The 115,343-nt window shown below is 42.4% G+C and carries 86 protein-coding genes and 1 other annotated feature (1 of these 87 running past the window's edge); of the genes, 38 read left to right on the top strand and 48 right to left on the bottom strand.

The window, feature by feature from the left end:
- From C9J47_RS19140 to murJ, 10 genes are all read right to left on the bottom strand, one after another.
- A protein-coding gene (locus tag C9J47_RS19140; RefSeq protein ID WP_107254927.1) for a magnesium transporter crosses the window boundary here: on the bottom strand, positions 1 to 587 show its 5' portion. Its footprint begins 262 nt before the window's first position; the window shows 587 of its 849 coding nt (coding positions 1-587); it begins with the start codon at positions 585 to 587; its stop codon lies off the left edge, out of view.
- Between the two features lie 542 nt (positions 588 to 1,129).
- Positions 1,130 to 4,351 (bottom strand): carbamoyl-phosphate synthase large subunit, encoded by a 3,222-nt coding sequence (gene carB, locus C9J47_RS19135; RefSeq protein WP_107254926.1) that lies wholly within the window; start codon positions 4,349 to 4,351, stop codon positions 1,130 to 1,132.
- Positions 4,352 to 4,367: 16 nt separating this feature from the next.
- Positions 4,368 to 5,522: a glutamine-hydrolyzing carbamoyl-phosphate synthase small subunit gene (gene carA / locus C9J47_RS19130; RefSeq protein ID WP_107254925.1), complete on the bottom strand. Its 1,155-nt coding sequence runs from the start codon at positions 5,520 to 5,522 to the stop codon at positions 4,368 to 4,370.
- Positions 5,523 to 6,045: 523 nt separating this feature from the next.
- The gene (dapB, locus tag C9J47_RS19125) at positions 6,046 to 6,855 is read right to left on the bottom strand and encodes a 4-hydroxy-tetrahydrodipicolinate reductase (protein ID WP_107254924.1); all 810 of its coding nucleotides are present in this window, start codon (positions 6,853 to 6,855) and stop codon (positions 6,046 to 6,048) included.
- Between the two features lie 123 nt (positions 6,856 to 6,978).
- Positions 6,979 to 7,920, bottom strand: coding sequence for a 4-hydroxy-3-methylbut-2-enyl diphosphate reductase (gene ispH, locus C9J47_RS19120; RefSeq protein WP_107254923.1), 942 nt, complete (start codon positions 7,918 to 7,920; stop codon positions 6,979 to 6,981).
- Positions 7,921 to 7,932: 12 nt separating this feature from the next.
- The gene (gene fkpB / locus C9J47_RS19115) at positions 7,933 to 8,367 is read right to left on the bottom strand and encodes an FKBP-type peptidyl-prolyl cis-trans isomerase (RefSeq protein WP_107254922.1); all 435 of its coding nucleotides are present in this window, start codon (positions 8,365 to 8,367) and stop codon (positions 7,933 to 7,935) included.
- 172 nt (positions 8,368 to 8,539) lie between these two features.
- Positions 8,540 to 9,064: a signal peptidase II gene (gene lspA / locus C9J47_RS19110; RefSeq protein ID WP_107254921.1), complete on the bottom strand. Its 525-nt coding sequence runs from the start codon at positions 9,062 to 9,064 to the stop codon at positions 8,540 to 8,542.
- The gene (ileS, locus tag C9J47_RS19105; RefSeq protein WP_107254920.1) at positions 9,064 to 11,928 is read right to left on the bottom strand and encodes an isoleucine--tRNA ligase; all 2,865 of its coding nucleotides are present in this window, start codon (positions 11,926 to 11,928) and stop codon (positions 9,064 to 9,066) included. The genes lspA and ileS overlap by 1 nt, the downstream gene beginning before the upstream one ends.
- Positions 11,925 to 12,896 carry a bifunctional riboflavin kinase/FAD synthetase gene (gene ribF / locus C9J47_RS19100; RefSeq protein ID WP_107254919.1) on the bottom strand — a complete coding sequence of 324 codons (972 nt, stop codon included), beginning with the start codon at positions 12,894 to 12,896 and terminating at the stop codon, positions 11,925 to 11,927. Before ribF ends, ileS begins: the two co-directional genes overlap by 4 nt.
- Positions 12,897 to 12,959: 63 nt before the next feature.
- Positions 12,960 to 14,519, bottom strand: coding sequence for a murein biosynthesis integral membrane protein MurJ (gene murJ / locus C9J47_RS19095; RefSeq protein WP_107254918.1), 1,560 nt, complete (start codon positions 14,517 to 14,519; stop codon positions 12,960 to 12,962).
- Positions 14,520 to 14,726: 207 nt separating this feature from the next.
- Between murJ and rpsT the strand changes: the two genes are divergently transcribed.
- The gene (gene rpsT, locus C9J47_RS19090; protein WP_107254917.1) at positions 14,727 to 14,987 is read left to right on the top strand and encodes a 30S ribosomal protein S20; all 261 of its coding nucleotides are present in this window, start codon (positions 14,727 to 14,729) and stop codon (positions 14,985 to 14,987) included.
- A 111-nt stretch (positions 14,988 to 15,098) separates the two neighbouring features.
- On the opposite strand, the gene C9J47_RS19085 is transcribed toward rpsT, so the two are convergent.
- The 4 genes from C9J47_RS19085 to nhaA all read right to left on the bottom strand — a co-directional run bounded on the left by C9J47_RS19085 (position 15,099) and on the right by nhaA (position 17,900).
- On the bottom strand, positions 15,099 to 15,392 hold the full coding sequence (locus C9J47_RS19085) for an ArsR/SmtB family transcription factor (protein WP_006230668.1): 294 nt from the start codon (positions 15,390 to 15,392) through the stop codon (positions 15,099 to 15,101).
- 97 nt (positions 15,393 to 15,489) lie between these two features.
- Positions 15,490 to 16,377, bottom strand: coding sequence for a transcriptional activator NhaR (gene nhaR / locus C9J47_RS19080; protein ID WP_107243845.1), 888 nt, complete (start codon positions 16,375 to 16,377; stop codon positions 15,490 to 15,492).
- 94 nt (positions 16,378 to 16,471) lie between these two features.
- The gene (locus C9J47_RS19075) at positions 16,472 to 16,741 is read right to left on the bottom strand and encodes a hypothetical protein (RefSeq protein ID WP_011217358.1); all 270 of its coding nucleotides are present in this window, start codon (positions 16,739 to 16,741) and stop codon (positions 16,472 to 16,474) included.
- Position 16,742: 1 nt separating this feature from the next.
- Positions 16,743 to 17,900: a Na+/H+ antiporter NhaA gene (gene nhaA, locus C9J47_RS19070; protein ID WP_107254916.1), complete on the bottom strand. Its 1,158-nt coding sequence runs from the start codon at positions 17,898 to 17,900 to the stop codon at positions 16,743 to 16,745.
- Positions 17,901 to 18,382: 482 nt separating this feature from the next.
- Here nhaA and C9J47_RS19065 point away from each other — a divergent pair, with 482 nt between their 5' ends.
- Positions 18,383 to 19,525, top strand: coding sequence for a Na/Pi symporter (locus C9J47_RS19065; RefSeq protein ID WP_107254915.1), 1,143 nt, complete (start codon positions 18,383 to 18,385; stop codon positions 19,523 to 19,525).
- A gap of 128 nt (positions 19,526 to 19,653) precedes the next feature.
- Here the strand turns inward: C9J47_RS19065 and C9J47_RS19060 are convergent, their stop codons facing one another.
- From C9J47_RS19060 to rppH, 5 genes are all read right to left on the bottom strand, one after another.
- The gene (locus tag C9J47_RS19060; RefSeq protein WP_107254914.1) at positions 19,654 to 20,505 is read right to left on the bottom strand and encodes a thymidylate synthase; all 852 of its coding nucleotides are present in this window, start codon (positions 20,503 to 20,505) and stop codon (positions 19,654 to 19,656) included.
- Between the two features lie 159 nt (positions 20,506 to 20,664).
- On the bottom strand, positions 20,665 to 21,465 hold the full coding sequence (lgt, locus tag C9J47_RS19055) for a prolipoprotein diacylglyceryl transferase (RefSeq protein ID WP_107254913.1): 801 nt from the start codon (positions 21,463 to 21,465) through the stop codon (positions 20,665 to 20,667).
- A 74-nt stretch (positions 21,466 to 21,539) separates the two neighbouring features.
- A complete protein-coding gene (locus C9J47_RS19050) occupies positions 21,540 to 22,343 on the bottom strand; it encodes a sulfite exporter TauE/SafE family protein (protein ID WP_107254912.1) in 804 nt (267 codons plus the stop codon).
- A 31-nt stretch (positions 22,344 to 22,374) separates the two neighbouring features.
- Positions 22,375 to 24,630, bottom strand: coding sequence for a phosphoenolpyruvate--protein phosphotransferase (gene ptsP / locus C9J47_RS19045; protein ID WP_107254911.1), 2,256 nt, complete (start codon positions 24,628 to 24,630; stop codon positions 22,375 to 22,377).
- A gap of 43 nt (positions 24,631 to 24,673) precedes the next feature.
- Positions 24,674 to 25,198 (bottom strand): RNA pyrophosphohydrolase, encoded by a 525-nt coding sequence (gene rppH / locus C9J47_RS19040; RefSeq protein ID WP_011217351.1) that lies wholly within the window; start codon positions 25,196 to 25,198, stop codon positions 24,674 to 24,676.
- 954 nt (positions 25,199 to 26,152) lie between these two features.
- Between rppH and mutH the strand changes: the two genes are divergently transcribed.
- Positions 26,153 to 26,821: a DNA mismatch repair endonuclease MutH gene (mutH, locus tag C9J47_RS19035; protein ID WP_107254910.1), complete on the top strand. Its 669-nt coding sequence runs from the start codon at positions 26,153 to 26,155 to the stop codon at positions 26,819 to 26,821.
- Positions 26,822 to 26,877: 56 nt separating this feature from the next.
- Here the strand turns inward: mutH and C9J47_RS19030 are convergent, their stop codons facing one another.
- Positions 26,878 to 27,180, bottom strand: coding sequence for a DUF6482 family protein (locus tag C9J47_RS19030; protein WP_107254909.1), 303 nt, complete (start codon positions 27,178 to 27,180; stop codon positions 26,878 to 26,880).
- Between the two features lie 175 nt (positions 27,181 to 27,355).
- Between C9J47_RS19030 and C9J47_RS19025 the strand changes: the two genes are divergently transcribed.
- A complete protein-coding gene (locus C9J47_RS19025) occupies positions 27,356 to 28,390 on the top strand; it encodes an NADP(H)-dependent aldo-keto reductase (RefSeq protein WP_107254908.1) in 1,035 nt (344 codons plus the stop codon).
- 285 nt (positions 28,391 to 28,675) lie between these two features.
- Here the strand turns inward: C9J47_RS19025 and C9J47_RS19020 are convergent, their stop codons facing one another.
- The 8 genes from C9J47_RS19020 to xerD all read right to left on the bottom strand — a co-directional run bounded on the left by C9J47_RS19020 (position 28,676) and on the right by xerD (position 39,467).
- Positions 28,676 to 28,921 carry a hypothetical protein gene (locus tag C9J47_RS19020; protein ID WP_107254907.1) on the bottom strand — a complete coding sequence of 82 codons (246 nt, stop codon included), beginning with the start codon at positions 28,919 to 28,921 and terminating at the stop codon, positions 28,676 to 28,678.
- Positions 28,922 to 29,416: 495 nt separating this feature from the next.
- On the bottom strand, positions 29,417 to 30,769 hold the full coding sequence (locus C9J47_RS19015; RefSeq protein WP_170107548.1) for a sigma-54-dependent transcriptional regulator: 1,353 nt from the start codon (positions 30,767 to 30,769) through the stop codon (positions 29,417 to 29,419).
- A gap of 376 nt (positions 30,770 to 31,145) precedes the next feature.
- On the bottom strand, positions 31,146 to 32,420 hold the full coding sequence (locus C9J47_RS19010) for a dicarboxylate/amino acid:cation symporter (protein WP_107254905.1): 1,275 nt from the start codon (positions 32,418 to 32,420) through the stop codon (positions 31,146 to 31,148).
- Between the two features lie 536 nt (positions 32,421 to 32,956).
- Positions 32,957 to 34,465, bottom strand: coding sequence for a lysine--tRNA ligase (gene lysS, locus C9J47_RS19005; protein WP_107254904.1), 1,509 nt, complete (start codon positions 34,463 to 34,465; stop codon positions 32,957 to 32,959).
- A 32-nt stretch (positions 34,466 to 34,497) separates the two neighbouring features.
- Positions 34,498 to 35,596 (bottom strand): peptide chain release factor 2 gene (prfB, locus tag C9J47_RS19000; protein ID WP_107244265.1). Its coding sequence is split into 2 segments (ribosomal slippage): positions 34,498 to 35,520 and positions 35,522 to 35,596, totalling 1,098 coding nucleotides; the frame shifts between segments, so codons are not numbered across the junction.
- A 205-nt stretch (positions 35,597 to 35,801) separates the two neighbouring features.
- The gene (gene recJ / locus C9J47_RS18995) at positions 35,802 to 37,526 is read right to left on the bottom strand and encodes a single-stranded-DNA-specific exonuclease RecJ (protein WP_107254903.1); all 1,725 of its coding nucleotides are present in this window, start codon (positions 37,524 to 37,526) and stop codon (positions 35,802 to 35,804) included.
- Between the two features lie 168 nt (positions 37,527 to 37,694).
- The gene (gene dsbC / locus C9J47_RS18990) at positions 37,695 to 38,417 is read right to left on the bottom strand and encodes a bifunctional protein-disulfide isomerase/oxidoreductase DsbC (RefSeq protein WP_107254902.1); all 723 of its coding nucleotides are present in this window, start codon (positions 38,415 to 38,417) and stop codon (positions 37,695 to 37,697) included.
- A 153-nt stretch (positions 38,418 to 38,570) separates the two neighbouring features.
- Positions 38,571 to 39,467 (bottom strand): site-specific tyrosine recombinase XerD, encoded by an 897-nt coding sequence (xerD, locus tag C9J47_RS18985; protein ID WP_107254901.1) that lies wholly within the window; start codon positions 39,465 to 39,467, stop codon positions 38,571 to 38,573.
- A 213-nt stretch (positions 39,468 to 39,680) separates the two neighbouring features.
- Here xerD and fldB point away from each other — a divergent pair, with 213 nt between their 5' ends.
- Positions 39,681 to 40,202 (top strand): flavodoxin FldB, encoded by a 522-nt coding sequence (fldB, locus tag C9J47_RS18980; protein ID WP_107254900.1) that lies wholly within the window; start codon positions 39,681 to 39,683, stop codon positions 40,200 to 40,202.
- Between the two features lie 113 nt (positions 40,203 to 40,315).
- On the opposite strand, the gene brnQ is transcribed toward fldB, so the two are convergent.
- Positions 40,316 to 41,623: a branched-chain amino acid transport system II carrier protein gene (gene brnQ, locus C9J47_RS18975; RefSeq protein ID WP_107254899.1), complete on the bottom strand. Its 1,308-nt coding sequence runs from the start codon at positions 41,621 to 41,623 to the stop codon at positions 40,316 to 40,318.
- A gap of 434 nt (positions 41,624 to 42,057) precedes the next feature.
- On the opposite strand from brnQ, the gene C9J47_RS18970 reads away from it, so the two are divergent.
- Complete coding sequence (locus tag C9J47_RS18970; protein ID WP_107254898.1) at positions 42,058 to 42,780, top strand: tRNA1(Val) (adenine(37)-N6)-methyltransferase; 723 nt, start codon at positions 42,058 to 42,060, stop codon at positions 42,778 to 42,780.
- Between the two features lie 192 nt (positions 42,781 to 42,972).
- On the top strand, positions 42,973 to 44,232 hold the full coding sequence (gene srmB / locus C9J47_RS18965) for an ATP-dependent RNA helicase SrmB (RefSeq protein WP_107254897.1): 1,260 nt from the start codon (positions 42,973 to 42,975) through the stop codon (positions 44,230 to 44,232).
- A gap of 138 nt (positions 44,233 to 44,370) precedes the next feature.
- Here the strand turns inward: srmB and yaaA are convergent, their stop codons facing one another.
- The gene (yaaA, locus tag C9J47_RS18960) at positions 44,371 to 45,150 is read right to left on the bottom strand and encodes a peroxide stress protein YaaA (protein ID WP_107254896.1); all 780 of its coding nucleotides are present in this window, start codon (positions 45,148 to 45,150) and stop codon (positions 44,371 to 44,373) included.
- A gap of 105 nt (positions 45,151 to 45,255) precedes the next feature.
- Positions 45,256 to 46,689 carry an alanine/glycine:cation symporter family protein gene (locus C9J47_RS18955; protein WP_107254895.1) on the bottom strand — a complete coding sequence of 478 codons (1,434 nt, stop codon included), beginning with the start codon at positions 46,687 to 46,689 and terminating at the stop codon, positions 45,256 to 45,258.
- 907 nt (positions 46,690 to 47,596) lie between these two features.
- On the opposite strand from C9J47_RS18955, the gene C9J47_RS18950 reads away from it, so the two are divergent.
- Complete coding sequence (locus C9J47_RS18950) at positions 47,597 to 47,779, top strand: DUF3545 family protein (RefSeq protein ID WP_107254894.1); 183 nt, start codon at positions 47,597 to 47,599, stop codon at positions 47,777 to 47,779.
- Positions 47,780 to 47,870: 91 nt separating this feature from the next.
- On the opposite strand, the gene C9J47_RS18945 is transcribed toward C9J47_RS18950, so the two are convergent.
- The 4 genes from C9J47_RS18945 to nfo all read right to left on the bottom strand — a co-directional run bounded on the left by C9J47_RS18945 (position 47,871) and on the right by nfo (position 50,649).
- Complete coding sequence (locus tag C9J47_RS18945; protein WP_107254893.1) at positions 47,871 to 48,404, bottom strand: hemerythrin domain-containing protein; 534 nt, start codon at positions 48,402 to 48,404, stop codon at positions 47,871 to 47,873.
- 147 nt (positions 48,405 to 48,551) lie between these two features.
- Positions 48,552 to 49,235: a uracil-DNA glycosylase gene (gene ung, locus C9J47_RS18940; protein ID WP_107254892.1), complete on the bottom strand. Its 684-nt coding sequence runs from the start codon at positions 49,233 to 49,235 to the stop codon at positions 48,552 to 48,554.
- A 257-nt stretch (positions 49,236 to 49,492) separates the two neighbouring features.
- Positions 49,493 to 49,621: a hypothetical protein gene (locus tag C9J47_RS27465; RefSeq protein WP_281258984.1), complete on the bottom strand. Its 129-nt coding sequence runs from the start codon at positions 49,619 to 49,621 to the stop codon at positions 49,493 to 49,495.
- 179 nt (positions 49,622 to 49,800) lie between these two features.
- Positions 49,801 to 50,649 carry a deoxyribonuclease IV gene (gene nfo, locus C9J47_RS18935; protein WP_107254891.1) on the bottom strand — a complete coding sequence of 283 codons (849 nt, stop codon included), beginning with the start codon at positions 50,647 to 50,649 and terminating at the stop codon, positions 49,801 to 49,803.
- 340 nt (positions 50,650 to 50,989) lie between these two features.
- Here nfo and grcA point away from each other — a divergent pair, with 340 nt between their 5' ends.
- Positions 50,990 to 51,367, top strand: coding sequence for an autonomous glycyl radical cofactor GrcA (gene grcA / locus C9J47_RS18930; RefSeq protein WP_006230635.1), 378 nt, complete (start codon positions 50,990 to 50,992; stop codon positions 51,365 to 51,367).
- A 303-nt stretch (positions 51,368 to 51,670) separates the two neighbouring features.
- Positions 51,671 to 52,852: a dicarboxylate/amino acid:cation symporter gene (locus tag C9J47_RS18925; protein WP_107254890.1), complete on the top strand. Its 1,182-nt coding sequence runs from the start codon at positions 51,671 to 51,673 to the stop codon at positions 52,850 to 52,852.
- A gap of 65 nt (positions 52,853 to 52,917) precedes the next feature.
- Here C9J47_RS18925 and thrC read toward each other — a convergent pair whose 3' ends face one another.
- From thrC to thrA, 3 genes are read right to left on the bottom strand one after another with little or no spacing between them, the layout of a single operon-like run.
- On the bottom strand, positions 52,918 to 54,204 hold the full coding sequence (thrC, locus tag C9J47_RS18920; protein ID WP_107254889.1) for a threonine synthase: 1,287 nt from the start codon (positions 54,202 to 54,204) through the stop codon (positions 52,918 to 52,920).
- Between the two features lie 2 nt (positions 54,205 to 54,206).
- On the bottom strand, positions 54,207 to 55,163 hold the full coding sequence (thrB, locus tag C9J47_RS18915) for a homoserine kinase (protein ID WP_107254888.1): 957 nt from the start codon (positions 55,161 to 55,163) through the stop codon (positions 54,207 to 54,209).
- Positions 55,164 to 55,165: 2 nt separating this feature from the next.
- Positions 55,166 to 57,625, bottom strand: coding sequence for a bifunctional aspartate kinase/homoserine dehydrogenase I (gene thrA / locus C9J47_RS18910; protein WP_107254887.1), 2,460 nt, complete (start codon positions 57,623 to 57,625; stop codon positions 55,166 to 55,168).
- 85 nt (positions 57,626 to 57,710) lie between these two features.
- Positions 57,711 to 57,837, bottom strand: a sequence feature (Thr leader region).
- A 246-nt stretch (positions 57,838 to 58,083) separates the two neighbouring features.
- Between thrA and aceK the strand changes: the two genes are divergently transcribed.
- Positions 58,084 to 59,811, top strand: a complete 1,728-nt coding sequence (gene aceK, locus C9J47_RS18905; protein ID WP_107254886.1) for a bifunctional isocitrate dehydrogenase kinase/phosphatase — start codon at positions 58,084 to 58,086, stop codon at positions 59,809 to 59,811.
- Positions 59,812 to 59,969: 158 nt separating this feature from the next.
- Complete coding sequence (locus C9J47_RS18900; protein WP_107255018.1) at positions 59,970 to 60,434, top strand: hypothetical protein; 465 nt, start codon at positions 59,970 to 59,972, stop codon at positions 60,432 to 60,434.
- Positions 60,435 to 60,532: 98 nt separating this feature from the next.
- Here C9J47_RS18900 and C9J47_RS18895 read toward each other — a convergent pair whose 3' ends face one another.
- Complete coding sequence (locus tag C9J47_RS18895) at positions 60,533 to 61,024, bottom strand: putative 4-hydroxy-4-methyl-2-oxoglutarate aldolase (protein WP_107254885.1); 492 nt, start codon at positions 61,022 to 61,024, stop codon at positions 60,533 to 60,535.
- Positions 61,025 to 61,098: 74 nt separating this feature from the next.
- Positions 61,099 to 61,512: a DUF3293 domain-containing protein gene (locus tag C9J47_RS18890; RefSeq protein ID WP_107254884.1), complete on the bottom strand. Its 414-nt coding sequence runs from the start codon at positions 61,510 to 61,512 to the stop codon at positions 61,099 to 61,101.
- A 382-nt stretch (positions 61,513 to 61,894) separates the two neighbouring features.
- Here C9J47_RS18890 and arcA point away from each other — a divergent pair, with 382 nt between their 5' ends.
- Positions 61,895 to 62,614 carry a two-component system response regulator ArcA gene (gene arcA / locus C9J47_RS18885; protein ID WP_006230624.1) on the top strand — a complete coding sequence of 240 codons (720 nt, stop codon included), beginning with the start codon at positions 61,895 to 61,897 and terminating at the stop codon, positions 62,612 to 62,614.
- 128 nt (positions 62,615 to 62,742) lie between these two features.
- On the opposite strand, the gene C9J47_RS18880 is transcribed toward arcA, so the two are convergent.
- The 4 genes from C9J47_RS18880 to mnmL all read right to left on the bottom strand — a co-directional run bounded on the left by C9J47_RS18880 (position 62,743) and on the right by mnmL (position 68,744).
- Positions 62,743 to 63,321, bottom strand: coding sequence for a hypothetical protein (locus C9J47_RS18880; RefSeq protein WP_245903533.1), 579 nt, complete (start codon positions 63,319 to 63,321; stop codon positions 62,743 to 62,745).
- Positions 63,318 to 65,714: an aerobic respiration two-component sensor histidine kinase ArcB gene (gene arcB / locus C9J47_RS18875; RefSeq protein ID WP_107254883.1), complete on the bottom strand. Its 2,397-nt coding sequence runs from the start codon at positions 65,712 to 65,714 to the stop codon at positions 63,318 to 63,320. Before arcB ends, C9J47_RS18880 begins: the two co-directional genes overlap by 4 nt.
- Before the next feature lie 139 nt (positions 65,715 to 65,853).
- Positions 65,854 to 67,680 (bottom strand): sensor domain-containing diguanylate cyclase, encoded by a 1,827-nt coding sequence (locus C9J47_RS18870; RefSeq protein ID WP_107254882.1) that lies wholly within the window; start codon positions 67,678 to 67,680, stop codon positions 65,854 to 65,856.
- A gap of 119 nt (positions 67,681 to 67,799) precedes the next feature.
- On the bottom strand, positions 67,800 to 68,744 hold the full coding sequence (mnmL, locus tag C9J47_RS18865) for a tRNA modification radical SAM protein MnmL/YtqA (protein ID WP_006230620.1): 945 nt from the start codon (positions 68,742 to 68,744) through the stop codon (positions 67,800 to 67,802).
- A 647-nt stretch (positions 68,745 to 69,391) separates the two neighbouring features.
- Here mnmL and gltB (C9J47_RS18860) point away from each other — a divergent pair.
- From gltB (C9J47_RS18860) to C9J47_RS18820, 9 genes are all read left to right on the top strand, one after another.
- Entirely contained in the window at positions 69,392 to 73,939 is a 4,548-nt protein-coding gene (gltB, locus tag C9J47_RS18860) for a glutamate synthase large subunit (RefSeq protein ID WP_107254881.1), read from the top strand.
- Positions 73,932 to 75,404 (top strand): glutamate synthase subunit beta, encoded by a 1,473-nt coding sequence (locus C9J47_RS18855; protein ID WP_107254880.1) that lies wholly within the window; start codon positions 73,932 to 73,934, stop codon positions 75,402 to 75,404. Before gltB (C9J47_RS18860) ends, C9J47_RS18855 begins: the two co-directional genes overlap by 8 nt.
- Before the next feature lie 432 nt (positions 75,405 to 75,836).
- On the top strand, positions 75,837 to 80,300 hold the full coding sequence (gene gltB / locus C9J47_RS18850) for a glutamate synthase large subunit (RefSeq protein WP_107254879.1): 4,464 nt from the start codon (positions 75,837 to 75,839) through the stop codon (positions 80,298 to 80,300).
- A 15-nt stretch (positions 80,301 to 80,315) separates the two neighbouring features.
- On the top strand, positions 80,316 to 81,728 hold the full coding sequence (locus C9J47_RS18845) for an FAD-dependent oxidoreductase (RefSeq protein ID WP_107254878.1): 1,413 nt from the start codon (positions 80,316 to 80,318) through the stop codon (positions 81,726 to 81,728).
- 184 nt (positions 81,729 to 81,912) lie between these two features.
- Positions 81,913 to 82,611, top strand: coding sequence for a 5'-methylthioadenosine/S-adenosylhomocysteine nucleosidase (gene mtnN / locus C9J47_RS18840; RefSeq protein WP_107254877.1), 699 nt, complete (start codon positions 81,913 to 81,915; stop codon positions 82,609 to 82,611).
- Positions 82,611 to 83,567 (top strand): cobalamin biosynthesis family protein, encoded by a 957-nt coding sequence (locus C9J47_RS18835; RefSeq protein ID WP_107254876.1) that lies wholly within the window; start codon positions 82,611 to 82,613, stop codon positions 83,565 to 83,567. Before mtnN ends, C9J47_RS18835 begins: the two co-directional genes overlap by 1 nt.
- A complete protein-coding gene (gene btuF, locus C9J47_RS18830) occupies positions 83,568 to 84,392 on the top strand; it encodes a vitamin B12 ABC transporter substrate-binding protein BtuF (RefSeq protein ID WP_107254875.1) in 825 nt (274 codons plus the stop codon). It abuts the gene before it with no gap.
- Positions 84,393 to 84,513: 121 nt separating this feature from the next.
- On the top strand, positions 84,514 to 85,125 hold the full coding sequence (locus C9J47_RS18825) for a trimeric intracellular cation channel family protein (RefSeq protein WP_006230612.1): 612 nt from the start codon (positions 84,514 to 84,516) through the stop codon (positions 85,123 to 85,125).
- 161 nt (positions 85,126 to 85,286) lie between these two features.
- Positions 85,287 to 85,703: a VOC family protein gene (locus tag C9J47_RS18820; RefSeq protein ID WP_107254874.1), complete on the top strand. Its 417-nt coding sequence runs from the start codon at positions 85,287 to 85,289 to the stop codon at positions 85,701 to 85,703.
- A gap of 105 nt (positions 85,704 to 85,808) precedes the next feature.
- On the opposite strand, the gene C9J47_RS18815 is transcribed toward C9J47_RS18820, so the two are convergent.
- Both C9J47_RS18815 and tyrS read right to left on the bottom strand, forming a co-directional pair.
- A complete protein-coding gene (locus tag C9J47_RS18815; RefSeq protein WP_107254873.1) occupies positions 85,809 to 86,423 on the bottom strand; it encodes a DedA family protein in 615 nt (204 codons plus the stop codon).
- Between the two features lie 124 nt (positions 86,424 to 86,547).
- Positions 86,548 to 87,735 (bottom strand): tyrosine--tRNA ligase, encoded by a 1,188-nt coding sequence (gene tyrS, locus C9J47_RS18810; RefSeq protein ID WP_107254872.1) that lies wholly within the window; start codon positions 87,733 to 87,735, stop codon positions 86,548 to 86,550.
- Positions 87,736 to 87,861: 126 nt separating this feature from the next.
- On the opposite strand from tyrS, the gene shyC reads away from it, so the two are divergent.
- Positions 87,862 to 89,187: a peptidoglycan DD-endopeptidase ShyC gene (gene shyC / locus C9J47_RS18805; RefSeq protein ID WP_107254871.1), complete on the top strand. Its 1,326-nt coding sequence runs from the start codon at positions 87,862 to 87,864 to the stop codon at positions 89,185 to 89,187.
- 120 nt (positions 89,188 to 89,307) lie between these two features.
- Here shyC and erpA read toward each other — a convergent pair whose 3' ends face one another.
- Both erpA and clcA read right to left on the bottom strand, forming a co-directional pair.
- Complete coding sequence (gene erpA, locus C9J47_RS18800; RefSeq protein WP_006230607.1) at positions 89,308 to 89,649, bottom strand: iron-sulfur cluster insertion protein ErpA; 342 nt, start codon at positions 89,647 to 89,649, stop codon at positions 89,308 to 89,310.
- A gap of 60 nt (positions 89,650 to 89,709) precedes the next feature.
- A complete protein-coding gene (gene clcA / locus C9J47_RS18795) occupies positions 89,710 to 91,113 on the bottom strand; it encodes a H(+)/Cl(-) exchange transporter ClcA (RefSeq protein WP_006230606.1) in 1,404 nt (467 codons plus the stop codon).
- A 240-nt stretch (positions 91,114 to 91,353) separates the two neighbouring features.
- On the opposite strand from clcA, the gene hemL reads away from it, so the two are divergent.
- From hemL to C9J47_RS18720, 15 genes are all read left to right on the top strand, one after another.
- Positions 91,354 to 92,652: a glutamate-1-semialdehyde 2,1-aminomutase gene (gene hemL / locus C9J47_RS18790; protein WP_107254870.1), complete on the top strand. Its 1,299-nt coding sequence runs from the start codon at positions 91,354 to 91,356 to the stop codon at positions 92,650 to 92,652.
- Positions 92,653 to 92,977: 325 nt separating this feature from the next.
- Complete coding sequence (locus tag C9J47_RS18785; protein ID WP_107254869.1) at positions 92,978 to 94,063, top strand: AI-2E family transporter; 1,086 nt, start codon at positions 92,978 to 92,980, stop codon at positions 94,061 to 94,063.
- Positions 94,064 to 94,187: 124 nt separating this feature from the next.
- A complete protein-coding gene (rsmC, locus tag C9J47_RS18780; RefSeq protein WP_107254868.1) occupies positions 94,188 to 95,207 on the top strand; it encodes a 16S rRNA (guanine(1207)-N(2))-methyltransferase RsmC in 1,020 nt (339 codons plus the stop codon).
- 291 nt (positions 95,208 to 95,498) lie between these two features.
- Positions 95,499 to 98,891, top strand: coding sequence for a response regulator (locus tag C9J47_RS18775; protein ID WP_170107547.1), 3,393 nt, complete (start codon positions 95,499 to 95,501; stop codon positions 98,889 to 98,891).
- Between the two features lie 769 nt (positions 98,892 to 99,660).
- Positions 99,661 to 101,340 (top strand): ABC transporter substrate-binding protein, encoded by a 1,680-nt coding sequence (locus tag C9J47_RS18770; protein WP_107254867.1) that lies wholly within the window; start codon positions 99,661 to 99,663, stop codon positions 101,338 to 101,340.
- Between the two features lie 148 nt (positions 101,341 to 101,488).
- Entirely contained in the window at positions 101,489 to 102,475 is a 987-nt protein-coding gene (locus C9J47_RS18765; RefSeq protein WP_107254866.1) for an ABC transporter permease, read from the top strand.
- Between the two features lie 2 nt (positions 102,476 to 102,477).
- The gene (locus C9J47_RS18760) at positions 102,478 to 103,506 is read left to right on the top strand and encodes an ABC transporter permease (RefSeq protein WP_107254865.1); all 1,029 of its coding nucleotides are present in this window, start codon (positions 102,478 to 102,480) and stop codon (positions 103,504 to 103,506) included.
- Entirely contained in the window at positions 103,506 to 104,480 is a 975-nt protein-coding gene (locus tag C9J47_RS18755; RefSeq protein ID WP_107254864.1) for an ABC transporter ATP-binding protein, read from the top strand. Before C9J47_RS18760 ends, C9J47_RS18755 begins: the two co-directional genes overlap by 1 nt.
- Before the next feature lie 26 nt (positions 104,481 to 104,506).
- Complete coding sequence (locus C9J47_RS18750; protein ID WP_107254863.1) at positions 104,507 to 105,502, top strand: ABC transporter ATP-binding protein; 996 nt, start codon at positions 104,507 to 104,509, stop codon at positions 105,500 to 105,502.
- A gap of 41 nt (positions 105,503 to 105,543) precedes the next feature.
- The gene (locus C9J47_RS18745) at positions 105,544 to 107,280 is read left to right on the top strand and encodes a glycoside hydrolase family 9 protein (RefSeq protein ID WP_107254862.1); all 1,737 of its coding nucleotides are present in this window, start codon (positions 105,544 to 105,546) and stop codon (positions 107,278 to 107,280) included.
- Positions 107,273 to 108,160, top strand: a complete 888-nt coding sequence (locus tag C9J47_RS18740) for a glucosamine kinase nucleotide-binding domain-containing protein (protein ID WP_107254861.1) — start codon at positions 107,273 to 107,275, stop codon at positions 108,158 to 108,160. Before C9J47_RS18745 ends, C9J47_RS18740 begins: the two co-directional genes overlap by 8 nt.
- A gap of 9 nt (positions 108,161 to 108,169) precedes the next feature.
- Positions 108,170 to 110,101, top strand: a complete 1,932-nt coding sequence (locus tag C9J47_RS18735; RefSeq protein WP_107254860.1) for a beta-N-acetylhexosaminidase — start codon at positions 108,170 to 108,172, stop codon at positions 110,099 to 110,101.
- Positions 110,102 to 110,140: 39 nt separating this feature from the next.
- Positions 110,141 to 112,546: a glycoside hydrolase family 94 protein gene (locus C9J47_RS18730; RefSeq protein WP_107254859.1), complete on the top strand. Its 2,406-nt coding sequence runs from the start codon at positions 110,141 to 110,143 to the stop codon at positions 112,544 to 112,546.
- A 64-nt stretch (positions 112,547 to 112,610) separates the two neighbouring features.
- Positions 112,611 to 114,023, top strand: a complete 1,413-nt coding sequence (locus C9J47_RS18725; protein WP_107254858.1) for a phosphoglucomutase/phosphomannomutase family protein — start codon at positions 112,611 to 112,613, stop codon at positions 114,021 to 114,023.
- Between the two features lie 398 nt (positions 114,024 to 114,421).
- Positions 114,422 to 114,808, top strand: coding sequence for a hypothetical protein (locus tag C9J47_RS18720; RefSeq protein ID WP_107254857.1), 387 nt, complete (start codon positions 114,422 to 114,424; stop codon positions 114,806 to 114,808).
- Positions 114,809 to 115,343 lie beyond the last annotated feature (535 nt).

Here is a 115,343-nt window from a genome sequence, read left to right as displayed (position 1 = left end):
ATCACCGCGGCTAATACGCTAGCCATGATGATTGATACGCGAAATTCTTTCCACAATACGAGTAGCCAGTCTTTACACCGTATCTCTTCCATCGCGAGCGCCCTTACCACCAAGGTTGCTGCTTGCGAGCCTGTATTACCACCAGCAGCCGCAATAACGGGCATATAGATAGCGAGTAATACTAACTGGCTTAATGTATCTTCATAATGAGAAATAATTAAACCGGAAACAATACCAAGTAAAGCCAACCCCACAATCCAGCCAATACGTTCACGTACATGGCTCATCACACTATTTTTCAGATAATGGCCAGCAGGCTCAGCTTCAGAGCACAATAAACCCAGCCCACTCGCTAAGTGACGCATACGTACTTCTTCACCCAGTTCATCTAAGCGATCAAGTAGGTTTTGGACATGACGTAGTGGGCACTCATGGAGCACACCAGTGGCCTCTGTCATTGGCATCACAACCAATAATTTCGCTTGTTCATCAAAGGTGTATTTTAAAAATGCATTTCGTGCAGCCAGAATATCATTCTGACCATAGTTTTCCGTTACAGCATCTGCTGCATAGTTCATTACCGCCATGGCGAATCTCCCGATTGGCATAGTTACAGTAACGACCATCAAAATTTTGCCACGATACAAGGTAAACGTGCTTTTTACTCTTTGCTGTAACACTAAAAAATAGCGCTACAAACAACAGCAAAATGCCTGTCATTCACGACTTATTGACATAATTTAACATTGAGAATAAAGGAAGAAAATCGAGGAAATATTGTCAGATTGGGTATAAATAAAAATATACAAATGAGGACAAGCTATTCCGAACCCAGGCAGGATCGGAAACATAGGAGACCGACACCATTAAAGGGTTTGATTTTCCACCTTCATACTCGGAGGATGGTCGGTATCGTTCATTGAAATCTCCAAAATTTGCCGCTTGTTGCGACGTCGATAATTGTACGCAATTCAATTTTGAGTTCAAGCTCTATGTGAGTTAAAAATGATACAAATTGTGATGTAGACCACGCCTACCAGCCTCATTTACGAATATAAAAAAACCCACCAAAAGGTGGGTTTTAAAATATAAGCAATATACCGTTAAGATTGCACCTTAATGGTAGTGATTATGCCTTAATACGAGCGTGAAGCTCTTGCAAAGATGTAACGTGACCACGGTCATCGGCAGTGTGAGCCATACACGTTGCAAATGCAGCATTTAGCGTAGTGGTGTAATTCACCTTTTCAGCTAACGCGCCACGGCGAAGTACTTTAGAGTCTTCAATCGCTTGACGACCTTCTGCCGTATTCACAATGTAGGAGTATTCATTATTTTTGATACGGTCAAGAATATGAGGACGACCTTCGTGTACCTTGTTCACTAAGCGTGGGTTAATACCCGCTTCACCTAGAATCACAGCTGTACCGTGTGTTGCATCTAACTGGTAGCCAAGCTTCACAAGCTTAGACGCTAAATCGACAACACGTTGCTTGTCATTATTACGTACCGATAATAGTGCGCGACCACCATCTTCGTACTCTTTACCACAACCAAGCTCTGCTTTAGCAAATGCTTCTGCGAATGTATCACCAAACCCCATAACCTCGCCCGTTGAGCGCATTTCAGGGCCTAACAGTGGGTCAACACCTGGGAACTTGTTGAATGGCAGAACCACTTCTTTCACCGAGTAATAAGGCGGAATAATCTCTTTAGTGAAACCTTGAGATTCAAGAGACTGACCAGCCATTACACGTGCAGCAATTTTCGCTAGCGGTGCACCTGTTGCTTTCGAAACAAATGGGACAGTACGTGCAGCACGAGGGTTAACTTCAATTAAGTAAACTTCGTTATCTTTCACTGCGAACTGGGTATTCATCAAGCCACGAACACCTAGCTCAAATGCTAGATTTTTCACTTGCTCACGCATTACATCTTGGATTTCTTTACTTAGCGTGTAAGCAGGCAGTGAACATGCTGAGTCACCCGAGTGAACACCCGCTTGTTCAATGTGTTCCATGATGCCGCCGATAACAACTTGCTCGCCATCACAAATAGCATCCACATCGACTTCAACTGCATCATCAAGGAAACGGTCAAGCAATACCGGAGATTCATTAGAAACACTTACCGCTTCATTGAAGTAACGGCGAAGATCTTGCTCGTCATAAACGATTTCCATCGCACGACCACCCAATACATACGATGGACGAACAACTAATGGGAAACCAATAATGCGTGATTTCTCAATTGCCTGTTCCATTGTTGTAACCGTGGCATTCTCTGGCTGTAACAGACCTAAACGGTCAACCGCTTGCTGGAAGCGCTCACGGTCTTCTGCACGGTCGATAGCATCTGGGCTAGTACCAATAATCGGCACACCAGCAGCTTCAAGTTCACGAGCCAGTTTAAGTGGCGTTTGACCACCGTATTGAACAATAACGCCTTTTGGCTTTTCAACACGTACAATGGCTAACACATCTTCTAATGTTACTGGTTCAAAGTACAAACGATCTGATGTGTCGTAATCCGTTGAAACCGTTTCAGGGTTACAGTTAACCATGATGGTTTCATAGCCATCTTCACGTAATGCTAATGATGCATGAACACAACAGTAATCGAATTCAATACCTTGACCGATACGGTTAGGGCCACCGCCCAGAATCATGATCTTATCTTTATTTGTTGGCTGTGCCTCACACTCTTCATCGTATGATGAATACATGTAAGCCGTATCAGAAGAGAATTCAGCCGCGCAAGTATCAACGCGCTTGTAAACTGGGTGAATGTCATACTGGTCACGTAATTTACGGATTTCACTCTGTGCAACACCTAGCAATTTAGCTAAACGCTCATCAGAGAAACCTTTACGCTTTAGCTTACGTAGTTCAACAGCATTTAGACCCGCAAAACCGTTATCTTTAACTTTTTGCTCATCTTTAACGATGTCTTCAATTTGTACCAAGAACCAACGGTCAACATTCGTTAAGTTGAACACGCCATCAACCGACATACCTGAACGGAATGCATCAGCAATGTACCAAATACGCTCTGCGCCAGGCTCTTTCAGCTCATGACGAATCTTGCTCATTGCATTTGGTTCGTCTAGGTCAACCATTTCATCAAAGCCTGTTGCGCCAACTTCTAAGCCACGCAATGCTTTCTGTAATGATTCCTGCTGATTACGACCAATTGCCATCACTTCACCCACAGATTTCATCTGTGTTGTTAGACGGTCATTAGCACCGGCAAACTTTTCAAAGTTAAAACGAGGGATCTTCGTTACAACATAATCAATAGTCGGTTCAAATGATGCTGGTGTCGCACCGCCCGTGATGTCGTTCATTAACTCATCAAGCGTGTAACCTATCGCCAGTTTCGCCGCAATTTTTGCAATTGGGAAACCTGTCGCTTTAGAAGCAAGCGCTGATGAACGCGATACACGTGGGTTCATTTCGATGATAACCATACGGCCATCTTTCGGGTTGATGCCAAACTGTACGTTTGAGCCGCCCGTTTCAACACCGATTTCACGTAACACTGCTAGCGATGCATTACGCATCAACTGATATTCTTTATCTGTTAGTGTTTGTGCTGGGGCAACAGTGATTGAGTCACCGGTGTGAACACCCATCGCATCAAAGTTTTCAATCGCACATACGATGATACAGTTGTCGTTTTTGTCACGAACAACTTCCATCTCGTATTCTTTCCAACCAATTAACGATTCATCGATAAGCAATTCGTTAGTCGGTGAAAGATCTAAACCGCGAGTACAGATTTCTTCAAATTCTTCTTTGTTATAAGCAATACCACCGCCAGTCCCCCCCATCGTAAACGATGGACGAATGATACAAGGGAAGCCAACCATATCGAGAACTTTGTAAGCCTCTTCCATCGTCTTCGCTGTATCGGCATTAGGACACTCTAATCCAATAGATTTCATTGCTTTGTCGAAACGAGAACGGTCTTCAGCTTTATCAATTGCATCAGCTGTAGCACCAATCATTTCAACATTGAATTCTTTTAGTACACCCTGCTTTTCAAGTTCTAGTGCACAGTTAAGTGCAGTCTGGCCACCCATTGTCGGCAGTAAAGCATCAGGGCGTTCTTTAGCTATGATGTTACGTACAACTTCCCAGTGAATTGGCTCGATGTAGGTTGCATCAGCCATGTCTGGGTCAGTCATAATAGTTGCAGGGTTCGAGTTAACCAAAATAACTCGGTAACCTTCTTCACGCAGCGCTTTACAAGCTTGTGCACCTGAATAGTCAAACTCACATGCCTGACCGATAACAATCGGACCAGCACCTATAATCAGAACACTTTTTATGTCAGTACGTTTTGGCATTTCTTACTACTCCGGCTTAGGCGCTGCGTGCTTCATTAACAGAAAGCTTAATTAACTCGATAAAGTGGTCAAACAATGGTGCTGCATCTGTTGGGCCAGGGCTCGCTTCAGGGTGTCCCTGGAAGCTGAATGCTGGCTTATCTGTACGGTGGATACCTTGAAGAGAACCATCGAACAGTGATTTGTGCGTTGCACGTAGCGTATCTGGCAATGTTGCTTCGTCAGCAGCAAAACCGTGGTTCTGGCTAGTGATCATTACCACATCACGGTCGATATCTTTTACCGGGTGGTTAGCACCGTGGTGACCAAACTTCATCTTTACTGTCTTCGCACCACTTGCCAGAGCAAGGATTTGGTGACCAAGGCAGATACCAAAAATCGGCAAACCTTTATCAAGGAATGTTTTCGTCGCTTCAATCGCATACATACATGGTTCAGGGTCACCAGGGCCATTCGACAAGAATACGCCGTCTGGGTTCATCGCAAGAACGTCTTCTGCCGACGTTTGAGCAGGCACAACCGTTAAGCGACAACCACGGTCAACTAACATTCGTAAGATATTACGCTTAGCACCGAAATCATAAGCAACAACATGGTATGGCAGTTCACTGTCATCTTTTGCCTCAGGCAAACCATCAAGCAATGTCCATGAACCTTGCTTCCACTGGTATGTTTCAGCCGTTGTTACCACTTTCGCAAGATCCATCCCTTTCAAGCCCGGGAATTCTTTTGCTTTTTCTAATGCCAATGCTTCATCAAGGTTATCACCCGCCATAATGCAGCCATTCTGAGCGCCTTTCTCACGAAGAATACGCGTTAGCTTTCGCGTATCAATCTCGGCAATACCGACAATGTTTTGTGATTTAAGGTAATCAGAAAGGGAAAGTTCATTACGGAAGTTTGAAGCGAGGAGAGGTAGATCACGAATTACCAAGCCTTGCGCATGGATTGAAGTAGATTCTTCGTCTTCGGAATTGGTTCCGGTGTTGCCAATATGGGGATAGGTAAGCGTTACAATCTGTTGGGAATAAGAAGGGTCAGTGAGAATTTCCTGATACCCCGTCATCGAGGTGTTAAAAACAACTTCACCAATGGCCGAACCATCTGCCCCAATGGATATACCACGGAACACAGTCCCATCTTCAAGGACTAACAGCGCAGATTTGCTCAAGACAACCTCCAAAAAATAAAAATGCAATTAAAACAGATAAACTTGCAACTACCCATTCCATACAAAGTCGAAACCCAAGTCAAACTGAATTTTGACAAATTCCGCGCATTCTATGGATCACTGCTCAAACTGTCAAGAATCAATCCAAAATAAGTGTAAAATATATCGACTTTAGAGAGAAAACGCAGCCAAACGATAGAAACCGTAAGATTTACGATGAAATTCAGGGCTTATTTTATGAGCAAGTCACACTTTATCGTTTGCGCAACCAAAGATAAATCATAAAACAATTAACATGCGAAGCAAACGATCAGCTATTACGAGTTTAGCCTTACTAACGGAGGGTTTATGTGAATTACGCCCATAAAGCGAAACTATTCACACAAAAGTAAGCAATTGTTAATAACAAAATGAGGCGAGAGGGAAGTGGGTATAAAAATCACTGTTTATGCACCAAAATAAACATGATGCATAAACATTCACGAAATGCCTTTAGGGAATAATGCAAGTTTCAGGCTAACGCTTAAAGGTCATCAAGCCCAAGTACATCTTGCATGGTATAAAAGCCCGATTGATTATCTGCAAGCCATACCGCAGCACGTACCGCCCCATTTGCAAAGGTCATACGATCGGTGGCTTTGTGCGTAATTTCAACTCGCTCACCAATATCAGCAAACATAGCGGTATGCTCACCCACAATATCGCCAGCACGAATGGTTGCAAAGCCAATTTCATCGCGTGTGCGTTCACCTGTAATACCTTCACGAGCATATACAGCAACATCACTCAACTTATTGCCCATTGCACCCGCAATCGCTTCACCCATACCAATGGCAGTTCCTGATGGTGCATCTACCTTATGGCGATGGTGTGCTTCGATAATCTCGATATCGGTATAATCACCCATGACTTTCGCCGCTTTTTCTAACAACTTGAAGACGAGATTAACGCCCACACTGTAGTTAGGCGCCATCACAATCGCGATGTCTTTGGCTGCTAAATCGATAAGCGCGCGTTCTTCCTCTGAAAAACCCGTTGTTCCAATAACAATTTTCTTACCATATTGCTTACACAGCTCAATATTCGCCAATGTCGCCACGGGTGCAGTGAAATCAATCAACACATCAAAATCGTTAGCTGCCTTCGCAAGATCATCTACAATCGCAATGCTTACATTACCAATACCAGCCAACTCACCCGCATCGACCCCAATGAGCGTTGATTCAGAACGTTCAGTCGCAACACCTAATGCTGCTTTTTCAGAGTTTACCGTTGCTTTCAATAACTGACGGCCCATACGCCCTGCCGCACCTGCAATCGCAATTCTAACCATTGCGTTTATTCTCCCTGGATAAATGATGTCATCAATCATTTCAATGTAACGTGTTGAGACCATGAAATCTATATACAAAAAAGCCCCGACTTTCGTCAGGGCTCTTAATTAGTGTAAGAAAATTTAGATATTCTTTACTTGCAGCTCTCGCGGTACTTCAAAGAACATATTTTCTTCTCGTCCACTCAGCTCTTCAACATCACCACCAATCAGTGCCTGAATACGAACAATAATCTGATTAACAAGATCTTCTGGTGCTGATGCCCCTGCCGTCACACCGACTTTGGTTTTACCTTCAAACCAAACTGGTTGAACATCTTCAGGGCAATCAGTTAAAAAGCCCGGCGTACCGAGTTTTTCTGATAATTCACGTAAACGGTTAGAGTTTGATGAGTTCTTTGAACCCACCACTATCATAACATCAACACTTTCAGCCATTTCACGCACTGCATCTTGGCGATTTTGAGTGGCATAACAAATGTCATCTTTACGTGGACCTTGAATCTCAGGGAAAACCAGACGTAATTTATCGATCACACCTGCCGTTTCATCAACTGACAGCGTAGTTTGGCTTACGTAATGCAGGTTACTTGGATCTTTCACTTGAAGCTTTTCAACATCGTCAGGCTTTTCGACCAAGTACATGCCACCCGCTTCGCTCGCATACTGCCCCATTGTGCCTTCCACTTCTGGGTGACCAGCGTGACCAATAAGTACCACTTCCATACCGCGGCGACTTGCACGTGCGACTTCCATATGAACTTTCGTTACCAATGGGCAAGTTGCATCAAAAACCGTTAATTGACGCTCTTTCGCTTCATTTCTTACCGCTTGAGAAACACCATGAGCTGAGAAAATCACAATATTGTCATCAGGTACTTCGCTGAGTTCTTCGACAAAAATAGCACCACGCTGTTTTAGTCCTTCAACAACGAAACGATTGTGAACAACTTCATGGCGTACGTAAATCGGCGGTTGATACATTTCTAACGCACGTTCTACAATGCTAATCGCACGGTCGACACCGGCACAAAAACCGCGTGGGTTTGCTAATAAGATTTTCATTTCAAACAGCTCTTAATCTTGGATTTCGACAACTTCTACTTCAAAAGTAACACGCTGCCCAGCAAGAGGGTGATTAAAGTCGACGGTAACTGAATCACCAACGACACTGGTTATAATTCCGGGTATATCATGTCCGTCGGGACCGGCAAAACCGATAATCGTCCCAACTTCTGCAGGTGTATCTGCACTGAACTTACTTAAGTCTACATGATGAATATTATCAGGGTTAGATAAGCCAAATGCATCTGCAGGTTCTAGCTCAAACTGACTTTTCTCACCAGTAGATAGACCCAGTAAACATTTTTCAAAATTTTCTGTCAGGCTACCATCACCCATACGAAACTTGGCGGGCTTGCCCATCGCTTGCGTTGAGTCAGCTACAGAACCATCTTCTAATTTAATGGCGAAGTGCATTAGCACCTCACTTTTTTCCATTATTACCGACATGTAAACATCCTAGTAGAAAGAGGTAAATTTATAGAGCATTCAAGAAACATGCGTATTTTGTTTTTGTCTTTTTGGGTACGATGCTCTAAATGCTCGCCCCTTTTTACAACAAAGCGCCGTCCGTATCAACGGACAGCGCTTAAGGTTATTACATAACTCTGATTTTCAGTGGTTAACTGGCCGTTTCTTTCTTATCAGCCATAAAGCCTTCAATAATGATTAGTGCAGCACCGATACAAATAGCGGTATCTGCAATATTGAATGCCGGCCAATGATACGTTCCTGCATAAAAATCAAGAAAATCAACCACAAAACCATGATACAAACGGTCAAACAAATTACCGAGAGCACCACCAATGATCAATGCATAAGCACCATTTGCCAATCTATTTTGGAGTGGCGTACGACGCATCCAAAAAGCGAGCAAACCAGACACACCTAATGCAATCGCAGCAAATAGCCAACGCTGCCAACCACCAGCATCATTTAAAAAACTAAATGCAGCACCGTAGTTATGTACATAAAGCAAATTAAAAAATGGCAGAATTTCAATACGGTTGGGCCAACCGTAATCCATGGTATTCATAACCAAGAATTTACTGCCAATATCAATGATGAACACCAGAACCGCTAGCAATAGCCAGCGAATTCCAGATTGTTTAAGCGTTAGCCCTTGCTTAGACGATTGCTGTGTCATTAGGCAAACTTACGCTCTTCGCCTTCACCGCTAATGTTAGTCACACAACGACCACATACCTCTTCGTGACCTTCGATAGTGCCAACATCAGCAACATGGTGCCAACAACGATCACACTTCGCCGCTTCAGATGCGTTAACGGTCACGAATAGACCTTCAACGTCAGTCTCTTGCGCACCTGCAGGCATGCTGTCTGCGATAGCAACAGCCGCTTTCGAAGTTAACAATACAAAACGTAGTTCATCTTCAAGCGTATTCAGTTTTGCTGCTAATGCTTCATTTGCATGCAAAGTAATTTCTGCTTGCAAAGAACCACCAATCACTTTGTCTTTACGCGCAAGTTCAAGCAGTTTGTTTACCGCACCACGAACTTGTTGAATTTCAGCCCAGAATTCATCATTCAGTACTTCGTCGTCTGCAAGACCAAATAAACCTTCGAACCATTCGCCAGTAAAGACGAACTTATCACGCTGCTCATCATTACCTTGAGAAGCTGGCATTTCGTTCCAGATTTCATCAGCAGTGAACGACATAATCGGTGCCATCCAGCGAACCAATGCTTCAACAATGTAGTAAAGCGCAGTTTGACAGCTACGTTGTGCGTGGCCACCTTGCTTCGCAGTGTACTGACGGTCTTTGATTACATCTAAGTAGAAAGAACCCATCTCAACAGAACAGAATTGCATCAAACGCTGCGTTACACCGTGTAGGTTGTATTCGTCATACGCTTTAATGATTTCTTCTTGTGCTTCCATTGCACGACCAACAGCCCAACGATCCAATGCCACCATATCTTCTGGTGCAACTAAATCTGTTTCTGGATTGAAGCCATTTAGGTTAGCTAAGAAGAAACGAGCAGTGTTACGAATACGACGGTACGCATCAGCAGAACGCTTTAAGATTTCATCAGAAACCGCAACTTCACCAGTGTAATCCGTTGACGCAACCCATAGGCGCAAGATATCAGCACCCAGCTTATTCGTTACATCTTTTGGTGCAACAACGTTACCAACAGATTTAGACATCTTACGACCTTGGCCATCAACCACGAAACCGTGTGTCAATACTTGGTTGTAAGGTGCTTTACCTTTCATTGCTACCGATGAAATCAATGAAGATTGGAACCAACCACGGTGTTGATCTGAACCTTCTAGGTATAGATCAGCAGAGTTGCCGTTATATTCTTCACGGCTATCTACAACAGAGAAGTGCGTAACACCAGAATCGAACCATACGTCTAGTGTATCGAGTACTTTCTCGTAATTAGCCGCATCAGCTTCGCCCATTAACTCTGCAGGATCGAGATCCCACCATGCTTGAATACCTTTCTGCTCGACAAGCTGTGCTACTTTTTCAATCAGTGCGCGCGTATCAGGGTGAAGCTCTTGTGTTTCTTTATGAACGAACAGGGCAATAGGTACACCCCAAGTACGTTGACGAGAGATACACCATTCAGGGCGACCTTCAACCATACCTTCGATACGGCTTTGACCCCACTCAGGTAACCACTGAACGCTCTTGATTTCACCTAATGCTTTAGTGCGAAGGCCTGCTTTGTCCATTGAAATGAACCACTGCGGCGTCGCACGGAAGATAATAGGTGTTTTGTGGCGCCAGCAATGTGGGTAGCTGTGCTCATAAGCATGATGGTGTAATAACGCACCGTGCTCTTTTAATGTTTCAACAACAACATCGTTAGCTTTAAATACGTGTTGACCAGCAAACAGCTCTGTATCAGGTAAGTAAACGCCGTTACTTCCCACTGGGTTCGCGATTTCAAGGCCGTACTTTTGACCAACAACGAAGTCTTCTTGACCATGACCAGGGGCTGTGTGTACACAACCAGTACCTGATTCAGTCGTAACGTGATCACCAAGAACGATTGGCACATCAAAGCTGTAGAATGGGTGATTGAAGCGCATTAGCTCCAAATCTGCACCTTTACAGAAGCCAAGATTATGGAAATGTTCGATACCCGCACGATCCATTACATCTTTTGCTAGCTCAGCAGCAACGATTAAACGGTATGCCGCTTTATCATTTGCAGCATCAGCTTCAACTTGAACCATTACATATTCAAGATCATCACGAACAGCAACAGCACGGTTAGCTGGCATTGTCCAAGGTGTGGTTGTCCAGATAACGACAGACACATCACCTTGACCTTCGTGACCTTCTGCACAGTTAAATTTAGCGACAACACCCGCTTCATCAACGGCTTTAAATTTAACGTCGATAGAAGGTGATACTTTATCTTGGTATTCAACTTCAGCTTCAGCCAATGCAGAACCACAATCAGTACACCAGTGAACAGGCTTAAAACCTTTCAATAGGTGATCGTTTTCTGCAACTTTGCCCAAAGAACGAATAATGTTCGCTTCTGTTGCAAAGTCCATTGTGCGGTAAGGCTTATCCCACTGACCTAGTACACCTAGGCGAATGAAACTTTCTTTTTGACCTTCAACTTGACCCGCTGCGTATTCACGGCATTTTTGGCGGAATTCAGCTGCTGTTAGTTTACGTCCTGGCTTGCCCCACTTTTTTTCTACCATCAATTCGATAGGTAGACCGTGGCAATCCCAACCGGGAATGTAAGGGGCATCAAAGCCAGAAAGTGTCTTTGACTTAATAATAATGTCTTTAAGAATTTTATTTAGCGCGTGACCAATGTGAATATCACCGTTGGCGTAAGGAGGGCCATCGTGCAATATGAAGGATTTTTTTCCCTTCTTAGCTTTACGGATTTCACCGTAAAGATCTTCATCATCCCAACGTTTTAGCATTACTGGCTCACGTTGTGCCAGGTTGCCTCGCATCGGAAACCCTGTTTCAGGTAAGTTCAGGGTATCTTTATAGTCACTCATTGATTCTCGATTCCGTTACTTGGGCGAAGTTGGACATTATTACGCTCAGACAGCCACACCCGTGCCGTTTGAGCATCACGCTCGATTTGTGCTTTTAGCGCATCGAATGATTCGAATTTTATTTCATTACGTAACTTATGGTGTAGCACTACCTCTATCTGACAACCGTATAAATCCGATTGAAAATCAAAGAGGTGAACTTCTAATTGCTGACGTACACCATTGACTGTTGGTCGATGACCAACATTGGCAACACCCAGTAAAGGTGCGCCATCAACACCGAACACCTCAACCGCATACACACCAGACACGGGTGATACTCGGCGTTTTAAAGGGACATTCGCTGTTGGAAAACCAATTGTTCGACCAAGTTTTCGGCCATGGGATACTCGCCCACTGATACTATATGAACGGCCTAACATTGAGGCCGCCAACGGTAATTGATCATTCACTAACGCATGGCGAATAGCGGTACTACTGACGCGCTGTTCTAACATACAAAAACTTTGAGTACTTACAACGACAAAACCGAACTCTTGTCCGGCAGCTTCAAGCATTTCAAAATTTCCGCGTCGACCTTTACCAAAACGAAAGTCATCACCCACTACCAGAAATTTAACACCCAATTGCTCTACCAACAAGCGACGAACAAAATCTTCTGCCGACATATTGGCAAACTGAGCATTAAAGTTGACGCAGAGCAAACGTTCGACGCCCGTTTTTTTCAGTTGTGTGTACTTATCACGAAAGCGAGTTAAACGAGCTGGGGCATTATCTGCCGCAAATAATTCAAGCGGCTGGGGCTCAAAAGTCATCACCGTTGCCGGTAAGCCTAATGATTGCGCTTTTGTAATCACTTGGCGTAATACCGCCTGATGCCCTAAATGAACACCATCAAAATTACCAATCGTCAACACGCAATCGTGATGCCTTGGTTTAATGTTATGTATGCCTCGAATTAATTCCATGCGTCGCTTTTATTATTCGCAATGTGAAAAACTGACGGATTATATACTACTAAAGGCAGTCTATCAGCTATCAGTACGAAGATGATGAGGTCGAATGCCTAAAATCATCACAGAAATAAGATACACAAATGCACCAACTGCAATCAACCCCCCTAACCATGTAGCACGATTAAGTGTTGACCATTCGCTCCATAAATCGATATTCGGCATTAACCACAATAGAGAAGCGACCATAGCTGCGCCAGCAATCACAAGTCTTAACACGAAGAATAAGGTCTTTTTCGTGATGCGGTAAACATTGGCAATGTGTAAGCCTCGATATAGCAGCCCTGCGTTAATCAAAGCAGATAAAGCGGTTGCCATCGCCAAGCCAACATAGCTAAAGAAATATGCAAAAATAGCATTGAAAAACATATTCGATACCATAGCAATAATGCCATAACGTACAGGTGTTTTCGTATCTTGGCGGGCGTAATAACCAGGGGCGAAAATTTTAATCAACATAAAATTCAGTAGGCCAGCAGATAAAGCCCACAAAGACATCGCAGCTTGATTAACATCATACAGCGAGAACTCACCACGCATAAACAATACCATCAACATCGGTTTTGCAAGCACTAGCATCCCCAGCATGGCAGGAATGCCCAGAAGCAATACCATGCGTACTCCCCAATCCATGGTTTCCGCAAACTGCTTGCCTTGTTGGTCTGCATGTTTTCTTGATAACGCCGGAAGAATAACCGTGGCAATGGCAATACCAAATAATCCTAATGGAAATTCTAATAAACGGTCAGAGTAATACAGCCAGCTAATGGATCCTGTCATAAGGAAACTGGCAATAAATGTATCAAGCAGTAAGTTTATCTGACTAACAGACACTCCAAAAATAGCTGGCAACATCAATTTTCGGATTTTTGTTACGCCCGGATCATTCCAGCCCCATTGTGGTCTTACTAACAATCCCGCTTTTGCCAAAAAGGGCAACTGAAAAACAAACTGTATAAAACCACCCAGGAACACACCGATGGCTAAACCAATTTCTGGTTGCTCTAAATTCGGAGAGATCAACCAAGCACAGCCAATGATAGCGATATTCAAAAATACAGGCGTAAAAGAAGAAACAGCAAATTTTCCAATGGTATTAAGAATTGCCCCAGATAACGCAACAAAAGTAATAAACCACAAATAAGGAAAAGTGATCTTCAGTAACAGGCTGGCTAATTCAAACTTTCCAGCATCAGGTCCGCCATTCAACCAATCAATGAACCATCCAGCGCCAAACATGGCCGTTACGGCCCCTGAACATAAAACACCCACTAAAGTGACAAGGGTAACGATAACGCCAAGTGTGCCTGACGCTTTAGCAATCAGCTGCCGAGTCTTGTCAAGATCACCAGATGAGTGATATTCAGTCAATACCGGAACAAAAGCTTGAGAAAAAGCACCTTCGGCAAAAAGGCGACGTAAAAAGTTAGGAATCTTGTTGGCAAAGAAGAATACATCGGCCGCAGCCCCTGCTCCCATAAGGTTTGCCACGACAACATCTCGCACTAAACCGAGCACTCGGGAGATCAAAGTCATGGCGCTAACTATCAGTCCAGAGCGTAAAAGACGCTTACTCACAAAAAAAACCTCATAAAGATGGCTCAGAAAGGTTACTTCCAGACCAAATGCTGGTAAAATCTGCCGCCATATTAACCGTGTTATTCCGCAAGTGCCAACTAGATTGGCTTGGCGGATATTCACACAAATCATTTGACAAGTTTTGGTTAAGCAGGCATAGTCCTCGCCCTAAAATTGTCACCGTACCAAGATTTGGGAGTTACACCCTTGGCGAATATCAAATCTGCTAAGAAACGTGCTATTACTTCAGAAAAACGTCGTCAGCATAACGCTAGCCGTCGTTCTATGATGCGCACTTTCTTCAAAAAAGTTATTACTGCTATTGAAGCTGGCGAAAAAGAGAATGCAACTAAAGCATTCGCTGAAATGCAACCTGTTCTAGATCGCATGGCTACTAAAGGCCTGATCCACAAGAACAAAGCTGCACGTCAAAAAGCACGTCTAACTGCTAAAATCAAAGCTCTTTAATTTAAAGAGTTGCGAATTAGCATAAAAAAAACCGGCTTATGCCGGTTTTTTTTTATCTATTGAAAAATAATTATTAATTTACATAATGAATAACATGGGTTTGCTTACTGATTAGCCACAATACATACCATGTAAAAGCTTTATCATCGCTCTAACTTCGTCACTTTTTAAACGATAGTACACCGTTTGCGCTTCTTTACGTGTATCAACTAACCCATCGCGCCTTAACCATGCCAAATGTTGAGATAATGCAGACTGGCTCAAGCCAAGTTTCTCACTCATCATCCCTACCGACATTTCTTCTTCTAGTAAATAACAAAGAATAAATAAACGTCGCTCATTGGCCATGGCTTTCAGCAACACTACAGCTTTGGGCGCATTTTGCTCCATCTGTTGCAGATCCATACTCTAACCGCCAATTAATTTAAGTTATTGCTAATATACTTAACTTTTATAGGGTTTACTAGTTTCACACCCATAAAAGACATTACTTTGCGTAACGTTATTTAAACAATTTACTAAAATCTGCTTCGCATATTTTTTTAACTGCTGGATGCATAATCATTCGTTCAGCAAAAATTACGTAATATTCTTCTTTTATGTCTTTCACTCGCTTCAATTCGCGAATGGTATTCGACTCTTCAATTTCTTCTGCATAAATCGATGGTGCGACAAACATTGAGCGGTGATATGAACCAAAGGCTTTCATTAATGCGGCATCATCAAACTCACCCAGTATATTAGGAGTTATGCCCTGCTGATCAAACCATTGATGTAATTTTCTCCCCATGGCAGTTCGACGACCTGGAACCAAAAGTTTATAATCTTCAATACAGGCAGGGAAATCGACAGGTTTAGCTGGAACAGAACAGAAGAAGCTCATACTCGACTCCCCTAATTTCTTACTGTAAAGCCCTGGGCTCTTTCCTGAATCTACAGGGCAGTCAGATAGGATCATATCCAGTTTATGCTGTGACAACTGTTCTAGGAGCATTTCATGGGTGGATTCATAACAACGTAATTGGATTCGTTCATCATCAGGTACGCCTTCCAGCAATACTTTACTGACTAACCGTTTTGATAAAGCATCAGCAACCCCAACTTCGAGTAATAGATTCTCTCGCTGAGTGTAGTTAACGATATCGAGCATTTCGTAGCTCAAATCAAACATTTTATCGGCATATTTAAAAACAAGCTGCCCCAATTCTGTCGGTTCAATATTACGGCCAACACGCTTGGTTAGTTTGCCTTTTAAGCGTTCTTCTAACGCTCTTATCTGCCCTGTCACCGTTTGAGGTGCTAGAAATAAGGCATCTGCCGCTTTGGTAACAGAGCCCTGTTTGCATACCATCCAGAAGTAATACAGATGGTTATAATTGAGATGAGACATCCTGCTACTCATAAATAAAAAAAACCCCAGATACTCAGCTTACGCTGCACATCTTGGGGCTTCAATATTTATTACAATTCAATCAGAAAATTCGTTACAAATTACTCACCTGAACGTTTTTCTTTTCTGTTTGTACTGTTTTACGGTAACGCTCTCCTACACGTTGTTCTAATGCACGAGAGCGAAAGGAATCTTCCAGTTCACCCACTTCAGCTATATCTACATTCTCTTTACCATGACTAATACCTGCAAAGTAAGCCTGACAGATTTCAGTCTGAATATTATCAATACAGCCGTCATAATCAGAACCAGCAAAGGCTGATGATGAAGCTAGAATTACAACGCTTAGAAGATAACGTTTCATTTTATGCCTCCGTTTTAGGCAAAGTCCGACTCAATAAGAAGTAACCCACAACAGCAGCAACTGTTGAACCCATTAATATACCTAGACGTGAATAGGTATTGAAATCAGCAGGGGCACCTACAAATGCCAATGACGATATAAAGATCGACATCGTAAAGCCGATACCACACAACACTGATACAGCAAAGATATGCTTCAGATTAATACCATCAGGTAATGTGGCTAACCCCATTTTAACTGCGATATAGCTTGCTGTGAAAATACCCAATGGCTTACCAAGGAATAGTCCAGCAGCAATACCTAACGGCAGCATGCCTGTAACACTTTCTAGCGATACGCCATCTAAAGAGATGCCAGCATTCGCAAATGCAAATAACGGTAGAATTAAGAAAGCGACATAAGGATGCAAAACATGCTCTAGGTGCTTCAGAGGTGAATGCTTATCAGAACGCCCGTCTTTACCGGTTAGTGGAATAGCAAAACCAAGTACTACACCCGCCAGTGTTGCGTGTATGCCTGACTTCAACACACTAAACCACAGTATTGCCCCCACAATTAAGTACAGAGACGTCTTGGTAACATTCTTCGCATTCATCGCGAACAACGTTGCAGTTGCAGCAAATGCAACGGCAAGTGCCAATGTTGATAAATCACTGCTGTAAAACAGAGCAATAATCACAATAACGCCCAGGTCATCGATAATAGCCAGCGCTAATAAAAATACTTTCAAGCTAACAGGTACACGATTACCCAGTAACGCCATTACACCCAATGCAAAAGCAATATCGGTTGCAGCAGGAATAGCCCAACCTTGAAGCGCAATAGGATCTGCAAAGTTAAACGCTACATAAACTAATGCTGGCGCAACCATGCCCCCCACTGCAGCAATAGCAGGGAAAATAGCTTTCTCTTTTGTATTTAGCGCACCTTCAATCAACTCTCTTTTTACTTCAAGTCCAATTAACATGAAGAAAATAGCCATCAGGCCATCATTAATCCAATGCTCAACAGATAAACCCGCGATATATGAACTCAATGTACCGCTGTATAGAGATTGTAATGGGGAGTTTGCAATAACCATTGCTACTGCTGCGGCAATAATGAGAATGATACCGCCCGCAGACTCTAATTTTAAAAACTTACGTATAGCATCGGTCATTGACCGTGACTCCTTAAAACAAAACAAAAAATATTACGATTTGTAAATTTAGTGTAGCTGTCACACTTACTATCTGTGAAATCGTTTGTTCAGCGTTAATTGCTCGGCAAAACCGAGCAATTAACGATTTAACCGAGAAATATCCGCACAATTGAATAAATAGTGATGTTCACTGTCATATAAAACACTGGATAATCGCCATGAAAATGAAAATTATCACTATTTTTTTCAGTATTTTTAGCATAGTAAACTTAAATTAAAAAAAACGATACAAACAGAAATAAAAAGAAACAAAACAACAGCTTAAGTTACAATTTAAATTAAAAGCTAAATTTTCACCACCCAATCCCCTTCACAAATTAAGCACAAAATCGCTTTATGACAGTCAGTGTCATATTTCTGAAATATTACAGAATTACCATCGCCTCAGATTTCAACAAAATGAAACCCAAACGACATACTACTGTCATGGAGATATGATTATGAATACCCAAGCCACTACTGCTGAAACAACAAGCAGCTCTATGCGTTGGGTCCGCTGGGCAAACCTAGCGTTCATGCTTTACGTTTTACTTGTTGCCGTATCAATGGTGAGCAGCGGCTTTAAATGGTCGGTCGGTGAACAAGCTAAAACGCTATTTGAATTTGCATCGCACCCTGTAGCAGGCCTAATGATTGGCTTGATTGCAACAGCTCTTATTCAATCTTCAAGTACAGTAACTTCAATTATTGTTGGCTTAGTTGCAGGCGGACTCCCCGTAGAGACTGCCATTCCAATGGTGATGGGTGCAAATATCGGTACAACACTAACCAATACAATCGTTAGTCTTGGTCATGCGCGTTGTAAAGAAGAATTCCGTCGTGCATTTGCGAGTGCAACCGTACATGACATCTTTAACTTACTTGCCGTTGCTATTTTTCTTCCTTTAGAAATGATGTTTGGTTTACTGGATAAAATCTCTCAGTGGTTGGTATCGCCAATGTTGGAGGCTGGCGACATGAGCATGAAAGGCTTGAATTTTATGAAGCCATTAACTCAACCAGCAGTCGACATTGTAAAAGGGCCACTAGAAACATTTGGTAACGTCGGTGGTATTGCTCTTATCTTCATCGGTATTACTTTAATTTTTATGGCTATCACCACAATGGGCAAGTTAATGCGTAGCCTAATGGTTGGGCGTGCGCGTGATATTCTAAAAAGTGCCATTGGTCGCGGTCCTCTACACGGTATTGCTTCTGGTACCGTTGTCACCATCCTTGTTCAATCATCTTCAACCACGACAAGTTTGATGGTACCACTAGTAGGCACTGGCGTATTAAAAGTGCGTGATGTTTACCCGTTTACGTTAGGTGCTAACATCGGCACATGTATTACAGCACTACTGGCTGCAACGGCAATCTCTGGTGAGTACGCGGTATTTGCTCTACAGATTGCACTTGTACACTTAGTCTTTAATCTACTGGCGACAATTGTTATCTTCGGTATTCCGATGCTACGAGAATTACCATTGAAAGGTGCATTCTTCTTAGGTGAATTAGCAACAAAGAGTAAAGCGGCAGTGGCTGGTTATATTGCCTTTATCTTCTTGGTTCTTCCTGGTTCTATCTTAGCGTTTACCGCCTAATAGCTTATGTTCTGGTATATCGTTTATTTGATAATACCAACGTAAAAAAAGCCCCGCATTGGTTATCAATGCGGGGCTTTTTGCTGATCTTTACATTCCGATTTATCGTGAAGAATACGCTTACACTTTTAAACCGAAAATGGATACTTTATCGCTTCATGGTGCTCGTAGCCAATCACTTCGAAATCATCCATTGTTACCCAAGTTTCCAAATCTTCAAGGCTTTTAATCTTTGGGTTGATGATAAGTTTAGGTGAAGCAAAAGGGGTACGCGTTAATTGCACATCACGCAGCAAAGGCAACTGATCTTCATAGATATGTGCATTAATAATCTTGTGATAAGCCTGACCAGGCTTCTTGCCAGTAATCTGAGCCATTAGTGCCAGCAGTGTATAGACCTGAACTTGGTTAAAATTGAGCCCTAGTGGCACGTCACATGAACGCTGGTAGCTTGTTAGGTGTAAGGTGTCACCAAGCAATGAAAATGTGTGTGTATGCATACAAGGACGCAAACACCCCATATCAAACTCACCTGGATTATAAAACGTCAGGATTTCACCACGGTCATCAATACCTTCAGACAGGTTATCAACAATTTTTCGCAACTGATCGATGGTACTACCATCTGGTTTCTGCCAACTACGGCCTTGAACGCCGTACACCCGCCCCATGTCATCTTCACCTTTACGGTGCGGATTATTCAGCCAAGCCAAATTATCATTCGCATTCATGTCCCACGTTTTTGTTCCCAAGGCACGAAAATCAGCGGCATTGTCATAACCACGGATATAACCAAGCAACTCAGCAATAGCGGATTTCCAGAAGCTTTTACGAGTGGTTATAAGCGGAAACTGATTATTAGCCACATCAAACGTTAAATCGGCATTAACAACGGTAAGGCACCGCTTATTGGTGCGTTTATTTTCAATCCAAACGCCGTCGTCAACAATACGCTGACAGAGTTCTAAATACTGTTTCATCGTTTTACTCGCTATTAGCCCGCTTCATTCACAAGTGCTCTTGTGTTCGATAGTAAGAAGTTTACCAGTTACCCATTACGCGCGACAGGGAGTGAAATCAAAAAAAAGGCAGCACCGTAAGATGCAGCCTTTGTTTGTATGTATTAAAACGGGCGCCGTTTATGCCGTTTTAGGCTGTGCCTTGTAGGCCCATAGCATCAGTAATGCACCAAAAACAATCATTGGTGAAGATAATATTTGCCCCATACTAATCCAATCACCAAACAAACCTAACTGAGCATCGGGTTCACGGAAGTATTCAATAATAAAGCGGAAACTACCGTAACCAATTAGGAATAGGCCCGATACTGCCCCTGCTGGGCGTGGCTTACGAATGAAAATATTTAAGATAATAAGTAGCACGAACCCTTCAAGGAATGCTTCATAGAGTTGCGATGGGTGACGAGGAAAAGGACCACCAGTAGGGAATATCATTGCCCATGGCACATCGGTTACTCGTCCCCACAATTCACCATTCATAAAGTTACCTAAGCGCCCCATACCTAAACCAAATGGTACAAGCGGTGCAATAAAGTCGGCAACAGAAAAGAAAGTGCGTTTATTACGATGGCCATACCAAAGCATCGCAGTCATTACACCAAGTAAACCACCATGGAACGACATACCGCCAGTCCATACTTGGAATAAATACAATGGATTATCGAGGAATAGTCCAAAGTTATAAAACAGCACATAGCCAATACGACCACCTAGCACTACACCTAGAAAGCCCGCGAATAACAAGTCACTCACTTGATCGCGAGTCCATCCACTGTTTGGTTTGTCTGCTCGGCGGTTCGCTAACCACATGGCAAAAAGGAAGCCCACTAAATACATCAAGCCATACCAGCGAATCGCCAGAGGACCAAGTTGGATTAAAACTGGATCAATTGTCGGAAAGGTTAAAAAGCCTTGGCTCATTAAAATAATCTCTTCAAAGGGTAACAATCTAAATAGGAAGACAGGTTAAAACGCGTGTTTCTCGTTCTTTCCATTTATCCCAAAAACATTTTACTGCCAATAAATAACAGAAAAACGGCAAATATTTTCTTTAATGTCATTGTTGGTAAGCGACTGACTAATGCAGCGCCATAGCGAGTGGTAATCACAGAGGTCGATACAATACCAACCAATGCCGGTAGATAGACATAACCAATACTCATAGGTGGCAAAGCTGCTTCATTCAAGCCTGAAAAAATAAAGCCAACCATTCCAGCAACCGCAATAATGGCACCTGATAACGATGCACACCCTATTGCTCGTCGCATCTCAACACCGTGCCAATTTAAGTATGGCACCGTTAACGAACCGCCCCCAATACCAGCAAGACTTGAAATTACCCCAATCACCCCACCACTACAAGCACAAGCAACAGAGCTAGGAATAGGACGCTGGTTTGTCATTCGCATTGATAGCAACATTTGTAGCGCTAGCAATAAAACGATAGTGGCAAAAATTTTGGGTAATAACTCGGTCGGCACCATTTCAGCAATAACGCTTCCACCTAACCCACCAAGCACAATCCCCGGAGCCATTGATTTTACGATTGAAAAATCAATATTACCCCGTTTAATGTGATTACGCGCTGAAGCGCCAGACGTCAAAACAATGCTGGCTAATGAGGTTGCCAGTGCCATATGCATCACTAAACTGTTGTCTATACCCGCAAGCGGCAATAGCCAAACTAATGCAGGCACAACTAGCAATCCCCCACCAATACCTAATAAGCCCGCAAACAGCCCAACAACAGACCCCAACAACAAACACATGGCAAATAACCATAACGTGCCTTCTAACATCTAGTAACCTCTTTTATGCCTAGCACGCTTATTATTTACCCGCACGGATAAAGCCACCTAATCCACGATCTTCAACAAATTTTGTTGTCATCGTTCGTACATCAACAGATAACGCAGAGCCTAAAGCAAACTTCGCTAACGACTCCATTTCTTGTACTGTTATATGACGTAATATGTACTTTATTTTCGCTACATTGCGGGTATTCATACTCAATGAACGGTATCCCATCCCTACCAGCAACAATGCCCCCACAGGGTCACCAGCCAGTTCTCCACATAAGCAAACAGGAATATCCATTTGCTTTCCCGCATCAATAATATGCTTTAACGCATTTAAAACTGCAGGGTGTAATGCATCATAGACATTCGCAACCCGTGCATTGTTCCGATCAACGGCTAATAAATATTGTGTTAGATCGTTACTGCCGACCGAAATAAAGTCGACTCGCCCTTTCAGTATCGGTAATTGATACAAAATAGAAGGCACTTCAATCATGATACCAATGCGTGGTCGTTGTAGTTCAAACCCTTGCTCTTTCGCTTGCAGAGACACTTCATCAAATGCACGATCAATCAGCACTTTCGCATCGTCTAACTCGGCAATCCCAGAAATCATCGGCAACAATATATCCATGTTATTCAAACCAATACTGGCTTTTAACATGGCACGTACTTGAATAAGAAAGATTTCAGGATGATCCAATGTGAAGCGAATTCCTCGCCATCCCAGAAAAGGATTATCTTCTTCAATCGTCAGATAAGGTAACGGCTTATCACCACCAATATCCAGTGTACGCATGACGACAGATTTATCAGGATACGTGGCTAAAATAGAATGATATTGCGCTGTTTGTTCTTCTTCTGATGGGAAGCTTCGTTGCAGTAGAAAAGGGACTTCCGTTCGGTATAAGCCAACACCATCCACTCCTCGATTGACGGCAATATTGGTATCGGCACTCAAGCCTGCATTCAAATGAATGTAGATTCGCTCATTATCTTTCGTGTATGACGCTTTGCCTAGCTCTCCCTCAACGGTCTTAGTGAGCTCATTTTCTTCATCAAGTAGACGTCGATATTCAGCCAATACATGTACGTTAGGATTAATAAGAAGGTCGCCGCTATAGCCATCAACGATCACTTCACACTGATGTACCTTTTCTGGAATAAAGTCGACCCCCATAATCGCAGGAATGCCCAAGGCGCGAGATAAAATAGCGGCATGGGAGTTTGATGCGCCTTCCTGTGCAACGACGCCAGCTAACATACCAGGCGGAATCGCTGCTAACATTGCCGCCGTTAATTCTCTCGTTAATAGAACGACGGGTTTATCCCATTGATACTCGGTTGATTCTTCATTGTGGAGAAAAAATAATAGTCGCTGACCTAACTCGCGAATATCTTGAGCTCGCTCTTTTAAGTATTCATCTTTCATGTTGGCAAAGCGCGATGAATACGCTTCAACTACCTGCCGGATTGCCCACTCGGCTTTATCGCCACTTGCTATCTTGGCAAACAGATCTTTACGTAGCATAGGATCATTTAATAAGTGATTAAACAAATCAAAAATCGCTAAGGTTTCTTTTTGTAGTTCACTATCAAACCGTTTTCTTAAGCGGCGGAACTCTGTACTCGCCAAGTCAATAGCAATACTTAATCGCTCTTGTTCTTCATTACGATCTAAACACGATGCAGGGAGTACATGCTCCAACAAGGGTTGGGTGTCATCCCACCATGCTGTCGCCACAGCAACACCAGGCGAAGCTGGCGCCCCCACTAAATGCATTCCATCATGTTGATCTGGCCACATACCTTGGGCTTTTGCATGTGCAAAAACAACCGCTAGCTGTGCAGCCAGTGTGACCATAAAAGATTCTTCGCTTTCATCAAATTCACGTCGTTGACGCTGCTGAATAACCAACACGCCCAAAACCTTACGCTGATGAATAATCGGTGTACCGAAGAAAGAGCCAAATGACTCTTCTCCGATATCAGGAAGGTGCTTAAAATGTGGGTGGGTACTTGCATCGGCGACATTTATTGGCTCAGCTCTGCTGCCAACTAACCCCACTAATCCCTCGCTAAAGCCTAAGCCAACTTGGTGATGAGGTTTCGTTAACCCCTGAGTCGCCATCAAGGTATATTCTTGCCTGTCATAATCAGCAATATACACAGAGCAACACTCAGTATTCATTGCTTTACATGTATTAATAACAAGCTGATCAAGCGCTTCAATTAAGCTTTGAGCGCTTGCGACTTTCTCAACGATCTCTCTAAGCTGTATCAGCATAGTTAGTAGCCTTACCTGCTATACCATTAAGGATGGTTCCGATTTACCCTCGTTTGCTTTTGTAACGTTTTAATTTTCTTTCTTTCCGTTCTTTAAACGGCATCGCTATTGCGGCAAACTCTTTTAACGCTCGACGGTAAACATCGCGCTTAAAAGAAACAACTTGTCTCACCGGATACCAATAACTGACCCAACGCCAGCCATCAAATTCCGGTGTACTACCGCGCTGCATATTAACCCTTGACTCATCGCATTCCAGACTGAGCAAAAACCATTTCTGTTTTTGCCCGATACAAACAGGTTTGGAATCCCACCTTACAAGACGCTTCGGTAACTTATACCGTAGCCAATGACGGCTAGAAGCTAAAATCCTGACATCTTTCTTGGTAAGTCCCACTTCCTCATACAATTCCCGGTACATCGCTTGTTCAGGCGTTTCTCCCTCATCGATGCCACCTTGTGGAAACTGCCAAGAATGTTGTCCATATCGTCGAGCCCAGAATACTTGGCCATGGCTATTACAGATAACTATCCCTACATTAGGGCGGTATCCATCGCCATCTATCACTGGACGACCTCAAGTATAAATATCTATTAACAGTGATTTTTTCACAGATCGAGGGGGAGGGTAAACAAACATTCCCGTTTATGAACGTTTTTTACTACTCAGCCCCCACTTTATGGATAACTTTTCGACAGTGAGTACTTTATGAACAGGCTAATGAGACCTACACCACATTTATTCACTCTTTCTGTGGATAGATTTGTGCAGAAGCATTAATAAACGCTTGTTTCATCACTTACCTAAAGAATAGGCATATAATTACACAATAGAAACCAACAAGATAAACATTTAATTATCAACAATATAAATAATTAGATGTGTTAATAAAAACGTTCATCATGTGATCTTTATAACTAGGAAAACAAGATCGGTTAAAGATCCACCAATTCCAACTTTATCCACACTATAAATGCATACAAGCTAAAATAACCAATTAAAAACCGTCTAAATAACCAACAAACACCTGTTTACTTATACAGTCTCAATAAAATAAAAATATTTGCTCCATTTGCCTGTGGATATCTTTCTTAAAGATCATTACATTTCTCTTTCAGTCGACAGAATGTAACTAAAACAAACCGCGGACAATAATAATAAATAAAATAAAAGCAAATAAATTCAAATAGTTAATTGATAATAATTGTTTAATAGCCTTACTGTTTCGTCACTCACCTCACGAGATCATGTGAATATCCTACATTTTCCTCTGAATAATCACTTATTTTCAATCAGCAGATACTTTTCACTCACTATATGAGTGTATATAAAATCTCGATGTAGAATAACTATACTTCAATTTTATGCCTAGCATCTTGGTACGATTTGCCTTGCTGACTTTGCATCTTGAAGTATCATGGGTATATTCTTACATCACTTTACCAATTCGTATATTTTGGTATTTTGGCAACGACCTAGCTATTAATCCGATTTTTCATCAAAACTCATTATTAAAATGTTATGCAACCAACACCTAAATCAGAATCAGAACTGTTATTACGCGCCCAAGATCTAGCAGGATCGACATTAGGAGAACTTGCAGAACAGGCAGGAATAATTCCCCCCCCCGATCTTAAGCGTGATAAAGGTTGGATTGGTCAATTACTTGAGTGGCATCTTGGTGCAGTGGCGGGCAGCAAGCCGATTCCTGATTTTCCTGAATTAGGGATTGAGCTAAAAACCATCCCAATCGGATACAGCGGAAAGCCACTTGAAACCACATTTGTATGTGTTGCTCCGTTGATTGGCTTACATGGTTTACATTGGGGAAACAGTCATATTCGCCATAAATTGGCTCGAGTATTATGGGTTCCTGTTGAAGGTGAACGTGATATTCCGCTCGCTGATCGCCACGTTGGCTCTCCCTTACTTTGGAGTCCATCTATTGAAGAAGAGCAGCAGCTTCGCCAAGATTGGGAAGAGTTGATGGATATGATCGTATTAGGTCGAGTGGAACATATCACAGCTCGGCATGGCGAGGTACTTCAACTTCGTCCTAAAGCCGCTAACAGCCGAGCATTAACAGAAGCATATGGCGAAAATGGTCAACCAATAAAAACCTTACCTCGTGGCTTTTATTTAAAAACCCACTTCACAGCTGCCATTTTAGCGCGTCATTTCATTCTCTAATTCATCAGCAGCAAACCAATATTCATTGCGCTATCAGATCTATATAGTCAACATAATCAAAGCGAGATAATCATATCTTCACGGCATGTTGATAACTGACCGTCAGGTGAAAACTCATCGTACGGATCAATAACACGCAATACGACCGATGTAATACCTAGTGGACGTAACAAGCTTTGAACATGTTCGATTGATTGAAAATGAAGCATTTCATCTTGATCATCTTTTAATGGAACCAATTGATGCTTGTATTCTATTTCCATTAAATAACCAGGTTGCCCAGCGTAACTGGTTAATACACATTTAGGTATTTGACCTTCGCTCGACTTTAACCAATGTTTCAGTTGAGATAGCTTCATCGCTTTTCCTTAAGCTTCGTTTTTAGAGCCTGATTAATATTTCAGTCAATATAACTATGTGTCATGTTCTGACTGTCGGCAAGTTAGGATCTGCCAAAAACAACAAAAACTGACTTTTCATGATCTTACTGCCTTGATATATTGAAGTGACAGCACATCAGTCCAAGGAAGGCTTATGGAATACCATAAAATCCCCCATTCATCATTAGAAGTCAGTAAAATTTGTTTAGGAACAATGACTTTTGGTGAACAAAACACAGAATCAGAAGCTCATGACCAACTCGATTTTGCTTTTGAGCATGGTGTGAATTTTATTGATACCGCAGAAATGTACCCTGTTCCTCCTAAGCAAGAAACGCAGGGGCTAACAGAAACCTACATTGGTAACTGGCTCAAGAAATCGGGGAAACGCGATAAAGTCATTTTAGCGACGAAAGTCGCAGGACCTCGATCGCTCCCTTATATTCGTGATGATATGGCACTTGATCGTCGTCATATCCACGATGCGGTAGAAACCAGTTTAAACCGCTTACAAACAGATTATATCGATTTGTACCAATTACACTGGCCACAGCGTGAAACAAACTGCTTTGGTCAATTGAATTACACGTACAGTGAAGATGCAACAGGCGTCACTATCACCGATACACTCGAAGCATTAGCTGAATTAATCAATGCAGGGAAAATTCGTCACATCGGCTTATCGAATGAAACACCATGGGGAGTAATGTCATTTCTGAAATTAGCAGAGAAGCACAACCTTCCTCGTGTTATTTCAATCCAAAATCCGTACAACTTATTGAATCGTAGTTTTGAAGTTGGGCTATCAGAAATAAGTCATCATGAAGGGGTTGAGTTACTGGCTTATTCACCTCTAGCTTTTGGTGCGTTAAGCGGAAAATATTTGAACGGAGCACGCCCTGATGGTGCGCGATGTACACTGTTCGAACGATTCTCTCGTTACTTCAATCCACAAGGTATCGCAGCCACACAAGCTTATATTGATATCGCAAATAAACATGGTCTTGACCCGGCACAAATGGCACTCGCTTTTATTAATCAACGTCCGTTTGTCGCTTCTAATATTATTGGTGCCACCAACCTCGGTCAGCTTGAATCCAATATTTCAAGTCTAGGTGTAACACTGAGTAATGATGTGCTTAAAGATCTTGAATTAGTGGGTGTGACTTATTCAAACCCTTGCCCTTAGACAAAAAAATGCCCCTGCTTGTTAAAACAGGGGCCAATAACATTAGCTCAACCAGCATGTATCTAGCTATAGTGGTACATAGATACATGGCTATATTGATACGGGTAACTTTATCGAATTAACCTTTCTATCTCGAGACAGTTTTCGTAGCAAAGCATTGTAAACTGTTACAACTCATGTCTTTCGATTAACACGTTTTGATCCTTCCGATAAAGCCAAACAACGTAAACATGCAGGCTGAGTTACAGCGCCCTATTCTTAGGAAAGTAGAATAAGACGCTAACATTACGTTATAAGTCTAGATTTAAACCTTCGTCTAAGATTATAAACTTTACATTGTGCTGGAGTAGAACTTAAGCCTACCTTCATACGACCATCTATCTCGACACCAATATCTTTTAATACATGCTGAGATAGGTGAGGTAAATTCGCTAAAATACGGCGGCGCTCACGACGAAATGCTTCGTGCTCACGATGAATATCTAGACGAATAAGTAAAACTGCAAGGTGCAAATAAACTGATTGGCGCATAAGAATGCTCTCCATTTAATGATATTAAAGGAGGGATACAGGCATACTGACGAGAATTTGCTTACAACTGCTCACCGCGACAGATACCCGCGGCCCATAGACACAGCGGATGCTGTTAGTGTTTAGTGAATTGCTGAGTGGCATCAACAGCAGGACGCGTACAATTCATCATAGTGATAGTGTTCATATGTACCTCCTGAAGTGACGTTATAGTGTTGAAATGAGTGTTAATTTTAACCATTTACAATTATTTGACAAGCGTATATTTAACCTAGAATGCATAACAAAGTTATATGCTATAACTATTTTTTGTACATTCTAAATATATTGTAAAATATCTTAATGTCGATGAGCCAACAGCATGAGTGACCATTTTTCAATCACATTGAATTCATGGTCGCCAGTATGTTATCAACTTATACTCACGAGTATGACCTCGTAATTAGCCGTCATAAAAAACGCTACATAAGCGTTTCTTTGCATCGATAAATTCAACTACGGGTTATCACGAAAATTCCGTGGAGCAGGCACTAGATCATGTTTATTCAACAACCGATACATAGTTGCACGAGAAACCCCTAGTTCACGGGCTGCAGCTGAAATTTGACCTTTATTATTCTCTAATACCGTTAGCAGGGCCCCACGCTCCGACTCTTCTCTGATCGTTTTTAAGCTTTGCTTATCGTCATTTAGCCGCGGTATATCAAGATGATCCGCTTCAATACTTTTATCTTCAGCCAATAGTACAGCACGTTTTACTTGGCTAATTAATTCTCGTACATTCCCCGGCCAAGGGTATGTGATTAACATTTTTTGGGCTTCATCAGAAAAGTGCTTTGCAACGCTATTGTATTGTCTTGCAAATTTCAGCAATAAAAACTCTGCAAGTAAGCTGATATCGCAGCCTCGCTCCCGCAATGCAGGCACGACAAGCGTAACAACATTTAAACGATATAGCAGGTCTTGCCTTAATTTACCCTCTGCGACTAGCTGCTCTACAGGGTAGCTGGTTGAAACAATAACCCTAATATCTGACGTTACCTTTTCACCAGCAGTTGTCGTGAATGTGTCATCTTGAATAAACTGTAAGAGCTCTTGTTGTCTCTGATCTGACAGCGCTGAAATTTCATCGAGATATAAGATGCCTTTATCAGCTAAAGCAAAGCAACAAGGGGAAGAATTCATATCACAATGCTGTTCATCGTTACTATCACTGAACCAATCTGCTGTAACCGTTTCACAGCTAATCCGAACAAATGCATTATTGGCACGGGTGGATGCTTGATGAACAGCCCGAGCAACCAACTCTTTTCCTGTGCCCATTTCACCTTCAATAAAAACAGACACATCATTTGCTGCAATACGTTGTACTTGATGACGAAGCCTCTTCATGACTTCTGTTGTACCTTGCAAACCTTGTTGGCCAAATCGCCCTAAATCAGGCCATACCTTGCGCTCTAACTGTAACATTCCCAGTTGATGACCAATGGTTTCTTGTAACTGAGCAGCAGGCGTCGGTGAAGTGAAGTAATCAATACAGAAGCTAGCAATAAATTGGCAAATGGCGTCTGAAGCAAGCTGCTCTTCTCGCACAACAGCTAACCAGCGTACTTGTTTATTACGGTTAACCAGCGTCGCTATACCATTGATGCTGAAGTCATCTTTACTGAGGTCGACAACACCAATACAAGGGCCAATATCCAATAATAAAGACTCAGCGGCTCTTAGGTCATAACAACGATGGCATACCCAGCCTGCTTGCTCTAAAGAGGGCAACCATGATTGAGAACTACCACCAAAGACTACTAGCGCTCCTGGCATTACTCCCATATTAACCCCTCTTTTCATCATTAAGCCTTTAGATAATAAACAATAACTATGTGATATAACGTCCAAATATAATGCACGACCAACAATGCTATGCAGGCATATCGGTTGATGATATATGCCACAATTAACCCATTGCAACTTGTTTACTATAAATGTGGGGTATGCTCCTGTTTTTTCTAACAATAGATGCATCTACACCATGGATAATGCGGTTAATATGGCAAAAATAGCAAACAATTCAATAATGAAATATTCTAATTAAGATGAATGAAATCTGATCATTACCATCAATAAAATTAATAATATAAAGAATTGTAGTAGGTAAAAAATCATAAAACGAAAAAAAGCGCCTTTCGGCGCTTCTTATTAAGCTTTGTTTTTTACAGCATATTGTTTAGCTAACAGTTACAGGGGTCGCTTCAACGTCATCAGCTGGTACGCCAATTTCATTTTCACTCTTTGCCACAATCGTGTTTACAGCGGTATCACCAACAACATTTGAGCTAGTACAGAACATATCGTTAATACGGTCAACTGCAGCAATAATTGCTAGACCTTCTGGCGGTAAACCTAGTTGGTGAAGCAATACACCAACCATCACAATACCACCACCCGGAACACCACCAGCGCCAATTGATAGCAACAAGATAGTTAAACCCAAGGTAAATAAGTCGGCAGTATTAATTGGCTGACCAAATGCGTTCGCCACGAAAATTGTTGCCAGTGCAATGTAAATAGAGACACCAGACATGTTCATTGTTGCACCCAATGGCACACCAAAACCAGCGACTGACTTCGAGACGCCAATCTTATCTGTCAGTGTACGCATAGTTACTGGAATGGTTGCATTTGAGCTTGCTGTCGATAGCGAGAATAAAATCTGCTCACGGGTATGACGAAGGAAAGTTGTCGGCTTAATGCCAGTTGTAATACCCACCATCATTGGATAGAAGAAGAAAATCCAAAAAACCAACATCGCAACGACTAGACCAACATAACCAGCCACAGACATTAAAGTATTGCCGTCTAATGTTGCACCTAGTTGAATCATCAGTGCAAATACACCGAATGGCGCTAAGCTCATAACCAAGCCTACTAGCTTCATCATGATTTCGTTTGCCATCTTGAACGTTTTGATTGCAGGACCGCCACGCTTATCAAGCGCTTGAATCGCAAGTCCCGTCAAAATAGCCATGAAGATGATTTGTAGCATATCGCCATTAGCAAAAGCTTGTACTGGGTTGCTTGGTACAATATTAACGATTAGAGAGAAAATATCAGGGGTTTCTGTTGTCGTTAATTCAACCGTTTTTTCTACAGTACCCGCTAAATTAGCACCGGCACCCGGTTGGAAAATCATACCAACAGTTAATGCTGCTGCAATCGCGATAATGGTATTAATAATGTATAGAGCAAAGGTTTTACCACCTAAGCGACCAAATGCAGTGATGTCTTTCAATTCAACGATACCGCAAACAATCGATACGTAGACAAGAGGTACTACAAGTAATTTAATCAGTGAAACGAACATACCGCCAGCGCCTTCCGCTAAGCCAAGTACGTATGTATCCATCAACGTCACGCCATTAAATAAGTACTGTATTGCTGTACCTATAATCAGACCTATAAATAGGCCCGCAAATATCTTTCCTGATAACGATTTATTCATCGTCCATCTCCAGTTGGTTGTGCTTAGTAATATTAGATTTACATTGTGTTCCCACTGTTCCTCGTGGGTTGAGCGACATTTTACATAGATGATGAAAGGATAAAAGAAGATATTTTACAATATAGTTACAAATTAACGACAAAAGACAACATTAATAGATCGGACAAATCACAGTACAAAAAACTAAATAATATATAAAACGGTAACTTATACGCAGTGTGAATAGCAGAATGTATGGAGGCAAAGCAAAAGAGGGCTCAAATTTTGAATGACGAGTTATGTGAATTGAATCACATCGAGAGTTTCCTTATGAGTGCTATTTATACAAAATTCCACTATTGGAAACTTCTGTCTTTTAAAATTCTAAACTAAATTCACTACTAGATAGGCAGATATTTAAAAGCGGGCAATACCAATAAGGATAAGAAACTGAAGTCATGAAATGCATAACGCGCATAATAAAAAAGCCACTCATTGAGTGGCTTCTATTTATCCATATTACGCCGAAAAGTAGCGTAACTAAACTAAAGCAATGATTATGCTTTGTTTTGTGGACGTAGTGCAGGGAACAAGATTACGTCACGGATAGTATGTGTGTTAGTGAACAACATTACTAAACGGTCGATACCAATGCCCTGACCAGCTGTTGGCGGTAAGCCGTGCTCTAGTGCAGTGATGTAGTCTGCATCGTAATACATTGCTTCATCATCACCAGCATCTTTAGCATTAACCTGTGCTTTAAAACGCTGATCTTGGTCTTGTGCGTCGTTAAGCTCAGAGAAGCCATTCGCCACTTCACGACCACCAATGAAGAATTCAAAACGGTCAGTAATGAAATCATTTGTATCGTTACGACGCGCCAATGGAGAGATATCTGCTGGGTATTCAGTAATGAACGTTGGTTGCATTAACTGAGGTTCAGCTGTCTCACCAAAGATTTCTTCAAGAAGTTGACCACACGTCCAGAATTTTTCAACGTAGATATCAAGACCACGTGCGATGTTAGCCATCAGTTCGCGATCAGCTACTTGCTCGTAAGTAAGCGCTTGAATTTCAGCGTTGTCTGGGTTGTATTGCTTGATTGCATCTAGCATGCTGATACGTGGGTATGGACCACCGAAATCAACAATTGCATCGCCGTATGGTAGTTTAGGCGAACCGTGTAGGTCTGTTGCAATGCTGCTTAGCATTTCTTCCGTCAGATCCATCAGATCATTGTAATCTGCGTACGCCATGTAGAATTCCATCATGGTGAATTCTGGATTATGACGAGGAGAAAGGCCTTCGTTACGGAAGTTACGGTTAATCTCGAATACACGCTCAAAACCACCAACCACTAGACGCTTCAAGTAAAGCTCTGGTGCAACACGTAGATACATATCGATATCTAGCGCATTGTGGTGAGTAATAAATGGACGTGCCGTTGCACCACCAGGGATAACGTGCATCATTGGTGTTTCAACTTCCATGAAGTCTTTCTTAGTCATGAAGTTACGAATTGCACTCACAACTTTAGAACGCATGATCATCGTGTTACGAGAATCTTCGTTAACAATCAAATCAACATAACGCTGACGGTAACGCATTTCTTGGTCAGTAAGACCGTGGAACTTCTCTGGTAACGGACGAAGTGCTTTAGTTAGCAATTCGTAGTTATCCATCGTCACGTAAAGATCGCCTTTACCTGATAAGTGAAGCTGACCTTTAACACCGATGATGTCACCGATATCAAGACCTGAGTACTTCTCTTTTAATTCTTTTTGTACCGTTTTATCAGCATAAGCCTGAATACGACCCGATACATCTTGAATCGCTAAAAATGGACCACGTTTAGCCATAACACGGCCAGCGATAGCAACGATGTGGCCTTCTTCTTCAAGCTCTGGTTTCGTTTTCTCACCGAAAGTAGCCTGTAGATCGGCAGCTAAGCTGTCGCGACGGAAATCATTTGGGTGGCCATTTGCTTTACAGTTTTCGCGGATCATTTCTAGCTTTGCACGGCGCTCAGCAATCAGCTTGTTTTCATCTTGTACTTGATCAGTCATGGGGGGAACCTTTAATTATTAACCCAATTCGGTTAGAGACCTGATTTCAGGCTAGCTTCGATAAAACGGTCTAAATCGCCGTCAAGTACAGCTTGGGTGTTACGATTCTCCACCCCTGTACGTAAATCTTTAATGCGCGAGTCATCCAATACGTAAGAACGAATTTGGCTGCCCCAACCAATGTCAGACTTAGAGTCTTCATTAGCTTGCTTTTCAGCATTTTGCTTTTGCATCTCAAACTCGAACAGTTTTGCTTTCAACTGTTTCATCGCTTGATCTTTGTTCTTATGCTGAGAACGGTCATTCTGACACTGCACCACAATGTTGGTAGGAACGTGCGTAATACGTACCGCAGATTCCGTGGTGTTTACGTGCTGACCACCCGCTCCTGATGCGCGGTATACATCGATACGCAAATCAGAAGGGTTAATATCAATAACAATGTTGTCATCAATTTCTGGGTAAACAAACGCAGAAGCAAATGAAGTATGGCGACGACCACCTGAATCAAACGGTGATTTACGCACTAAACGGTGAACACCAGTTTCAGTACGTAGCCAGCCGTAGGCATACTCACCTACAAGGCGAATGGTTGCTGATTTAAGACCCGCAACATCACCAGCAGAGACTTCGATAATCTCTGTTTTAAAGCCTTTTGCATCAGCCCAACGTAAGTACATACGTAACATCATTGATGTCCAGTCCTGAGCTTCTGTACCGCCCGAACCAGCTTGTAGGTCGATGTAACAATCTGATGAATCGTATTCACCCGAGAACATACGGCGGAATTCAAGCTTGGCTAGCTTCGCTTCCAACTCTGCCAGTTCTGGCTCAATTTCATCAAATGTTTCTTGATCGTCTTCTTCTACCGCTAATTCAAGTAAACCCGCAACGTCTTCTACGCCCAGATCTAGTTGATCGATAGTTTCAACCACGGCTTCTAATGCTGCGCGTGATTTACCTAGAGCTTGAGCGCGTTCTGGCTCATTCCATACAGCTGGTTGCTCTAGTTCTGCATTGACCTCTTCTAGTTGCTCTTTCTTAGCATCATAGTCAAAGGTACCCCCTAAGAATGTCAGTACGTGCTGATACATCCTCAAGTCGGTTTTTAATTGGATTAATCTCGAACATTGCCACTCTTCATCACCGAAACGGACATAACCGCAAGATTCTATCGAATTGTCTCTAGAATATACAGCGCTGTAATGGGGTTTCTTACCCTAATTGTTGAGAGATAGCGATCATCTATGTCTCAACTTCAGTATTAAGTCGAAGATGATAAACCTTGAAGCCGTTTATCATCTTGTTAAGCATCAATTTTATGGCGGTATATTGATTATTTTGCAACCAAGTGTTCAATCATCAATTGCACACTTCGATTTCCACGAAATTCATTCACATCGAGTCGATAAACAAGATCGACCTGTTGTACAGAAGCATCAGGCCAAGATTTAAGATCAACGTTAAAAGCAATGGCATCGATAACGCTGCCCCCATTTATCGGCTCAACCATCATTTTTAAGTGCTTACTACCCACCAGCTTTTGATGCAGTAAACGGAACGTGCCATCAAATGATGGTTCAGGGAATTGCTGTCCCCAAGGGCCACCATTGCGTAACACTTCTGCAGTCTCAATATTCAATTCGTTCGCAACGAGTTCCCCGTCGGTCAAAAATACACCTTTCAGTGCATCTTCATCTAACTGGCTACGTACAATGTCATCAAACGCTTTACTAAAACCACTAAGTTGGTCTTCAGGTATGGTTAAACCAGCCGCCATCGCATGACCACCAAACTTTAAAATCATCCCTGGGTTTCGCGTATCGATAAGATCAAGCACATCTCGCATATGTAAACCAGGAATAGAACGGCAAGACCCTTTAATTTCACCCTCTCCCGCATCAGCAAACGCAATAACAGGGCGGTGATATAAATCTTTAATACGTGATGCCAAAATACCAATCACACCTTGGTGCCAATCACGCTGAAATAGCGCCAAACCATAAGGCATATCTTGCTGATTAAATGAGATGCGTTCACAAATAGCCAGCGCTTCTTCTTTCATGCCATGTTCTATTTCTTTTCGGGTTTGGTTTAGACCATCAAGCTCTGATGCCATACGGCGTGCTGCTTGAATGTGGTTACATAGCAATAACTCGACACCAAAAGACATGTCATCTAATCGCCCTGCCGCATTAATTCGGGGACCAAGCGCAAAACCCAAGTCGCTCGTCACTAAACGGGCCGGATCGCGATTTGCCACTTCAATTAATGCTTGAATACCCGGGCGACATTTTCCCGCTCTAATTCGCTGAAGGCCTTGATGCACGAGTATCCGATTATTCCCATCAAGTGCAACAACATCAGCCACAGTGCCCAGCGCAACTAAATCCAGCAGCTCTGCTAAGTTCGGCACTGGAATACCTTGCTGTTCGAACCAATTGATATTTCGTAATTCCGCACGCAATGCCAGCATTAAATAAAAGGCTACGCCCACACCGCATAATGCTTTCGAAGGGAACGTACACACATCGAGATTAGGGTTCACGATGGCATCTGCAATCGGTAACTCCTTCCCCTGTAAGTGGTGATCAGTCACCAATACTTGCATGCCTTTAGCTTTTGCAGCAGCCACACCAGCAATCGACGATACGCCATTATCCACCGTCATGATCACTTCTGCGCCACGCGCTTCAGCTTGATCAACCACTTCTGGGCTTAAGCCGTAGCCGTCTTCAACGCGGTTGGGAATTAAATAATCGACATTGCTACAGCCAAGCATGCGTAATGCCAATACCGATAAGGCTGAACTGGTGGCACCATCGGCATCGAAATCACCCACAATAATAATACGTCGGTTTTCAGCCAACGCCGTCACCAATAGCTGCACGGCAGGCTCGATACCATGCAGTTGTTCGTAACTTAATAGCCCTTTTGCACCACGCTCAAGTTCAAGCTCTGATGCAATACCACGACTAGCATAAATACGCTGTAATAATGGTGGCGTCGCAGATGAAAAGCCGGAAATATCGGCAGTCGGTCGACGTTTAACTTCAATCATAATAGGTAATTTCCGGCATGGGTAATGTGTGATTAATACATCACATTCTATCTCATTTTTTGGTACAAACCATGAAAAAGCCCGTAATCTGACTGAATCAGATTACGGGCTTTCATGATGTATTATTTGGCACTTGCGACCAGTAACGGTCTATAAGCAAACCATATATTAGCTACGGTTATCTAACATTTTACGCAGCATAGGCGCAGGCTGATAACCCGGCAGCATTGTGCCATCTTCCAAGATTAATGCAGGCGTACCACTCACACCCATAGCAACACCCAATTCATAATGCTTACGAACAAGGTCTTCACGTAACTTAATACCATTGTCGTCAAATGTGCCGCCCTTCGCATCATTCATGGCTTTTGCTTTATCTTTCGCACCCCAAATAGCACTCATTTGCTCGAAGTTACCAGAGCGCTCGCCGCCACGAGGGAAAGCAAGGTAGCGAATGGTGATACCCGCATCGTTATATGCTTGCATTTCACCGTGTAGCTTACGGCAATAGCCACATGTCGTATCGGTGAAAACAGTCACGACATATTTTTCGTCTTTCGCAGGATAGATGATCATTTCATCTTCCATGCCTTGCAGTTTGTCTTTGTTAATCTTCGCCATTTTTTGTTCGGTTAGATTCACTGGCTCGGCACCCGTATTCTGATACAAATGCCCTGCAATAAAGTAATTGCCGTCATCAGACACGTAAACAACGCCACGCTCAGTCACCGCTTCGTTCATGCCTGAAATAGGAGAAGGAGAAATCGAGCTTGGAGCTAAACCTAGCGCACCCAATTTCGTTTTAATTGCAGCCTCGTCGGGCTTTGCTGCTGCAGAAAAAGCAGTTAACGCAACCACAGTCGCAAGTAATGTTCGGCCAAAAAAGTGCATTCGACTAGATCCTTTAAAAAAGTAATATAAAGAGTAGACCAGTGAGAGTCCGAAAAACTTTCAAAGTTCATTATACGGGTAGTCACAGAGCAGTTACTAGATGAACTCGATCATCTTTATTATTAAGTCGCATATGTACTAGCACTTAAATCATTAAGCACGAGGGTGATGCGTCGCATGTAGTTGTTTTAATCGCTCTGTCGCTACATGAGTATAGATCTGAGTGGTAGATAAATCACTATGCCCAAGCAGCATCTGTACCACACGTAAATCAGCACCATGATTCAATAAATGGGTTGCAAATGCATGCCTCATCACGTGGGGCGACAATGTATCGGTATCTATTCCAGCAATCACCGCATAATACTTAATACGATGCCAAAACGTCTGCCTTGTCATTTGCCTTGCGCGTTTACTGGGAAACAATACATCAGAACTTTTCTCACCTAATAACTGCGGGCGACCGCTATCAATGAATTCTTCAATCCAATCAATTGCATTTTCCCCCATAGGCACTAAACGTTCTTTTTCCCCCTTACCTAACACCCTCACCACGCCTTGACGTAAACTCGTATTTTCCATGGTTAAGCTCACCAACTCGGTAACACGTAACCCTGTGGCATAAAGCAACTCTAACATCGCTTTATCACGCAACTCTATTGGGTTATTGGTATCTGGAGCCTCAAGCAAAGCACTGACTTGCTCTTCGGTTAAATCTTTCGGTAGACGTTTAGGTAAGCGTGGGCTCACCATCATGCTGCTCGGATCATCATCACGCATTTTTTCACGGTATAGATACTGGAATAAACGGCGAATAGCCGACACCATGCGCGCACGTGATGTTTGTTTAAAATCGGCATCAAATAGCCATTGCTGATACCGCTGTAAATCATCAGCAGATAACGTTATTAAGCGATAACTTTTTTCTTCAGTCCACTTTCGCAATTTAGTTAAATCATTGCGATAAGACATCAGCGTATTTTCTGATAACCCTCTTTCCATCCACATTGCATCTAGAAAGCGTTCAATAATATTTTCGTCGTTTTCCACAACAACCTCTAACCCTATATGCAAATACACCAACTGAAATGCATGGATATAAACACAGTACTTTTCTCATGGTAGTCTATTTAGACCTAAAAGTAACTTGTCATATCACAGCCGATAACACTGAAACACAACAAAACCGCGAGATAAAACATAGAGGAATAGAAAGAAGCTAGGTAAACTCTCAGCCATTACATACACCAATGGATTATCAGCATGAAAATTGGCCTATTCTACGGTTCAACAACTTGTTACACAGAAATGGCGGCAGAAAAAATCCGCGAGTGTATTGGTGATGAACTCGTTGAACTGCACAACATCAAAGAAACACCGATCAGTGAAATGAACAACTTTGACATGCTGATCATGGGTATCTCAACATGGGATTTCGGCGAGCTACAAGAAGATTGGGAAGCGGTATGGGAACAACTCGATGGGTTAACCCTTGCAGGTAAAACCGTGGCTTTCTTCGGTATGGGCGATCAAGAAGGCTACACTGAGTGGTTTTTAGATGCGATGGGCATGCTGCACGACAAACTGCTGCCAACAGGCATTAACGTCGTTGGTTATTGGCCAAATAATGATAGCTACCAATTTGAAGCATCGAAAGCACTAACAGAAGATGAAGAATTCTTTGTCGGTTTAGCCCTCGATGAAGACAGCCAGTTTGAAATGAGTGATGAACGCATTACACAGTGGTGTGAGCAAATACTGACTGAATATAGCGATTCACTCTAAGTCTCTTGTCTTGAATTAGCTTCAATCAACAAAATGCTTTGGAGCCAACAAAAAACGGGATGCCATAATGGCATCCCGTTTTGTTTTAATGCAATTTTTAATACAAAAAATAATTATGCAGTTTGACGTGTTTGCTGAGCGACTTTACCACCAATAACGCAGGTAATAACGAGAGCAATAGTTGTTGGCAGTAACCATGCCATACCGTAGTCAAACAGAGGGATAATTCTGAATGCCGACACATCAAAGCCCGCTACTTTTGCAGCATCAATTAGGCTGAACGACAATGCCACAATCATTACTACACGGTAAGACAATACTGGATTTGGTAACCAACGACGAATAAAGGTCAGTATTACCAATGCCATAGCAATTGGATACAGTGCAAACAATGCAGGTAACGAAATCGTAATTAACTGATTAAGACCAACGTTTGCGACTACACAACAAATTACAGCCAGTAATGTTACCCACTTCTCGTAAGACCACTTAGTCAGTGAAGAGAAGTACTCAGAACACGCCGTTAATAGACCAACAACCGTCGTTAAACAGGCTAATAAAACAATTAATGACAAAATCATTTGCCCAGCAGGGCCAAACAATGCCGCCACGTAAATAGCAAGAATATCGCCACCATTAGCAGCACTGCCAGCAATTACGCCACTTGTTGCGCCTAGGTAGAATAGTGAAATATAAACAAAAGCCAAACCCGCAGCGGCAATTAAGCCAGCACAGATTAAGTATTTACGTGTCTCGGTTTCATCTGTAATGCCTTTGCTACGTACTGCATCAACAATCACCATACCAAATAGCAATGCAGCTACGGCATCCAGTGTGTTGTAGCCTTCAACGAATCCTTTAAGGAAAGGCATGTCAACGTAATCACCTTTCGCCGCTTCAATCGCATCTTGTGGATTAACCACAACAGCCACAGCTAATGCCACTAGAGCAAGGAAGAGGATTGGTGTTAAAAACTTACCCACTAAATCCACTAAGTTGCCACGAGAGCGAGAAAGGAACAGAGCAATAGCAAAAAAGACTATAGAGAAGATTGTTAAGCTAAGCTGTCCGGCATCGGCAATAAAGGGTTTAACACCCATTTCGTAAGCAACAAGACCAGCACGAGGTGCAGCAAATGCAGGCCCAATAACAATAAAGATTAATACCGCAAGTAAAGTAGCCACTTTAGACGGTAAGTCACGAGTAAGCCCTTTCCAACCACCAGCTAGTGCAACGGCAATAATGGCAATCAACGGTAAGCTAACCCCCGTAGAAAGGAAACCAAGCATCGCTGGTATAAGGTGATCACCCGCTTGTTGACCCGCTTGAGGTGGGAAAATAATATTACCCGCCCCTAAGAAAAATGCGAAGGTCATAAAACCTAACGCCAAGATATCTGTTACTTTCAGTGTTTTCTTCAAACTACACCTTCCCACTCGTATTTGTTTATTAGTTGTGTTTGTTTCTTATAATTTATGTCACGCAATACATGTTGCTAAATGTGACACTTATCGCAGCATAATGAAGAAAAAGTTAACAATTAGCAACGAGGTAACTAAAAACACCATAATCTTTGGCTTCGCGCACTAATAACTAGCATATAACACCAGTTTTAACTTAAAAATAAGAACTACAAGCCAGTAAAAGCTTTTAATCCAATAAATGCAAAACAATACTTACAACTACATAACAATACCGATACGGAATTTAAATATTAATTACAGTATTTATCTGTCTCTATCTCATTGTTTGATAAGTCGATGTTTAAATCTCTTGCATGTCAATTTTAACCAATAAGGAGGATCTAATATTTGCTTAAATTGGTATTATACTGTTGGTAAATAGAGGAGGCAGAATGGCAAAAGGTTTTACATTCAAACAGTTCCACGTCGACGACGGGGGATGCGGTATGGCAGTCAGCACTGATGGGGTATTACTCGGAGCATGGGCGACACTACCTAAACACGGAAAGCTCATTGATATTGGTACAGGCAGTGGTCTACTGGCTTTGATGATGGCGCAGCGTATTGCACCAGCATTATGTTCGATAACAGCGATTGAATTAGATAATTCTGCCGCAGATGCTGCTACGAAAAATTTTTCTAATTCGCCATGGTCATCCTCTTTACACTGCGTAAAGCAAGATATCCAACGATGGATCCATACACAGCCTAAAAATAATATTGAAAACATTATATGTAATCCGCCCTATTTTAATTTTGGATTACAAGCCGACAACCAAACAAGAGCGACAGCGCGGCATACCGATACGTTAACCCATGATGTGTTATTGCAATCCATCACGTACTTACTCGCGCCAAAAGGGATCGTAAGCTTAATATTGCCAGAATACGAAGGGCGCAAAATCATTCAAGCTGCTGAAAAATATGGCTTACATTGTCAACGATTATGCGAAGTAAAAAGCACTGAAAGAAAGCCCGTTAGTCGGCTATTGATCGAACTTACCCCCAGTACGGTGAAATTAGACACGCAAAAAGAAACATTATGTATCCATAATAGCGGGCAATATTCCGCGCAGTTTGTGTCTTTGACTCGTGATTTTTATCTTAAGCTTTGATGAATACGTTAGCCAAAGAAGCGTTGTAAGCGTAATCAATGAAGTTTTTATGCTTTAATCGGTGATACTTGCGGCAATAGCCTCTATAATGCCGCCCCTTATATTAAAACCACTAATGATCGATCCATTATCCTGCACCGGAAAAGGTGGCGATTGTTATTGGAGTTGGTCTTGTCCGAGGAGAAATAACTGGTGAAAGACTTTTCCGAGTTAGAGTTAGATAGCGCACTTTTAAACGCGATTGAAGAAATCGGCTACACCCGCCCGACCGAAGTTCAGGCACAGGCTATCCCTCACGCCCTGGACGGTAGAGACGTATTGGCTTCCGCTCCTACTGGTACCGGAAAAACAGCTGCATTTCTTTTACCGATGATCCAGCACTTACTTGATTTCCCTCGTAAGAAGCCAGGGCCAGCGCGTGTATTAATTTTAACCCCAACGCGTGAACTTGCGATTCAAATTGCTGACCATGCACGTGCATTAGCTAAAAATACTCACCTAAAGATCTTCACGATCACAGGCGGTATTTCATACGATGACCACGCAGAACTTCTAGGTAAAACACAAGATATCGTTGTGGCAACACCGGGACGTTTAATGGAGTACGTTGAAAGCGAGCGTTTCGATTGCCGAGCAATTGAATGCTTAATCTTAGATGAAGCCGACCGTATGCTAGATATGGGCTTCACTAAAATTGTTGAGCGTATTAACCATGAATGTCGCTGGCGTCGTCAAAGCCTTCTGTTCTCTGCAACCCTAGAAGGTAAAGGCGTTCGTGAGTTTTCAGAAACGATTCTGACTGAACCTGTAGAAGTAAACTCTGCACCTTCGCGCCGCGAACGTAAGAAGATTCATCAGCTTTACCTACGTTGCGACGACATGGGTCACAAATTGGCATTGCTTGAGCAAATCCTGAAGCATCAGGCAGAGCGCAGCATTGTCTTTGTGAAAACCCGTGACCGTCTGGCTATGTTACGTGATCAGCTTGCATCAATGAACGTGAAATGCAGCTGGATTCAAGGCGAAATGGCTCAGCTATCTCGTAACAATGCGATTGCTCGTTTCCGTGATGGTGATGTCAATATTCTGATTGCAACCGACGTTGCGGCTCGTGGTATCGATTTACCCGATATCAGCCACGTAATCAACTTTGATATGCCACGTACCGCAGACGTGTATTTACACCGTATTGGACGTACTGCACGTGCAGGCAAGAAAGGTATTGCGATTTCACTGATTGAAGCACACGATCAAGCGATGATCGAACGTGTAAGCCGTTACATGGAAGAAGAAGTGCCAGAACGCTTCATCAACGGTTTACGCCCAGCAAGTAAAAAAGCTAAAACAGTTAAAAAGAAAAAAGTAAAAATCGATAAGAAGCTAAAAGTGGCTAAGCAAAAGAAGGCTGCTAAGAAGAAAAAGAAAGCATCAGCGAACAAGCCTGAAGCTTAATCACTTCTCGGTTTATCTCTACAACAGAGAAATAAAAAAGGCAGAGATAAAATCTCTGCCTTTCTTTTATCTGGCATATCTAAATAATAACAGCGTAATATATGCTGAAACGATGCTCAACACGTCACTCTATTGGCGTTACTTCACTTGCTCTTCACGTTTAAAGACGAACTCTTTACTCGTAGATTCTGCTGGCACAAAATAGTAACCCGCCACATCAAATTGCTTCAGCTCGTCAACCGACTTAATACGATTATCAATAATGTAACGTGCCATCATGCCGCGTGCTTTTTTAGCGTAAAAGCTGATCACTTTATAATTTCCGTTCTTACAATCTTTAAAAACGGGTGTGATGAGCTGTGCATCTAATGATTTTAGTTTCACCGATTTGAAGTATTCATTTGACGCCAAGTTGATCAAGATATTATCGCCCTGCTCAGCAAGCGCAGCATTAAGCTTTTCAGTGATCACACTCCCCCAGAACTGATACAAATTAGCACCACGAGGGTTGGCTAGCTTTGTACCCATCTCTAAGCGATAAGGTTGCATTAAATCAAGCGGACGTAGCAAACCGTATAAGCCAGACAACATACGAAGATGCTGCTGAGTATAGGCAAAATCTTCTTCCGTCATGGTTTCTGCTGCCAGCCCGGTATACACATCGCCTTTGAATGCCAAAATAGCCTGACGCGCATTCTCTGTCGTAAATTCTGGCTGCCACTCAGCAAAGCGGGCTGCATTTAAACCTGCAATTTTATCGCTCACCTTCATCAGGCTAGCAATATCCATTGGCGTTAACTCGCGGCACACTTCCATCAACTCAGAAGAGTGCTCCGTTAGCTCTGGTAACGTATAAGTTTGCGTTGCTAAGGGAGAGTCATAATCAAGTGTTTTTGCTGGTGAAACCACAATTAACATAAGGCTTTATCCATTAAGGCTGATAACGGAAGATTATCATTGTTAACAAAAAAAACCACGCGATTGTCGCGTGGCTTAATATATTTATCTAATAGGTAATATCTATCACTCTTTCGATTTAGGCTGATCCCAGATCCCTTCTTCTAGCTGGGCATGCAGCTCTGGGTAATCTTTACTGTCAAATGTCGGTACCTTACCTTGCGAAAGTTGCTTGTTGTAATCCTTCGCTAATTTCACCGCCGTGCCAGATAGAAGAACAATCGCAATCAAGTTAATGATCGCCATCATCCCCATCGACACATCAGCCATCGCCCACACCGTTGGTAAATCTGCGATTGAACCAAACATCACCATGCCGAGTACAACAAGACGGAATACGTTCAAGCCCGCTTTATTGTTGTGCTCTAAAAAGATCAAATTCGTTTCTGCGTAGGAGTAATTTGCCACGAGAGAAGTAAACGCAAAAAAGAAAATAGCCACAGCAATGAAGATTGAACCCCAACCACCGACTTGAGCACTTAGCGCCCGTTGCGTCAGCTCAATACCCGTCACCTCACCATGGGGAACATATTCACCTGACATCAAAATAATCGCCACAGTGGCCGAACAAATAACAATCGTATCCATAAAGACACCCAGCATTTGCACATAGCCCTGAGAAGCAGGATGAGGAGGATATGGTGTCGCAGATGCCGCGGCATTCGGCGCAGAGCCCATACCGGCTTCATTGGAAAATAAACCACGTTTTAGACCGTTAATCATGCCTTGTGCAATGGTGTAACCTAAAGCGCCTGACGCCGCCTCTTCTAAACCAAATGCACTGCGGAAGATCAGTGAAATGACCCCCGGTAATTTTTCCATATTGGTAAACATGATAAATAACGCTAACAACAAGTAACACAGTGCCATTGCCGGTACTAAAATTTCGGCTGTACGTGCTATTGCACGTAATCCACCAAAAATAATAATACCCGTCATTACCACCAACACCACACCGACATACGTTGGATTAAAACCAAATGCTACATTCATTGCTTGCGAAATAGAGTTCGCTTGCACGGCATTAAATACCAAACCAAAGGCAATAATAAGGAAAATAGAAAACACCACGCCCATCCAGCGCATGCCTAACCCTTTCTCCATATAATACGCAGGGCCACCACGATAGTTACCGTCTGCATCACGGGTTTTATACAACTGAGCAAGTGCGCTTTCGGCAAAAGCGGTTGCCATTCCTAGCATAGCGATTAACCACATCCAGAAAATAGCACCAGGGCCACCTAAGGTCAGAGCAACGGCTACGCCAGCCATATTGCCCGTACCTACACGCGCAGCCAAGCTGGTACAAAGTGCCTGAAAAGACGAAATGCCTGCTTTATCCGATTTTCGGCTATTTCGCATCACACTGAACATATGCCCAAAATGTTTAAATTGAATAAAGCCTAAACGGTAAGTAAAGAAGATACCGACACCGACCAATAGATAAATGAGCACAGAGCCCCATAACAGATCGTTTAAAAAATTAATCTGACTAGTCACGCCCGATACCTCATACACATTAAAAAAGAATAAATACCCACTCAAAAAAACATGAGTGAAACACGATAAAATAATAATAGTTGTTTGCTAACAACCTTCGTTGTTCTTATTGAGTTACAACAGAAATAGAGCGTCAAACAATTGCTATCACTCTATACCCAAGCTACCTCAAGATGCAGGATTCAGAGTGATCTCAGCGTATTTAATTCAAGGAAAATGTGTGTAGGAATGGCACTTCCTTTCAAACACATTTGACACAGAAGTAGATACTTTGAATCACTCCCGAAGGGCGAGTTTTGTTGAGTTCTATGCGGTGTTACTTATTTCCAACGTAGAACGACTAGGTCTATAAATAAGTGCCTTGCCTAGAGCCCAACAAATTCTCGCTGAAACGAGCATCTTGAGGTAACTTGGGTATAACTACGTTTACCAAACTGAATCTATGATACCAATAGACAATAAACCCAAAAGGCATTGATACTAAAGCATTATAGAAGATATATGATCATGCAAAGATATATAGCAAAAAGCAATACTTCATGCCTTATGTTTAACCTTGGAAGCATATTTTAGCTTCTTTATTATTGTGTTACTTAACGACTGAAAACAATTTTTATCGCGTTAATGCGCCAAAATCATCCAAATTAAATACAAATATCCATTAAATTAACTGAATAATAATCAGGGAAACCCATCTGTTATAGCCCATTAATTCACGTCACTTTTTCTCATCTCTGCATCAATGGCCTATTGAATATGCTCATTTTTTATTCCGCTAGCTTGTGATCATACGAACACTCACATAAAAAATTCATAAAAAGCCAACATTTACGAAACAGATTAATTTTATTTTAAAACTATATATGCTATTAAACTTATATAGTCATGTAAGAACTAGAGGTGCTTTATGGATAGCTTTGCATTCGATGACATTCTTGCAACACAACAGCCAGCTCGCGGTTCACGTAGTAAACCGGTGAAACGGAAATGGCGTGAAATTGAGGCATTAAAGGACAGGCAAAGACTGCGTAAAGAATTACAAGATCTTGATATGCTCCAAGACCTTTCAGATGAACATATTGATTTCTAATCAATCTGCATGCTAAACGATATAAACAGCGCCAATCAGATTGGCGCTTTCTTTTAATTATCCGTAACGACGATTAAACACGATAGCCCGATTACTTTGATATATGTTCAGATAATTTTTTATAACGAGCGTCAACATGCTCACCAAAGAGTGGATCATCCTGATAAACGTGCAGTTCTTTTGATACGGCCACCCAATCTTCTGCAGTAAAATCACGACGTATTAATGGGAATATTTTTTTTTCTTCAAACTCTAGATGTGCTTTCTGACGAGCGACAAACACATTCAACTTTTCAGCAAAGACATCGAGAGGAATAACGGCATCCATTAGTACCATTTCAACCGTATCAGCAAACTCAGCAGTAAGCTGTGCCAACTGATGATGCTCTTGCTCGAGGCTTTGCATATCGCCATTTTTTGCATAATGCGATTGATAATAATGGTACAGAATATCTTCCTTGGGATGATGGCAGTGTTCAGCATACTGTTGAAGGTATTCCACAATATCTTTAATCAAACTGTAATTAACCGTACGACCATTTTCAATAGCATCTAGCTTCTGCTGCAGAATATTCAATAAGCGGTTTATATAACCATGCTCGGTATGAATACTATCTAACATCATAACCCTCTCCTTGATTGCTTATCTTAAATGCATTTATTTAAGTGTAATTCATCAAAGAAAATACATATTGATCCTGATTACTAATTGTTCACATTTTCACAAGTATTTATTAACACCAATTGTTATCAATCATTTAAAACCAGCCACTTACTCTTGAATCCTTTTAGGCTGCCAATCAATTGGTGCTTTATTCATGTCACATAATAGCTGGTTCACTTGAGAGAAATGTTTACAGCCAAAGAAACCACGATATGCCGACAGCGGTGATGGGTGAGCCGATTTTAAAACATGATGCTTATCGGTATTAATCTTTTTACCTTTTTTCTGCGCATGCGCTCCCCACAATACGAACACAATGCCAGCACTCTGTTGATCAAGCACATCGATGATTTTATCCGTAAATGTTTCCCAACCAATTTTAGCATGTGAATGCGCTTTACTTTGCTCGACAGTCAATACTGTATTTAATAAAAGAACGCCTTGATCTGCCCAACTTTGAAGGTAACCATGCTGGGGAATTTGAAATCCTGGGATATCGGTAGCTAGTTCTTTGTACATATTAGCAAGTGATGGGGGTGTTTTAATGCCAGGCAAAACAGAAAAACTCAAACCATGTGCTTGATTAGCGCCATGGTAGGGATCTTGGCCTAATATTACGACCTTTACTTGGGCTAATGGTGTTGAATTAAATGCATTAAAAACATCTTGCTCAGGAGGGAAAATAACGTTGCCATTAGAACGGGCAGTAGACACAAACTGTTCAATTTTCTGAAAATAGGGCTGTTGTTTTTCTTGATTGATAATGTCTTGCCAAGTATTTGTGTGGCTCATCATATTGATCCTGATTCGATGTAATACCGTTATTCTAACGATTTCAACATTAAAATCAGAAGTGATTATTCAGAACTACGACAAAATAACCACCTTATACCAACCTGGATAAGTAAATGGTCATAAATTTGCGTAGGAAAAATCGGTAAGAACAAGACAGAAATTGAAATAACTAGTCGTTCTAATTATAAAATTTCTAACGTAGTTATTATCGATTTTAACCAGCAAGAATGATCAGATACTCATTTAGGTTGGTATTAATCCCTACCTAATTGATCTTTATGGTGTGGCGTAACGGGTGAGCGCCAATGCCCACGACCTTGAATTGGGCGGTTTGCTTGAGGTAATCGAGCAGCATAAATTGCGGTTTGAGAAATCATTGTCATGCTCATAATCCTAACTCCAATAAGAATAAAATCCACTATGAATAAGGATATGAAAGAAGAATGCCAACTTTTAAGCATGACAAATAAACACTTTAAATACATATGGTTACGCTGATGTATTTTTTGTTATTAAAAAATTAAAAGCACCATTTCAACGCACTTGCTCTATCACTGTGCTTTTATTCATTGGCCACAAATGAGCGTAGCGTCATAATTTCTTGCTGCCAAATATCAGGATTTATCGTTTCTAACACCAAGGGAATATTATCAAAACGACTATCTTGCATCAGGTAGCGGAAGCAATCCCAGCCAATTTCACCTTCCCCTAGGCTATGATGTCGATCTAAATGGCTGCCCAGCTTCCCCTTTGAGTCATTTAAGTGCATGCCACGTAAAAAAGACATTCCCACCGTCTGATCAAATTCAGCAAATGTTGCCTCTGTAGCAGATTCAGAGCGTAAGTCATAACCCGCCGCGAATGTATGGCAGGTATCAATACATACACCCACACGGCTCTTATCTTCAACCTGTTCAATAATTTCAGCTAAATGTTCAAATCGCCAACCTAAATTAGAACCCTGCCCTGCAGTATTCTCTATCACCGCCACGACATCTGGTACTTCTTGATGCGCCATGTTTATCGATTCAGCAATCAATCTTAAACAGTCTGATTCACTGATCTTTTTCAAATGACTACCAGGATGGAAATTCAATAAAGTGAGCCCGAGTTGATTACAACGCTGCATTTCATCTATAAATGCCGCACGAGATTTCTCCAGCTTTTCTGCCTCAGGGTTGCCCAAATTGATCAAGTAAGAATCATGCGGCAAAATCGCCTCGCTCTTAAATCCATACTGCTGACAACGCGCTTTAAAAGCAGTAATAACATCTTGCTCTAATGGCTTAGCCACCCATTGTCTTTGGTTCTTTGTGAACAGCGCAAAGGCGTTAGCACCAATTTTGGCTGCATTTTCCGGTGCATTAAATACCCCGCCAGCCGCAGAAACATGCGCACCGATTAACTTCATATTTTATCCTGTTTGTTATGTTATTTTTTCACATGAATTACAACAAAATACGCCTATTCATATCCTATTTTCCGGTTAAAACAAGGGCTAGAGCCTTTTGATATGTTGTAATTTTACTACAAATGATCACTTAAACTATTTTTTAAACTTTAAACTTACTACTGAGTAGTAGATAAATTAAGGTTAACTTGACCTAGCTCAAAAAAACAGCCGCATTAAAAACAAGGTTTTTTGTTGTAATTTGATCTACATCAATACCAACTTTCCATTGCTGAGGTATATAATACACAGCTCAATAAAAAACTTAAAAACTAACTACATTTCTTCGGAGAATAAAGTCATGATCACAGGCATTCAAATTACAAAATCAGCGAACGATGATCTACTAAATAGTATCTGGTTACTAGACAGCGAAACAAATGAAGCTCGCTGTGTTGTAGCAAAAACTGGCTTTGAAGAAGATCAAGTTATCGCAGCAGCAGACCTAGGTGAATACGAGTCACGTGACGTTGCTATCGAAGTTCCAGCTAAGATTGAAGGTGGTCAGCACCTGAACGTTAACGTACTTAAGAAAGAAACACTGGAAGATGCAGTAGCACACCCAGAAAAATACCCACAGCTAACAATCCGTGTATCGGGTTATGCTGTACGTTTTAACTCTCTAACAACAGAGCAGCAAAAAGACGTAATCGCTCGTACTTTCACTAGCAGCCTGTAATTTAGCTATTAGATAAATGTATAAATAGGACGGTGCCTAAGGTGCCGTTTTTTATGCCTGTTATTCATCAAACCATGCCGCCTTTAATCTACCTCCCTCTTTAATATCAGCTTAGTTTTCAGTATGGCATTCATATCACAAATATGGATATTTTTAATATTCACCTCTCAATACCGACCAAATAACAGACAATACCACTAAATTTAGCGTACATTGCCATCATTGCTTTTTGTACAGATAGTTAGGCAAAGAACAATACGCAGCATAAATTTCTTAAAACATTCCCTTTCAGGAGCCAGCTTTATGAAGTTAATACTAAAATTGATCTCTGGTATTTTGGTCGGCATCCTACTCGGCTTTTTTGCGCCGGATAGCATAATTCGAACACTACTAACAATAAAACAACTCGGCGGCCAACTAATCGGTTTTACCATTCCTCTTATTATTCTTTTTTACATTACTAGCGGTATTGCCAGCTTACCTAAAAATTCAGGTTCGTTATTAGGTAAAACCGTCGCACTCTCTTACGGTTCAACAATTATTGCAGGTAGCCTCGCCTTTCTTGTTGCCAGCGTTGTCATCGCAGGATTACCAGAATCAACAGCCACCGTCGCCAGCAGTTCTGATAAATTAACAAGCTTTCTAACATTAGAAATTCCGCCATTATTTGGTGTAATGACAGCTCTCGCGACAGCCTTTTTATTTGGATTAGGCATCAGTATTACCGATAGCCAAAATTTAAGAAAAATCGCAGATGAAGGGCGCAATGTTATTGACCTGTTATTGGCAAAAGTCATTATTCCATTTTTACCGTTATATATTGCAGGCGTGTTTGCTGAAATGTCAGCGGAAGGAACAGTTTTTACTACGTTAAAAACATTCGGTGTGGTCTTAACGTTAGCCATCATCATGCACTGGGTATGGATTACCATTCAATACACAATAACGGGGTTGGTACTTCGTCAGTCACCAATAAAATTAATCAAAAACATGCTACCGGCCTATTTCACCGCCGTTGGTACCATGTCGTCGGCTGCAACCATTCCGGTTACCCTGCGCCAAACAAAAAAGAATGGTGTTGATGATTCTATTGCAAACTTTACCATTCCTTTATGTGCCACGATCCACCTTTCAGGTTCAACCATCACACTCGTCACTTGCTCTACTGCTGTTATGGCATTAAGTCAGCACATTGCCATCCCATCATTAATTGAGATGTTACCCTTCATTATGATGCTTGGTATTACCATGATAGCCGCACCTGGAGCACCAGGTGGTGCTGTTATGGCAGCTCTAGGATTAATGGCTTCTATGCTCGGTTTTGGCGAGGCTGAACTCGCCCTCATGATTGCACTGTATATGGCTCAAGATAGCTTTGGTACAGCCTGTAATATTACCGGAGATGGAGCTATCGCATTGTGGGTTAATAAGTTTTCTAAAGATGAAAAACAACAGCCTGCGATTGAAGTTCAACAAGAAAGTTAACGCATAAAAAAACGGTAGCCATTACGGCTACCGTTTTCAATTTCTAAAAAACATGTTAGATCATTTTAATCTTGAACACTTCGCAACACTGCTTTTAACTGCTCAAAATCATTATCGCGCTCTAGTGATAACAGCTCCATCGCGCCATGCTTAGCAAGCGGGGCTGGCAGATCGATATCAAGCTCAAGGATCTCATCAACCACTTCTTTAAACTTCGCCGGATGCGCCGTACATAAGAACAAGCCGGTTTCGCCATCTTGTAACTGTTCGTTAAGCACACGGTAAGCAATCGCCCCATGCGGTTCGCATAAGTAACCATCAGCATTCATTTCACGCAACGTTTCTGCAGTTTGCTCGTCTGTTACTGCGCCGTAGCCAAGCTCGTTAAGCCCCCAGCCTTTCAACTGACATAACTCTTCGATACGTGGCCAGTTATTCGGCTCACTCACATCCATCGCATTAGAAATGGTTGGAATCGTCGAGGTTGGAGCCCAATCACCCGTTTGCAGGTAACGTGGCACGGTGTCATTCGCATTCGTAGCAACAATAAAGCGCTTCACTGGCAAACCAAGTGATTTAGCCAACAAACCTGCCGTCAAATTACCAAAGTTACCACTGGGTACTGAAATCACTAGATTTTCACGTTGTGCTTTAGGCAACTGAGAAACGGCTTCGAAGTAATAACAAATCTGTGCCATTAAACGGCTGATGTTAATTGAGTTTGCTGAGTTTAGACCAACATCTTGGCGTAATTGAGCGTCATCAAACGAGGCTTTAACCAGCGACTGACAATCATCAAATGTGCCATCAACAGCAACGGTTGTGATGTTGCGACCTAATGTACAAAATAACTTTTCCTGTAACGGGCTGATTTTGCCTTTCGGATATAAGATCACAACCTTGATATTATCCATGCCATAAAATGCATGGGCAACAGCTGCCCCCGTATCACCAGATGTTGCAGTCAAAATAGTAACTTTGCCATCTTTGTCAGACACAGCAGCTAAAGATTGCGCCATGAATCGGCCACCGAAATCTTTAAAGGCTAATGTCGGGCCATGAAATAACTCTAGAGCGTAAACGCCATCTTTTACTTTCGCTAATGGGGCTGGGAATTGGAACGCGTTACCCACCATCTGGTTAACGGTTTCTGAAGTAAGCTCTTCACCAATAAAGGCGGAAAGGATTTTGCTGCTACGGCTAACAAAATCCATTTCTAATAATGCATCGACATCACCCAAATCAGGTAACTCTGATGGGAAAAACAGACCTTGATTACGTCCTAAGCCCTGACGCACTGCCTGACCAAAGGAAACCTGTTCTTGATGTTCTTTTAAATTATACAACTTCATAGTTATAGCTCACTTCCTGTTACTTTCGATCCCGTGCTGTCTAAACGACAAACATGGACAAATCCTTCATCATTCTGAACATAATTGTCTTCGAGCCAACGTGCAATACGTTTTGCTACTTCTAGGTCATTACATACACTGAACATGGTTGGTCCCGACCCAGAGATCCCACTAGCCAAGGCACCTGCTTCCAGTGCATATTGTCGTGCATTTGAAAAGCCTGGTAATAATCGTTCACGATAAGGTTCAGCAACCACATCTTTAACCATTTTTGCTGCAAGCTCTGGTTGCTGAGAATGGCAGGCATGAATGAAGCCGCCAAGGTAACGACCATGTGCAATCACATCTTGTCGGCGGTACTGAGATGGCAAGATTGCACGCGCTTCTGCTGTTGGTACTTTTATGCCAGGGTAAGCCATTACCCAATACCAATCGTCAAAACAAGGCACTGACTGGCTAATAATACCCAGCTCTTGAACCATAAATTGCAGCCCACCTAAATAACACGGTGCCACATTATCGTAATGCAAACTGCCTGATATTTTTGCTTCCATTTCGCCCATTAAAGCCAGTAATTCGACTTCATTCAACGGCATGTCATGAAAACGGTTTAATGCATCTAATGCAGCAACAACTGAACATGCACTTGAACCTAAACCCGAACCAATTGGCATATTCTTTTCAAGCGTCATCGATACAGGTTTCAATTCGATGTTTTTCTTATCTAACTCACGAGCAAACACTAACCAGCAGTGGTAAACAATGTTCTCTTCTTGTTCTACCGGCAGTTTTGCAACGAAATTACCTACGCATTTTAAGGTAAAAGGTTGCTCACCAGCGGCAACTTCAACGCGATCACCTAACAAAGAGCCATCAATCGGTGATACAGCCGCACCCAGTACATCAAACCCAACACTTACATTGCCAATTGATGCTGGCGCATAAACAACAACACTCATTTTTATACTCCCAACTTCCAGCCTAATGTACGCATTAGATCAGCAAACACACCAGCTGCTGTCACTTCTGTACCTGCACCGTAACCACGTAATACTAGTGGAATCGGTTGATAATAACGGCTGTAGAATGCCAAGGCATTTTCGCCATCTTTAATTTTAAACATTGGATCATCAGGGTTTACTGCTGCAATCTTAACGAAGCATTTACCTTGATCAATTTCTCCCACGTAACGTAATACTTTATCTTCTTTTGCCGCATCTGCCGATAACTGTTCAAAGTAAGCATTCGCTTCTGGCAAACGAGCCATGAAATCATCAATAGAGCCTTCTGCATTAAAACCTGGCGGTAATGCCTGCTCGACGACAACATCTTCCAGTTCTAATGCTAAGCCCGTTTCACGCGCCAAAATAAGCAGTTTACGTGCGACATCCATACCCGATAAATCATCACGAGGATCTGGCTCAGTAAAGCCATTTTCACGAGCCACCGTAGTTGCATCACTGAAGCTCATACCTTCATCTAACTTACCGAAGATATAAGATAATGAGCCCGACAGAATGCCAGAGAAACGCGAAAGTTCGTCACCTGCAGACAGCAAATTCTGTAAGTTTTCAATAACCGGTAAACCAGCACCAACCGTTGTGTCGTACATAAATTTACGTCGAGTAGAGCGTGCCGCCTGACGTAATTGATGGTAATACGCCATGCTCGCGGTATTGGCTTTTTTATTTGGTGTAATAACGTGGAAACCTGCTGCTAGATAATCAACGTACTGCTCTGCAATACCTTGATCAGACGTACAATCAATCACGACAGGATTAATAATATGGTGGCGCTGAACCAGTTGGATCATACGGGCTAGTGTTAATGGCTCATTCGCCACTCCCACCTGATCACGCCAATTTTCCAGTGGAATACCATTGTTGTTAAGTAGCAAGCCTTTGCTGTTTGCTAAACCACAAACACGGATAACAATGCCTTTTTCGGCGAGTTTTACTTGCTGACGACGAATCTGTTCAACCAACTCACCGCCAACACCACCCACACCAATCACAAATACATCAAGGAAGTGCTTACTATTAAACAGGTTTTCGTGACATGCCTTTACCGCTTCAGCCACTTTAGTTGCCGGGATTACCGCAGAAATTGCACGTTCAGAAGAGCCTTGAGCTATCGCGATAATATTCACGTTAACTTCAGCTAAAGAGGTAAAGAAACGTGAAGCAACCCCTTGCGATGTACGCATGCCGTCACCCACTAATGTCACTATGGCGGAATCATCGACAAACTCGATAGGCTCTAAGAGGCCATCTTTTAATTCTAATTCAAAGTTGTTTTGTAGCGCTTGTTGCGCTAAAACTTTATCGTCACTTTCGATACAGAAACTAATACTGTATTCAGATGATGATTGCGTAATCAGTACAATTGACACACCAGAAATCGACATCGCACCAAAGACACGCGCCGCCATGCCAACCATGCCTTTCATTCCTGGACCCGATACGTTGACCATGGTCAGGTTTTTAAGCGTCGTAATGCCTTTAATCGCCAAATTATCTTCACCGGTATCAAGACCGATTAATGTACCAGCACCTTGTGGACTAAAACTGTTTTTGATTAAGCAAGGAATATGGAACTGAGCAATCGGCGCGATTGTTTTCGGGTGTAAAACCGACGCACCGAAATAAGATAGCTCCATCGCTTCTTGGTAACTTAGGGATTTAAGTAAACGAGCATCAGGCACAATGCGCGGATCGCAGCTATAGACACCATCAACATCAGTCCAGATTTCACAGCACTCAGCACGAAGACACGCTGCTAATACTGCTGCAGAATAATCGGAACCATTACGCCCTAGCGTTACTAATTCACCGTCACTATTACCGGCAGTAAAGCCAGGCATAATATTAACGTGACCTTCCGGTAGCGGGTTTCGTTTGAAATTTTGCGTCGACACTTCGATATCAACATGTGCTTCGAGGTAATCGCCCTGGGCAAGCAAGTAAGCAACAGGATCAATTAAGCTCGCTGGTTGACCTTTAGCTTCCAGCAGTGCTTTCATCGTAACAATAGATAAACGCTCACCTTTACTGATGATTTTTGCGTACACATTATCAGGGCATAAACCTAATAACTTCATACCGTGTACATACTGCTTAAGTTGACCTAACGAACTCGCCAGCTTTGCATCAACCAAATCCTTATCAAAGCTTGGCACTAACGCTTTAAGTCCAGAAAACAATTCATTAAATACAGATTCTAAATCAGCGACCTGAAGATCAGCGTCGCCAGTTTTTACGGTGCTATCTATTACCGAAACTAACTTGTTTGTTACTTTTCCTGGCGCTGAAAGCACGACAGACACATCACCCTGTTGCGCATTATTGGCAATAATATCTGCCGCTCGTAAAAACCGCTCTGCATCTGATAACGATGAACCACCAAACTTAAATACCCGCATTCCCTACTCCCGATATCCTTAATTATTCATTACCTCGCTAATTAACAGCACCAGTAATGTTCAAATCTATTTCATTTTAAAAAGTAAAAAAAAAGCCCGCATCTAATAAGAAGTGCGGGCTTTTTTTTAAGAATCTTATGCGTATCAGCCCGCACCAACACGAATAATCGTGCCAGTAATAATAATGGTTGTGGTTGTGGTTGTGCTGATAACGTTAAACATAATGTATTTTGAATTACTCAATTCTCTCAATTACTTTAGATTTACCTTACCCCACATCGAGAGTCAACAATGTTTTAACTTTATACTTAAAATTCTTTATAAATACGGGCTTGAATACATATTAATGTGTTATACCGAAAAAGTATAAAAAACAAACAGATTTAATTGCAGTTCGCGTCTCCCCGTTGCATAGTTAATCTAATACAAAAAAACAATAATGATTCGGAGGGAACCGGATGACAGCAGCAATGGAACAGCTTGTAGCCCATACCATTTTGCAAGGCTTCGATGCTATGTATGGTCGATTTCTTGACGTAACCGCTGGTGCTCAAGAACGATTTGAACAACAAGATTGGTCTTCCGTTCATTTGGCGTTAAAAAAACGAATCAGTTTTTATGACCATCATGTCGGGTTAGTGACGAGCCAGATTCAGATAATGCTCGGGGAACGCTACGCCAATCGCTCATTTTTAATGGCCGTTAAATCATCGTATGAAAATTTACTGTTAGATTATCCACGATATGAAATTGCAGAAAGTTTTTTCAACTCCGTTTATTGTCGTATTTTTGAACATCGTAATATCAACCGAGATAAACTCTTCGTTCATAGCTCGCAAGAAAACCGGATCCCAACTTATCCCACTCAGTTGACTCGCATCTACCATGCTCACTCAGGTTTAACGTCTTTGTTCGATCGTGTTTTAGACGACACGCCCTTTACCCAAGTATGGGAAGACAAACAACGTGATAGCAAACTCATCATCAACCACCTTAAGCAAGAGTTCGGAGCGGCATTTAATGATGACACCTCGTTAGAGCTTATTCGCGAGCCATTTTATAGAAATAAAGCGGCTTACTTAATTGGAAAAATAACACTAAACCATGGTGGACAATATCAAACAATTCCTTTGGTATTACCTGTACTCAATAACAGTAATAAACAGTTATACGTCGATGCCTGCATCTGCCATGTGAACGATGCGAGTATTATCTTTGGTTTTGCGCGCTCTTACTTCATGGTGTACGCACCTGCTCCAGGTGCGCTTGTTCGCTTTTTATCGAACCTTATTCCCAATAAAACGAATGCAGAGTTATATACGGCAATAGGGTGCCAAAAACACGGCAAGACAGAGCTATACCGTGAGTTTTTAACCCACCTAGACAATTCTGATGATCAATTTGTTACCGCCCCAGGTATCAAAGGGATGGTTATGTCAGTGTTCACCCTGCCATCTTACGATTTTGTTTTTAAAATAATTAAAGATAAATTTGCGCCACAAAAAGACATTAGTCATGCCACGGTTAAAGAAAAATATAAACTGGTAAAAGAGCATGATCGTGTTGGTCGTATGGCTGATACTCAGGAATACCGACATTTTACATTTGAACGCCATCGCTTTAGTGATGAGTTATTAGCAGAACTATTGGCTGTTGCTCCCTCTATAATCAAAGTAACGTCAGACCAAATCATTATTAGCCATCTATACATGGAACGTCGAATGATCCCATTCAATATTTATGTAGAACAAGCTAATGATGATGACCTTCGCGATGCCGTTGATGAATATGGTAAAGCAATTAAACAACTCGCCGCGGCGAATATTTTTCCTGGCGATATGCTATTCAAAAATTTTGGGGTAACGCGTCATAAACGCGTCGTATTTTATGATTATGACGAAATCAGCTATATGACGGAGATGAATTTCCGTAAAATTCCAGAGCCACGAACACCTGAAGATGAGATGTCTGCTGAACCTTGGTATAGCGTGGGTATTTACGACGTATTCCCTGAAGAATTCCGTACTTTTTTACTGATAAACCCCAAAGTAAAAGCCTTATTTAATGAATTACACAGTGATTTATTTGAAGCTAAATATTGGCAGTATTTACAGCAAAATATAACGCACGGTCAATATGAAGATGTCTATCCCTATAGAAGTGTACATCGTCTACGTATGACATAAAAATTCATGCAAAATGGCATAAGCGACAATTGACAATTAGGACAGGATCATGTTTTATGCACTCGAACGCATTTAAATGTAAATGCAATATCAAAACCGATAATTCTGTCCTAATATCAATAAACACAATCAAAACTAAGAACAGTGGCGGTGACGCAATGAAAAAATTGTTGATCACATTAGCCCTGCTGGTAGTGGCATTACCAACAATTGCTGCAGAAAAGAACGCATTTCTGGGGTTAATTGGTGATGAACATTCATCATCAGGCTGGTTTATGACATCTCAGTCAAATTCCATCGAACAATTTGACCTTTGGCAAATTGATAGCGGATATTCATATTCGTTAAATGGGAATTTACAGCTCTATTTAAGCACTCGCTTATCATCAGGTAATGATACAAAATCTGCGAGCCGAGGAATGCTATCTGGAGTGGCTTATAACCTGAGCCCAAAGGTCAGCTTACAAAGTGCGGTTACCTCTGAAGTTGTCGAGCGTGATACTGTCTATGGCGTAGAGATTACAAGCCAATATGATGTGACTGACAAAGTAAATCTAAGAGCGACCGTTGATTACGAAGCACTTGAGCAGATTTATCAACTGGGGATTGGGTTTCGCTTCTAGTTCAATATCAAGCCACCTTTTGAGTCATGACTTTTCTATTAATCCAGCCAGCAAAACACCACACCTGTAAACGGATCATTCCATCCTAAATCAGACCATTAAAGTACTGATAAATCTAATGGCTGTTTACTCAGCAATATCCCATTAAGATCTGCATACAAATAATCGCCTGGATAGATCATAGTATGCGCGACAGTCATGGTGACATTCATATCACCCGTTTGACGTTTCACGGTTTTGTATGGGCATGTACCTAAAGCTTTTACGCCAAGATCTAAGGTCGCGAGAGTGCCTACATCACGAGCTGTGCCATTAATAACAACTCCTTGCCAACCATTTTTCACGGCAAGCAATGCTAGCTGATCACCCAGTAATGCGCCGTTATAAGAAGCATGCCCATCAATAAACAGTACTTTCCCCGTACCGTCTTGAGACACAATATCGCGAACTAAACTGTTATCTTCAAAACAACGTAAGGTTACCACCTCACCATAAAATATTTTTTTTCCGCCATAATCATTTAACACAAGAGGTAACCAGCGGACATCTTGCTCGTAGTGATCACACAAATCGGGTAATAGATCGTTCATCTCAAACTCCTTTTATAACTAAATAGCCCTATTTTCTTATTCTATTTATGCCACTTTAAGATCTCATTTCTCAATTAAGTGTAGAAAAAGGTAGACCATTTACCGAGATTTTGTGTTTCAATGCCCTTTAGTAAAACAGGAACTAGATAAAGTCTATTGTTTTCAACCCAATAGATTGCATTTTGTTCAAACATTGCCGCTAACTCAAATGCTTGTTTATAGGGTAAATCAACAGCAAAGCTCGGCTCTGTCCAACACCTATCCAGAGAGCGACAAGATATAGGCATCCATGCATCTGTTAACATGATGAGATGCTTTTCCAGCGCAATATTTCTCTTAACGTTATCAGAATGAGTAAGAACAATGCTTCTCGGATTAAAAGCTGTTAGAATTGCAAAGCAATGGTAAACAGGGTGTTGCCTTGCCTCGAAGGTAATGTTTTGATATTTTCGCCAAAGCGATTTTGTTTTACACTTACGTTGATTCATTCATTTTATGACATTGAAATTTGTAGCGAATGTTAAACACTCTAAACAAACGTAGTGCACCCTCATTCAATTTGATATAAATCAATAAACATCTAAAAATCGACATCGAAACAAAGACCCTATATTGTTAGCGAGCTGTTAAGTGCTTACAATCATCGCCATCCAAGGGAGATTGTAGCCAGTACCCACAGAGAATCGGGTTTTTCAACACAGTTGCGACACAAAAACGTATTGAATTTATGGATGGCGTACCAAACAGGCCGCTTTTAAAGTGAAAAATTATGTATTTTGTCTAATACTTTGCCTGTATGTGAATTTTTTTTATAGAATTTAACTATTCTGTTTTTGACCAGATTCCGTTTTAGTAAATTAGGTACAGCCAATGCAAACCCCTCACATTCTAATTGTAGAAGACGAGCACGTAACACGTAATACCCTGAAGAGCATTTTTGAAGCTGAGGGTTACACTGTCTTTGAAGCCAATGACGGCGCTGAAATGCACCAGATGCTTTCTGAGCACCCTGTTCACCTTGTTATCATGGATATCAACCTACCAGGTAAAAATGGTTTATTACTAGCACGTGAACTTCGCGAGCAAGGTGATATGGCTCTTATGTTCCTGACAGGTCGTGACAACGAAGTGGATAAGATTTTAGGTCTTGAGATTGGTGCTGATGATTACATCACTAAACCATTCAACCCTCGTGAGTTAACTATTCGTGCGCGTAACTTACTGACACGTGCGATGAACCAAGGTCTACCAACTGAAGATAAGAAATTGGTAGAGCGTTATGAGTTCAATGGTTGGTCTTTAGAAATCAACAGCCGTTCTTTGGTTAGCCCTAGTGGTGACCAATTTAAGCTTCCTCGTTCTGAATTCCGTGCTTTACTTCACTTCTGTGAAAACCCAGGCAAAATTCAAACGCGTGGCGATCTTCTGAAGAAGATGACAGGTCGTGAACTTAAGCCTCACGACCGTACGGTTGACGTAACTATTCGTCGTATCCGTAAGCACTTTGAATCTGTTGCTGATACACCTGAAATCGTTGCAACGATTCATGGTGAAGGTTACCGTTTCTGCGGTGATCTAAACGAAGAATAATTCGACTATTGTGCCAAAGACTCAAGGATAAAAGCGCTTCATTTTTACCAAGTCTTCAGCAAGTAGCGAAAAAAGGCTCCAATAGGAGCCTTTTTCTTTTTTATCATTTTGTCGTTAAAACACAGCCGTTAAAATACTTGGTTAACCATCACATCACGTTGTGTAATCGTATATTCCTTGCCACTTTTAACCAGTGTAACCATCACATCAACTACACTTTCTGGTGCCCAACTAGGCCCATCACGCAGCATAAATTCAACGCCACTCTGATAGCTCTCACCATTTTCACCCACACTATTTTGCAAATAGCTTTGTTCCATAATATGGACATCAAAATCATTATCGTCGTTAGCCGTTAATAGCCATTGTTGCTCTGCATTCTTTAAGACGATTTGCTTTACTTTAATCCCTTGATATAAAGCGTCGCTTTGAGGAGAAAGTAGTTGAATAGACGCGAGTAAACGACCTTTAGCTGCAGAACTAGCGCCAATCCCTACGCTACCTTCATCTTCAATCATTGGCATGCTGTTTAGCCAAATTTCACTGTATAAAGCAATCGACACATCTTCTATCGTTAATGCATCATAAGCCTGCTCTATCGGTACGACCACAGCAGTCGTATTGTCTTGTTGACTATTTTGATTAGCACAAGCCGCAAGCACAACGGTCGATGCAATAATGCCACTCAGTTTCATCCATTTTTTCATTTAGCTTTCTCCTGTTCAGCTACCCACTCGCGTAATACATTCAGATCATGCGCATAACCATTTTTAATCTCATCAACCCAATCATTAATGTTTTCCCACCATGCTGGAAGTTCTGGTGATTGTGCCTTTTGAGCGACTTGCTGGATATGCTTTAAACCGATAGAACCCGCGGCACCTTTAATTTTATGAGCTTCAAACTTAATCCCATCTTTGTCTTTCGCTGTCATATTAGAGTCAAGAATTGCTATATAGTCTGGCATCATCTTTTCAAACATCGCAATACTTTCATGTACTGGTTTGGTGCCGACAATCTCAACATAAGACTCTAGCATCTCTAAATCGAGTAATTGATTAAACATCTCATTATTTGAATGCTCTACCACAACGGCTGGTTGAACATCTGAAACCGGCTCAATTGTTTCTATCTCTTCATCGTCATCAAAATCATCAAGCGGACAAGTCAGTACTAATCGCTGAATAACATCGGTAATAGCTTTGACACTCAGAGGCTTACTTAGCGCCTCATCCATACCTTTTTCAATGTACTCGTTTTTATCACTGATCACATTAGCGGTTAACGCGACTAATGCTGGTAAATAATCGTACTTTTTACGCAGCGCTTGCGCTACATCAAACCCGGTCATATCCGGTAACTGAATATCAAGTAACACAAGATCGAAAGCTTCAGGATCGAACATAGCCAATGCTTCATCACCACGCATCGCAACCGTTACTTCATGCCCTAAGCTTTCCAGTAACGCTTTCGCAACAGTAATGTTCAGTTCAATATCTTCAACCATAAAAATACTTAAACTGGCTTGAGGCACCACAGGCATGATTTCTTCTTCAACGACAGCCTCAGCTAATGGCACTCTAATGGTAACAGTAAAAGTACTGCCTTCACCGATATCAGAAGTAACCAAAATATCGCCGCCCATGAGCTGCACCAACTGACGAGAAACAGCAAGACCTATACCCGTACCTACCGCGTGTAAATTGTCGCTACCTTGCTTAACCTGATAATACATGGCAAATATTTTATCGACTTCAGACGCTGGAATCCCAATTCCGCTATCTTCAACGTCAAAGGTAATTTCTGCCTCATGCTCAAAGATTTCGCTGCTCACCGATAAAATCACACCACCTTCTTTGGTGAATTTGGTCGCATTGCCAATCAAGTTCCACAATACCTGACGTAAACGAGTGCTATCGACTTCGATGAAAGCGGGTAGTTTAGTTAATCGTTCCAAGTCAAAACGTAAGCCTTTTTGTTCAGCCATCAAATTTGAAATATTCTCCATTTCAGTGATAAACTCATTGAAATCAAGCGGTTTAGGCATAAGTTCTAAACGACGGCGATCTGACTTATCCATATCGATGATGTCATTAAAGATATTGCCTAACGTTATTGCACTCACGTGAACGGTACGCATATAACCACGCTGCTCATCATTTAACGGCGTTTCAAGTAACATTCGGCTCAAACCGACAATACCGTTTAGCGGGGTGCGTAATTCATGGCTAATCGTCGAAATGAATGCGGTTTTATCTCGGCTCGCTTTTTCTTGTGCGTCTTGGTATTGCTTACGCTCTGTAATATCTCGACCGAATCCCATCAAGCCTAAACGTCGACCATCACGGCGGTAAAACGGGACTTTTCGTAATTCAAAAATGGCTTTTCGACCATCGGGATATTCCAGCCATTGTTCGTAAGTCAGCGATACGTTTTTCTGAAAAACTTGCTCATCCGTTTCAACAATTTTTATCGCCGCTTCTTCGCTATATACATCCCATGGGGTTAACCCAACTAATCCTTTTTCAGTTTTTCCCGTGAGCTCTGCCATTGCTCGGTTACAACCAGAGAACTCACCTTTCTCATTACGGTAGTAAATAAGATCCGGAGATGCATCTAAGAAAGATTTGAGTAATGCGCCTTGCTCTGCAAGCTCTAACTGCGCATTTTCACGCTGATAGACTTCATTTTCTAAATCATGCATGGCTATTTCACGGGCTTCTTCCGCTTTTTCTCGTTCTTCAATTTCTTGATTTAGTTGCGTAATATTCACTTGAAGCTGCGTATTTAACTGCATATCGCGAGAGCGCATTTCTTCTAATTTACTGACCAATTTAGATAAACGCTGGCGAGAATCTTCCAACTGATCAACGACCACCGATAAAAAGTAAACAGCCCAAGGCGTGATCAGTAGACCGAAGAATACCGAACGCACAATATCGATGTTATGCACTTCACCTTGTAGTGCGAGAGTTACCCCGATTTGAACAACAACAGCCAACGCCACAAGCGCCAATGCTAATAATAAGCTGAATCGCACTATGCCTAACTTGACTAACAAGTCGACATAGAACTGAGCCAGGACTTTGATTTGTTTCATGATTTAATCCACAACCTAGAAGTGCTTATTTTAATAATATCTTGTGCGGTGACAGAACCAAAGGATAAGTACCACAGTTATGCTCGAATGTTATATTTAACCCATAAAAAAACCTGCTCTCGCAGGCTTATTAACGCGATTAAAAATCATCGCTGTCAGATATCGACATTGAACAATTTCGGCCTGCAGCTTTAGCTTTATACAATGCCACATCCGCCATGCCGACTAAATCGCCATAATCTTGAGATGGTAAAGGGATAACCGACGCAATGCCTAAGCTTACTGTTAGTCTATTGGCGACGTTAGAATAGCCGTGCGTTAAGCCTTTGCTGGCTAATTCTTGATGAATATTCGCCGCGACGATTTCTCCCCCTTTTAAATCGGTATTTGGTAATAAAAAAGCAAACTCTTCGCCACCATAACGTGCCACTTCATCGGTGCCTCGCTGTACCACATTACGAAGCACTTTCGCGACTTCTTGTAATGCAATATCACCTTGTTGATGCCCGTAGTTATCATTAAAGGCTTTAAAGTAATCGATATCGCATAAAATAAGGGTAAGTGGCTGTTGCTCTCGAACATGGCCATGCCACAGCTTACGTAATTGTTCATCAAAACTTCGTCGATTAGCGACTTTGGTTAAACTATCGATAAAGCTCAATTCTTGTAAGTCCATAATTGCATCGGCTAATTGCTGTTCAGTCGCTTTGCGTTCTGTTACATCACGCGCCATCACCAATACACCGACGGAGTTATCGGTTGGATCTCGATAAGGCGATTTTGCCACTTCGTACCAAATAGGAGTGCCATCTTCAAGAATGACGTAATCTTCTGTTTTAATGGTAATGCCCTTTGCCATGACTTCTTCATCTATGGGACGACAAAGCTCCCACTTATCAGAGTCAAGCACATCCGAAACGACTTTTCCCAGTAAGGTTTCAGTGGTGTATCCCAACGAGTGGGCGAACGACTCATTACAGCCAACATAAACCCAATGCTGGTTAAACAATCCAATTGGGTCTTGGCTCGCGCTTAAAATCGTATCCAATAAATTATTACGTTGCGCTAATGTCTGCTCTGTCACTTCACGCTTTTCAATTTCAGTCTTAAGACTTTCTTGCATTTCATGCCAATCAGTTACGTCATGACTGATCCCAAGCGTACCAATAACCTCACTATTATCACCAATCAATAACGTTTTATTGGTTTCTAATAATCGGCTACAACCTTCTGGTGATGTCGTCCAGGTATGCGTTGAATTGTTACTAGAAAACGAAGCTTCTTCGCTATCAATCAAACCATCATTGAGCCTACCTCGCCAAAAACGATCGAAGGCTTTATTGGTTCCAATTATTCGGTCGGCATTATCTTGAAAATACACTAATTCAGACAGGGAGTTTAAAACACTTTGGAATACACGTTGTTCTTGTTCAATTTTACTTTGAACAACATTGTGCTGTTGCGGTTCATATAGATACAGTAACCATGCCATTTTACGTTTAAAACGAATACGTTGACCTGATATTTTTAACTTCGTGCCTAAATGCTCTGACAATATCAGCTCTTTACCCCAATCTCTAAAACCTGTTTCATTACTATAAGGACGCAAAAAGTCATATAGCATTTGGGGCTCGATATGATCTGGATAAATATAACTATTGCCGACTTTTCTAACCCCGATTAATTCACGGCACGCTTTATTGGCATAAAGTAATGAGCCATCATTACCTCTTACAATAACGGCCCCTACAGGCAAGTAATTAAGATTAGCTTGGATTTTTTTAAATGAAGATAACCGAATATTATGAAGAATAAGCGCTAAAAAAGCACCGCCAATAGAAATAGCTAAGATCACTGCTGTAAACATCAGAATCGGACTATCGAAGTCAGCAGAAGAGATTAAAGCCCAACAAGCAGATGGGCTAAAAAATAGAATAAGAAGAATAAACCTACGACTGCAATTCATCGAACATCCACATCAGAAAAATACGGCCAAATACATTAAGGGGAAAGTTAATGTTCAAGCCAGTAAGATCGAATATGTATGATTATTAACTACTTGAACTATCAATAATCTACCATATGTTATGATTTTTTAGGTAATATCGGCTGATAAATAAATGAATTGTCTAATGCAGAGCCTTGCGCACCATGTTGATCAAGGTATTTACCAATATCAATCATGGCTAACCAACGATTTTCACACCAAGTCGGAGCCAGTAACGTAGGACGACGAGCACTGGCTGATACGCGATGAAAAACAACTTCTGGTGGCGTAAGGCGGATCATTTCAGCGGCAATTTCAGTATATGTTTCTAAACTCAACGCTTCGAGGCGATCTGCCTTCCACGCTTTCGCCATAATACTGCCTTCGACAATATGGAGTGGGTGCAATTTGATTCCATCAGTCCCCACATCAATAGTACGTTTCAGTGTCTCTAAATTGTCTTCTTTGGTATCACCCGGCAAGCCAACAATAAGATGGGTACACACTTTAATGCCCATTGCACGGGCACGTTTGGTGATGTTCTCATAACACGCAAAATCATGACCTCGATTAATACGCTTTAATGTCTTATCGTTCGCGGTTTGTAACCCAAGTTCAAGCCAAATTTCATAGCCCTGCTCGCAATAACTCGCCAGTAACTCCAGCACTGCATCTGGCACACAATCTGGACGCGTACCCACGCACAAGCCGACGATATTGGCTGCTTGTAGCGCTTCTTCATACATGTTTTTCAACAACTGCACTTCAGCGTAAGTATTGGTGTACGCCTGAAAATACGCTAAATAACGGTTAGCACGATCGGTGTTGACTGCACGTTGCGCCAACTGCTGACGAATAGGTATATACTGTGCTTGCTCATCAGCAAAAGAAGCGACATTACAGAAGGTACAACCTCCTCGGCCAATCGTGCCATCACGATTTGGACAACTAAAACCACCATGCAAAGACAGTTTATGTACTTTCTCTCCATAACGTCGTTGTAAATCTTGCCCAAAGGTATTGACTAATTCGTGCAGTTGCATCATTTCACCTAGCGTTTATTATCGTTCCAATAAGAAAGATAAACCTGTTTACGGCGGCGCAGATTAACATTAAGCCTCAAAATGGAATTTGTGCCAAAACAAGAAAAAACGTATAACTCAAAGAAGCTAGCACGTCATTACCCCTTTGTTGATAAAATACGACAAAAAGTGCGTCCCCCTCTCCGACTAAAGTCTAATATTCTAAACACCGCGCTCAATATCATTCAGTAAGATATTCACAATGATAAGCATTATCGAATAAACACGCACATTGGCGAATTATAAATGCACTAAATGAAATAATTTATGCTCTTTATGTGTTATTTATTGTTGGTAATTAAAGTATCAAAACTGTAGGATAGTTACACTTGTGTGCAATTTATGCACAACATATGTGATGTAATCAGCTATTCTAATAGTGATTTATGTTGCTAAATCGGAAAGACTGCAGTGTTTTCACATACCAGAATGAAAACACTCCAACATTTAGTTTGCTATTGAAAGTAAGAACTTCATCCCACAGCAAACACGCAACTCAACGACGCTGGACAAGACGTCCGATATAAAGCTCATTGAGAATGTGATTATAAAATTAGGGATAACCAAGCCTTTGGATAAGGGCTTGTTGAAACTGGAAGGATGTATCAATGTCAGATCAAGAGCTTAACGCGCAGGGACTTTATGTACCCGAATTAGAGCACGATGCCTGTGGTATCGGCTTTGTTGCCCACCTTAAAAACCGTAAATCCCATGAGATCGTAACACAAGCGCTCGACATGTTAGCTCGTATGGAGCACCGTGGCGGCCAAGGTTGTGATCCTTGTAGTGGTGATGGTGCCGGTATTCTTTTACAAAAGCCGCATGAATTTTTACTGGAAGAAACAGTAAAACAAGGCATTAAACTACCGTCATTTGATAAATACGGTGTGGGTGTTGTGCTGTTCCCGAAAGATGAGCACAAACGTTCGCAGTGTCGTGACATTTTAGAACGAAATGCAAAGCGACTTGATCTAGAAGTGATTGGCTATCGTGTATTACCAGTCGATAACTCCATGATCGGTGAAGACCCTCTTAGCACTGAACCACAGTTTGAACATGTGTTTATTACTGGTGGCGCAAACTTAGACCCCGCAGTGTTAGAACGTAAACTCTATGTTCTTCGTAATTATACTGTGCGTGTTTGCCTTGAAAGCATTTCAAATATTGGCGATGACTTCTACATAAACTCATTGTCTTATAAAACCTTGGTATATAAAGGTCAGCTTACTACTGAGCAAGTACCTCAATACTTCTTAGACCTACAAAACCCAAGTATGGTGACGGCACTCGCATTGGTGCACTCGCGTTTCTCGACCAATACTTTCCCTCGCTGGCGTCTGGCCCAACCCTTCCGTTATATTGCTCACAACGGTGAAATTAACACTGTACGTGGTAATTTGAACTGGATGAAGGCACGTGAAGCGATTCTTGAATCGGATCTATTCAGCCAACAAGAAATCGACATGTTATTGCCGATTTGTCAGGAAGGCAGTTCAGATTCCTCCAACTTCGATATGGCGTTAGAACTGTTAGTGCTTTCTGGCCGTAGCTTGCCACATGCGCTTATGATGCTGATTCCTGAAGCATGGCAAGAAAACAAGAGCATGGATCCCAAACGACGTGCTTTCTATCAATACCACGCAAATGTTATGGAACCATGGGATGGTCCGGCTTCTGTTTGTTTCACTGATGGTGTTCAAGTAGGTGCAACGCTTGACCGTAATGGTCTTCGTCCTTCTCGTTATACGGTGACCAAAGATGATTTCTTGGTTATGGCATCAGAATCTGGCGTTGTAAAAATTGATCCTGAAAATGTTCAGTTCCGTGGTCGCCTACAACCAGGGCGTATCTTTGTTGCCGATTTAGAGCAAGGTCGCATCATCTCTGACGAAGAAGTCAAAGACAGCATCGCCACAGCGCAGCCCTATGAGCAGTGGATTAAAGACAACTTATTGACCTTAAAGGCTCTGCCTGAAGCCGACAACATGCACCACCAGCCAACACCAGAACGTTTACTGCATCATCAACAAGCGTTTGGTATGAGCTCTGAAGAAGTGAACGAAATTATCGTTCCTTTAGCGAAAACTGGTTATGAACCACTCAGTGCGATGGGTGCTGACTGGCCACTCGCAATTCTATCGCATCAGTCTCAGCATCTATCTAACTACTTTAAGCAGCTTTTTGCTCAGGTAACTAACCCACCGATCGACCCGATCCGTGAGCGTATGGTTATGTCGCTGAATACTTACCTTGGTAAAGATCAGAACCTACTGACTGAAACACCTGAACACTGCCAAAAAGTAGAGTTAGAATCACCCGTTCTTTCAAATGCTGAACTTGAAAAGCTGCGTGCTATCGATAAAGAGCACTTACAAGCTAAAACGCTCGACATCGTATTCCGTGCTAACGGAGAGCAAGGCAAACTAGAACGCGCCCTTACGCGTATTTGCCAATATTCAGAAGATGCGGTTAACGATGGTTATTCCATTATCATCCTGACCGACCGTGCCGTTAACTCTAACCATGCTGCGATTCCTGCCATGCTGGCAGTGGGTGCCGTTCACCACCACCTAATCCGTAAAGGGTTACGTGCGAAATGTGACATCATTATCGAAACCGGTGATGCACGTGAAACCCATCACTTTGCAACACTAGTCGGTTATGGTGCCAATGCCATTAACCCTTACCTAGTGACAGAGACACTGGTTGATCTGCAAAAAAAGCGTAAGTTAGACCCTGAGTTATCAACAGATGCACTATTCAATAATTACCGTAAAGGTGTAAATGGCGGTCTGCTTAAGATCTTCTCGAAGATGGGCATTTCTACCTTGCAGTCATACCATGGCGCACAAATATTTGAAGCGCTGGGTATCAGTAAATCTGTTGTCGATAAATACTTCACAGGTACTGTTTCTCGTATTCAAGGTTTAACCATTGATGACATCGCACAAGAAGTGCTAATTCGTCACCGTGTTGGTTATCCTACTCGCGAAATCCCAATTCAAATGCTGGATGTGGGTGGCGTATATCAGTGGAAACAACGTGGTGAAAAACACCTGTTTAACCCTGAAACAATTTCGCTGCTTCAGCAATCAACACGCGGTAAAGATTACAAGCAATTCCAAGAGTATTGCCATGCTGTTGATGCACAAGGCGACAACGCCGCAACATTGCGTAGTCAGCTTGAATTCATAAAAAGCCCAACAGGTGCTATACCACTGGCTGACGTTGAGCCAATTGAAAGCATCTTGAAGCGATTTGCTACTGGTGCGATGAGCTTTGGTTCTATCTCTCACGAAGCCCACTCTACCCTTGCTGTTGCAATGAACCGCATCGGTGCTAAATCTAACTCAGGCGAAGGTGGTGAAGACCCTGTTCGTTTTGATAAGAAAGACAACGGTGATTGGGAACGTTCAGCTATCAAGCAAGTTGCATCAGGTCGTTTCGGCGTAACCTCATACTACTTGAGTAATGCTGATGAGCTGCAAATCAAGATGGCACAAGGCGCGAAACCAGGTGAAGGCGGTCAGCTGCCGGGTGACAAAGTCGACGACTGGATTGGTGCAACACGTCACTCAACACCAGGGGTCGGTCTAATTTCCCCGCCACCACACCACGATATCTATTCTATCGAAGATTTAGCACAGCTGATCTACGATTTGAAAAATGCTAACCGCGCAGGACGTGTTAACGTCAAGCTCGTATCGGAAGCTGGCGTAGGTACAATCGCGTCAGGTGTTGCAAAAGCAAAAGCCGATGTCGTGCTTATTGCAGGCTTTGATGGCGGTACTGGTGCATCACCAATGTCATCAATTCGCCACACAGGTTTACCGTGGGAACTTGGCCTTGCAGAAACACACCAAACACTACTGAAAAACGGCTTACGTAACCGTATCGTTGTTCAGTCTGATGGCCAGATGAAAACCCCTCGCGACCTTGCAGTCGCAACACTACTGGGTGCTGAAGAATGGGGAGTAGCAACAGCAGCACTGGTTGTTGAAGGCTGTATCATGATGCGTAAGTGTCATAAGAATACCTGCCCTGTTGGTATCGCAACGCAAAATAAAACACTGCGAGAGCGTTTTGACGGTCGTGTTGAAGATGTGGTTACTTTCTTCCAGTACATGGCTGAAGGGTTACGTGAAGTGATGGCTGAGCTTGGTTTCCGTACCATTGAAGAAATGGTGGGGCAATCTCACAAACTGAAAATCCGTAGTGACATTGGCCATTGGAAATACAAAAATCTTGATTTAAGCCCAGTGTTATTTATTGAGCCACCTCGTAAAGACGATGGTATCTATAATCAGCGCCAACAAGAACACAATCTTGAACATGTACTTGACCGTAAGTTAATTGATGTTGCCGCCCCCGCGTTATATCAGGGCAAGCAAGTCGATGCTGAATTTGACATCATCAATACCGACCGTAGTACGGGTACTATGCTGTCAAACGAGATTTCAAAAATCTATAAAGACCAAGGCCTACCACAGCCAATGAACGTGAAGTTTAATGGTTCAGCGGGTCAAAGCTTTGGGGCATTCCTTGCGAAAGGAGTGAACTTTGAAGTCGAAGGCGATGCCAATGACTACTGGGGTAAAGGCTTATCTGGCGGCACGATAGTGCTTTATCCAAACAGCAAATCTAATATTGTTCCTGAAGACAACATCATTGTAGGTAACGTCTGTTTCTACGGTGCAACGTCGGGTGAATCTTACATTCGCGGTCTAGCGGGTGAACGTTTCTGTGTACGTAATTCAGGCGCAAAAGTGGTTGTTGAAGGAATCGGTGACCACGGTTGTGAATATATGACTGGTGGTATTGCCGTTATTCTAGGTCAAACAGGTCGTAACTTCGCAGCAGGTATGAGCGGTGGTATCGCGTATGTTTGGGACCAATTCGAGGACTTCGAAACCAAGCTAAATGCAGAACTTGTTGATCTTGACCCTCTCGAGCAAGAAGACAAAGATTTGCTATTAGACATGCTAACCAAGCATGCTGAACTGACAGGCAGTACAGTCGCAGAAACCTTCCTATCTAACTTTGAAGCAAACCTTCAGAAGATGGTGAAAGTAATGCCAAGGGATTACAAAGCTGTACTACTAAAGCGTAAAGCTGAAGCAGAAAACAAGGAAGAGTTGGAGGCCGTAAATGGGTAAGCCTACAGGATTTTTAGAATTTGGTCGTGAGCTACCACAAAAGGTAGATCCAAGCGTTCGTATTCAAGATAACAAAGAATTTGTTCTGAATGACGAGTTTGGCGATAAGATCAATACTCAAGCATCACGTTGTATGGATTGCGGCGTACCTTTCTGTCACAACGCGTGCCCGATTGGTAACATCATCCCAGAATTCAACGATGCCGTTTTCCGTGATAGCTGGGAAGAAGCGTGGAACATTTTAAGTTCAACCAATAACTTCCCTGAATTTACTGGTCGCGTATGTCCAGCGCCTTGTGAAAGTGGCTGTGTATTGGGTATCAACCAAGATCCAATCACGATTTGTAATATCGAGAAAACCATTGTCGAAACAGCCTACCGTGAAGGGTATGCTAAACCGAAAACGCCACGCACACGTACAGGGAAAACCATTGCTATCATCGGTTCTGGTCCTGCGGGTCTATCAGCTGCCGAGCAGTTAAACAGTGCGGGTCATTGCGTAACTGTTTTTGAGCGTGATGAAAAGGTCGGGGGGCTATTACGTTTTGGGATCCCTGACTTCAAATTAGGCATGGATATCATTGATCGTAAAATCGACTTAATGAGCGATGCTGGTGTTAAGTTTGAAGTTAATGCGCACATTGGTGTCACGGTAAATGCTCAGCAACTACGTCAAGATTTTGATGTGGTATTACTAACAGGCGGTTCAACCGTACCGCGTAATTTACCGATTCCAGGTCGTGAGTTAAAAGGTGTACATTTTGCAATGGAATTCCTTGCGCAAAATAATCGCCGTGCTAACGACATGGATTTAAAAACCGAAGAAATTCACGCCAAAGGCAAGCATATTGTTGTGGTTGGTGGCGGCGATACCGGTTCTGACTGTGTGGGTACATCTAACCGTCATGGTGCTGCAAGTATTACTCAAGTGGAAATTATGCCAATTCCACCTGGGCAGCGTCCAACGAATCAACCTTGGCCGTCTTACCCAATGATCATGAAAACATCGACTTCGCATGAAGAAGGTTGTGATCGTCATTGGAATATTCTGACTAAAGAGTTCATCGGTGATGAGGCGGGTAATGTAAAAGCATTGCGTATCGCCGATATTCAGTGGCAAGAAGCCAAACCTGGTGAACGCCCTGTTTTTGATGAAGTCGCAGGCTCTGAGCGTATCATTCCATGTGATATGGCGTTTTTAGCGATGGGCTTCTTACATCCAGAACCAACCGGTGTTATTGCTCAACTAGATATTAAGTTGGATGAGCGCGGTAATGTTGCAACCACGGGTTTTGCAACTAGTCAGAAAGGTGTTTTTGCCGCAGGCGATATGCGTACTGGTCAATCTTTGGTGGTACGTTGTATCAACGAGGGTCGTGAATGTGCACGTGAAATTGATGACTTCTTAATGGGTAACTCCAACCTAGAAGCAAAAGCTGATTCACTGATGCTCTCTCAAGCCTAATTAACAAACATAATAGATATACTAAACAACCAGCTCCGTAGTGAGCTGGTTTTTTTATACCTATACCCATTATCGGTATACAGTTTTTACTACTTCCCCTTTCTTTAAACAATCAGTTTTACTTTTTATCACTAATTAGAACCTTTGAAGTAAGTCGGTAATACCCGCTCTTTTTCTTGCTAGTATCTGACCGTTATCACCATCAAAAATGCCAATACATTCTTTGATTTTCAAATGAAAAAATTGAAAACCAGACACTTATAAGAAATATATATTGTGGTAGCACTCAAATGTGATCTGTAACGATAATTTGACCTTTTTGTAATTTATCGTTAACTTGAAATGTCGCAATAAGCAGAAAAGACGATCAGGAAGATTGTCATACTTATGCAGTCACACTGTTTAAATGAGCAGAAGCAAGGGAGAGTTGCAATGACACTGTATGACCCAGCGCTGGAAAAAGATAACTGTGGTTTTGGTTTAATCGCCCATATTGAAGGTGATACTAGTCACAAGCTAGTGCGTACCGCCATATCGGCATTGGATCGTATGACCCACCGAGGTGGCATTGCTGCCGACGGAAAAACCGGTGATGGCTGTGGGCTATTAATGAAAAAGCCCGAGAGCTTCTATCGTATTATCGCCGAAGAAAAAGACTGGAAACTCGCCCGAGAGTTTGCCATTGGCATGCTATTTCTTAGTCAGGATCCAGTTAGAGCCGAACAAGCCCGCGCAATTATCAATGATGAGCTATCAAAAGAAACATTGTCTATTGCTGGTTGGCGTACTGTTCCTATCAATGATCAGGTTCTCGGCCCTATTGCGAAAGAATCATTACCCAATATTGAGCAGGTATTTATCAATGCACCAGCCGGTTGGAAACCTCGCGACATAGATCGTCGCCTTTATATTGCTCGCCGACGCATTGAAAAACGCATTACTGACGATTCTGATTTTTATATCTGTAGCCTCTCTAGCCAAGTCACGGTTTACAAAGGCTTGTGTATGCCAGCAGATTTACCACGATTTTACACAGATCTTGGTGATCTCCGTTTAGAGTCTTCTATTTGCTTATTCCACCAACGTTTCTCGACCAATACCCAACCACGCTGGCCATTGGCACAACCCTTCCGGTATTTGGCCCACAACGGTGAAATTAATACCATTGCGGGGAATCGCCAATGGGCGCGTGCGCGCGCTTATAAATTTGCTTCGCCATTATTACCCGATCTTCAAACTGCCGCCCCTTTTATCAATGAAACAGGCTCAGATTCATCTAGCTTAGATAACATGCTAGAACTGTTTTTAGCTGGTGGTCTCGATCTATTCCGTGCAATGCGCATGTTAGTGCCACCAGCATGGCAAAATCATCCTGATATGGATCCTGAACTTCGCGCTTTCTATGATTTTAACTCCATGCACATGGAGCCATGGGATGGACCAGCAGGTATCGTGATGTCTGATGGGCGCTATGCCGCCTGTAATCTTGATCGAAATGGTCTACGGCCTGCACGTTATGTGATCACAAAAGACAAGTTGATAACCCTTGCATCAGAGGTCGGTATTTGGGATTACGCTCCCGATGAAGTCTCTGAAAAAGGCCGTGTTGGCCCTGGTGAACTGCTCGTTATCGACACCAAGTTCGGTAAGATCTGGCATTCTAGCGACATAGACAACGAACTTATGGGGCGACACCCTTATAAAGAGTGGATGGACAGCCACGTTAAACGGTTAATCCCTTTTACTGAGCTGGGTGACGATCAAGTCGGCAGCCGCTCGTTGGATGACAACGAACTCAATACTTATCAAAAACTATTTGGAGTCAATCACGAAGAGTTAGATCAGGTATTACGTGTTGTCGGCGAAAACGGTCAAGAAGCGACAGGCTCAATGGGTGATGATGCCCCTATGGCGGTATTGTCTTCAAAAGAGCGCGCTATTACCGACTACTTCCGCCAAATGTTTGCTCAGGTGACTAACCCACCGATAGATCCACTGCGTGAAAAGCACGTTATGTCACTCGCCACCTGTATTGGTCGTGAAATGAATGTATTCTGTGAAACCGATGGTCACGCTTACCGAGTTGCCTTTAATTCACCGATATTACTATATTCAGATCTAGTACAACTATTAGAGCTCGATAGCCAATATTACCGTAATAGCATTATCGATATTAACTACGACCCAAGCGAAAAAGATCTCAGACAAGCCATTAATGATTTATGTGACCAAGCTGAACGCCTCGTGCGCAATGGTACAGTGTTACTCGTATTATCCGATCGTGGGATTGATAAAAATAAGTTACCGATCCCTGCCGCAATGGCCGTCGGTGCCGTGCAAAATCGCCTAGTGGCAACGAATTTGCGCTGCGATGCCAACATCATTATCGAAACCGCAACCGCGCGCGATCCACACCAATTTGCGGTACTCATTGGCTTTGGTGCCACCGCGGTTTATCCATACCTTGCTTATGAATCGCTGGGTAAGCTGATCGATAATGGGGCAATATCTAAACCATACCGTGATGTGATGGTGAATTTTCGCGATGGCATGAATAAAGGTCTATACAAGATCATGTCTAAAATGGGGATCTCCACTGTTGCCTCATACCGTTGTTCACAACTCTTTGAAGCGATTGGTCTGCATGAAGACATCATCGAACTGTGCTTTAGCGGTGTTTCAAGCCGAATTTCTGGCGCTAACTTTGACGACTTCCAACAAGATTTATTTAACCTATCACGTAAAGCATGGCTAAAACGTAAACCGATAGAACATGGCGGCTTGCTAAAATACGTTCACGGTGGTGAATTCCACGCCTACAACCCCGATGTGGTTAGCACTCTGCAACAGGCTGTAAAGTCAAGCAATTACAACGATTACTTGTCGTTTGCCAATATCGTTAATGAACGTCCAGTCGCGGCTATTCGTGACTTGTTAGCATTAAAGAAATCAGATAACCCGACAACACTAGAACAAGTCGAAACCGCCTCTGAACTCTATCAGCGCTTCGATTCCGCCGCGATGTCTATTGGCGCACTCAGCCCCGAAGCCCATGAAGCACTCGCGATTGCGATGAACCGTTTGGGTGGTTACTCAAATTCAGGCGAAGGCGGCGAAGATCCACGTCGTTTTGGCACCGAGCGAAACTCACGTATTAAGCAAGTGGCTTCAGGACGATTTGGCGTCACGCCGCATTACTTAGTCAATGCCGATGTTATTCAGATCAAAGTGGCACAAGGTGCTAAGCCCGGAGAAGGAGGCCAACTGCCAGGTCACAAAGTCACCACTGAGATTGCCAAACTGCGCTTTGCCGTTCCCGGGGTTACATTAATATCACCGCCACCTCATCACGATATTTATTCGATTGAAGATTTAGCCCAATTGATCTTTGATTTAAAAGAAGTGAATCCTAAAGCCATGGTGTCAGTCAAGCTGGTTTCAGAACCAGGTGTCGGCACAATTGCGACAGGTGTCGCTAAAGCCTACGCTGATCTAATTACCATTTCAGGTTACGACGGCGGAACCGGTGCGAGCCCACTCACCTCTGTAAAATATGCAGGCAGCCCATGGGAGCTGGGGTTAGCAGAAACTCAGCAAGCATTAGTCGCCAACGGATTACGGCATAAAATCCGCTTACAAGTCGATGGCGGTTTGAAAACCGGTCTCGATGTGGTGAAAGCGGCAATTCTAGGTGCTGAAAGCTTTGGTTTTGGTACCGCCCCAATGGTGGCGTTAGGCTGTAAATATCTACGTATTTGCCACCTAAATAATTGTGCAACAGGGGTCGCAACCCAAGATGAAAAACTGCGTCGTGATTTCTTCAAAGGTTTACCAGAACAAGTCATGAACTACTTCATCGGCTTAGGTCAGGAAGTCCGTGAATTATTGGCTCAGTTAGGGGTAAAACAGCTCACCGATCTGATTGGTCGTACTGATCTGCTCGCTGTCATTAACGGCCATACCGCGAAACAAAACAAACTTGATTTAAGCAGCCTGCTACATGCGCCTACACCAATCGCAGGCAAAACAGTGTATTGCAGCGAACCCAATACCCCGTTTGATACCGCTCAATTAAGTAGTACCTTAATTGAAGAAGCCTTGCCAGCCATAGAAAGCCGAAGCGGTACCGATTTATATCACGATATTCGTAATACTGATCGCTCGATTGGTGCCCGTTTATCCGGTGAAATTGCACTGCGTTATGGTAACCAAGGCATGGCAGGGAACCCCATCAATCTTTACTTAACGGGTACTGCTGGTCAGTCATTTGGAGTATGGAACGCAGGCGGGCTAAACCTCAACTTAACGGGCGATGCCAACGACTATGTGGGTAAGGGAATGACCGGCGGCAAGATTGCCATCAGACCACCTATTGGCTCAGCATTTAAATCGCATGAAGCCACGATTATTGGTAATACCTGCTTATATGGTGCAACGGGCGGGAAGTTGTTTGCTGCAGGTACCGCAGGTGAACGCTTCGGAGTGCGTAACTCAGGTACGATTGCCGTAATTGAAGGTGCTGGTGATAACGCCTGCGAATACATGACGGGGGGGATTATTGCCATTTTAGGTAAAACAGGGGTCAACTTCGGTGCAGGCATGACAGGTGGCTTTGCTTATATTCTTGATGAAGATGGTGATTTCGCAGGACGCGTAAACCCTGAACTCATTGAAACATTGCCCTTAAATGACCTTCAAATCCACCAAGAGCATTTACGCGGTTTGATTGATCGCCACCTTGAGGAAACAGGATCAAGCCGAGCTCAAGAAATTCTGGCCGACTTCGACCAATGGATTCCAAAGTTCTATTTAGCGAAACCTAAATCGGCAGATGTGAATACCCTTCTGGGTCACCAAAGCCGCTCAGCTGCAGAGCTGCGTGTACAAGCACAATAAGGGAGGGGAAAAATAATGAGCCAGAACGTATACCAATTCATTGATGTCGCGCGTGTTGATCCTGCAAAAAAACCGCTTAACATCCGTAAGATTGAGTTCGTTGAAATCTACGAACCCTTTACACAACAGCAAGCCGGCGCTCAAGCTGATCGCTGCCTTGACTGTGGTAACCCATATTGTGAATGGAAGTGCCCAGTACATAACTACATTCCACAGTGGTTAAAATTAGCCAATGAAGGGCGCATATTAGAAGCGGCAGAACTCGCCCACCAAACCAATACGCTACCTGAAGTCTGTGGTCGAGTATGCCCACAAGATCGTTTATGTGAAGGATCTTGTACGCTTAATGAGGACTTTGGTGCCGTCGCTATTGGCAACGTTGAAAAATACATTACCGATAAAGCGTTTGAAATGGGCTGGAAGCCCGACATGTCGCATGTTGAATGGACAGATAAAAAAGTGGCTATTATTGGTGCCGGTCCAGCAGGGTTATCTTGCGCTGATATCTTAGTGCGCAATGGCGTAAAACCCGTGGTATTTGATCGCTACCCTGAAATTGGTGGTCTACTCACGTTTGGCATCCCCTCTTTCAAACTAGAGAAAGAGGTGATGGTTAACCGTCGTAAAATATTCACTGAAATGGGCGTTGAATTCCAACTCAATACCGAGATCGGAAAAGACATTCAGATGAATGACTTACTCAAAGACTATGATGCTGTTTTCCTTGGGGTCGGAACGTATAAAAACATGCGCGCAGGGCTAGAAAACGAAAATGCAGCTGGTGTTTACGATGCCTTACCATTTCTCGTATCGAATACCTACAAAGTGATGAACCTAAACACTGACATTGATTTTACTGACATGAAAGGAAAACGCGTTGTTGTATTAGGGGGGGGGGATACCGCGATGGACTGTGTACGCACCTCTATTCGTCAAAACGCCAAAAATGTAATTTGTGCTTACCGCCGTGACGCAGCCAATATGCCGGGTTCAAGACGTGAAGTAAAAAATGCACGCGAAGAAGGCGTGAAATTCATGTTTAACCTACAACCATTAAGTATAAAAATTAATGACCAAGGCCAAGCAACTGGGGTGAATGTCGTTAAAACAAAGCTCGGTGAACCAGACGAAGCAGGACGTCGTCACCCTGAATTGATTGAAGGCAGTGAACATTTACTTGAAGCCGATGCCGTTATTATGGCCTTTGGTTTTCAACCTCACGCCATGCCATGGTTAGAAAAATACGCTGTCGACATTGACCAAAATGGGCGTATTAAAGCACCAGAAACTGCTACCTTCCCATTCCAAACCTCTAACGAGAAAATTTTTGCTGGCGGCGATGCCGTACGGGGTTCAGACCTCGTCGTCACTGCAATTAATGAAGGGCGTTTAGCAGCTCAAGGTATTCTTGATTACCTTGAGGTGTAACACTTAACATCCAACAAATACACAATACAACGAGAGTGTTGATGGGCTAATTTCTCAAATTAGCCCCATAAGCTCTCGTTTTTTCATACTTCAACCTTTCTCACAGCGTGGTACAATTGCGTCAATAATTACACTTCTGGTTGCGACTCTCGCAGCAAGTATTGACTAACAAGAGAACAAATCCATGAAAATCGGCATTATTGGCGCGATGGAGCAAGAAGTTACCATCCTTAAAGAGCAACTTACTGACTGCGAAACTCACCACAAAGCAGGTTGTACTTTTTATACGGGTAACCTAAATGGCGCAGATGTTGTCTTGTTACAATCTGGGATTGGTAAAGTAGCAGCAGCTGTGGGTACCGCTGTTTTACTGGAAGTATTCCAACCAGATGTTGTCTTAAACACCGGTTCTGCGGGTGGTTTTGATTCAAGCCTAACACTTGGTGATGTGGTTATTTCAACAGAAGTACGTTACCACGATGCTGATGTAACAGCGTTTGGCTATGAAATTGGTCAAATGGCACAGCAACCAGCAGCTTTCATTTCTGATGAAAAGTTGATACTGACTGCAGAGCAAGCACTAGCCTCAATGGCTGACATGCATGCCGTTCGCGGTCTAATTTGTACGGGTGATGCATTCGTATGTACTCCTGAAAAACAAGCGTTCATTCGTGATAACTTCCCAACAGTTATTGCAGTGGAAATGGAAGCGGCTGCAATCGCTCAAGCTTGTCATCAATTCAATGTACCGTTTGTTGTTGTTCGTGCAATTTCAGATGTCGCAGATAAAGAATCACCAATGAGCTTTGAAGAGTTCTTACCATTAGCAGCACAAAGCTCGTCGGTAATGGTTGCAAAAATGGTTGAGATTATTAATCAGTAATGACGAATAGCTGGTCTATTTTGCTCGATAACGCCTCCCTACTCGCATTGTGGGGGGCGTTAGTCATACATTGGTTTTTCCCAATACCAACCGCTGTTCATCCCATCCATATTTGCCAACGTTTCGCGATTCTACTGGCCGATAAAGTCAACAACCCAGACGACAACGACAAGCAACGTTTATTCTCAGGAACCTTAACTTGGGCACTTATTTGGGGCACGCTGTTAATTTTATTGATTGCACTTTATCAACTTGTTTGGGTAGATATTCTGTTTCAACTCACCTTATTATGGATTGCACTAGATTGGCGTAATACCGCGAAACTCAGTCAGCATTTCATTAATGCTTATGCCAAAGGAGACAAAGTACGCTGCCGTCAATTACTGGAATACCCCCTTAATCGTAACACCCAAAATCTCTCTTTATTAGGTTTAGGAAAAGCAGGAGCAGAAACACAGCTTCTGAGTTACGGACGCTTAGTGGCTGGCGTTTTATTCTGGTATGCCATTGCCGGGGGAATTGGTGCCATCATGTATCGCGTTGCGATTTGTCTTGCCCGAGCATGGTCACCATCGCGTCATCAATACAATATATTCGGATTACCTGCAGTACGTATTCTCGCGATGCTAGATATTATTCCACTGCGCATACTGGCATTACTCATTACTGTCGGTAACAACAGCAAAGCCGCACTCCAAGGTTTAATAGAGCAGGGAGAACACTGGTTTCTGCCCGGCCCCGGCTGGCTACTGAGTGCGACAGGACATAAATTATCACTGTCTTTAGGTGGGCCTGCTATTTACGATAATAAGAAAATGGTACGCCCCCAAATTGGAGGCAAAATTGCACCTGCAGCCTTTCATTTAGCGCAAATACAACAAATGATGACGTATCGTCTGCTTGCTTGGGTCATCATTGAAAGCGCATTACTGTTTATTTTTCAAGGAAGTTTTTAAGTGCGCTTTATTTATCTGTTTATTGCTCTATTTTCATCGTTCAGTATTGCCCAACAACCTGCCTTACGTGTCATTAGCCTTTCTCCTCATACTACCGAACTTGCTTATGCTGCAGGACTTGGTGACGCTTTAATTGCAGCCAGTGATTACAGTGATTACCCAGAAGCCGCACAAAAATTGGAACGAGTTGCTAACTATCGTGGTGTAAAGTTAGAGCGCATTGTTGCATTACAACCCGACCTAATATTGGCATGGAAGGGTGGTAATCCCCCACGTGAAATGGCTAAGTTAGAACAGTTGGGGTTGAATGTTTTTTATTCGAACCCTGTCGAACTGGAAGATATTGCGACAACGATCGAGCAACTTGGTCAATATTCACCAGATCCGACACAAGCGATACAAACCGCAAATCAATTTCGCCAAGAAATTAACGCATTTAAAACCCGCAATGAAAATCAACGTACAGTAAGTTTCTTCTACCAGTTAAGTACCTCCCCGATCATTACCGTTGCCGATGCTAGCTGGCCAAGCCAAGTATTCTCATTATGCGGAGGCCGAAATATTTTTGGGGATAGTCCAGCGGCCTACCCCCAAGTTTCAGAAGAGCAAGTTGTTGTTCGACAACCAGAAGTTATCTTCGGCACACCTCATGCAGATACTAAAACCAGCATTTGGCAGAACTGGCAAGGTAAGTTGCCAGCCGTTGATAATCATCATGTTTTTACATTACAAGCTGATTGGCTAAATCGGCCTACACCACGTACGATTAATGCGATAAAACAAGTCTGCGGTCTATTCGATCAAGTCAGGGATGGCACTCTGTAACAGAGTCTCAACAATCAATGTGAATGAGCTCACAAAGCCGTGATATCAAGTTGAGCCAGTTTAATTTCCTCGTACAATCTCAGTCCGCTCTCAATGGTCTTTCTATTTAACAGGGACAAGCATGCTTATATATATTCTCGATATGTTCGGCACTGCCGTTTTTGCCGCATCGGGTGTGTTACTGGCGGGTCGATTAAGGATGGATCCGTTTGGGGTCGTTGTACTTGCCAGTGTGACTGCTATTGGCGGTGGTACGATTCGTGATATGGCGTTAGGCGCCACTCCAGTATTTTGGATTACTGATACTAACTACTTATGGGTCATCTTCTTTACCTGCCTTATTAGTATGATCGCCGTACGACGCCCGCAGCGTATGCCATGGTATTTTTTACCTGTTGCCGATGCCATAGGTTTAGCGGTCTTTGTTGCTATCGGGGTAGAAAAAGCCCTTCGTTTCGGCGCATCCCCCATGGTAGCGGTGATCATGGGAGTTATTACAGGCTGTGGTGGTGGTGTAATTCGAGATGTGTTAGCCAGAGAAATTCCGATGGTATTACGAACTGAGGTATATGCTACTGCATGTATTCTTGGTGGAATGATTCACACCATTGGCTTGAGTGTAGATATTGACCCTACAATAGCAACTCTTGCAGGTGTGGTCGCAACACTTTCGATTCGTCTTGCAGCTATTCGTTGGCACCTTTCTTTACCAGCTTTGACCCTAAAAAGTTAACGCTACTGGTAAGTCTATTTATTACAACATCTTGCATAAAACCGCCACTCAAGGCGGTTTTTTTGTATCTAACAATAATAAATAAACCAAAAACTTTACATATCAAGATGGCAAACTACTATATAAAGAAATAACCTTACAAACAGAAAAGGAAGCACACAATGTCAGCCTATGTAGAGCATGCCAATATCACGATCAAGCAATTGGAAAACACCATCCACTTCCTCCAAACCGCTATCCCTGAATTTGAGATTAGAAAACAAGGACAAGGCGATCATTATCGTTGGTGTCATCTAGGAACAGAAAACAGCTATATTGCCCTTCAAGAAGTGGTTGAACGCGAAGAGAGCAACAGAACACCCTATCTTGATATTGGCATTAATCATATTGGGATCGTCATTGATAGTGTGAGTGAAACGAGAGCACGTTTAATCGACGCTGGTTATCAAGAAAATGAGCTTGGTGCCGATCATCCATGGCGTAAACGGATCTATTTCTTTGATAAAGATGGTATTGAATGGGAGTTCATTGAATATTTGTCAGACGATCCAGCGCAACGAAATGACTATAGCCTGTAAACTATTTACCTATAAAGACTTAACCTTTAAAGGCATAGTGAAAAGTCGTCAGGCTGAATATGTTCAAGGCGCATTACGCGCCTTTCGATATCAGTGTTACTCGTCTCATAGGCCTAAACGGCGTTTTTTCAACGAGCGGAGAATTAGCACTAAAAGCACAATCACCACGGCGCTAACAACTGCCCAGCACAATGCTTGATAGTTATGATAAAAAGCCAGAATATGTTCCATTTCATCGTGCAGATATGCCGGAGCTACCCCGAATACCATCAGCCAAACGCTGATAGCCAGTAAATTACCAATCAAAAAATGTTTAACCGGCATTTGTGCAATACCACAGCCTAATGCCATGAATTGTTTGATCCCTTCAATAAATCGACTTATCAATAAACCAAACGTGCCATAACGCTCAATAAAAGCATGTAACTTTCCAAGCGTTCGAGGCTTTATCCATTGTTTGTTCACCAATACATGGCCAAACTTTCGACCAATCCAGAAACCACAACAATTACCAATAAAGCCACTAAGACCCGCCACAAGTAAAATGCTAGACAACGACATTTTACCGGACGCTGCCAGCAAGCTTGCCACCACTAATAAAGATTGCCCAGGCGCAGGAATGCCGATGCCTTCAACCGCAATTGCGATGGCTAAAATCCAATAACCATATTGTTGAAGCAATGGTGTTAACTCAGTAATAATATGTTCTAGCGATGTCATAACAAGCCATTAGAAAAGGGGATATCTCGATAGTAGTCTTCTCGGTGACAGAGAGGAATAAAAAAATGCAGCCAATAAAAAAGGCGCATCAAGCGCCCTTTTACATCACTGCAAATTAGCCCTATTATTTTAGGGTAATACGGGCAAACTTACGCTTGCCTACTTGGTACACAGCAGTACCAGCAGCAGGAATAAGCTTAGTATCTTCAATCTTGTTACCATCAATCTTCGCAGCACCCTGACGGATCATACGCATTGCATCAGATGTTGAATTAACAAGGCCAGCGTCTTTTAGCAAGTTGCTGATCGCAATACCAGCTTCAAATTCAAGCTCTGGCATTTCTTCTGGCATCGCACCTTTTTGGAAGCGATTAATAAACTCTTGCTCTGCAGCATCTGCTGCTGCTGCAGAATGGAAACGAGCAATAATTTCTTTTGCTAGTAAAATCTTAACATCGCGAGGGTTTTTCCCGTTCGCCATGTCTTGCTTAAACTGTTCAATCTCTTCAAGTGGACGGAACGACAAGCACTCAAAGTAGTTCCACATTAGATCATCAGAGATCGACATGATTTTACCAAACATTTCTGTTGGTACTTCACTCACACCAATGTAGTTATGCGCCGACTTAGACATCTTCTTCACGCCATCAAGGCCGACAAGAAGAGGCATAGTCAGTACAACTTGAGGCTTTTGACCGTGTGACTTTTGCAGCTCACGTCCCATTAATAGGTTAAATTTCTGATCCGTACCGCCAAGCTCTACATCTGTTTCCATTGCAACAGAATCATACCCTTGTAGTAATGGGTACATAAATTCATGAATCGCAATAGGACGACCGCCGTTATAACGCTTTTTAAAATCATCACGTTCTAACATACGAGCAACGGTTTGGTTAGAAGCAAGGCGGATCATACCTTCGGCACCTAGCTCTGATAACCACGTTGAGTTGAACTCAATTTTAGTTTTTGCAGGGTCTAGGATTTTGAACACTTGCTCTTTATACGTTTCAGCATTCGCCAAAACATCTTCACGTGTTAGCGGTGGACGCGTGGTATTTTTACCCGTTGGATCACCAACCATACCGGTGAAGTCACCAATCAAGAAAGTAACGTCATGACCAAGCTCTTGGAAAGTACGTAGCTTATTAAGAATGACTGTATGGCCCAAGTGAATATCAGGCGCTGTTGGATCAGCACCTAGCTTGATTCGTAATGGACGGTTTTCTTTTAATTTAGCAATCAGCTCTTCTTCTGGAATTAGCTCATCAATACCGCGCTTAATTTCAGCTAAAGCTTGTTCAATGCTGGCCATTCTTGTTTGCTCCTACAGAATTGGCAAAAAAGTCATAATCAACCATCTTACTTGAATAGAGATGTTTTTTGAAACCAGTTAGACTAAGCGCTGTCTTATTTTTTCCTTTATATTAAAAAAATACCAATGCTAGTATCAAAACTTACTAAATTGCCAAGGATGCACCAAATTCTCATCGCTCTCATCAGTGCTGCTGTGATAGTGCTGATCCTGCTGCCTATGCCTAAGAAAGCAGATAAAATGGACCGTAAATTTGAAATTGGTAAAATGTATCCACTTGAAATCAACCTTGAGCCCAATCAACTTCGTCCTGCTCAAGAAGATGACCGCCCTAATATCCCTGCATTAACATGGAAAAAACACCAAGTTGCATCCGGTGAAAGTCTCGCTGTGGTCTTTAATAAGATAGGGTTAAGCTCAAGCACTCTTCATCGTTTAATCAATGCTGATGAAGGTACAAAAGAGCTCACCGCATTACGTCCTGGTGATACATTTCAATTTGGTATCGATGACAAAAATGAGCTAATTCAACTTATTCAACCCAAAAGTCCGACAGAAAAGCTCATCATTACCCGTGCTGGCGACACCTTTAAATCTAACATTGAAAAGAAAAAAGTAGATACTCAGCTTAATTTTGCTCAAGCCACCATTACCTCAAGCTTCTGGAACGCAGCAGATAGAGCCGGTTTAACCGCCAATCAAATCATGGAAATTGCGGGGATTTTCGGTTGGGATATCGATTTTGCATTAGATATTCGAGAAGGCGATACTTTCTCTGTTCTTTTTGAAGAACGTTTTGTAGAAGGCGAGCAAATTGGCCGCGGGAATATTCTTGCTGCAACCTTCTCGAATTTAGGTCAAACCTTTACTGCTGTTCGTAGTGAAGATGGAAAATATTACGATCAAAATGGCAGTGCCATGCGTAAGGCTTTCTTACGCTCCCCGATTAATTTTCGTTACGTAAGCTCTAACTTCAACCCTAGAAGACTACACCCTGTAACCGGACGTGTACGAGCACACCGCGGAACTGACTATGTCGCACCAGTAGGCACGCCAATTTGGGCTGCAGGTGATGGCATCGTGATGAAATCAGCCTATAACAAGTTCAACGGCAACTATGTGTTCATTCGTCACAGCTCTACGTATATCACTAAATATCTTCACATGACCAAGCGTAGCGTGAAAACAGGGCAACGCGTCAAACAAGGACAAACGGTGGGCACACTAGGGAGTACAGGGCGAGTAACTGGGGCGCATTTGCATTACGAATTCTTGGTAAACGGCACACATAAAAACCCACGAACTGTAAAGCTGCCGCAAGCTAATTCATTGAAAGGCAAAGAGAAGAGCGCTTTCAAAAAACATGCTAACGACAGGCTTAGTCAGCTAGCACAGTTTAGTCAGCTGATTGCAGACAATGGCCCTTTAGAGCAAGGGTCGCATAAAGGCTAACTATCACAGCTAAATATCGAAAGTTCTTTTCTACCTTCTTTTTATCGATATAAAAAAGCCGTCATTCATATGACGGCTTTTTTTACACTGTTTGTCTATATGAAGATAGCTAACGGTGATTTAAACGCTGAATGACGCTCCACAACCACAGGTTGTTGTTGCGTTCGGGTTGTTTACAAAGAAACGAGAACCTTCCAGCCCTTCAGTGTAATCAACAACACCGCCAACTAAATATTGTAAGCTCATTGGGTCAACCACCAGCGTTACACCACTGTTTTCAATCGTCATATCGCCATCATTTACTTTTTCATCAAAAGTAAAACCATACTGGAAACCACTACAACCACCACCTGTGATATAAACGCGTAGTTTTAATTCTGGGTTCTCTTCTTCAGCAATAAGCGTTTTCACTTTGTTCGCAGCTACATCAGAAAAAGACAGCGGTACATTGGCGTCGCTCATTAAAGACCTCTCAAACACATGCGGTAATTAACATGATTATCTAATACCTGACTAACTTGTTCAAGTATTGCTCACTTCAGATGGCACTTCATTACGTAATTTTTCTTTTTTCATGGTTCTATGTAGCAATTGGGAATAGATAGGCTTTCCACCCAAGACCTGCGCCAACACTGTGGCACCAATTGTCGTGATGATTAAGGGTAAGATCAGGTGATAATTATTGGTCATTTCAATTACCAGTAAAATACCAGTTATGGGTGCGCGTACCGTTGCCGCAAATAAAGCCCCCATTCCCGCAATAGCAAACATACCCGGCTCTAACCCTAATTCAGGGAAATACATCTGAACAATAGATCCAAAAAACGTCCCAAATAACGTGCCTAATGCCAGCATAGGCGCAAAAATACCGCCTGGGGCACCAGAGCCAAAACACAACAAGGTCGTGGCAACACGCGCTAAGAATAAAATGAATAACAAGCTGATACTGTATTTACCATTGGTTGCATCAGGAATAAGAGAAATTCCGCCCCCCGTTAATTCAGGAAGATAGAGCAGTAGCAAACCAAAGGTTCCCCCAAGCAAAGTTCCGGTAATTAAATAGCGGCGACGTTCATTGCGGTGAATACGAATAAATAAATCTTGAGACAAGGTAATTAAGCGATTAAAAAGCACGCCAAATACACCAAAAAACATGCCTAATAACAGAAATAACCATAATGCTTTTAGCGTCGGGGCATCATATTGCGGCATGGTAATAACGGCGTGCTGCCCCTTAATGCTTCGAAACACAATATTAGCAACAACCGCTGAAATAGTGACACATTTAATCGAAATTAAGCTGTAACGAAACTGAGGGCGCATTTCTTCGACAACAAACATAATACCAGCGAGTGGGGCATTAAAAGCTGCTGCAAGACCTGCGGAAGCACCCGATGCGAGAAGCGCATGGCGACCTTCTTTATCTTTTAGACGAAAAATATCAGAGACCATTCGCCCAATATTTCCGCCCATTTGAACGGTAGGGCCTTCTCGGCCTAAAACCATCCCTGAGCCTAATGCACCTAAGCCACCAAAAAACTTAACGGGTAATACTCGCCACCAGCGCACGGGACGCATCTCATCCATCGCCCCTTCGATTTCAGGAATACCTGAACCTGCCGCTTCGGGGGCAAAACGGTTAACTAAGAAGTAGCCAATAAATGCTAGCGAAGCACTCACCACAAAAGCCGTTAACCATAGTGGTAATTCACTAGTAATTTCATGCACTAACCATTCGGTACGCTGCTCTGACACCCAATGAACACCGATTTCAAATAACGTCGCCAATAAACCCGCAATCATACCAACCAATGCTGACAGAAAAAGAACCGATACAGGGGTTTTATCTCGAGATAAAAAACGCCGAACAAGGCCACTAGGTTGTAGATGTTCAGGTGCAGGAGTGCCTTGCTTTTTATCAGTCATTATTCAGCCGTATAATTCTTTGAGAGGGTTGCAGAAAGGAGTGATGAGTTTGGTAAGTGTCTATCGTAGTTGATAGGCGCATTTTTTTACACTGTGATTGTTGGAAACTAGTTTTCCATCAGTGGTAAAGATGGTGTTATGTGACTGAGGTAGCGCAATAGAAACTCGCCAAGCGCCCTTTTTATTCGGTACAATGCGGCAAGTTCAAGCCTGAATCAATTTTGAAAATAGGACGTCACAATGAGCAAATCAGCTGATTTATTTGCTAAAGCACAAGAAATCATTCCCGGCGGTGTTAACTCACCCGTTCGAGCATTTGCCGGTGTAGGTGGTAGCCCACTGTTCATCGAACGTGCTGATGGCGCATATATCTTTGATGCTGATGGTAAAGCGTACATCGACTACGTAGGTTCTTGGGGGCCGATGATCCTTGGTCATAACCACGTTGCTGTTCGTGATGCTGTTATCAAAGCTGCTCAACAAGGTCTTAGCTTCGGTGCGCCGACTGAAATGGAAATCACCATGGCCGAGCTAGTCTCTAAGCTTGTGCCATCAATGGAACAAATTCGCATGGTGAGCTCTGGTACAGAAGCGACCATGAGTGCGATTCGTTTAGCGCGTGGATTCACTAACCGTGACAAAATCATCAAATTCGAAGGTTGTTACCACGGTCACGCTGACTGCTTATTGGTTAAAGCAGGCTCTGGTGCTCTAACACTGGGTCAGCCGAGCTCGCCAGGTGTACCAGCTGATTTTGCGAAACATACACTAACATGTACATACAATGACCTTGAGACTGTACGTGAAGCATTTGCCGCGCACCCAGAACAGATCGCTTGTATTATCGTAGAGCCCGTTGCCGGCAACATGAACTGCATTCCACCAGTTCCTGGCTTCCTTGAAGGTCTACGTGCTATTTGTGATGAATTTGGTGCCTTGCTGATCCTTGATGAAGTCATGACAGGCTTCCGCGTTTCAGAAGGTGGCGCTCAGGGTTATTACAACATCAAGCCAGACCTAACGACACTGGGTAAAATCATCGGTGGCGGAATGCCAGTAGGTGCATTTGGTGGACGTAAAGACGTAATGCAATATGTTGCGCCTACAGGCCCTGTTTATCAGGCTGGTACGCTATCAGGCAACCCTGTTGCAATGGCAGCTGGTTACGCATGCCTAAGCGTGCTAACAGAAGAAGGTAATGAGAAGCGTCTGGCCAATACCACTAAAATACTGGCTGATGGGTTTAAGGCATTAGCTGATAAATATGATATTCCACTGGCTATCAATCAAGTGGGTGGCATGTTTGGTTTCTTCTTTACCGAGCAAGAAAGCGTAGCAAGCTACGCCGATGTGACTAAATGCGATATCGAACGCTTTAAGCGTTTCTTTAACCTTATGCTTAAAAACGGTGTTTACCTTGCACCTTCAGCATATGAGGCATGTTTTACTTCTCTGGCGCATCGCGATAAAGAAATTGAAGCGACACTAAATGCTGCAGAACATGCGTTTGCAACGTTAGCAAAAGAAGCTAACGCATAAAGATTTTGTTAAGCAAAATTAAGTCATAATCAACGCCACTCTTAGAGTGGCGTTTTTTATCAGCAGCTTATACTTAAAACTATTGCCAGAAGAAAAAACCAAGTACCACAAGCCCTAAAATAATGATGCCAGCCAAGGGGAGTTTACGTTTTTTCTTTGTACCGCAATCACAACAGCCCATCGTTATTCGTCCAATAGTGTTATTACGAAGTAAGTTTTTGATTAAATATATTATTAATCATGAATTAAGATTGTGATCTTTATTGAAGTGATGCAATTATAAGCAACGCCCAATACGATTGTTAACTTATCGAAGGACAAAAAAGTGCCAAAACCATTTAAAGTTGAATCTCGCCACTGGATGCTAATCGTAGCTCTCGGTATCGCCGTATATGCCAGTTATCGCTTGGTAGAACCTTATATTGGTCCGATCGTTATGGCATTCATTATTTCTTTGCTTTATTACCCATTGCACGCGCGAATCGAGTCAAAGTTCCCAAGTAAGCCTAACAGCACTGCAATACTTTCTTGTATCCTGCTGACGTTTATCATTGTGATCCCATTATTGATCGTATTCTCATCCATTGTGCACCAAGGAACGACCTTCTCTAAAGACAGTTACACTTGGTTCTCTTCTGGTGGGGCGAAAGAGCTACTTGCCCACCCTTATGTACAAAAAGCACTACTGCTGATTGATAAGTGGTCACCGTTTGAAAGCATTGATACACAAGCTATTTTACAAAAAATCGCCTCTGCTGCATCAAAGTTTGGTGCTCAACTACTTAACATCAGTGCAAAAATATTGGGAGATGCAACCAATTTCGTGATCAGCTTTATGCTAATGCTCTTCGTGTTATTTTTCTTACTACGCGATCACGCCAAAATGGTTAATGCGGTTCGCCATGTACTGCCTCTATCTCGTAGCCAAGAAGATGCACTACTGACCGAAGTTGAACAAGTGGCTAAATCTGCCGTTCTCGGCTCATTTCTCACGGCATTAGCACAAGGTTTTGCTGGCGGATTTGCCATGTGGCTAGCAGGTTTTCCTGGTTTATTCTGGGGTTCGATGATGGCTTTCGCTTCATTTATTCCTGTTTTTGGTACAGCATTGATCTGGCTGCCTGCGGCTCTGTATTTATTGCTAATTAATCAATGGGAATGGGCATTATTCTTAAGTGGCTGGGGCATTATTGTGGTGGGGTCTATCGACAACATTTTACGACCATTATTAATGCAAGGTAATTCAGGAATGAATACCTTACTCATTTTCTTCTCTATTTTGGGCGGCTTACATTTATTTGGCCTAATCGGTTTGATTTATGGCCCGATTATTTTTGCCGTCACATTAGTGCTCTTTAAGCTCTATGAAGTGGAATTTAAAGACTTTCTTGAGCAGCAAAATCAGAGTTAATTCCAGCCTAAACCTGAACAAATAGGTGCCGCCATTAATATGCGGCACCGCTCACCTTTTCATGCACGCTATTTTGTGGAACAATTCGCGCCCTTATTCAGTGATGTATTTTTTGAGGCCACCTATGTCTTACACCGCCGCGAGCCAAGTGGTTGCTCGTCAGTTAGCGTTTTTTGAAGGCCGAAAGGTACTTATTGCAGGCGAGCTAAGCGATGCTTACCCAGTAGAGTTAGCTAACGTTGCACAATCTGTCGCAGTATTTACGACTAACTTTGGTTACCACAGCTCTATGAGCCGTCATTCTAACATTGACTGCCATTTTGGTGCACAACTAGACGCTACGCTCGACATTGATATGCTATTAATTTACTGGCCGAAAGCAAAAGCTGAAGCTGATTACTTAATGTCGATGTTGCTGGCTAAATTTGGTCCTGAAACAGAGATATGCATTGTGGGTGAAAACCGCAGTGGTGTGCGCAGCGCTGAAAAAATGTTCCAACCTTATGGCCCCTTAACCAAATATGATTCAGCACGACGTTGCAGTTTCTACTGGGGACGCTGTGACAATGAGGTTAAATCCTTTAACCTTAATGATTGGTTTAAAAGCTACCCGATCAATGTCTCAGGTGTCGAACTTACCGTTCGCTCATTGCCCGGTGTCTTTAGCCATGGTGAATTTGATAACGGGTCAAAGTTACTGATTAATACCTTGCCTGCACTACGCGGTAAAGTACTCGACTTTGGCTGTGGTGCTGGTGTGCTGGGAGCAATCATGAAAGCCAAGCATCCACGTATTGAATTAGAATTGTGTGATATCAGTGCATTAGCAATAGAATCAGCAAAAGAAACGTTTAAAGTTAACCAGTTAGACGCGAAATTTACAGCTACTGATGTATATTCTGAACTGGAAGGCCCTTACAATTACTTAATCAGTAACCCTCCTTTCCATGCTGGCTTAAAAACCTTTTATGCTGCAACAGAAAACTTTATAGCTCAAGCACCTAACTACTTATTTAGCGACGGACAGTTAATCATTGTTGCCAATAGCTTTCTCAAGTATCCAGAACTGATTGAACAAAGTTTAGAGACTTGTAACGTTCTCGCCAATACGAATAAATTCACGATCTATTCGGCAAAGAAATAACGTATTCTGTCAAAAAGAGAATATTTAGCAGGCTGAAAAACATTCAGTCTGCTTAATTCTTCCCGTTTATAACCCCTTTCTCTCGTTAACACCGTCAATTTTGTGTTTCCGCACACGCTTCAACTTAGACTTACTTGATTACGCGAAAAAAGCGCCGTATAACTAAGTTGCATAGGATCTTACTGATTAGCAAATACTATATATGTCCATTTTAATACATATATAAACGTCAAAACCTATTTACCAACTACGACTTCAATCGGTTCACATACCATACATTCAGGCACAGGAATGCAGAATACCAAACGATTTAAACGTCTCCAGCATACTTTAATGTTGGCTTTTTTAGTGCTTAGTATTACCCCACTAACACTCTCGGCATTCTTTTTTCTTAATTCTCACACTAAAGATCTTGCTGAACAAAGCACTAATCATCTCGCATCCTTACTCGATAATAAGCAAAAACAGCTCAATAATTTTTTTACCGCCAGAGAATTGGATGTCCAAAGCTTCGCACGCTCTGAACTGTCAAATGCCAGTGGCGGGCGATTCTATGGCTTAGTCGGCGCTTTCAATCAATTGGGAGAAATTGACACCTTATTAAAAGGTACAACCAACAGCCGTTACTTCAAAGAAACGCTGACAACAAAAAATAAAAACTTTTCTAGCGACAATTCAGCAAGTTTCGTTGGTCACGAACGTTATCGTCTAATGTATAAACGCTATAACTGGGCTTATGAAGAGTACCTAAAACGTTCGGCTTTTAGTGACATTATGTTGGTCGATATAAACGGCAATGTGGTGTATTCCGTTTTTCAGCATAATAAATTTGGTTCCAATTTACTGGACGATAACAATCCATCGAATGCATTAAAAGAAACCTTTACCAAGATCCAAGCTAAAACGAAGAAGCACCAATTGGAGCCCGATGTCGTCCCTGTCGTGTTCACTGATTTCAGCCTCGATCCCTTTAGCAAAGAATATACGGCTTGGTTTGCAGCCCCTATCATTCAACAAGGTTATTTACATAGCTACGTATTTTTTAAGCTAAAGAATAAAACGATCAGTGACTTAATTAAGAATGCGAACTTAAGCACAAATTTCGTTCAGACGTTACTTATTGGTCCCGATCATAAATCACGTATCACTGACGGGAAAAGCGCTCCAGCGACTTTAACAAGCCAAAAAATTGATGCTGCACTAGCAGGAGAAAGTGGTGTAGGTAGTTTTAACAATTACAACAATGTCTCTGTTCTCAGTGCCTTCTCGCAGATCAATGTTATGGGAACCACCTGGGCCCTGTTGGTTGAATTACCCGAAAAAGAAGCCTTTGCACGTATCCATCAATTAGAAAAGCTTTTCTTCTTTGCCATGTTAACAGCCATTGTGTTGGTATTTATCTCTTCTCACTGGTTATCAAACTCTATTACCGCTCCACTACTACGGTTAACATGGGCAGCAGAGCGCGCCTCTGCTGGCGATTTAGAACAAGAAATAAAAGGCACAGAACGCAGCGATGAAATCGGACGATTAGCAATCAGTTTCGCTCGAATGCAACGCTCAATCAGAGAGAAGATCACACTCATTCGAGACCAAAATAACGAGCTAGAACAAAACTTAAAAGTCATTAGCCAACAAAACGAAAACCTTCAAGCAGCAGATAAATTAAAAGATGAATTCCTAGCAACAACATCACATGAATTACGTACACCACTACACGGTATGGTCGGCATTGCTGAATCACTTTTAGCGGGTGCAAATGGCCCGATTCAAAAATCACAACGTCGTCAATTAGAGATGATCATCAATAGCGGTCAACGTTTAACGAACCTCGTGGACGATCTGCTTGATTACCATAAAATGCGCTACGGTGATCTCGATATTAATAAGTACGCTGTAAACCTACCCTCTGCAGTACGCCTAGTACTCGAATTATCCAGTCACCTGCTGGGGAGTAAGCCTGTTCGCATTATCAATCAAATACCTAATGACTTACCGTTAGTATTAGCTGATGAACAGCGCCTTGAACAAATTCTTTATAATCTTGTTGGTAACGCGATTAAATATACCTCTGAAGGGAAGATCATCCTCTCTTCCACCGTATTAGAAAACCAAATACGCATTCAAGTTGTCGATACAGGGCAAGGCATTCCAGCGGAACAATTGGAACATATTTTTGAGCCGTTAATACAAGCAAACACTGGTTTGGCCAACTACCGTCAGGGCGCTGGGCTGGGGTTATCGATTAGTCGTCAATTAATCGACTTAATGGGAGGTCACCTCTATGTGAGTAGCCAACCAATGGTCGGTACAACATTCAGCTTTACCCTCAATTTAGCGTCAAATGAAGACATTGTGGCTAGCCAAAGCACCAATGGGAAAATTCACTTTCAAGCACCATCATCAGAAACCACCACATGTGAAACCGAAAATTTACCTGAAAACCCTGACGGTGAATTACTATTGGTCGTTGATGATGAACCCGTCAATTTGCAAGTCTTGAATAACTTCTTACGTTTAGAAGGTTATCGTGTTCTAACCGCAGACAGTGGTCCACAAGCACTGAAAATCATTGAACAACAACAGCCAGCTTTAATCCTGCTAGATATTATGATGCCTGAAATGAGTGGCTATGAGGTATGCCATATTTTACGCGAAGAATATTCCTTAATAGAGCTCCCCATCATAATGCTCTCAGCACTAGGGCAAGTTCAAGATAGGATCAAAGGTTTTGAATCTGGCGCTAATGATTATCTGACGAAACCATTCAATAAAGAAGAATTGATAGCCCGTATTAGTGCCCACCTTCAGGCTGGAAAAACAGAAGTACAGCGTCAGAAAAATGCAGCACTTCAACAAGAAATTCATCGCAGAGAACAAGTTGAAGTCGGTTTATTGACGACCCAAAGTCGTTTGCTTGGGTTACTAGAATCAACCAATGAAGCCATCCTTTGTGTACAAAATGAAGGGCGTATTCGCTATGCCAATAGTGCGGCAGGAAAGCTATTCAAACGCTCACCTGAACAGCTAGAACGCTATAACATTGAAGATATTCTAGTAACTCACTTACCTAATGATATTAGTCAAAGTCATCATTTCAATGGCAGCTTAACATTCCGGATTGGCGATGTTCTAAAACCACTCGATACTGATGTGATCAACTTACCTGAAGAATCAGGACTAAAACGAATGTTTGTATTTGATAATGAAGGTCCATCTGCTCAGCATCGAATTTCAATGCTAGAAGATGCGATCGACGTTTTATCAAGCTTTGCATTCGATGGCGACAAACACAATTTACAGCAGCTACGCGAACTTGGTGGAGAATTCACTCGCCTAGCAGATAAATTAGGGGATAACGGTAAAAATAAGGCTGATATGGTTCGTGAGCTATTAGTCGACGTCATGAAGGCGACACTAAAGTATTGGGAAACCGCTTCGCAAAAAACAAAGTTTGAATTAGCGGAAGAAAGTGGCTTATGGCGCGTATATTTAGATAGGAGTACCTTACAAACGCGAACTCTAGATAAATACCTACATGTTGAAACTTTACCTAAGACCCCACGCTGGCGAACGGTCATTAACACTATCGACTTTGTATTGGAACGTTGCACTGATTCGTCCATCGAACGTCATGAAGTGCAAACAATGCGAGACAAGCTACAGCACATTATTAGCCAATAACCCCCCCCCCTTTAGCCACTATCACTAAGACCTGCCATTTGCAGGTCTTTTGCTATCTCCCCCTTGAGCTCTCTTTCACTATTCAAGCCAATGTAAAGATGCCCATGTCCTACTGATACCGTCTATCTATACGGTTATAATTCCCTTTTTAAGTACGTTTTGTATGCTGAGAGTATGTCCTTTATTTCTTCATTCCCATCACTGCATTGAGCTTATTTCCAGTGCAAAATTATCATTTCGCTTACTGAAAAACATCATTAAACACTTCAGTGTCATGCTTAAAATTACAACAAAGTAAGGCCGTCCATCCTTAAAGATATATTTGTTTTTAAATATGAGAAGCGAATCACAACAAATCAAACGGTAAAATTTCACGCAGGGAATTAACTCATTCATGTCATTCGCATTACATCACACTCGTTCAGCGTTAGCCCTATAAGCCTATAAAAACTAAAGTAAGGGGTTTGCAGTTACTAACTTTAGAAGTGTAACGCCTAAAAATAATTGTGACATTAAGCACAACCAATCTCATTAGCAGGTTCACTCAACTACTCGGTATTAACGTTTTTAACAGCAGTGAAACTGTTTTTGACGTTTTTAACGGGCGACCACATTGACGCTTTTTCAATTTCGGAGTTTCCTAGGGTTACTTCGACCCTACAAGGCCATTCGCTAGATACTTTATTAGTTTCTTCGAAGTAGGTTCGAGTGCTCCACTTGGAGCAATCAATTTCCATAAGTGAAACTTAAGCAAAAGTAAGGAACAGCTATGCTTGCCAATATTAAGAAAACGAAGTTAGCGTTAGCGGTTGTTGCCGCAGCCGCTTCAGTATTAACGGCACCAATTGCCGCTGCTGCTGAACGTAATGAACTAACAATGGTACCAAAATTTTATCCTACATTTGTTCGTAACTTTAACCCGTTTCTTCAAACTCAATTAGATACCGTTCAAGATTTCATCTATGAGCCACTCGTAGTATTTAATGAACTGAAAGGTAACGAGCCAGTAATGCGTTTGGCGAAAGACTACTATATGTCTGACGACCTGATGCAGGTGACTTTCGTAATCCGTGATGGAGTGAAATGGTCTGACGGTAAAGCGTATACAGCTGAAGACGTTGCATTTACGTATGACATGCTGAAGAAATACCCTGAACTTGACCGTACCGGTATCAACCAACGCCTGAAATCAGTGATCGCTTCTGGTGATAAAGTTACTTTCAACCTGACTGAAGCAAACTCGAATGTGCCATACCTGATCAATAAAGTATCAGTTGTTCCTAAACATATCTGGAGCAAGGTAGAAGATCCTACACGTTTCACTAATGAGAACCCTGTAGGTACCGGTCCATTTACTGAAATCGAAACATTCACTCCGCAACTATACACCCAGTGCCGTAACCCTCAATACTGGGATAACGACAACCTAGATATTGACTGTCTGCGTCTACCACAAGTTGCTGGTAACGACCAGTTCTTGGGGCAGGTACTAAGCGGTCAGTACGACTGGACATACTCATTCATCCCTGATGTTGACAGCACTTACGCAGCAGCTAATCCGAATAATAAATACTGGTACCCTGCAGGTGGTAGCCAGGCCTTTATATTCAACTACAAGTCGCCGAATGCGGGCAACAATGAAGCGATTAACAACGTTGACTTCCGCCGTGCTTTCTCTATGGCCATCGATCGTGAAACCATTATCGATATCGCATTCTACGGCGGTGGTGTAGTAAACGATTACGCTTCCGGTCTAGGTCAGGCCTTTGAGGCATGGTCAGATGAAGCTGTTCATGAGAAGTACAAGCCATTTAATACCTACAACATTGATGCAGCAAAAGCATTGCTGAAAAAAGCGGGCTTTAAAGATATCGATGGTGACGGTTTCGTTGAGACCCCAACAGGTAAAAAGCTTGAGCTAGCAATTCAATCTCCAAGTGGTTGGACTGACTTCAACAACACGGTACAGCTCGGTGTAGAAATGCTTGAAGAGGTGGGAATTAAAGCGGAATCAAGTACCCCTGACTTCTCAATTTACAACCAAGCAATGCTTGATGCTAAATACGATGTTGCTTACACCAACTACTTCCATGGTGCAGATCCATACACCTACTGGGACAGTGCTTATCACTCACGTTTCCAAGCTAACGAAGGAATGCCTCGCTTTGCTCTTCATTACTGGAAAAATGCTGAGCTAGATAGCCTGCTTGACGGTTTCTACAAAACAGCAGACCGCGGTGAGCAAGTTAAGATCGCTCACAAAATCCAAAAAATCATTGCTGAAAACCAAGTAACAGTACCAGTCATGTCTGGTGCGTACACTTCTCAATACAACACCTCGCGCTTTACGGGCTGGTGGAATGAGAACAACCCGAAAGGCCGTCCAATGCCTATCACCAACACTCAAGAACGTCTTCTACAAGTACTTGATCTAAAGCCTAAAGCCTAAAGCATAATTTAGGTATTAACTTGCGGTGCACACATTGCGCACCGCCTCTTCCCCCCCACTCTTTAAAAGTAATGGCGCTCTGCGTCAGGGGGATTTCTGTCCTGAATCTAGCACAGGGAACAAATGCTGGATGATTAAGGTGTGAGTTATGGGATTTTTTATACGCCGGCTATCGTTTTATCTGATAGCTCTTTTATTTGCGGTGACGCTCAACTTTATTTTACCGCGGGCAATGCCTGGTGATCCGGTAACAATGATGTTCGCTAACGCATCGGTACAGGTAACACCTGAGCGTATCGCAGCAATGAAGCAACTATTGGGTTTTGTCGATGGTCCAATTTACCAGCAATACTTTATCTACCTCCAAGGAATTCTTTCTTGGGATCTAGGTATCTCAATTCAAACCTTCCCGCAGACAGTGAATGATGTCATGGCTGGAGCGGTAGGGTGGTCGTTATTCCTTGCAGGTACAGCGGTTATTTTAGCCTTCTGTTTAGGTTCGACCCTCGGTATTTTCGCTGCCTGGAAGCGAGGCAGTAAATACGATACCTTCATTTCACCAGGGATGATGGTTATTCAAGCAGTTCCTCCTGTGGTGGTAGCCATGTTGGTGCTGTACACCTTTGCAATCGGTACTAAATGGTTCCCTTCCACTTATGCGTATACCGCAGGTACAACGCCTGACTGGACCAGTTTTGCATTTATTAAAGATGTGCTCTATCACGCCGTGTTGCCTCTATTTTGTGCCACTATCATCCAAATTGGCGGCTTCTTGATCAACATGCGTAACAACATGATCAACTTGCTCAATGAAGACTATATCACCATGGCAAAAGGTAAAGGGTTAAGTGAAAACCGCGTGGTATTCAACTACGCAGCACGAAACGCCCTGCTGCCTAGTGTAACAGCTCTTTCGATGGCACTCGGTCTGGCAATTGGCGGTCAGCTAATTATCGAGATGATCTTTAACTATCCAGGGTTAGGTACTGTCCTTCTTAACGCAATTAACGCGCGTGATTATCAAGTGTTGCAAGGTCAGCTACTTATCATGACCCTATTTATGCTGTTCTTTAACTTCATGGCCGACATCCTCATCGTGGCACTTGACCCTCGCCTACGTAAAGGAGGTAAATAATTATGAAAGGTTTAATTAAGCTACTTTCTGGTAACCCAAAAGCCCTTGCCGGCTTAAGCATAATCATCCTATTCGTCTTGGCCGCTATTATGGCTCCATTCATTACAGACCATGCTCCTAACAAGAGAACGGGGAGCCCGCATGAATACCCAGCGTTTGTCGTTAAGGCTGCACAAAATAATCCAGATGGTTGGGTTGCCGAAAACCTAGCCGATAACCCTCGTACTTTACGGATGTCAAAAGAAGCCGATCACGTACTAGGCACAACTCGACTGGGACGTGATGTTTGGTCGCAAGTTGTGTACGGCGCACGTACCTCACTTGCTGTCGGCTTTGGCGCTGGCTTAATGGTGTGCTTTCTGGCAACGCTGGTAGGTGTTTCAGCTGGTTACTTCGGAGGTCGAGTTGATGACATTCTCTCTGCCGCCATGAACATCATGCTCGTAATACCACAGCTACCCTTATTGTTTGTTCTCGCCGCCTTCATTGGTAAAGCGGGACCTGAAACCATCGCATTGGTTATCGGGATAACCGCCTGGGCATGGGGTGCACGTGTCGTTAGAGCGCAGACCTTATCAATCAGAGAGAAAGAATTTATTAAAGCCGCTGAAGTATTAGGTGAATCACGTGTACGCATTATCTTTGTCGAGATTCTACCGAACCTTATTTCTATCGTTGGTGCTAGCTTCATCGGCTCAGTAATGTTGGCAATTATGACCGAAGCAACATTATCGTACTTAGGGCTAGGTGATCCGAGCACTATCAGTTGGGGCATGATGTTGTACAACGTTCAAACATCTTCTTCGATGCTCGTCGGTGCATGGTGGGAGCTATTCGTACCTTGTATGGCACTCATATTTATTGCTGTCGGTCTTGCTCTGCTTAACTTTGCGGTAGATGAAATTGCAAACCCACAACTGCGTTCTCACAAAGGCATGCGACGCTGGGAAAAAATGGAGAAACAGAATAAAAAAGCTCATAAAGCGGCACTTAAAGCAGCTCAGCCAGCCTTTCAGGGAGGAGAACAGTAATGACTAATCCACAAGTCTCCATTCGTAACCTTTGTGTTGACTACATCACAGAAGCTGGCGATGTACGTGCAGTGAACAATGTCAGCTTTGACATAGGTAAAGGCGAGATATTCGGTTTGGCCGGTGAGTCTGGCTGTGGTAAATCAACCGTGGCAATGGCATTAATGCGTTTACATAAGCCACCCGCATTTATCACTGGTGGCGAAGTTATCTTTGACGGTCATGGTGACATTTTAAAACACAGCGAAGCTGATATGACAGCGTTTCGCTGGAGTCAGATGTCAATGGTTTTCCAAAGTGCCATGAACGCACTTAACCCTGTACTCACACTGGAAGAGCAGTTTTGCGACGTGCTAATGCGTCACACTAACATGAGCCGTAAACAAGCGATTCGCCGTGCTGAAGGGCTGCTAGAAATTGTTGATATTCACCCTAATCGTCTGCGCGACTACCCGCATCAGTTCTCGGGGGGGATGCGTCAACGTCTGGTAATCGCTATAGCACTGGCTCTGAATCCGAAAATGATCATCATGGATGAGCCAACAACAGCCTTGGATGTTGTGGTGCAACGTGAAATTCTACAAAAAATCTATGCACTAAAAGAAGAATTTGGCTTCTCGATACTATTCATTACCCATGATATATCGCTAATGGTCGAGTTCTCAAATCGTATTGGCATCATGTATTCCGGCGAATTGATCGAAGTTGCACCATCAAAACAAATACTTGAACAACCTTTCCACCCTTACACAGAAGGATTGGGAAATTCATTTCCACCACTGACTGGTCCTAAAACGCGCCTCACTGGCATCCCAGGTAATCCATTGAACTTATTGGAAATACCTCAAGGTTGCCGTTTTCAAGCGCGCTGTAACAAAGCCTATGATGCCTGTTTCAGCACGCCCACTAAATTACGCCAACTTGAACCAGGTCGTTTATCAAACTGCCACCTATTCAATAAAAGCAGTAAATAAAAAGTAGGAAGTTATTGGGAGGCATTATGAACAAACCTGTCGGACAACCAATTATTGAAGGTAAAAATCTGATTAAAGATTTTGAGGTCAATAGTAACTCATTAAAGAAATCCAAGATGCGTGCAATCAACGACGTGTCATTCAAAATGTATAAAAGCCGCGGCTTGGCCGTGGTTGGCGAATCGGGTTCAGGTAAATCGACCACCGCTAAAATGATTGCAAAAATGTATCCACCAACAGGGGGGCACATTGAGCATTATGGTCGCGATATTGCAGAGATCACCAAGCACCGCGATTTAATGCAGTTCCGCCAGGGTGTACAGATGGTATGGCAAGACCCATTTGGGTCACTAAACCCAACCCATACTATTTTCCATCACATTGCTCGACCATTACTGATCCATAAAAAAGTATCGCCAAGTAATAAAAAAGAATTGGAAGAAAAAGTATATAGCTTGCTTGAACAGGTTGGACTAATCCCGCCTAAAGCAACGGCGGCGAAATTCCCTCACCAGCTATCAGGCGGTCAACGTCAGCGTGTCAATTTAGCGCGTAATATTGCAGTAGGTGCTGAAGTCGTACTGGCTGATGAACCCACTTCCATGCTGGATGTTTCTATCCGTGCAGGTGTACTTAACTTAATGGAAGAAATGAAGTTTGAGCGTGAAATGGCGCTGCTTTATATCACTCACGATATTGCCACAGCCCGTTACATCGCTGAAGACCTTGCCGTTATGTACGTCGGTCACATGGTTGAATGGGGAGATACCGAAGAGATCATTCACGATCCTCAACATCCATATACCCAACTGCTTGTTTCAGCTGTACCCGATCCAAGTAAATCAATCCATACCAAGTTAAAAGGTAATAAAGGTGAAATCCCATTGTGGACACCAGAGAGCCTAGGTTGTCCGTTTGCTGGTCGTTGTACTCATGCAATGGATAAATGCCGAGAAAAGCTACCTGAAATTTCTCAATTATCAGACAACCACTTTGTACGTTGCTATTTATTTGAAAATTAATCGTATTAAAAATAGTAACTAAGTTACAAATCGGAGGATACATGCAGCTGTTAACAAATCATCTTGGTTATGAACGCCTTGGAGCAAAACAAGCAATATTGCAGGCGCAGCCAGCGCTTGCATTGCATCATGCAGATCTCATCTGTTGCCAAAGCGGTCAATCCATTATGCAGCTGCCCCTTCAGGCCTGTGGTCCAGTTGCACAATGGCATATCGGTGACACCTACTCTATCGATTTCACTGCATTAGATATTTGTGGCGACTATCGTATTCGTGTAGGTGACACCGAGTCAGCCTCTTTTCGTGTGGCCGAGGGGCTATTAATGCAAGACACTTTCAGTGATGTTTTACATTATTTTAAATCTCAACGTTGTTCTGGAATTTACGAATGTGCAGATAAGAAAGTGCCGTTATTCGGCACTAACGAAACCGTTGATGTACATGGTGGCTGGTATGATGCATCAGGTGACGTAAGTAAATATTTCAGTCACTTATCTTATGGTAATTATTTCAATCCTCAACAAACACCTATGGTTGTTTGGAACATGCTAACGGCATACGAGGTGCTAGAAGACGAAGAAAGTATTGCTGATTTTACCCGCGTTCGTTTAGTCGAAGAAGCGCTTTATGGGGCTGACTTTTTACTGCTAATGCAACATCCGCAAGGCTACTTCTATATGACAGTATTCGACCAGTGGAGTAAATCGACAGAGCAACGTGAAGTCTGTGCTTTCTCAACCCAAGATGGTCATAAGTCTGCTGATTACCAAGCAGGATTTCGCCAAGGAGCAGGCGTCGCGATTGCCGCTCTAGCAGCTGCGTCACGCTTATCAAACTTAGCATCAACCTCTCGCATTCCACAGTGTGGCGATATTAAAACAGACACGTATTTAGATGCTGCTAAAAAAGGCTATTGGCACCTAAAAGAAATGAATCATCAATATCTCAATAACGGACAAGAAAATATTATTGATGAATATTGTGCGTTATTAGCATCTGTTGAGTTATATCGTTCTACTCAAGAAACTAACTTCTTAGCTGAAGCTCGAATCTGGGCTGATAAATTAATGGCTCGCCAAATGTCAGACTATAATTTTGCTCACTATTGGGCAGCTAACGATGATGGCAGCCGACCGTACTTTCATGCAGCAGAAGCTGGTTTACCAGCCATAGCCTTAATGCAATATTTACAGATTGAAGCGCATGCTCAGCGAACTGAGCAGTGCCAATCTGTATTGCTAAATGCGTTGAAGTTTGAGTTATCAATTACCCATGAAGTGAACAATCCATTTGGCTATCCTCGCCAATACACCAAAGCAGTCAATGGAGACAAACAATCCGCTTTCTTTATGCCACACGATAATGAAACGGGTTATTGGTGGCAGGGAGAAAATGCCCGTATTGCATCCCTCATTACCATGGCTTATATGGCACAAAACACCATTAATGATAAGGACATAAAAAGTCAATTAATGACCTATGCCCATCGCTTAACTGATTGGATTTTAGGTTTAAATCCATTCGATATGTGCATGCTTGATGGTCATGGTCGAAATAACCCCGACTATCTACCAAAACTCGGTTTCAGTAATGCAAAAGGCGGCGTATGTAATGGCATTACTTCCGGCTTTGAAAATGAACAAGGCATAGCATTTAAACCTGAAAAACAAAGGGATGACATGCTACAAAACTGGCGTTGGGGAGAACAATGGATCCCGCATGGCGCTTGGTATTTACTGGCGATCACAATGCAATTTAAGGAGCGTCAACATGCTTAGTCATGTCCAATACTATGTGGGCGTCGATGGAGGTGGTACATCTTGCCGTGCACGTATTTGCGATCTAAACGGTAATACTTTAGGTGAAGCAAAAACAGGCAGTGCCAATATTCTATTAGGTGGTGATATCGCAATGGCTTCTATACAAGATGCCATTGCAACAGCTGCCGCCCAAGCGCAACTATTACCCTCTGATTTTCAATTGATGTCAGTTGGGCTTGCGCTGGCTGGTGCTGAACAAAAGAGTGCTTGGTATGCCTTTATGGCGCAACCGCACCCTTACGCAACGGTCACTTTAAATACCGATGCTTACGGGGCTTGCTTAGGGGCTTGGAATGGTAATGATGGCGCCATTCTAATTGCAGGCACAGGATCATGCGGTATTTTCTTACACCATGGCGAACAGCACATTGTTGGAGGTCGAGAATTCCCAATTTCAGATCAAGGAGGCGGGGCTGTTATGGGGCTTCGTCTTATTCAGCAAGTATTACTAAGTGCTGATGGCATTATTCCTCAAACAGCGCTATCTCAGCATGTATTGACGCATTTTAACCATGATATTGACGCGATTGTTAGCTGGTCTAAAACAGCAAGACCTTGTGATTATGGTCAATTCTCTCCTGCGATTTTTTCTTATGCATCTGAAGGCGATGAACTTGCGATTTCCATGTTACAGCAAACTGCCTCAGATATTTCAATGTTGATGAATGCCTTGATTCACCGTGGTGCCGATAAAATTTGCTTAATGGGCAGTATTGCCGAACGCATTTATGCTTGGTTAGCTCCGCCTCTTCAGCACCGTATTGCGACACCGCAAGGTGATGCGATGGATGGTGCTATCGCCATGGCCAAAAGCTCTCACAACCTGTATCCACTTTAAGAGGTTATTATGAGTTATCGTGTCGACTTTACCGTAATCAGAAAAACAGAGAATGAATCTCGCTTTGCTCTCACATTACATAACCTTACTGATCAACCAGTAGATAATTGGTCTCTTCATTTTACGGTTGGCCGTTGGATTAAATCAGAATCAATCTCTAATGGGTCGATAACACAGCTAGGCAGTTACTGTACTTTATCACCTAATTCTTCTGAGCATTTGGCACCCAATAGCCATTTTTATACTGAATTTTCAATGGGGACGAGCCCGTTTACGTTACATGATGATGGTATTCCCGACGCTTTTCTGGCGATTAATACCGATGACCATACCATCATCCCGCGAGCTGTTGAGGTCACTTGCATCGACTTAGGTCAACCCGCAATAGAAAGACTGACAACCCCCTTACCAGCGGCAAAAGCAATCAATTTAATTCCTGTGCCAAATAAACTGAAAGTATTAGGCGGAGAATTTGCATTCACTCAACACACCGCAATTACTACACCAGATACAATGGCGCAAGGTGCTGTGCACTGGTTACAAAGCGAGCTAGAAAAGCAGTTACACGATGCGATGCCAATTAACGATAACGGTAATATACATTTTCAATATCACGCTAATTTCATAAACGGTGCCTACCGTATTCTGATCGAACAAGATAATGTTTGGCTTCAAGCTAGCACTGAATCTGGTTTTGTGAATGCGGCATCGAGTTTGTTGCAACTACTTCCAACAGCACCTCGTCACGATGCCTCTGCAGCTTATGTTATTCCCATGGTTGAAATTGAAGATCAACCTTATTATGCATACCGCGGCATGATGCTAGATTGTTCTCGACACTTCCATTCAACCAAAAGAATCAAGCACTTACTTGATCAATTGGCTCGCTACAAGTTCAATACTTTCCATTGGCATCTCACCGACGATGAAGGGTGGCGCATCGAAATAGACGCCTACCCTGAACTGACAAACATTGGTGCATGGCGTGGTCCGAATGAAGATATCCAGCCTCAATTCACCACAATAGATCAACGTTACGGTGGCTTTTATAGTAAAGCAGAGGTTCGAGATCTTATTGCTTACGCACATGATCGTGGGATCACCATCATCCCTGAAATCGATATTCCGGGACACTGCCGAGCTGCCATAAAGTCATTGCCCGATTTACTTATCGATCCTAATGATCATTCCGTTTATCGCAGTATTCAGGGTTATTCCGATAACGTGCTATCACCAGCACTTGAAGGCACTTACACCTTCATCTCTACGGTATTAAATGAGATTTGTGACTTGTTTCCGGCACCATATATCCATATCGGTGGTGATGAAGTACCCAAAGGAGTATGGACCGACAGTGAAGGTTGTCAGCAATTAATGCAGCAACACGGATACCAAAACCCAATCGAGCTACAGGGTCATTTACTTAAATTTGCTGAAGGTATTATTCAAGCAAAAGGCAAACGAATGATGGGCTGGGAAGAAGTAACCAAGGGCGACAAAGTCAGTAAAGAGACCATGATCTTCTCTTGGCAAAACGAAGACGCAGGGTTGATTTCAGCCCAACAAGGCTATGACGTCATCATGCAACCAGCTCAATATACCTATCTCGATTTAGCGCAAGGATTCTCTGCTGATGAACCTGGGGTTGATTGGGCCGGAAAAGTCCCTCTCGAAACTGTTTATAGCTATCAACCATTTTCTAAATTAAGCACTGAGGATCCAGCACATCAACGCATCATCGGTATTCAAGCTGGGTTGTGGTGCGAACTTATCAATAATCAAAGCCGTTTCGAATACATGCTTTTTCCACGCTTATTAGCAATCGCTGAAGTATGTTGGAGCCAGCCCACACAACGCAATTGGGATGACTTTAAAGCACGTCTTAAAGGTCAACTCTGCTACTTAGATAAAGCGGGCATAAACTACCGCCGCTGTGAATAACCACTCACGGAAAGTAAATATTTAGAAGGATTAGAAACAATGAAATACGGTTATTTTGATAATGACAACAGAGAGTACGTTATCACTCGTCCAGATGTGCCAGCACCATGGACTAACTATCTTGGTACTGAAAAATTCTGTACTGTAATTTCACATAATGCGGGTGGTTACTCATTTTACAATTCACCTGAATATAATCGCATAACCAAATTTCGTCCAAATGCATCGTTTGATCGCCCTGGTCACTATGTCTATCTCCGTGATGATGAAACGGGAGATTACTGGTCAATTTCTTGGCAGCCAGTGGCTAAAAGTCTTGATGAAGCAAGCTACGAAGTTCGTCATGGTTTGTCTTACTCAAAATTCAAATGTGAATACAACGGTATTACAGCGTCAAAAACTCTTTTCGTGCCAAAAGGCGAAGATGCTGAAGTGTGGGATGTTGTCATTAAAAATGACAGTGACAAGCCGCGAACCATCAGCGCATTTTCATTTGTTGAGTTTTCATTCAGTCACATAGAGTCTGATAACCAAAACCACCAGATGAGCTTATACTCTGCAGGCACGTCTTATGAAGATGGTGTCATCGAGTACGATCTTTACTATAACACCAGTGAATTTGAAGGCTTTTACTACCTAGCTTCAACGTTTGATCCTGATAGCTACGATGGTCAACGTGACTCATTCCTTGGTTTATACCGTGACGAATCAAACCCTATCGCTGTAGAGCAAGGTAAGTGTTCGAACACCGCACAAACTTGTTATAACCATTGTGGTTCTTTGCATAAACAATTTGTGATTCAGCCAGGTGAAGAAGTACGTTTTGTTTATATCTTAGGTTTAGGTAAAGGCAATGGTGCTAAGCTGCGCGCTAAATACCAAAACTTAGAAAATGTTGATGCTGCATTTGCAGGTATCAAAGCTCATTGGGATGAGCGCTGTGCAAAGTTCCAAGTAAAATCGCCAAACGAAGGTCTAGATACCATGTTAAATACCTGGACCTTATATCAGGCTGAAACATGTGTAGTTTGGTCGCGCTTTGCTTCCTTTATTGAAGTCGGCGGACGTACAGGCCTTGGTTATCGAGATACAGCACAAGATGCAATGGCAGTGCCTCATTCAAACCCTGAGATGACCAAGAAACGCCTGATCGATCTTCTTCGAGGACAAGTAAAAGCAGGTTATGGCCTTCACCTATTTGATCCAGATTGGTTTGATCCAGAAAAAGCTAATATTGAACCATCCAAATCCCCAACCGTCGTTCCAACACCAAGCGACGAAGATAAGATCCATGGTATCGAAGACACCTGCTCTGACGATCACTTATGGTTAGTACCGACTATCTGTCGTTACGTTATGGAAACTGGCGAAACTGATTTCTTTAATGAAGTCATTCCTTTTGCTGATGGTGGTGAAGCAACCGTTTATGACCACATGAAAGCGGCACTTGATTTCACAGCTGAACATGTAGGACGAACAGGTATTGCTAAAGGATTACGAGCGGATTGGAATGATTGCTTAAATCTTGGTGGCGGTGAATCATCAATGGTTGCCTTCCTTCATTACTGGGCAATTACAGAGTTTATCGACCTCGCTAAATTCTTAGGTAAAGACGAAGACATTGCACGTTATGCAGATATGGCTGGCGGTGTACAAAATGCCTGTGAAAATCACCTGTGGGACGAAGACGGCGGTTGGTATATTCGAGGTATCACTAAGCATGGCGACAAAGTAGGTACTAACGAACAAACCGAAGGAAAAGTGCATTTAGAGTCTAATACCTGGGCTGTTGTATCAGGTGCAGTTACCCAAGAGCGTGGCGAAAAAGCAATGAATGCGGTCGATGAGTACCTTTATTCAGACTATGGCCTTCACTTAAATGCTCCTTCTTTTGCTACACCAAATGATGACATTGGCTTTGTCACCCGCGTTTATCAAGGTGTAAAAGAGAATGGTGCAATCTTCTCTCATCCGAATCCATGGGCTTGGGTCGCTGAAGCGAAGCTTGGTCGCGGTGATCAAGCGATGAAATTCTACGATGCACTTAACCCATATAACCAAAATGACATGATTGAAAAGCGTATAACAGAACCTTACTCCTACGTTCAGTTCATTATGGGACGCGATCACCAAGATCATGGTCGTGCAAACCACCCATGGTTAACGGGTACTTCTGGTTGGGCTTATATTTCCGCAACTAACTTTATTCTCGGTGTCCGTTTAAGCTTTGACGGTCTAATTATCGATCCATGTATTCCAACTGACTGGCCAGGTTTTGACGTTACGCGTCAATGGCGAGGGGCAACTTACAACATCAATGTTGTAAATCCAAACCATGTTAGCAAAGGCATTGCTTCTATTACATTAAACGGTGAAACAGTTGATGGGGCAATTGCACCTCAAGCTGAAGGCACGGTTAATACTGTAACAGTGGTAATGGGTTAAATATTCTTGGGGATAACTTTTATCCCCACTTTAATTTTCGATTGAGAGAAATAGGAGTTCCATCATGATTCAGTTTGGAACAGGTGGCTGGCGCGCCTTAATTGGTGAAGAATTTACTCGTGAAAATGTCCGATTAGTTGCACAGGCTCTTGCCAATATTATGCATAACGAAAATGTTATCGATAATGGTTTTGTTATAGGTTACGACCGTCGATTTTTATCAGATAAAGCAGCAGCATGGTTTGCAGAAGTGCTCGCTGGAAATGGAATTACAGTTAGTTTTATAGATAAATATGTCCCTACACCTGTCGTAATGTTCGAATCAAAAGAGACAGGTGCAACATATTCAGCTTGTATCACTGCTTCTCACAACCCTGCTGATTACAACGGCATTAAGATCTTCATTGAAGGTGGCCGTGATGCGGATGAAATTATTACGCACAAAATTGAACAACAAGTTCAAGGGCTAACAAATAGTGATATTAAACGCGTAGATTTTGATGAGGCACTGAAATCACAAACAATCAAAATCATTAATCCTATGAATGCCTTTGTCGACTCAATCATTAACTTTATTGATATCGAAGCGATTAAGAAAGCTAACTTACGTGTATTGATTGACCCTATGTTTGGTGTCGCTAAAAATGCATTACAAACAGTGTTAATTTCAGGTCGCTGCGACGTTGATGTTATCCATGATGATCAAAATCCATCTTTTGGTGGCTTAATGCCATCACCAAATGCAGCAACACTATATCGTCTAAAGCACTTAGTTGCTCACGAGGGTTATGATATTGGGATTGGAACTGATGGTGATGCTGATCGTCTCGGGATTATCGATGAAAAAGGTAACTTCATTCATCCCAACGAAGTACTTCTATTACTTTACTACTACATGTTGGAATACAAAGGCTGGAAAGGCTCTGTTGTACGCAACATAGCAACCACACATTTACTAGATAAAGTAGCAACAGCCCATGACGAAAAATGTTTTGAAGTGCCTGTAGGCTTTAAGCATATCAGCTCACAAATGGAAGCCGATGACTCTTTAATTGGCGGAGAGAGTTCTGGTGGTTTGACTATTCGCGGACATATTAAAGGAAAAGATGGTGTTTTTGCATCTAGTTTATTGGTCGAAATGATCAGTGTAACTAACAAGAAACTATCTGAAATGCTTGATGAAATCTACAGCAAATATGGTTATGCCTACACCGCCGAAGGTGACTGTACATTTAAAGCATCAGATCGCGAACGTCTATATAACAAAATCTATATTGATAAAGAGTTACCTGAATTTAATTACGATATAGACAAAGTTAGCTACGCCGATGGCGCTAAAGTGTATTTTAAAAATGGAGGTTGGGCATTAGCGCGCTTCTCTGGCACCGAGCCTTTACTGCGCTTATTCGTTGAAATGGAAGATAAAGTAAAAGCAGAAGCAGTACTGCTACAAATGAAAGAGTTCTTAAAAGTATAAGTCTTTCTTTTATAAACACTGTTTACCGTATTCATTGTTGGTCCTATCGTAACGTGCTATATAGCTGTTACATTTCGCAAATCTATTCATTTAGGTTATCGCGCCAGGGTAGTTAGTTACTACCCTTTTTCTTTTGATAATAATCTAATTTTCATTCTACTTTATGCCTGTCAATATGCATCTTTGCCATTGTTACTGATTTGTCCTACGCAATTCACTGATCATTTAATTAGCTAGATTAGTATAATTACCCTACATTTCAATAACTGTATACCTATAAATATACCATTATTAAATAACATCTATTGATCACAACATGAGATAAAAACAACGCGCACAATGCAATTAGAGAACCTAACCGTAAATCATTTAGTCATTTATGATGACAAGGAGTTAATATGAAAAAGGTTACTTTTACCCTCATAGCCATAATGATGGCCATTTTATTCACAGAACACTTTAATTCATTTGTCATCGGGTTTAGTTTAGCCATGATAGCGGTGACAATAGGTTACTACATTGCTTATCAAGCGATCCTAAAACCACAGTACACTATGAGTTATCTCGTACTCGCAGTTGTCAGTAAGCTAACCATTACAGTGGCAGGCATTATCGGAGTTTTTACAAGCAATATAATCCACTCTCCTATTACCTTTCTCGTTGCCTATGTCTTATTCTCTGTATTAATGACATATTTAGCTTCAACATATCGGTCTTTACAGCGAGAGAAAAAAGATAATCAACAACAAGAATTTCTGCGCACGGGGCTATATAAAGCCATCTAGTTAAGAATAAAGTCAGCTTTATTTTTCTACTGACGTAAAAAGCCCTAATCTTTCCTGCTCTACCTTAAAGAGGGGCTTCTTCAATAATGGCTACGTTAACGGGACTTTCTATTTACCTCGAAACCTGCGCGACCCTCGGCGTGGCAGGCCGCTAAGCTCTAAATAAAAAGCCTAATCAACTGAACTACTACTCCGCATTATCTATTCAGTTTCCATTTTCTATAGACGTAAAAAAGCCCTAATCTTTCCTGCTCTACCTTAAAGAGGGGGCTTCTTCAATAATGGCTACGTTAACGGGACTTTCTATTTACCTCGAAACCTGCGCGACCCTCGGCGTGGCAGGCCGCTAAGCTCTAAATAAAAAGCCTAATCAACTGAACTACCACTCCGCATTATCTATTCAGTTTCCATTTTCTATAGACGTAAAAAAGCCCTAATCTTTCGATTAGGGCTTCTTCAATAATGGCGGAGTGGACGGGACTCGAACCCGCGACCCCCGGCGTGACAGGCCGGTATTCTAACCAACTGAACTACC

The sequence above is a fragment of the Photobacterium indicum genome (assembly GCF_003026215.1).
Taxonomy (GTDB): domain Bacteria; phylum Pseudomonadota; class Gammaproteobacteria; order Enterobacterales; family Vibrionaceae; genus Photobacterium; species Photobacterium indicum.
This window is presented reverse-complemented; position numbering and strand designations above follow the sequence as displayed.

Coding starts and splice junctions, on each gene's coding strand:
- carB (WP_107254926.1), bottom strand. CDS start 4,351: ATGCCAAAACGTACTGACATAAAAAGTGTTCTGATTATAGGTGCTGGT.
- dapB (WP_107254924.1), bottom strand. CDS start 6,855: ATGGTTAGAATTGCGATTGCAGGTGCGGCAGGGCGTATGGGCCGTCAG.
- ispH (WP_107254923.1), bottom strand. CDS start 7,920: ATGAAAATCTTATTAGCAAACCCACGCGGTTTTTGTGCCGGTGTCGAC.
- fkpB (WP_107254922.1), bottom strand. CDS start 8,367: ATGTCGGTAATAATGGAAAAAAGTGAGGTGCTAATGCACTTCGCCATT.
- lspA (WP_107254921.1), bottom strand. CDS start 9,064: ATGACACAGCAATCGTCTAAGCAAGGGCTAACGCTTAAACAATCTGGA.
- ileS (WP_107254920.1), bottom strand. CDS start 11,928: ATGAGTGACTATAAAGATACCCTGAACTTACCTGAAACAGGGTTTCCG.
- ribF (WP_107254919.1), bottom strand. CDS start 12,896: ATGGAATTAATTCGAGGCATACATAACATTAAACCAAGGCATCACGAT.
- C9J47_RS19085 (WP_006230668.1), bottom strand. CDS start 15,392: ATGGATCTGCAACAGATGGAGCAAAATGCGCCCAAAGCTGTAGTGTTG.
- nhaR (WP_107243845.1), bottom strand. CDS start 16,377: ATGTCTCATCTCAATTATAACCATCTGTATTACTTCTGGATGGTATGC.
- C9J47_RS19075 (WP_011217358.1), bottom strand. CDS start 16,741: ATGAAACGTTATCTTCTAAGCGTTGTAATTCTAGCTTCATCATCAGCC.
- nhaA (WP_107254916.1), bottom strand. CDS start 17,900: ATGACCGATGCTATACGTAAGTTTTTAAAATTAGAGTCTGCGGGCGGT.
- C9J47_RS19065 (WP_107254915.1), top strand. CDS start 18,383: ATGAATACCCAAGCCACTACTGCTGAAACAACAAGCAGCTCTATGCGT.
- C9J47_RS19060 (WP_107254914.1), bottom strand. CDS start 20,505: ATGAAACAGTATTTAGAACTCTGTCAGCGTATTGTTGACGACGGCGTT.
- lgt (WP_107254913.1), bottom strand. CDS start 21,465: ATGAGCCAAGGCTTTTTAACCTTTCCGACAATTGATCCAGTTTTAATC.
- C9J47_RS19050 (WP_107254912.1), bottom strand. CDS start 22,343: ATGTTAGAAGGCACGTTATGGTTATTTGCCATGTGTTTGTTGTTGGGG.
- ptsP (WP_107254911.1), bottom strand. CDS start 24,630: ATGCTGATACAGCTTAGAGAGATCGTTGAGAAAGTCGCAAGCGCTCAA.
- mutH (WP_107254910.1), top strand. CDS start 26,153: ATGCAACCAACACCTAAATCAGAATCAGAACTGTTATTACGCGCCCAA.
- C9J47_RS19030 (WP_107254909.1), bottom strand. CDS start 27,180: ATGAAGCTATCTCAACTGAAACATTGGTTAAAGTCGAGCGAAGGTCAA.
- C9J47_RS19025 (WP_107254908.1), top strand. CDS start 27,356: ATGGAATACCATAAAATCCCCCATTCATCATTAGAAGTCAGTAAAATT.
- C9J47_RS19020 (WP_107254907.1), bottom strand. CDS start 28,921: ATGCGCCAATCAGTTTATTTGCACCTTGCAGTTTTACTTATTCGTCTA.
- C9J47_RS19015 (WP_170107548.1), bottom strand. CDS start 30,769: ATGAAAAGAGGGGTTAATATGGGAGTAATGCCAGGAGCGCTAGTAGTC.
- C9J47_RS19010 (WP_107254905.1), bottom strand. CDS start 32,420: ATGAATAAATCGTTATCAGGAAAGATATTTGCGGGCCTATTTATAGGT.
- lysS (WP_107254904.1), bottom strand. CDS start 34,465: ATGACTGATCAAGTACAAGATGAAAACAAGCTGATTGCTGAGCGCCGT.
- recJ (WP_107254903.1), bottom strand. CDS start 37,526: ATGATTGAAGTTAAACGTCGACCGACTGCCGATATTTCCGGCTTTTCA.
- dsbC (WP_107254902.1), bottom strand. CDS start 38,417: ATGCACTTTTTTGGCCGAACATTACTTGCGACTGTGGTTGCGTTAACT.
- fldB (WP_107254900.1), top strand. CDS start 39,681: ATGAAAATTGGCCTATTCTACGGTTCAACAACTTGTTACACAGAAATG.
- C9J47_RS18970 (WP_107254898.1), top strand. CDS start 42,058: ATGGCAAAAGGTTTTACATTCAAACAGTTCCACGTCGACGACGGGGGA.
- yaaA (WP_107254896.1), bottom strand. CDS start 45,150: ATGTTAATTGTGGTTTCACCAGCAAAAACACTTGATTATGACTCTCCC.
- C9J47_RS18950 (WP_107254894.1), top strand. CDS start 47,597: ATGGATAGCTTTGCATTCGATGACATTCTTGCAACACAACAGCCAGCT.
- C9J47_RS18945 (WP_107254893.1), bottom strand. CDS start 48,404: ATGATGTTAGATAGTATTCATACCGAGCATGGTTATATAAACCGCTTA.
- ung (WP_107254892.1), bottom strand. CDS start 49,235: ATGAGCCACACAAATACTTGGCAAGACATTATCAATCAAGAAAAACAA.
- C9J47_RS27465 (WP_281258984.1), bottom strand. CDS start 49,621: ATGACAATGATTTCTCAAACCGCAATTTATGCTGCTCGATTACCTCAA.
- nfo (WP_107254891.1), bottom strand. CDS start 50,649: ATGAAGTTAATCGGTGCGCATGTTTCTGCGGCTGGCGGGGTATTTAAT.
- grcA (WP_006230635.1), top strand. CDS start 50,990: ATGATCACAGGCATTCAAATTACAAAATCAGCGAACGATGATCTACTA.
- C9J47_RS18925 (WP_107254890.1), top strand. CDS start 51,671: ATGAAGTTAATACTAAAATTGATCTCTGGTATTTTGGTCGGCATCCTA.
- thrC (WP_107254889.1), bottom strand. CDS start 54,204: ATGAAGTTGTATAATTTAAAAGAACATCAAGAACAGGTTTCCTTTGGT.
- thrB (WP_107254888.1), bottom strand. CDS start 55,163: ATGAGTGTTGTTGTTTATGCGCCAGCATCAATTGGCAATGTAAGTGTT.
- thrA (WP_107254887.1), bottom strand. CDS start 57,625: ATGCGGGTATTTAAGTTTGGTGGTTCATCGTTATCAGATGCAGAGCGG.
- aceK (WP_107254886.1), top strand. CDS start 58,084: ATGACAGCAGCAATGGAACAGCTTGTAGCCCATACCATTTTGCAAGGC.
- C9J47_RS18900 (WP_107255018.1), top strand. CDS start 59,970: ATGAAAAAATTGTTGATCACATTAGCCCTGCTGGTAGTGGCATTACCA.
- C9J47_RS18895 (WP_107254885.1), bottom strand. CDS start 61,024: ATGAACGATCTATTACCCGATTTGTGTGATCACTACGAGCAAGATGTC.
- C9J47_RS18890 (WP_107254884.1), bottom strand. CDS start 61,512: ATGAATCAACGTAAGTGTAAAACAAAATCGCTTTGGCGAAAATATCAA.
- arcA (WP_006230624.1), top strand. CDS start 61,895: ATGCAAACCCCTCACATTCTAATTGTAGAAGACGAGCACGTAACACGT.
- C9J47_RS18880 (WP_245903533.1), bottom strand. CDS start 63,321: ATGAAAAAATGGATGAAACTGAGTGGCATTATTGCATCGACCGTTGTG.
- arcB (WP_107254883.1), bottom strand. CDS start 65,714: ATGAAACAAATCAAAGTCCTGGCTCAGTTCTATGTCGACTTGTTAGTC.
- C9J47_RS18870 (WP_107254882.1), bottom strand. CDS start 67,680: ATGAATTGCAGTCGTAGGTTTATTCTTCTTATTCTATTTTTTAGCCCA.
- mnmL (WP_006230620.1), bottom strand. CDS start 68,744: ATGCAACTGCACGAATTAGTCAATACCTTTGGGCAAGATTTACAACGA.
- gltB (WP_107254881.1), top strand. CDS start 69,392: ATGTCAGATCAAGAGCTTAACGCGCAGGGACTTTATGTACCCGAATTA.
- C9J47_RS18855 (WP_107254880.1), top strand. CDS start 73,932: ATGGGTAAGCCTACAGGATTTTTAGAATTTGGTCGTGAGCTACCACAA.
- gltB (WP_107254879.1), top strand. CDS start 75,837: ATGACACTGTATGACCCAGCGCTGGAAAAAGATAACTGTGGTTTTGGT.
- C9J47_RS18845 (WP_107254878.1), top strand. CDS start 80,316: ATGAGCCAGAACGTATACCAATTCATTGATGTCGCGCGTGTTGATCCT.
- mtnN (WP_107254877.1), top strand. CDS start 81,913: ATGAAAATCGGCATTATTGGCGCGATGGAGCAAGAAGTTACCATCCTT.
- C9J47_RS18835 (WP_107254876.1), top strand. CDS start 82,611: ATGACGAATAGCTGGTCTATTTTGCTCGATAACGCCTCCCTACTCGCA.
- C9J47_RS18825 (WP_006230612.1), top strand. CDS start 84,514: ATGCTTATATATATTCTCGATATGTTCGGCACTGCCGTTTTTGCCGCA.
- C9J47_RS18820 (WP_107254874.1), top strand. CDS start 85,287: ATGTCAGCCTATGTAGAGCATGCCAATATCACGATCAAGCAATTGGAA.
- C9J47_RS18815 (WP_107254873.1), bottom strand. CDS start 86,423: ATGACATCGCTAGAACATATTATTACTGAGTTAACACCATTGCTTCAA.
- tyrS (WP_107254872.1), bottom strand. CDS start 87,735: ATGGCCAGCATTGAACAAGCTTTAGCTGAAATTAAGCGCGGTATTGAT.
- shyC (WP_107254871.1), top strand. CDS start 87,862: ATGCTAGTATCAAAACTTACTAAATTGCCAAGGATGCACCAAATTCTC.
- erpA (WP_006230607.1), bottom strand. CDS start 89,649: ATGAGCGACGCCAATGTACCGCTGTCTTTTTCTGATGTAGCTGCGAAC.
- clcA (WP_006230606.1), bottom strand. CDS start 91,113: ATGACTGATAAAAAGCAAGGCACTCCTGCACCTGAACATCTACAACCT.
- hemL (WP_107254870.1), top strand. CDS start 91,354: ATGAGCAAATCAGCTGATTTATTTGCTAAAGCACAAGAAATCATTCCC.
- rsmC (WP_107254868.1), top strand. CDS start 94,188: ATGTCTTACACCGCCGCGAGCCAAGTGGTTGCTCGTCAGTTAGCGTTT.
- C9J47_RS18775 (WP_170107547.1), top strand. CDS start 95,499: ATGCAGAATACCAAACGATTTAAACGTCTCCAGCATACTTTAATGTTG.
- C9J47_RS18770 (WP_107254867.1), top strand. CDS start 99,661: ATGCTTGCCAATATTAAGAAAACGAAGTTAGCGTTAGCGGTTGTTGCC.
- C9J47_RS18765 (WP_107254866.1), top strand. CDS start 101,489: ATGGGATTTTTTATACGCCGGCTATCGTTTTATCTGATAGCTCTTTTA.
- C9J47_RS18760 (WP_107254865.1), top strand. CDS start 102,478: ATGAAAGGTTTAATTAAGCTACTTTCTGGTAACCCAAAAGCCCTTGCC.
- C9J47_RS18755 (WP_107254864.1), top strand. CDS start 103,506: ATGACTAATCCACAAGTCTCCATTCGTAACCTTTGTGTTGACTACATC.
- C9J47_RS18750 (WP_107254863.1), top strand. CDS start 104,507: ATGAACAAACCTGTCGGACAACCAATTATTGAAGGTAAAAATCTGATT.
- C9J47_RS18745 (WP_107254862.1), top strand. CDS start 105,544: ATGCAGCTGTTAACAAATCATCTTGGTTATGAACGCCTTGGAGCAAAA.
- C9J47_RS18740 (WP_107254861.1), top strand. CDS start 107,273: ATGCTTAGTCATGTCCAATACTATGTGGGCGTCGATGGAGGTGGTACA.
- C9J47_RS18735 (WP_107254860.1), top strand. CDS start 108,170: ATGAGTTATCGTGTCGACTTTACCGTAATCAGAAAAACAGAGAATGAA.
- C9J47_RS18730 (WP_107254859.1), top strand. CDS start 110,141: ATGAAATACGGTTATTTTGATAATGACAACAGAGAGTACGTTATCACT.
- C9J47_RS18725 (WP_107254858.1), top strand. CDS start 112,611: ATGATTCAGTTTGGAACAGGTGGCTGGCGCGCCTTAATTGGTGAAGAA.
- C9J47_RS18720 (WP_107254857.1), top strand. CDS start 114,422: ATGAAAAAGGTTACTTTTACCCTCATAGCCATAATGATGGCCATTTTA.